94 protein-coding genes and 1 pseudogene are annotated in these 111,272 nt (G+C 67.3%); 54 read left to right on the top strand and 41 right to left on the bottom strand.

The window, feature by feature from the left end:
* The 10 genes from ACK4K7_RS12525 to ACK4K7_RS12570 all read right to left on the bottom strand — a co-directional run.
* The coding region (locus ACK4K7_RS12525) for a hypothetical protein (protein WP_431866464.1) at positions 1-1,082 on the bottom strand (1,082 nt) is incomplete at its 3' end.
* A gap of 121 nt (positions 1,083-1,203) precedes the next feature.
* A complete protein-coding gene (locus ACK4K7_RS12530) occupies positions 1,204-1,863 on the bottom strand; it encodes an outer membrane protein (protein ID WP_431866466.1) in 660 nt (219 codons plus the stop codon).
* 100 nt (positions 1,864-1,963) lie between these two features.
* Positions 1,964-2,638 carry a class I SAM-dependent methyltransferase gene (locus tag ACK4K7_RS12535; protein ID WP_431866468.1) on the bottom strand — a complete coding sequence of 225 codons (675 nt, stop codon included), beginning with the start codon at positions 2,636-2,638 and terminating at the stop codon, positions 1,964-1,966.
* Positions 2,639-2,670: 32 nt separating this feature from the next.
* Positions 2,671-3,267 carry a TetR/AcrR family transcriptional regulator gene (locus ACK4K7_RS12540; protein ID WP_431866470.1) on the bottom strand — a complete coding sequence of 199 codons (597 nt, stop codon included), beginning with the start codon at positions 3,265-3,267 and terminating at the stop codon, positions 2,671-2,673.
* A 66-nt stretch (positions 3,268-3,333) separates the two neighbouring features.
* Complete coding sequence (locus tag ACK4K7_RS12545) at positions 3,334-4,617, bottom strand: amidohydrolase family protein (protein WP_431866472.1); 1,284 nt, start codon at positions 4,615-4,617, stop codon at positions 3,334-3,336.
* A gap of 113 nt (positions 4,618-4,730) precedes the next feature.
* Complete coding sequence (locus ACK4K7_RS12550) at positions 4,731-5,435, bottom strand: LytR/AlgR family response regulator transcription factor (RefSeq protein WP_431866474.1); 705 nt, start codon at positions 5,433-5,435, stop codon at positions 4,731-4,733.
* A complete protein-coding gene (locus ACK4K7_RS12555; protein WP_431866476.1) occupies positions 5,432-6,439 on the bottom strand; it encodes a sensor histidine kinase in 1,008 nt (335 codons plus the stop codon). Before ACK4K7_RS12555 ends, ACK4K7_RS12550 begins: the two co-directional genes overlap by 4 nt.
* Before the next feature lie 98 nt (positions 6,440-6,537).
* The gene (locus tag ACK4K7_RS12560) at positions 6,538-7,485 is read right to left on the bottom strand and encodes a homocysteine S-methyltransferase family protein (protein WP_431866477.1); all 948 of its coding nucleotides are present in this window, start codon (positions 7,483-7,485) and stop codon (positions 6,538-6,540) included.
* Positions 7,482-8,438: an alpha/beta hydrolase family protein gene (locus tag ACK4K7_RS12565; RefSeq protein ID WP_431866478.1), complete on the bottom strand. Its 957-nt coding sequence runs from the start codon at positions 8,436-8,438 to the stop codon at positions 7,482-7,484. The genes ACK4K7_RS12560 and ACK4K7_RS12565 overlap by 4 nt, the downstream gene beginning before the upstream one ends.
* 8 nt (positions 8,439-8,446) lie before the next feature.
* A complete protein-coding gene (locus tag ACK4K7_RS12570) occupies positions 8,447-9,571 on the bottom strand; it encodes an MBL fold metallo-hydrolase (RefSeq protein WP_431866480.1) in 1,125 nt (374 codons plus the stop codon).
* Between the two features lie 125 nt (positions 9,572-9,696).
* Between ACK4K7_RS12570 and ACK4K7_RS12575 the strand changes: the two genes are divergently transcribed.
* Together ACK4K7_RS12575 and ACK4K7_RS12580 are read left to right on the top strand one after the other, a co-directional pair.
* The gene (locus ACK4K7_RS12575; protein ID WP_431866482.1) at positions 9,697-10,143 is read left to right on the top strand and encodes a response regulator; all 447 of its coding nucleotides are present in this window, start codon (positions 9,697-9,699) and stop codon (positions 10,141-10,143) included.
* A gap of 151 nt (positions 10,144-10,294) precedes the next feature.
* Positions 10,295-11,035, top strand: coding sequence for a Crp/Fnr family transcriptional regulator (locus ACK4K7_RS12580; protein ID WP_431866484.1), 741 nt, complete (start codon positions 10,295-10,297; stop codon positions 11,033-11,035).
* Positions 11,036-11,079: 44 nt separating this feature from the next.
* On the opposite strand, the gene ACK4K7_RS12585 is transcribed toward ACK4K7_RS12580, so the two are convergent.
* Entirely contained in the window at positions 11,080-11,607 is a 528-nt protein-coding gene (locus ACK4K7_RS12585) for a DUF2306 domain-containing protein (protein WP_431866486.1), read from the bottom strand.
* Between the two features lie 148 nt (positions 11,608-11,755).
* Between ACK4K7_RS12585 and ACK4K7_RS12590 the strand changes: the two genes are divergently transcribed.
* The gene (locus ACK4K7_RS12590; RefSeq protein ID WP_431866488.1) at positions 11,756-12,523 is read left to right on the top strand and encodes a LytTR family DNA-binding domain-containing protein; all 768 of its coding nucleotides are present in this window, start codon (positions 11,756-11,758) and stop codon (positions 12,521-12,523) included.
* 172 nt (positions 12,524-12,695) lie between these two features.
* On the opposite strand, the gene ACK4K7_RS12595 is transcribed toward ACK4K7_RS12590, so the two are convergent.
* Positions 12,696-13,544 (bottom strand): PQQ-binding-like beta-propeller repeat protein, encoded by an 849-nt coding sequence (locus ACK4K7_RS12595; protein WP_431866490.1) that lies wholly within the window; start codon positions 13,542-13,544, stop codon positions 12,696-12,698.
* On the bottom strand, positions 13,493-15,271 hold the full coding sequence (locus ACK4K7_RS12600; RefSeq protein WP_431866492.1) for a hypothetical protein: 1,779 nt from the start codon (positions 15,269-15,271) through the stop codon (positions 13,493-13,495). Before ACK4K7_RS12600 ends, ACK4K7_RS12595 begins: the two co-directional genes overlap by 52 nt.
* A gap of 219 nt (positions 15,272-15,490) precedes the next feature.
* Here ACK4K7_RS12600 and ACK4K7_RS12605 point away from each other — a divergent pair, with 219 nt between their 5' ends.
* The 6 genes from ACK4K7_RS12605 to ACK4K7_RS12630 all read left to right on the top strand — a co-directional run bounded on the left by ACK4K7_RS12605 (position 15,491) and on the right by ACK4K7_RS12630 (position 26,944).
* Positions 15,491-16,048, top strand: coding sequence for a PadR family transcriptional regulator (locus ACK4K7_RS12605; protein WP_431866494.1), 558 nt, complete (start codon positions 15,491-15,493; stop codon positions 16,046-16,048).
* A 265-nt stretch (positions 16,049-16,313) separates the two neighbouring features.
* On the top strand, positions 16,314-19,703 hold the full coding sequence (locus tag ACK4K7_RS12610; RefSeq protein WP_431866496.1) for an autotransporter domain-containing protein: 3,390 nt from the start codon (positions 16,314-16,316) through the stop codon (positions 19,701-19,703).
* A 939-nt stretch (positions 19,704-20,642) separates the two neighbouring features.
* On the top strand, positions 20,643-23,498 hold the full coding sequence (locus ACK4K7_RS12615; protein ID WP_431866498.1) for a TonB-dependent receptor: 2,856 nt from the start codon (positions 20,643-20,645) through the stop codon (positions 23,496-23,498).
* Positions 23,498-24,934, top strand: coding sequence for a fibronectin type III domain-containing protein (locus tag ACK4K7_RS12620; RefSeq protein WP_431866500.1), 1,437 nt, complete (start codon positions 23,498-23,500; stop codon positions 24,932-24,934). Before ACK4K7_RS12615 ends, ACK4K7_RS12620 begins: the two co-directional genes overlap by 1 nt.
* Positions 24,931-26,004: a phytase gene (locus ACK4K7_RS12625; RefSeq protein ID WP_431866501.1), complete on the top strand. Its 1,074-nt coding sequence runs from the start codon at positions 24,931-24,933 to the stop codon at positions 26,002-26,004. Before ACK4K7_RS12620 ends, ACK4K7_RS12625 begins: the two co-directional genes overlap by 4 nt.
* Positions 26,005-26,770: 766 nt before the next feature.
* Positions 26,771-26,944 carry a hypothetical protein gene (locus ACK4K7_RS12630; RefSeq protein ID WP_431866503.1) on the top strand — a complete coding sequence of 58 codons (174 nt, stop codon included), beginning with the start codon at positions 26,771-26,773 and terminating at the stop codon, positions 26,942-26,944.
* Between the two features lie 215 nt (positions 26,945-27,159).
* Here ACK4K7_RS12630 and arr read toward each other — a convergent pair.
* Together arr and ACK4K7_RS12640 are read right to left on the bottom strand one after the other, a co-directional pair.
* Positions 27,160-27,576, bottom strand: a pseudogene (gene arr, locus ACK4K7_RS12635) (NAD(+)--rifampin ADP-ribosyltransferase).
* Between the two features lie 277 nt (positions 27,577-27,853).
* The gene (locus tag ACK4K7_RS12640) at positions 27,854-28,285 is read right to left on the bottom strand and encodes a MerR family transcriptional regulator (protein ID WP_431866505.1); all 432 of its coding nucleotides are present in this window, start codon (positions 28,283-28,285) and stop codon (positions 27,854-27,856) included.
* A gap of 47 nt (positions 28,286-28,332) precedes the next feature.
* Here ACK4K7_RS12640 and ACK4K7_RS12645 point away from each other — a divergent pair, with 47 nt between their 5' ends.
* The 6 genes from ACK4K7_RS12645 to copD all read left to right on the top strand — a co-directional run bounded on the left by ACK4K7_RS12645 (position 28,333) and on the right by copD (position 34,005).
* Entirely contained in the window at positions 28,333-29,124 is a 792-nt protein-coding gene (locus tag ACK4K7_RS12645; RefSeq protein ID WP_431866506.1) for a MauE/DoxX family redox-associated membrane protein, read from the top strand.
* An 85-nt stretch (positions 29,125-29,209) separates the two neighbouring features.
* On the top strand, positions 29,210-29,515 hold the full coding sequence (locus ACK4K7_RS12650) for a hypothetical protein (RefSeq protein ID WP_431866508.1): 306 nt from the start codon (positions 29,210-29,212) through the stop codon (positions 29,513-29,515).
* 123 nt (positions 29,516-29,638) lie between these two features.
* On the top strand, positions 29,639-31,366 hold the full coding sequence (locus ACK4K7_RS12655) for a copper resistance system multicopper oxidase (RefSeq protein WP_431866510.1): 1,728 nt from the start codon (positions 29,639-29,641) through the stop codon (positions 31,364-31,366).
* Positions 31,363-32,604 carry a copper resistance protein B gene (locus ACK4K7_RS12660; RefSeq protein WP_431866512.1) on the top strand — a complete coding sequence of 414 codons (1,242 nt, stop codon included), beginning with the start codon at positions 31,363-31,365 and terminating at the stop codon, positions 32,602-32,604. Before ACK4K7_RS12655 ends, ACK4K7_RS12660 begins: the two co-directional genes overlap by 4 nt.
* Positions 32,605-32,744: 140 nt before the next feature.
* A complete protein-coding gene (copC, locus tag ACK4K7_RS12665) occupies positions 32,745-33,134 on the top strand; it encodes a copper homeostasis periplasmic binding protein CopC (protein ID WP_431866514.1) in 390 nt (129 codons plus the stop codon).
* Between the two features lies 1 nt (position 33,135).
* Positions 33,136-34,005, top strand: a complete 870-nt coding sequence (gene copD, locus ACK4K7_RS12670) for a copper homeostasis membrane protein CopD (protein ID WP_431866516.1) — start codon at positions 33,136-33,138, stop codon at positions 34,003-34,005.
* Between the two features lie 285 nt (positions 34,006-34,290).
* On the opposite strand, the gene ACK4K7_RS12675 is transcribed toward copD, so the two are convergent.
* The 4 genes from ACK4K7_RS12675 to ACK4K7_RS12690 form a co-directional block, all read right to left on the bottom strand.
* The gene (locus ACK4K7_RS12675; RefSeq protein ID WP_431866518.1) at positions 34,291-34,443 is read right to left on the bottom strand and encodes a hypothetical protein; all 153 of its coding nucleotides are present in this window, start codon (positions 34,441-34,443) and stop codon (positions 34,291-34,293) included.
* Positions 34,444-36,199: 1,756 nt separating this feature from the next.
* Positions 36,200-36,937: a peptidase gene (locus ACK4K7_RS12680; RefSeq protein ID WP_431866519.1), complete on the bottom strand. Its 738-nt coding sequence runs from the start codon at positions 36,935-36,937 to the stop codon at positions 36,200-36,202.
* 90 nt (positions 36,938-37,027) lie between these two features.
* Entirely contained in the window at positions 37,028-37,282 is a 255-nt protein-coding gene (locus ACK4K7_RS12685; RefSeq protein ID WP_431866521.1) for a hypothetical protein, read from the bottom strand.
* Entirely contained in the window at positions 37,279-37,566 is a 288-nt protein-coding gene (locus ACK4K7_RS12690; RefSeq protein WP_431866523.1) for a hypothetical protein, read from the bottom strand. The genes ACK4K7_RS12685 and ACK4K7_RS12690 overlap by 4 nt, the downstream gene beginning before the upstream one ends.
* A 55-nt stretch (positions 37,567-37,621) precedes the next feature.
* On the opposite strand from ACK4K7_RS12690, the gene ACK4K7_RS12695 reads away from it, so the two are divergent.
* Positions 37,622-38,035 (top strand): hypothetical protein, encoded by a 414-nt coding sequence (locus tag ACK4K7_RS12695; protein WP_431866524.1) that lies wholly within the window; start codon positions 37,622-37,624, stop codon positions 38,033-38,035.
* Positions 38,036-38,705: 670 nt separating this feature from the next.
* Positions 38,706-39,086 carry a hypothetical protein gene (locus tag ACK4K7_RS12700; RefSeq protein WP_431866526.1) on the top strand — a complete coding sequence of 127 codons (381 nt, stop codon included), beginning with the start codon at positions 38,706-38,708 and terminating at the stop codon, positions 39,084-39,086.
* Positions 39,087-39,351: 265 nt separating this feature from the next.
* Here ACK4K7_RS12700 and ACK4K7_RS12705 read toward each other — a convergent pair whose 3' ends face one another.
* Genes ACK4K7_RS12705 through ACK4K7_RS12725 form a run of 5 tightly spaced genes read right to left on the bottom strand, consistent with a single transcriptional unit; the run spans position 39,352 to position 47,021 of the window.
* Positions 39,352-40,605 carry a dicarboxylate/amino acid:cation symporter gene (locus ACK4K7_RS12705; protein ID WP_431866528.1) on the bottom strand — a complete coding sequence of 418 codons (1,254 nt, stop codon included), beginning with the start codon at positions 40,603-40,605 and terminating at the stop codon, positions 39,352-39,354.
* Positions 40,606-40,635: 30 nt separating this feature from the next.
* Positions 40,636-42,249, bottom strand: a complete 1,614-nt coding sequence (locus ACK4K7_RS12710) for a gamma-glutamyltransferase (RefSeq protein WP_431866530.1) — start codon at positions 42,247-42,249, stop codon at positions 40,636-40,638.
* On the bottom strand, positions 42,246-43,586 hold the full coding sequence (locus tag ACK4K7_RS12715) for an aspartate aminotransferase family protein (protein ID WP_431866532.1): 1,341 nt from the start codon (positions 43,584-43,586) through the stop codon (positions 42,246-42,248). The genes ACK4K7_RS12710 and ACK4K7_RS12715 overlap by 4 nt, the downstream gene beginning before the upstream one ends.
* Complete coding sequence (locus ACK4K7_RS12720) at positions 43,583-44,473, bottom strand: MurR/RpiR family transcriptional regulator (protein WP_431866533.1); 891 nt, start codon at positions 44,471-44,473, stop codon at positions 43,583-43,585. The genes ACK4K7_RS12715 and ACK4K7_RS12720 overlap by 4 nt, the downstream gene beginning before the upstream one ends.
* A 55-nt stretch (positions 44,474-44,528) precedes the next feature.
* Positions 44,529-47,021: a TonB-dependent receptor plug domain-containing protein gene (locus ACK4K7_RS12725; RefSeq protein ID WP_431866535.1), complete on the bottom strand. Its 2,493-nt coding sequence runs from the start codon at positions 47,019-47,021 to the stop codon at positions 44,529-44,531.
* Between the two features lie 223 nt (positions 47,022-47,244).
* Here ACK4K7_RS12725 and ACK4K7_RS12730 point away from each other — a divergent pair, with 223 nt between their 5' ends.
* Complete coding sequence (locus ACK4K7_RS12730) at positions 47,245-47,874, top strand: arylsulfatase (protein ID WP_431866537.1); 630 nt, start codon at positions 47,245-47,247, stop codon at positions 47,872-47,874.
* Positions 47,875-48,030: 156 nt separating this feature from the next.
* On the opposite strand, the gene ACK4K7_RS12735 is transcribed toward ACK4K7_RS12730, so the two are convergent.
* From ACK4K7_RS12735 to ACK4K7_RS12750, 4 genes are read right to left on the bottom strand one after another with little or no spacing between them, the layout of a single operon-like run.
* Positions 48,031-49,260 (bottom strand): NAD(P)/FAD-dependent oxidoreductase, encoded by a 1,230-nt coding sequence (locus tag ACK4K7_RS12735; protein ID WP_431866538.1) that lies wholly within the window; start codon positions 49,258-49,260, stop codon positions 48,031-48,033.
* Positions 49,257-50,033 (bottom strand): MBL fold metallo-hydrolase, encoded by a 777-nt coding sequence (locus ACK4K7_RS12740; RefSeq protein WP_431866540.1) that lies wholly within the window; start codon positions 50,031-50,033, stop codon positions 49,257-49,259. Before ACK4K7_RS12740 ends, ACK4K7_RS12735 begins: the two co-directional genes overlap by 4 nt.
* Positions 50,030-50,479 (bottom strand): SRPBCC family protein, encoded by a 450-nt coding sequence (locus ACK4K7_RS12745; RefSeq protein WP_431866605.1) that lies wholly within the window; start codon positions 50,477-50,479, stop codon positions 50,030-50,032. Before ACK4K7_RS12745 ends, ACK4K7_RS12740 begins: the two co-directional genes overlap by 4 nt.
* Before the next feature lie 41 nt (positions 50,480-50,520).
* Positions 50,521-51,054 carry an Lrp/AsnC family transcriptional regulator gene (locus tag ACK4K7_RS12750; RefSeq protein WP_431866542.1) on the bottom strand — a complete coding sequence of 178 codons (534 nt, stop codon included), beginning with the start codon at positions 51,052-51,054 and terminating at the stop codon, positions 50,521-50,523.
* 196 nt (positions 51,055-51,250) lie between these two features.
* Here ACK4K7_RS12750 and ACK4K7_RS12755 point away from each other — a divergent pair, with 196 nt between their 5' ends.
* The 22 genes from ACK4K7_RS12755 to ACK4K7_RS12860 all read left to right on the top strand — a co-directional run bounded on the left by ACK4K7_RS12755 (position 51,251) and on the right by ACK4K7_RS12860 (position 74,619).
* A complete protein-coding gene (locus ACK4K7_RS12755; RefSeq protein WP_431866544.1) occupies positions 51,251-52,249 on the top strand; it encodes an aromatic ring-hydroxylating oxygenase subunit alpha in 999 nt (332 codons plus the stop codon).
* A 17-nt stretch (positions 52,250-52,266) separates the two neighbouring features.
* Positions 52,267-52,707, top strand: a complete 441-nt coding sequence (locus ACK4K7_RS12760; RefSeq protein ID WP_431866546.1) for a nuclear transport factor 2 family protein — start codon at positions 52,267-52,269, stop codon at positions 52,705-52,707.
* A complete protein-coding gene (locus tag ACK4K7_RS12765) occupies positions 52,667-55,063 on the top strand; it encodes a TonB-dependent receptor (RefSeq protein ID WP_431866547.1) in 2,397 nt (798 codons plus the stop codon). The genes ACK4K7_RS12760 and ACK4K7_RS12765 overlap by 41 nt, the downstream gene beginning before the upstream one ends.
* Before the next feature lie 11 nt (positions 55,064-55,074).
* The gene (locus ACK4K7_RS12770) at positions 55,075-55,461 is read left to right on the top strand and encodes a RidA family protein (RefSeq protein WP_431866549.1); all 387 of its coding nucleotides are present in this window, start codon (positions 55,075-55,077) and stop codon (positions 55,459-55,461) included.
* Positions 55,462-55,478: 17 nt separating this feature from the next.
* A complete protein-coding gene (locus ACK4K7_RS12775; RefSeq protein WP_431866551.1) occupies positions 55,479-55,946 on the top strand; it encodes an SRPBCC family protein in 468 nt (155 codons plus the stop codon).
* Between the two features lie 95 nt (positions 55,947-56,041).
* Positions 56,042-57,229 carry an NAD(P)/FAD-dependent oxidoreductase gene (locus tag ACK4K7_RS12780; RefSeq protein ID WP_431866553.1) on the top strand — a complete coding sequence of 396 codons (1,188 nt, stop codon included), beginning with the start codon at positions 56,042-56,044 and terminating at the stop codon, positions 57,227-57,229.
* An 89-nt stretch (positions 57,230-57,318) separates the two neighbouring features.
* Entirely contained in the window at positions 57,319-58,569 is a 1,251-nt protein-coding gene (locus ACK4K7_RS12785) for a sarcosine oxidase subunit beta family protein (protein WP_431866554.1), read from the top strand.
* A gap of 11 nt (positions 58,570-58,580) precedes the next feature.
* Positions 58,581-58,865 (top strand): sarcosine oxidase subunit delta, encoded by a 285-nt coding sequence (locus ACK4K7_RS12790; protein ID WP_431866556.1) that lies wholly within the window; start codon positions 58,581-58,583, stop codon positions 58,863-58,865.
* Positions 58,858-61,755 carry a sarcosine oxidase subunit alpha family protein gene (locus ACK4K7_RS12795; protein WP_431866557.1) on the top strand — a complete coding sequence of 966 codons (2,898 nt, stop codon included), beginning with the start codon at positions 58,858-58,860 and terminating at the stop codon, positions 61,753-61,755. The genes ACK4K7_RS12790 and ACK4K7_RS12795 overlap by 8 nt, the downstream gene beginning before the upstream one ends.
* Positions 61,748-62,278, top strand: a complete 531-nt coding sequence (locus tag ACK4K7_RS12800; protein ID WP_431866558.1) for a sarcosine oxidase subunit gamma — start codon at positions 61,748-61,750, stop codon at positions 62,276-62,278. Before ACK4K7_RS12795 ends, ACK4K7_RS12800 begins: the two co-directional genes overlap by 8 nt.
* Positions 62,275-63,141, top strand: coding sequence for a formyltetrahydrofolate deformylase (gene purU, locus ACK4K7_RS12805; protein WP_431866559.1), 867 nt, complete (start codon positions 62,275-62,277; stop codon positions 63,139-63,141). The genes ACK4K7_RS12800 and purU overlap by 4 nt, the downstream gene beginning before the upstream one ends.
* Before the next feature lie 240 nt (positions 63,142-63,381).
* A complete protein-coding gene (locus ACK4K7_RS12810) occupies positions 63,382-65,391 on the top strand; it encodes a conjugal transfer protein TraG (RefSeq protein WP_431866560.1) in 2,010 nt (669 codons plus the stop codon).
* An 11-nt stretch (positions 65,392-65,402) separates the two neighbouring features.
* Positions 65,403-66,395, top strand: a complete 993-nt coding sequence (gene trbB / locus ACK4K7_RS12815) for a P-type conjugative transfer ATPase TrbB (RefSeq protein ID WP_431866561.1) — start codon at positions 65,403-65,405, stop codon at positions 66,393-66,395.
* 2 nt (positions 66,396-66,397) lie between these two features.
* Entirely contained in the window at positions 66,398-66,718 is a 321-nt protein-coding gene (locus ACK4K7_RS12820) for a TrbC/VirB2 family protein (RefSeq protein WP_431866606.1), read from the top strand.
* Entirely contained in the window at positions 66,715-66,978 is a 264-nt protein-coding gene (locus ACK4K7_RS12825; protein WP_431866562.1) for a VirB3 family type IV secretion system protein, read from the top strand. The genes ACK4K7_RS12820 and ACK4K7_RS12825 overlap by 4 nt, the downstream gene beginning before the upstream one ends.
* Entirely contained in the window at positions 66,972-69,419 is a 2,448-nt protein-coding gene (gene trbE, locus ACK4K7_RS12830) for a conjugal transfer protein TrbE (protein ID WP_431866563.1), read from the top strand. Before ACK4K7_RS12825 ends, trbE begins: the two co-directional genes overlap by 7 nt.
* A 1-nt stretch (position 69,420) precedes the next feature.
* Complete coding sequence (gene trbJ, locus ACK4K7_RS12835; RefSeq protein WP_431866564.1) at positions 69,421-70,149, top strand: P-type conjugative transfer protein TrbJ; 729 nt, start codon at positions 69,421-69,423, stop codon at positions 70,147-70,149.
* A 101-nt stretch (positions 70,150-70,250) separates the two neighbouring features.
* Positions 70,251-71,543 (top strand): P-type conjugative transfer protein TrbL, encoded by a 1,293-nt coding sequence (gene trbL / locus ACK4K7_RS12840; RefSeq protein WP_431866565.1) that lies wholly within the window; start codon positions 70,251-70,253, stop codon positions 71,541-71,543.
* Between the two features lie 2 nt (positions 71,544-71,545).
* Positions 71,546-72,358 carry a conjugal transfer protein TrbF gene (gene trbF / locus ACK4K7_RS12845; protein ID WP_431866566.1) on the top strand — a complete coding sequence of 271 codons (813 nt, stop codon included), beginning with the start codon at positions 71,546-71,548 and terminating at the stop codon, positions 72,356-72,358.
* The gene (gene trbG / locus ACK4K7_RS12850) at positions 72,355-73,242 is read left to right on the top strand and encodes a P-type conjugative transfer protein TrbG (RefSeq protein ID WP_431866567.1); all 888 of its coding nucleotides are present in this window, start codon (positions 72,355-72,357) and stop codon (positions 73,240-73,242) included. Before trbF ends, trbG begins: the two co-directional genes overlap by 4 nt.
* Positions 73,239-74,384, top strand: a complete 1,146-nt coding sequence (locus ACK4K7_RS12855; protein WP_431866568.1) for a TrbI/VirB10 family protein — start codon at positions 73,239-73,241, stop codon at positions 74,382-74,384. The genes trbG and ACK4K7_RS12855 overlap by 4 nt, the downstream gene beginning before the upstream one ends.
* 4 nt (positions 74,385-74,388) lie before the next feature.
* Positions 74,389-74,619 carry a DUF2274 domain-containing protein gene (locus ACK4K7_RS12860; RefSeq protein WP_431866569.1) on the top strand — a complete coding sequence of 77 codons (231 nt, stop codon included), beginning with the start codon at positions 74,389-74,391 and terminating at the stop codon, positions 74,617-74,619.
* A gap of 1 nt (position 74,620) precedes the next feature.
* Here the strand turns inward: ACK4K7_RS12860 and ACK4K7_RS12865 are convergent, their stop codons facing one another.
* A complete protein-coding gene (locus ACK4K7_RS12865; protein ID WP_431866570.1) occupies positions 74,621-75,217 on the bottom strand; it encodes a hypothetical protein in 597 nt (198 codons plus the stop codon).
* Positions 75,218-75,482: 265 nt separating this feature from the next.
* Between ACK4K7_RS12865 and ACK4K7_RS12870 the strand changes: the two genes are divergently transcribed.
* Together ACK4K7_RS12870 and ACK4K7_RS12875 are read left to right on the top strand one after the other, a co-directional pair.
* Positions 75,483-76,106: a hypothetical protein gene (locus ACK4K7_RS12870; protein ID WP_431866572.1), complete on the top strand. Its 624-nt coding sequence runs from the start codon at positions 75,483-75,485 to the stop codon at positions 76,104-76,106.
* Between the two features lie 236 nt (positions 76,107-76,342).
* Entirely contained in the window at positions 76,343-76,519 is a 177-nt protein-coding gene (locus ACK4K7_RS12875) for a helix-turn-helix domain-containing protein (RefSeq protein ID WP_431866573.1), read from the top strand.
* A 1,058-nt stretch (positions 76,520-77,577) separates the two neighbouring features.
* On the opposite strand, the gene ACK4K7_RS12880 is transcribed toward ACK4K7_RS12875, so the two are convergent.
* Together ACK4K7_RS12880 and ACK4K7_RS12885 are read right to left on the bottom strand one after the other, a co-directional pair.
* Complete coding sequence (locus ACK4K7_RS12880; protein ID WP_431866574.1) at positions 77,578-78,273, bottom strand: hypothetical protein; 696 nt, start codon at positions 78,271-78,273, stop codon at positions 77,578-77,580.
* Between the two features lie 187 nt (positions 78,274-78,460).
* Complete coding sequence (locus tag ACK4K7_RS12885; RefSeq protein WP_431866576.1) at positions 78,461-78,697, bottom strand: hypothetical protein; 237 nt, start codon at positions 78,695-78,697, stop codon at positions 78,461-78,463.
* Positions 78,698-78,739: 42 nt separating this feature from the next.
* Between ACK4K7_RS12885 and ACK4K7_RS12890 the strand changes: the two genes are divergently transcribed.
* Positions 78,740-79,828 (top strand): ankyrin repeat domain-containing protein, encoded by a 1,089-nt coding sequence (locus tag ACK4K7_RS12890; RefSeq protein ID WP_431866578.1) that lies wholly within the window; start codon positions 78,740-78,742, stop codon positions 79,826-79,828.
* A 299-nt stretch (positions 79,829-80,127) separates the two neighbouring features.
* Here the strand turns inward: ACK4K7_RS12890 and ACK4K7_RS12895 are convergent, their stop codons facing one another.
* Complete coding sequence (locus ACK4K7_RS12895; protein ID WP_431866580.1) at positions 80,128-81,069, bottom strand: S41 family peptidase; 942 nt, start codon at positions 81,067-81,069, stop codon at positions 80,128-80,130.
* A gap of 567 nt (positions 81,070-81,636) precedes the next feature.
* Entirely contained in the window at positions 81,637-81,807 is a 171-nt protein-coding gene (locus ACK4K7_RS12900; protein WP_431866581.1) for a hypothetical protein, read from the bottom strand.
* 84 nt (positions 81,808-81,891) lie between these two features.
* Between ACK4K7_RS12900 and ACK4K7_RS12905 the strand changes: the two genes are divergently transcribed.
* The gene (locus ACK4K7_RS12905) at positions 81,892-82,107 is read left to right on the top strand and encodes a helix-turn-helix domain-containing protein (RefSeq protein ID WP_431866582.1); all 216 of its coding nucleotides are present in this window, start codon (positions 81,892-81,894) and stop codon (positions 82,105-82,107) included.
* Positions 82,108-82,248: 141 nt separating this feature from the next.
* Here the strand turns inward: ACK4K7_RS12905 and ACK4K7_RS12910 are convergent, their stop codons facing one another.
* Positions 82,249-82,968, bottom strand: a complete 720-nt coding sequence (locus tag ACK4K7_RS12910) for a DUF6445 family protein (RefSeq protein ID WP_431866584.1) — start codon at positions 82,966-82,968, stop codon at positions 82,249-82,251.
* A gap of 87 nt (positions 82,969-83,055) precedes the next feature.
* Here ACK4K7_RS12910 and ACK4K7_RS12915 point away from each other — a divergent pair, with 87 nt between their 5' ends.
* Together ACK4K7_RS12915 and ACK4K7_RS12920 are read left to right on the top strand one after the other, a co-directional pair.
* Positions 83,056-85,602 carry a glycoside hydrolase family 3 protein gene (locus ACK4K7_RS12915; RefSeq protein ID WP_431866607.1) on the top strand — a complete coding sequence of 849 codons (2,547 nt, stop codon included), beginning with the start codon at positions 83,056-83,058 and terminating at the stop codon, positions 85,600-85,602.
* A 38-nt stretch (positions 85,603-85,640) separates the two neighbouring features.
* Complete coding sequence (locus ACK4K7_RS12920) at positions 85,641-87,527, top strand: sialate O-acetylesterase (protein ID WP_431866585.1); 1,887 nt, start codon at positions 85,641-85,643, stop codon at positions 87,525-87,527.
* A gap of 67 nt (positions 87,528-87,594) precedes the next feature.
* Here ACK4K7_RS12920 and ACK4K7_RS12925 read toward each other — a convergent pair whose 3' ends face one another.
* The 7 genes from ACK4K7_RS12925 to ACK4K7_RS12955 form a co-directional block, all read right to left on the bottom strand.
* Positions 87,595-89,004 (bottom strand): sugar porter family MFS transporter, encoded by a 1,410-nt coding sequence (locus ACK4K7_RS12925; protein ID WP_431866586.1) that lies wholly within the window; start codon positions 89,002-89,004, stop codon positions 87,595-87,597.
* Positions 89,005-89,100: 96 nt separating this feature from the next.
* Positions 89,101-90,210, bottom strand: coding sequence for a LacI family DNA-binding transcriptional regulator (locus ACK4K7_RS12930; RefSeq protein WP_431866587.1), 1,110 nt, complete (start codon positions 90,208-90,210; stop codon positions 89,101-89,103).
* A 73-nt stretch (positions 90,211-90,283) separates the two neighbouring features.
* Positions 90,284-93,727, bottom strand: a complete 3,444-nt coding sequence (locus ACK4K7_RS12935; protein WP_431866589.1) for a family 43 glycosylhydrolase — start codon at positions 93,725-93,727, stop codon at positions 90,284-90,286.
* A gap of 8 nt (positions 93,728-93,735) precedes the next feature.
* Positions 93,736-95,280, bottom strand: coding sequence for a tryptophan halogenase family protein (locus ACK4K7_RS12940; RefSeq protein ID WP_431866590.1), 1,545 nt, complete (start codon positions 95,278-95,280; stop codon positions 93,736-93,738).
* A gap of 1 nt (position 95,281) precedes the next feature.
* Positions 95,282-96,838: a tryptophan halogenase family protein gene (locus ACK4K7_RS12945; RefSeq protein WP_431866591.1), complete on the bottom strand. Its 1,557-nt coding sequence runs from the start codon at positions 96,836-96,838 to the stop codon at positions 95,282-95,284.
* Entirely contained in the window at positions 96,835-98,343 is a 1,509-nt protein-coding gene (locus ACK4K7_RS12950; RefSeq protein WP_431866592.1) for a tryptophan halogenase family protein, read from the bottom strand. Before ACK4K7_RS12950 ends, ACK4K7_RS12945 begins: the two co-directional genes overlap by 4 nt.
* Complete coding sequence (locus ACK4K7_RS12955; protein WP_431866593.1) at positions 98,344-99,909, bottom strand: tryptophan halogenase family protein; 1,566 nt, start codon at positions 99,907-99,909, stop codon at positions 98,344-98,346.
* Between the two features lie 159 nt (positions 99,910-100,068).
* On the opposite strand from ACK4K7_RS12955, the gene ACK4K7_RS12960 reads away from it, so the two are divergent.
* The 8 genes from ACK4K7_RS12960 to ACK4K7_RS12995 all read left to right on the top strand — a co-directional run bounded on the left by ACK4K7_RS12960 (position 100,069) and on the right by ACK4K7_RS12995 (position 111,094).
* The gene (locus tag ACK4K7_RS12960) at positions 100,069-103,377 is read left to right on the top strand and encodes a TonB-dependent receptor (RefSeq protein WP_431866595.1); all 3,309 of its coding nucleotides are present in this window, start codon (positions 100,069-100,071) and stop codon (positions 103,375-103,377) included.
* Between the two features lie 167 nt (positions 103,378-103,544).
* Entirely contained in the window at positions 103,545-104,684 is a 1,140-nt protein-coding gene (locus tag ACK4K7_RS12965; protein WP_431866596.1) for an endo-1,4-beta-xylanase, read from the top strand.
* 54 nt (positions 104,685-104,738) lie between these two features.
* Positions 104,739-105,881, top strand: a complete 1,143-nt coding sequence (locus tag ACK4K7_RS12970) for an aldose epimerase family protein (RefSeq protein ID WP_431866598.1) — start codon at positions 104,739-104,741, stop codon at positions 105,879-105,881.
* On the top strand, positions 105,881-107,335 hold the full coding sequence (gene xylB / locus ACK4K7_RS12975; RefSeq protein WP_431866600.1) for a xylulokinase: 1,455 nt from the start codon (positions 105,881-105,883) through the stop codon (positions 107,333-107,335). Before ACK4K7_RS12970 ends, xylB begins: the two co-directional genes overlap by 1 nt.
* Entirely contained in the window at positions 107,335-108,654 is a 1,320-nt protein-coding gene (gene xylA / locus ACK4K7_RS12980) for a xylose isomerase (RefSeq protein WP_431866609.1), read from the top strand. The genes xylB and xylA overlap by 1 nt, the downstream gene beginning before the upstream one ends.
* 20 nt (positions 108,655-108,674) lie before the next feature.
* Complete coding sequence (locus ACK4K7_RS12985) at positions 108,675-109,754, top strand: glycoside hydrolase family 43 protein (protein ID WP_431866601.1); 1,080 nt, start codon at positions 108,675-108,677, stop codon at positions 109,752-109,754.
* A 587-nt stretch (positions 109,755-110,341) separates the two neighbouring features.
* On the top strand, positions 110,342-110,671 hold the full coding sequence (locus ACK4K7_RS12990; RefSeq protein ID WP_431866611.1) for a PilZ domain-containing protein: 330 nt from the start codon (positions 110,342-110,344) through the stop codon (positions 110,669-110,671).
* 255 nt (positions 110,672-110,926) lie between these two features.
* On the top strand, positions 110,927-111,094 hold the full coding sequence (locus ACK4K7_RS12995) for a hypothetical protein (RefSeq protein WP_431866603.1): 168 nt from the start codon (positions 110,927-110,929) through the stop codon (positions 111,092-111,094).
* The last annotated feature ends 178 nt before the right edge of the window (positions 111,095-111,272 follow it).

The following is a 111,272-nucleotide window of genomic DNA, read 5'->3' on the forward strand; positions in this document are numbered from 1 at the left end:
ACACGGGCCGCTTCGAGCTGGGCCCTCTGGGCGATGGTCAAGTTGGCGAACGGATCGTAAATGGAATCGATGCGGGAGCGGTCCTTGACCCCGTCCCATGTGAAGCGAAGGTCGCCTGCCTCCGCGGCGACGCCGAGATAGGCTGGGATCGCGTCGTCGTAGTCGAGACGTCCTTGCGCCTCGTCGAGCCGCAGGCGCAGCAGCCGGCTCTCTGGCCCCGGCCGTTCACGTTCGAGCCGCCGCACCACCTCTTCCATCCAATTCCGGTCCACATTGCCGGTCCGCGATTGGGCGCCCAGCAGGTTGAAATGGGCGATCGCGAACAGATGCTCGGCGCGGGTTTCCCGTGCGAGCGCCACCGCGTCCGGCTCTCGAGCGATCGCAGAGGGTTGCACGATCCTGATCCGGGGGTCGCCGGCCAGAATCCGCTCGATGTCGTCCTTGTGCATCACGCCGACGACGACCAGCACTCGGCCGCCGGGGTACGTGCGCGCCGCGGCGGCGATGCGCCGCGCCTGAAGGAAGGTGCGGTAAAGGAACAGGCGGCGCGCGAAGTCGCCGCGCGGCTGCTCCGGATAGGCTCCGTAGAACGAGCGGTGGCGTGCCCGTTCTTCTTCCGCGTCGGCGAAGAAGAGCCCGTCGGTGAGAGAGCGCGGCTCGGGAAACGACACGAAGCCCTGGAACCCGGACGGGCGCCGAAGAAAAGGCGGCCGCTCGAGATCGTCGACGCCGAAGGCAAGTGCGCTGTCCTCGGGCGAGGGAAGCCAGTCGAACGGGCAGAGCGGCGTGCCGGTCTCGCGCGCCCACGGCACGATCACATCCTGGATTTCGTAGGTGAACTCGTAATGGTCGCCGCGAGCGAAGCGCTCCGGCGAGCGCTCGATGCAGATGGCAGCGGGCGCGGCGGCGGCGAAAAAGGCCCGCAGGGCAGCCGGCTGCTGGCGGCGGTTGACGAGCTGGGCGCCATGATCAACGCCGAGGACCACGACCTCGGTCGCGTTTCCGCCCGTTTGTGCATGAAGAGGCGTGAAGCCGAGGATAAGGCCGGCGACAAGAGCGGTCAGGCGCGACAGCGAACCCATGGGCTTTCTCCTTTGTTGCTGTGGCCGAACGCCGATGCTAGGCGCCGGGCCGCTCAGTGGCAAATCGCCCCCGAAACGATTGGCGGGCGGCGCCGCGACAACGCGGCACCGCCCGGAAACTTCAGAAGCGGAAGCCGATGCCCGCGACGATCTGGTGGCGGTGCTGTCTGGTTTCGAACGACAGCCTCTCGTCGGCGACCCGCAGCCTGCGCTGTTCGCTGAACAGATATTCGGCCTTGCTGTAGGCGCCGCCGCCGATCGCGAACTCGAAGCCGAGGCCGACCTCGTGGCCGCCGCGGCTGCCGCGAACGCGGTGCACCCGATCGGCGTCGGACTCCGCTTCCAATTCGTCGCTCGCCTCGTACTCGGCCGCAAGGCGCCGGACCGAATAACCTCCCTTGGCGTAGAAGAAGGCGGATTGACCGGCGGCGACACCCGCTCGCGCGCCGAACGAGAGGGTGCGGCCGGACCGGACGCACAGTTCATCTTCACCCGCTAGCGACCCGCAGGCCGACGCCTTGCCGCCGCCGATGCCGGCGTAGAGACCGAGGCGTAACGGCCCACCGACGCCTGCGTCGAAGCCCAGCTCGCCGCCATAGCCGATGCGCGAGTCCCCCGCATTTGCGCTCCGGACATCGTCTTCGACGAGGAAGTTGTGGCGGAACTCCGTGCGGTCCCATCCGGCGCGCAGTTCCGCCCGCGGGCCGGCAAAGGGCGCGGCATGAACCGGAACGGCACTCAGCAGGGCAGGGGCCGGGACGACGGTAAGGATCTTCTTCATTGTGCATTCTCCTTTGATGTGAGGGGAAGACGCGCGCAGCGGCACGCGCCCGGCCAAGCGGCCGGGCGGGCATGCATGCGGGCGCGGGTGGGTAGAGAGGCTAGGCCGCCATGGCCCGGCGCTCCGATGCCGGCGGCAGGTTGGACCAGCCGCGGACCTCAGCCTCGACCGCCCGGCCGAGGGTCATGTAACCGCCGATGCGAGGAACGCCGGCGAGCAGGAAGCTGCGCATCTCGATGCCTGGAAAACCGGAATCCTGCATCAATGCGGCGATGTCACGGTCGAGCCGGCATCCTCCGCACAGGCAGGCGTTGATGCGGCTCAGCCGCTGCTGCCAGCGCGCGACGGCGCGGCCGGGACAGAGGCCATGTTCGAGGAACAGGAACTGACCGCCCGGTTTCAGGACGCGCCGAATTTCCCTTAGGCATGCCGCGGGGTCGTCGACGCTGCACAAGGTGAGGCTGCTCACCACGGTGTCGAAGCTCCGATCCGGGTGAGGGAGTGCTTCCGCGCGGCCGGGCGTCACATCGACCTTCATTCCCGTCGCGGCGATCCTCGGAAGAGCGCGCGCACTGAGATCGCCGTCGGGCTCGACGACTTCCAGATCGGTGACCCTCGGCGGATAGAATGGCAGGTTGGCGCCGCTTCCGAAGCCTATCTCAAGCGTCCGTCCACATGCCTGCTTCAGCGCTTCCGTCCGGCAGCCATGAAGGCGCGGGTGGACCATGGCCCGATCAAGCAGCGGGGCAAGAACATATCGGTTGTAGTAGGACATAAACCGAACCTCCGTTTTAATTCAAGATAAATTCAGCTTGCGCTGAAGGTCAGCCGCTTCAGCACGCCGCGGATTTCATCGATGCGGGCCGCTTCCCCCAGTGCGAGCGCAACGACGAGCCCCTGGAAGATTGCGAGCAGCATCTCGGTAAGAACAGGTTCCGGCAGGTTCGCCCAAGAGGGATCGGCGGCTTTCCGAGCCTCCACCAGCCGGCGGATCGCGACGCGGTTATGGGCGCGATTCCCCTGAACGATTTTGCCCAGCCGCGGATTGACCAGAGCTTCCGCCAATATGATGAGCGCGGCCCGCGGCATATCGCCGCCGCTTTGAGCCGCGAGGTCGCCGAAGAAGATGTCCACTGCACTGGCGAACGCGTCCCCGGTCGCCGCCGGATCGAGAGCCTCTCCGATCACCTGTTCGCTCCGCGTCTGGCTCGTGCGAACGGCCGCCTCGAAGATGTCTTCCTTGCTCTTGAAATAGTTGTAGACGGCACCGGCCGACAAACCCGCCTCCTCGAAGATGTCTCGCATGGTCGTGCGGTGGAAGCCGTTGCGCGCGAACAGGCGCATGGCCGCATCGATGATGTGCTGACGCCGCTCTTCAAGGGCGCCGGTGGACAGACGGGGCATCGAATCACTCCCAAAAACGAACGACCGTTCTATATTGGAGATATGTGCGGGGGTCAACACGATGGTTCACGGGCCGAGCACCGCGCCGCGCTGGATGCGCAAAGCCGGAGTGCGCAGCACGTCCAGCCGCTCCAGCGGATCGACGTCATAGGCCACGAAACTGGCCTCGGCGCCTTCGGCGAACCGTCCGATCGGACGCTCCGGGAACATCGCTCTTGCCGTGTCGGCCGTGGCGCGGCGCAGCAGTTCCGCGCGGGGCATGACGGCGAGGCCGTCGAGATAGAGGATCTCGTCGACCACGCTCCCCATCACGTCGTCGCTGCCGATCGCAAGCGGAACGCCGGCCGCGCGAAGCCGGGTCAGATTCTCGATCTGCATGGCGCGCAATGCCTCGGCATTGTGCGGACGCCGGCTCATATCATGGGTGGCGGCGACGGCGGTCGTGATCACCACCGTGCCGCGACGCGCGGCTTGCGCGATCGCCCGGTCGGACAGACGATAGTCCGCCGCCGACATGCCCTCCGCGATCCGGTAGCCGGGGAGATGCGCCACCATGTCGACGCCGGCCTCAAGCGCGATCTCGAAATCGGCCGCGCTGTCGGCATGGGCGACGACGCGAATTCCGGCCGCGTGGGCGCGCTCCACGATCGGCCGCGCGAGCGCGGGGTCGAGCCCCCGGAAACCGAACGTCGCCGGGTCGGCGAGGTCGGCCGAGCGGCGCTGCGAGTTGATGAGGATGAATTTGATCAGCTTCGGCTCGCGGGCGAGGATGGTTGGCCAGACGCGCTCCAGCTCCTCGAGCGTATCGATCGGATCATAGCCGCGGCGCGCCTCCTCGGCGCTGACCTCCATGCCGGCCTGGCGGGCCGAGGCGAGCGCGATGCCGAGGGGATGCCCGTCCGACCCCGAGATGCAGGCGTCGGCGTAGAGCACCTCCACCGTGCCCGGCTGGCCGAGGAAGCCGGAAAAGGCGGCGCGGTCCTCCGGCTTCGAGCACATCTGCACCGAATGGAAGATGCCGAGCGCCATGTTCTTGGCGTTGGAACGCGCGCCGAAGAAGCCGTTCTGCATGTCGTGGTTGTGCGCTTCGATCAGCGAAGGGAGCAGGTAGCGGCCGCGCAGGTTCACGGTGGCGTCGATCCGCTCCGGCCGGCGCGCGGTGAAACGGCCGCCGACCGCGTAATAGCGGGCGGGCACGAAGCCGGTGCCGTCGAACCAGAGGCCGCCCTCGAAGGCGACGGCGAGCGCGGGCGCCTCCGCCCCGGCTGGTGGCGGCGCGGCGAGCTGGTGCGCCGCGAGCGGCGTCACGAGAAGCGCCAAAGCGGCGACGGCGGCGGCGAGACTGCGCATGCGATTGCTCCTGTTCGGCGAGTGGCCGCCGGTTCGCCCGTTCGAAGGGGCGGAGCAAGCGCGGGCGGCCCGCAATGGCGGGAGCCGTGCGCCGGGCGTCGCGAGCCGGGCGCTCAGCCCTTCAGCAACGCGTCGAGCTCGGCGCGGTAGGTGCGGCTGACGGGGATGCGGGCGCCGCTCGCCAGTTCCGCCTCCGCATCGCCGTTGCGACGCTCCACCAGCGCGCGCACCGCTCCGGCGCGCACCAGCGCGGAGCGATGCACACGGACGAAGCCGGCGGGCCGGAGGCGTTCGGCAAAGGCCGCGAGCGGCTCGCGGAGCAGATGGACGTCGCCGTCCGCGTGGAGGCAAAGATAATGGCCCGCCACCTCGACATGTTCGATCCGGTCGATCGGCACGAGATCCAGCCGCCGGCCGTTGCGGACCGTGACATGGCTCTCGCTCTCCTCGGCGCCGGGGGCGAGGCGCCGCCGAACCCGGTCGAGCGCCCGCGCCAGCTCCGCCTCGCCGGCCGGCTTCAGCAAATAGTCGACAGCCTCGAGTTCGAAGGCCGGCAAGGCATGATCCGCCCGGGCCGTGAGGAAGACGACGAGAGGCCGTGCCTCCGCGGGCAAGGCGCGAACGAGGTTCGGCCCCTCTCCGTCCGGCAGGGTGACGTCCAGGAAGACGAGGTCCGGTTCGGCCGAGCGCAGCAGCGCGGCCCCGCCCGCGGCATCGCCCGCCTCGCCGACGATGCGGACATCGTCATGCGCGGCGAGCATCCGCCGAAGCCGTTCGCGGGCGAGCGGAACGTCTTCCACGATCGCCGTCCGGATCATGGCGCCACGCCCCTTCCGATGGGCAGGCGCAACGCCGCCCGCGCCGCCGCCGGGCCCCGTTCGAAGCTGAGTTCGGCGGCGGGGCCATGGATCGCGGCGAGGCGTTGCCGGACGTTGGCGAGGCCGAGCCCGCTTCTTTTCCCGGCATGCGCCTCCGCCGGCGCGTCGTTCGCGACGACGATCTCCAGCCGTCCGCCGTCGGTTCGGGCACGCACCGTCAGCATGCCGCCCGCCGGAAGCCGGGAGATGCCGTGGACCAGCGCATTCTCGATCAGCGGCTGGAGAAGGAGCGCCGGCAGCTCCGCGTCCCAGGCGTCGGTCCCTATGTCGAGTTCGAAGGTCAGGCGGTCGCCGAGCAGCAGGCGGTGCAGCTCGACATAATCGGCGATGAACGCCACTTCGTCCCGCAGGCGCGTCCGGTCCGGCCGGTCGAGCGTGTCGCGCAACAGGCCCGAAAGGCTCACAAGTGCGTGCTCGGCGCGGCGCGGGTCGTAATGGCCGAGCGCGGCGATCGCATTCAGCGCGTTGAACAGGAAATGCGGCGCGAGCTGCGCGCGAAGCGCGCTCGCCCGGCTGTCCGCAAGCAACCGCTCGCGCTCTCTATAGCGCTCGAAATAGGCCATCGTCTGTCCGATCGCCACGAGCGCGGCGAAGGTCGGCAGCGCGAACAGCCCCGTGATGAGGGTCGCCTGCCCGACGCCCGTCAGCGCCGCCTCGGGCGCGATGCCCCGCAACGTTCCGAACAGGAGGCGCGCGGCGACGACCCCCGCGGCGGTGAAGACGGGAATGGCGACGAGGCCGATCATCGCGAAGCTGGCCATGTTCCGGCCGCTTTGGCCAAGCCCGATCGGCCAGCGCCGGCTCAGCCGATGGAACAGCGGCACGGCGAGCGCCCAGGGCGCGAAATGGATCAGCATCTGAACGAAGGCCGCCAGCAGTGACGACAGGCTCCATTGCGAGTCCGGCGAGGCGAGCAAGGCGGCGGGCGTCCACGCCGCAGCCACGCCAAGCCAGGCAACGGCGATCGGCCGCCAAAGGCTCGATGGCGACATACCGCTCATGGCCTATATGAACCGCCGTCCGTTGCCGCCGCAATCCGTTCCTATCCCGAGACGTCGCCTGGTCCGCTTCCGATGCAAGCGCGGGCAATGGACGCCACATGGCGAACGTCAGTGCCGCAGCAGCCGCCCAAGACCCTTATCTGGGGACACCGCGCCAGCAGGGCACGGTAGCGAGCGCCAAGATCGTCCGGATTGCCCGTGTCCAACTCCGTCATGGCCTCGAGCTCCGAATGGCTGCACGTCGAGGCATTGGCGCGGATGCCGCGGATACGGTTCGTCCAGTGTTGCCCGGCGTCGAGCGTCGCCTCGAAGTGCGTCGGATGGGCGCAGTTGATCATGTAATAAGCCGGGGCGGAGCCGGTTGTCGTGTCCACGGCGTCGATCGCGTCTCCCAGCGCCTCGCCGGTGGGAAGACGGCCGTCGGTCTCCACGGTGAAGGATAGCGCGAACGGCAGACCCGTGCGTCCCGCGGCACGCGCGATGCCGATTGCCTCGTTCACATTGTTGATGGTGAGGGCGCACAGCATATCCGGCGCGCACGATGCGAGCAGTTGTGTCTGGTGGACGTGATAGGCTTCGGCTTCATCGGGGCTCATGATGCGGGCGGGATTGTAGCCGTCGCCGCGCGGCCCGATGCAGCCGCTGACGAGGATCGGCAGGTCCAGCGGTCCCCATTCCGCGCGGAGGCTTTGGAGAAACTCTACGGCGGCGACGTTCAGCCGATCGAGCTCCTCGACGCTCAGTCCGAGCGGCGTCGCCCAGTCCGGGCTGGCGCGCCAGGTGGGGCTTTCAAGGATGAATCCGGTGCCGACCGTGGCGGCAAGCTCCAGATAGGGTCTAAAATACCCAGTAAGGGCGGCGCGGCCCGCTTCGTTGCTCATCAAGGTGATGGATGCGAAGCAGGGGAGATCCACCCCAAGGTTGAAGATGAGGTCCGTCTCCAGCCCGCCATCGGTGAGGAATGTCCGTTCGAGCTGAGGAAGGCTCACCGGCTTCCTCCGGGCGGGACGGCAAGGATCCAAGTGGCGATCATGTCGAGGAAGCCGGGGACGTAGACGCGCTCGAGCCGGGGATATTCGTCGCGCAGGCCGGTCTCGGACGCCCAGAATATATGGTTGGCGGCGGGGAAGACGTGCGTCTTCAGCCGACCTTCGCCGAGATGCGCCAGAGCCGCTCGCAGCCGCGCGACGTTCTCCGCCGGCGGGGTCATCGGATCGCGCTCGCCGAACAGGGCGAGCACCGGCACCCGTATGCCGGCCAGTGCTTCGGCCGGGTCGTAGCGGTAGAGGCCGCACAGATAATGTTGGGGCTCCGGCCCGCACACCGCCGGATTGGTGAGCGCGGCGCCGAGCATCTCGGCGAACAGCTCCACTCGTTTGTCGACTTCCTGCGGCGGCACGCCCCAGCCGGCCAGATGGTGGCGCTCGTCGGCGAGCATCTGCTCGAGCACCGTCTGCGCGGGGCCCGCGAGCAGCACGATATAGGCGACCTCCGGGCTTCTGGCCGCGGCGAGCTGCGCCACCCATCCGCCCTGGCTGTGCCCGACGATGCCGACGCGGCGCGCATCGACTTCGGGTCGTGCCCGGAGGAAACGCAGGGCCGCGAGCGCGTCGCCCGCCTGGCGCTCGATCGTCTCGTCGCGCCAGGTGCCGCCCGAGCCGTCGATGCCGCGCTTGTTGAGGTCGAGCGCCGCGATGCCGCTTGCCGCCAGATGCGCGGCGAGGCCCGGCAAATGACGGCTGCCTTGCGAGCCGGGATAGAGCACCACCGCGGGCGCGGCTGTCCGCCCCGCCGGCAGGTGCAGCGTGCCGGTCAGGACGAGTTCCTCTCCCACCGGAACTCGCACCGCTTCCTGCCGCACAGCCGCGAGGGACGCGGTCGCCCCCCACCAGGCCAGCATCATCGCTATCATCGTCCGCCGCAGCATCGACACCTCCTTCATTCTCCTCTTCAGCTCCCCGGCTGCACGATTTCGAGCCCGTTGGCCTCGCGCCACGCCGCCTCCGTCATCGGCCGCACCCAATAAGCGTCGAACCAGCGGCCGAGCCAGGGATCGTCTCCGGCGAACAGCGCCTTCTGCGCCGACAGGCCCACCCGCGCCCGCACCGCGTCGAGATCGAGTCCCTGCGCGGCGAGCGGCGCGACCTGGGCGCGGGTCTCGGCGATGAGGCCGACCAGCCGGTCGAGATAGGCCGCGTCGGCTTGCGGCCGGCCATGACCCGGGACGAGCAATGCAAATTCGAGCGCGCGAAGGCGCCCTAAAGCCTCGATCCACTCCGCCGGGAAAGAGCCGAAGCCGAACGGGATCGGCGCCACGACCATGTCGCCGGCGACCACGATGCGCTGGCGCGGGAGCCAGGCGACGGCGTCGCCGTCCGTATTGGCACGGCCGAGATGGAGCAGATCCACCGGAACTTCCGGATCGTCGATCCGCAGACTGTCATCGAACGTCTCGGTCGGCACGACGACAAACGCGCCTTCCATGTCGGAACGCAAGCTTCGGAACGCCGCGAGCGTACGAGCGAAACCGGCACGCTCCGCCTCGCTCAGCGCCGGATCGGCGGCATTGCGGGCCAGGAAGGCGGCCGCGCCGTCCGCTTGCTCCGCCATCTTCGCGTCGGCCTCCGGATCGGGTGCTCCTTTCGGATAATCGGCCATCGGCGGCCCGAGCAGATGGTCGCGGGTGCGGGCATGGGCGATGATGCGTGCCTGCGGCCAGGCCGCGACGATCGCCGGCAGGCCGAGCGGATGATCGCCGTGCCAATGGGTCACCAGCACCGCCTTCAAAGGCTTCGAGCTCACCGAGCGGACGAGATCAACCACGCGTCGCCCCGAACCTGGCGAGCCGCCGGAATCGACCAGCACCAGCCCGTCCGCCTGCTCGATCAACGTGACGTTGCCGACCGGCTGGAGCTGGAACGGCTCGGCCTGGCGGATCAGCCACACGCGGGGCGCGAGCGGCTCGATGATCTGGAGATGCCCGGTGGCCGTGGCGGTTCCGTGCGGCTCGGCGGCGCTTACCGGAAGCGGCGCGGCGAGGGCGAGAGTGGCGAACAAAAAGGACGGAAGCTTCATGTCTCTCCTTCGATCCTTGCTCCCAGGGGGCGTTGCCGTTCCCCTTTGGCGCACCCGCCACGGCGGAGCATAGGGTCTCATTTGAGACGCTTAACCAGCGGCCCGGCGATGCCTATCGAGCCGGCATGACGACGAGCGACGCTGCGCAGACGCGCGGCCCGGCGAGGGCGCTGCTGGCCGAGGATGACGAGCTCATTCGGCTGTTGGCCGAGGACGCTTTGGCGATGGCGGGCTTCTTGGTAACCTCCTGCGGCAGCGCGGACGAGGCGCTGACCCTGCTCGCCCGAGACCATTTCGACCTTCTCGTGTCCGACATCGTCATGCCTGGCCGGATGGATGGGATCGACCTCGCGCGGGCGGCCCTCGTACTTCGGCCGGGGTTGCGCATCATCCTCACCTCAGGCCACACCGACCGGCAGCGCGCGCTCGGCGAATTGCTGCCGCACGTGGCCTTCGTTGCCAAACCATATCGTCTCGATGCTCTCACCGCCCTGGCTGTGGGGCAGCCGCCGAGACCGGCGAAACCGCACCAGCCCGCTTCCCGGGCGCCGACCTCGCCGGATTCTGCATGATAGGGATGCAATCCGCGTCGATACGGTCTAGACTTGGGACTCACTCCTGCAGCCGCCGTCCCGAACATCAGGCGCGGGAGACGATGGCTGGCACCGGTTCGCGCGCCACGGCGCAGCCAAGCCGCCCGCGACGGCCGGCACGGGAGGAGCGATGATGCGGACCGACTGGATCCGCTGCACCGATTGCGCTTTGCGGACGAAGCCTGTGTTCCGGCCGCTGAGCGATCAGGAGCTCGACTATGTGATCGGCCTCAAGGCCGATCATGTCCGCTTTCCGGCGCGCTCGCATATCGTCGAGGCCGGCGAGAGCGACGGTTTCATCTACACTTTGTACGACGGTTGGGCGTTCCGCTATGCCATGGTCGGCGAGACGCATCGGCAGATCCTCGAATTCCTGCTTCCGGGCGACCTCATCGGGCTGAAGTCGCCGATGTCGGGACGGGTGCGCCACTCAGTCTGCTCGATCACCGACGTGGTGGTGTGCGCGCTGCGCGAGCGGCCGCTCGACAGCCTCGTCGTCGGTCAGCCGGACCTCGCCAAAGCGCTGTTCGAGACTTTGCTGATCGAGGAGGATCGGGCGCGCGACCGCCTGACCCTGCTGGGGCGGCAACGGGCCAGCCAGCGGCTCGCCTATCTGATGCTGGACCTTCATGACCGCCTCCTCAAACGCGATATGGCCTTGGGCGACAGGTTCGACTTCCCGCTGACCTACGAGATGATGGCGGATGCGCTCGGTCTCTCGCGCGCGCAGCTCGCGCGCAGTCTGGTGGATCTGCGCGAGCGCGGCTGGGCGATGTTGCACGAGGGGATGCTCCACTTCGCCGACCGCGCCGCGATGGCGGACTTCTGCGGCTACCGCGCCGGCCGCGCCATGCGCCGCGCGCTCCTATAGGATCGGGAAGCAAACTCGCAGCGAGCTGGTCATCGCTATCCAGCTCACCCGAACGCCCAGTGCCACATTGTCCGCCCCGGAGCGAAAGCGGTGATTCCGGCGATGATCAGCGCCCCAATGTAGAATTGGACCATGTGCTTACGGTGCTCGACGATGTTTCCGCTACGCGCTGAGGTGATCGCCCCAGGCACGGCCATGAAAGTCAGCACGGTAAAGATGTGTATCAGGCTGAAAGAGCCATTGAAGCGGATGAAGATTGTAGAGATCGCTGTGACCATCATCAAAGCCAGCCAGACGCGCCCAAGCATTCGGTGGCGATAGTCGCCTTTCAGCGACAATAGGAGGTAGGCGCCCAGAGGAATGGCCGGTAACACGGTGGCTATGTGGATGACGACGGCGATCGAGCGCGGCTGCAGAACGGAATAGCCGAGCAACCAGCGAACGACACCATAACAGGACAGGAGGGTGAGCACCGCGGCTGCGGCGGCGAGGAAGAGGCGCAGTCGCTTGGAAAGCAGGAAGGCGGTACGATCCGCGACCTCTGCGCGACGTGGCAGCGTCATATTTGACATCGACGAGATCCATGCTGTTCTTGACGGCACAAAACTGCAGGGCCGCGCTTGGCCGTCAATCGCCGGTGCGTTAACCCGCCGCTGGGGTTCGTGAACCGCGCCAGTCGGGTGCCAAGCGCCAGTTCACGAAGCGCGGATTGGCGGTGGCATGGAACGAGTCCGAGGCTATTTGATAGAGATCACGATCGTCGCGGCCATCGGAGCGGTGCTGGCGGCGCTCGGACCGTTCGGCAGCTTCGGAATGGGCGATTATGGAACCCGTCTCGCTTATTGGATGCCGGGAGCGTTCCTCGGTTACGCTGCTTTCCGCCTGAACTATGTGCTGGTCGTTGCGGCGGCCGACAAGCTCCGCTTCCCAAAGATCGGCGGAGTGATCGCAGCAGTTCTGCTCGGCGCCATGCCCGCATCGCTCCTCATTCTATGGTGGAACGGCGCTCGCTTCGCGGACATCTACGCGCGAGGTCAATGGCTTCAGCTCTACCTGCAGGTAGCGATAATAGGCGCGCTCGTCGTCCTTCTGTTCATACTCATCGAGCGCGCGGCAATGGGTGGAACGGGTTCGGGCACCGCGGCCGGTGACGAACCGAAGCCTCCCTACATCCCGTTTCTCGAGCGGCTTCCGCCAGAGATAGCGGCCGACCTTATCGCGCTGGAGATGGAGGATCACTACGTGCGAGCGCATGCGCCTGGGAGAAGCACGCTCATCCTGATGCGGATGCGCGACGCGGAGGCCGAGCTAGCACCGGCAGATGGAATGCGCGTCCACCGCAGCTGGTGGGTAGCCCGCGGCGCGGTCGAAGCAGTACAGCGGGATGGCCGCCGCCTTCGCCTGAGACTCCGCGGCGGCATCGAAGCTCCGGTCGCGCGGGATCGCGAACGGAAGTTGCGGGAAGCTGGCTGGCGCGCAAGTCCGTGAGTTGGCTTCATCACTCGAGCGTGAAACGAACTGGTGTGTGCGATAGGGGCACGGGTATCGACGCCGCGCCCCGGAACCAGGCGCTCTGAGAACCCACGCAGTTCGGAAGAATCGAAAACAGCCCCGCGAAGCAGCACGGCACGGAACGCTGATCCCGGGGGAGGGGGCGGGCTCAAGGTCCTTCATCGTCCGGGTCGGTCCCGCCCTCGCCGCCCTCCGGATCGCCGGTGAGATCGGGTCGGTCGGCTCGGATGGCGTAGACGACCAAGGCGTCTCCTTGGCGCGTCTCGAACCGCGCATGGCCCGTTGCCGAGATGGCGACATATTGCCGGCCCTGGTGCTCATAGGCCATCGCTCCCGCTTGCCCCCCTGCCGGCAGTCTGGCCTGCCAGAGCAGCCGCCCGGTGGCGGTCTCGAAGGCGCGGAAGTAATTGTCCTGTGCCGCCGCGATGAACGTAAGTCCGCCTGCCGTGACCAGCGGGCCGCCCAGATTGGGCGTTCCCATGACGATCTTCAGCCGGGTCGGAATACCCAGCGGTCCCGTGTCGAAGCCGGTCCCAAGCGGCTGTGCCCAGACCAGTTCGCCCGTGTCGATGTTCGTGGCCGCGATATAGCCCCATGGCGGCGCCATGCAGGGTATGTTGAGCCCCGAAAGCCACATCGGCCGCGTCACGCCGAAAGGGGTGCCGGTTTGGGGGGCGACTGCCTGGTCGGGTCGTGCGCCGCCGGAGCCTACCGGCCTGTCCACCACCTCCTCGCGAGGGTGCATGTCGACCACGTTGGGCAGGCGTGACCAGTTGGCGATCACGAGGCGGCGGACCGGGTCGAAGCCGAGGCCACCCCAGTTCATGCCGCCCACGGTCCCGGGCAACAGCACCATGCCCTTGGCGTCGATCGTCGGAGGTGTGAACATGCCGTCGTAGCGCCGCTGATGGAAGCCGATGCGGCACAGCGCGGCATCGATCGGCGTCAGTCCCCAGATGTGCCGGCCGTCGATCCGTTCGGGCCGCGCTCCGGGCACCCCGCCCAGGTTGGGGAAGAACGCGGACTGCGGCTGAGTCGGGGACAGGCGTTCGCCTGGCAGGCGGCCCTCCTGCGGAACGGGTCGCTGGACCACTGGCCGCAGCGGCTGTCCGGTTGCTGCATCGAGCAGAAACAGGTCGCCTGCCTTGGTGCCTTGCAAGACGGCGCGGCGCATGACGCCGTCGATCGGCACGTCGACCACATCGGTTGGGCGCCCAGATCATAATCCCAAAGATCATGCTGTACGGTCGTGAAGGACCATCGCGTTGCGCCGGTCGCGAGATCGACGGCGACGATAGCCGCGGTGAACCGGTCCTCTTCCTCCGTCCGGTTGCCGCCCCAATGATCGGCGCCGGGATTGCCGGTGCCGAGAAAGGCGAGCCCCAGTGTCTCGTCCGCCGAAATGACGTTCCAGACGTTCGGCGTGCCGCGCGGATAGATTTCGCCGGGGGCAAGAGCGGCCTGAGGATCGGGGCGCAGCGCATCCCATGCCCAGCGAAGCTCGCCGGTGCGGGCATCATAAGCCCGCACCACCCCTGAGGGAGCATCGCGGCGCTGGTTGTCGCTGACCTGCTGGCCGACGATCAGCAGCCCGCCCGCCACCGTGGCGCCTGACGTGTTGGAAGCGAAGCCGAGCTCGCGCAGGCCCATGCCCTCCGTCAAGTCAACCGTTCCGCCGTCGCCGAATTCCCGGCATGGAAAGCCGCCCACCGCGTCCAGCGCCGTCAGCCGCCCGTCGGGCGTCGCGACATAGACGCGTCGGTGGCAATTGCTGCCGCCGCGGGGGACGGGGCCGAACACGCCCGGTACGGCCGGGGCTCGCAAAATAGCCTGGGTGCTGCCTCGAGGATCGCCATCGTCGAAATAGGCGACCGCGCGGCAGGCAGCGCTGAACAGCGACTCCATCGTGCGCGGCGGCACCTGGGGATCGAAGTGCCAGAGCGCCTCGCCGGTCGCAGGATCGAGCGCATAGACCTGGCTGCTGGCGGTGCAGGTGTACAGAAGGTCCCCAGCCTTGAGCGGGGTGTTCTGGGAAGAGTAGAAAATACGGCCCTCATCTGGCGTGAAGTCGCCGCTGCGAAAGGTCCAGGCTTCCTGCAGATCGCGGACGTTGCCGGTGTGGATCTGTGCCAGCGTGGAGTAGCGTCGGCCAAGGTTGGTGCCGCCAAAGGCCGTCCACTCCCCGCCCGCATCGAGCAGTTCTGCGCCGGCAGGAAGCAGCGGCTGGCGATTTGCATTTTCAGCTGGTGACTGGGTGCGTTCCCACATGGCGGCCACAAGCGCGGCCGGCATGACGATCATCGCCAGCAGGGCGGCAATCGACGCACGGCGCCAGACGCTTCCCGGTCGGGTGTGCCAGAACAGCCATGCGAGAACTGCACCGAATACGAGAGCGGTGACGAGGCCCATTCGCGCTGCAAGATCGAAGCCCCAAGCGGGCAGCCAACCCTTGCCGCCAATTTCCAGAAGAGACCAGGCGAGAGTGACGAGGACAGCTGCGATGAGGAGCCCTACGCCAAGCCGGTGCTTGCGCAACAGGACGCAGACCGCACCAGCAACCAGCAGCAAGCCCGCCAGGAGGAAATAGACGGTTCCGCCAAGGAGAACGACCCTCACACCCAGGACCGCAGTGGCGAGCCCAAGCAGGCCGCAAAGGCTCGAAAACAGCAGATAGAGCCAGTGCCATATCCGGTGCCCCGGCGCGACCCTCTCATCTTCGTGCATGGGCATCACCTTTCGACCGCTACGAGGCCGTAACGGTCGGTGGCGCGAATGGTTCTGCATCGTTGCACGGCGGGTGTGAACTTCCGCTCCTAAGAAGCGGTGGAAGCGCTGAAAAACGCACGGGAGGAGGACCGCAAGGTCCGCCCCTTCTTCTTTGCGTGGAAGTTGACAAGCGGCGTCTGTCCCGCCTTTCTGGGCCCCTGAAATTCAGGGGTATCGATGATGGGCGCCTCGGGGCACGAGCTGAGCGACAATGAGGGGACGTTCCTGTCGCTGCTGCTGAGAGCGCAGCCGCTCAGCGCTTATCAGGTCGCCCGCATCTACGAAGACTCACCCGTCAGCAATTTCGGCACCAGCAAGGGCAAGCTCTACCCGCTGATCCAGCGGCTGCGCGAGCGGGGCCTGGTCGAGGCGGAGACGGTGGAGGGGCGCGCCCGCAAGGTCGAGCGGCTGCGCTGCACCGAGGCCGGGCGGGAAGCGGTCCGGGAATGGGTGCTTCGGGTGCGGGATCCGCATCTGCTGCTGGAGGATCCGCTGCGCACCAAGATCCAGTCGTTCGGCCTGCTGACCCGCGACGAACAGATCGCCTGGCTGCTGGAGGTGAAGGCCGCGCTCGCGGTCAAGCTCGAGGATGTCGAGCAATATGGCCGCGAGGTGGACGTGCCCTACAAGGAGTTCGTGCACGACGGCGCGGTGAGCGCCATCCGAAGTGGGATCGACTGGCTCGAACGCGTCTTGCTGAAGATCGTGAGGACGCCGACACTTTGCGAGGGATGACGGTCGTCGTGACCGCCGCCTCGTCGATCACCGCGTCGATGGCAACGGTGCGAATTCTGCAAATGTGCTCATTGGGTTAGCTATCCGGTAAAATAGCAGTCCGGTCGTCGAGGACCCTTGCCAAGCAGCTGCCAACGCTTAGTCTTCGTGGACAGTGGGGGGGCGAATCACAGACCAGAAGCCCACCTGCGAGTTACAGGAGGGACTAATGAAGATGGTCGGATGTTCGGCCCGCTCAAAGCGGGCCCTGTTGTGTGCTGCCTCCTTGGCGGCCATCGTTTCCAGCGCAGGTCAGGCGCAGGCGGCGGGCAATCCCGTCACCCATGATTTCGTGGCCGAAGCCGGCACCCAGATCGTCACAAATCATTTGATGCCGCCGGGACCGGGCAGCGCCGCTACCGGCGCCAACTTCGCCAATTCCTCGCAGGTGCTCGATCCGCTCGGCCAGGTGAACGGCATCGGCCAGCAGATCGTGTTCAGCCAGACGAGTTCGACGGGGGCCAGCCTTGGCCTGTGTACTGGCTCGCTCATCAACCCGCGCGCCGTCATTACCGCCGCGCACTGCGTCTACAGCCGACCGGCCCACATGTACGGAAGCGAAACCGGTTCCTCGGGCGGCACCTACGGCACGATTGCGCAGGTCTACGGCCAGACGCAGGGCGTGCCGATCAGCTTCGGCTTCGCCTCGACCAACCGCTGCCTCGGCGTCACGACCAACGGCTGCGCCGTCGGCGACGGGCCTTATGAGAAGTGGCGCGACAGCGGCTTCAAGACCCAGACCGATCTCCACATCTACAACGGCAACCAGGTCTGGTATCATCTCGACATGACGGTCACGGCGCCGGCACCGCCCGGATTTCCGACCGCCACCACAGATTCCTATTTCGCCCGCGGCGACATCGCGATCGTGACGCTCGACACCCATGCCAAGGGCGTTCCGACCTGGGCGTTGCTCTTCTCGCCGCTGACCGGTCCCACCCATGCCACCATCACGGGTTATGGCGGCGCTGGCGTCGGACTGGCCGGCGTGGGCAATCTCGCCGGCATCGATTATCGCCGCCGTTCGGCCGAGAATATGATCGATGCGCTCATGTCCTGGAACGACCAGAACACGACGCCGGCGATCGGCGGCCCGGACAGCACGCGCCGCTTCCACCAGACCCACTCGGTCTACTGGATGGATTTCGACGATCCCACCTGGGATCCGAACAACCTGCCGGCGAACTTCTTCGTCAACACCGCTCCGGCCGGGCAGCGCAACAACGGCTATTACGACTTCAACGTGCTCGGCGGTCCGAACGGCACCGCCCTGCCGCGTGAAGGCACCACCGCCGGCGGCGATTCCGGCGGCCCGCTGATCGTCGACCAGCGCTGGAGCCGCCAGGTGATCGCCGGCGTGCTCACCGGCTCCATCTCCTACAATGGCGGCATCGCCACCTACGGGAGCATGAGCCTCTATCCGCCGCTGTTCCTCTATTGGGAGGACATCGTCCAGAACAACCCGTACGCCTATGCCTCGGCGAAGGCGGGGAACGGCAACTGGTTCGATCCGGGTCACTGGGTCCAGGACATGGATCCCAACTACACGGTGATCGGCCCCAACGGCGAGCTTCTGACCGGCGTTCCCGACACTCCTCAGGGCGGCGCTTATGGCGCGGTCGCGAAGTTCGGCACCGTTTGCTACCTCAACACCCTGTGCACCGACATCACCGGCCCGGGCAATCCGGTCGGCGACGGCAATATGGTGGTGACGGCGGGCGGCCCCGGTTCGGTCAACTTCGTTCCGAACAATGTCGAACCCGTCAACAGCGCCAACCCCGCCCTCACCGTCAAGGCGCGCTACTATGACGTGACCCTGCGCGAGGCCGGCACGACGACGCTCGCCGGCACAGCCGTGATCGACAACATGACGGTCGACGGCAACCGCGCCAAGCTCGACATCGCATCGGGCGGCGCGCTCAGCACCTGGGCGGACTATACCCAGCGCATCGGCTGGACCAACGTCGACGGCACGCTCAGGACCAACGAGATGCTGGTGGTGAGCGGTCTGTTGTCGGGCCGCGGCACGATCCACGCCGATTATCTGACGGTCGTGGGCGGCGTCGTCGCTCCCGGCGGCGCCGACCGGGTCGGCACGCTCACCGTCAACGGCAACGTCATCCTCGCCTCGGCCTCGGCCCTGTTCGTCGATGCCGGCCGTGCCGGCGCCGATCGCCTCGCGGTGAACGGCGTTCTCGACATTAACGGCGCGTCGCTGGTGATGAACAAGGTCGGCGCTGCGCCCAAACATGGCGACAGCTTCGTCCTTGCCACGGCGAGCGAAGGCGTCAGCGGCAGCGGGTTCGGCCAGATCTACGCCTTCCAAGGCGTGCTCCGGCCCCATCTTGATTATGGTCCCAATGCGATCACGGCGCATATCCGCGCGGGCAGCCTCGCCAATCAGATCGGCCAGTCCGGTCCGACCGAACAGGCCTTTGCCCGTGCGCTCGATCAGCTGCGTGGCAATTACTACCACCAGCTGGGCAGCCTCTACGCCTCGATCGACCTGATGGATTCGGCCACCCTGTCGCGCACTTTGCGCGGCCTGGCGCCGGACATCGCGACCGAGAACCGGGTGCTGCAGGAGCGGCAGAGCCGGGTGCTGCTGAACACGATCAGCGACCGTCTCTCCAGCCTCGGCACGGCGTCGGGCGGGCATCTCAGCGTCAACGGCTCGGGCGCGATGCTCCAGTCGCTGGCCGAGGGCCGTCCCTCACCGACGCTCGGCTTCCAGAGCATGGTGCCCTCGCAGGCTTCGGCGAAGGTCCTGCCGGAAGGCATGACCGGCTTCGTCAGCAGCGGCTACACCACCGGCGGTTCCACGATCGGCGACAGCCGGGCGGGCATCGGCGGCGGCCAGCACAGCGTCCATGTCGGCATGGGCCTGGAGATGGAGATGGCGCCGGGCCTCACCGTCGGCAGCGCCTTCGGCTATGCCGACGGCTTCTCGGCCGCCGGCGCGCTGCAGGGCCGGACCGAGGCGCGGACCACCCAGGCGGCGGTCTACGGCTCCTATCAGCTGGGCGGCGGCGCCTATGTCGCCGGCCTCGCCTCGGCCGAGAACAGCCGCACGACCATGCAGCGCAGCGCCAGCACCGGCGAGATCGCCTTCGATCTCTACGGCGCGACCGCCACGCAGCGTTACACCGCCATGGCCGAAGCCGGCGTCAACCTGACGGCGGCCCCGGGGCTCACCGTCACGCCGCGGGCGCAGCTGGGCTATTCGTCCTACCATCTCGGCGGCTTCCGCGAGAATGGCGGCGACCTGGCCCTCCACCTCGACGATCTGAAGCTGCAGCGCCTCGACGCCCGCATGGGCGCCCGGGTCGCGGGCAGCGCCAGCGTCGCCGGCTGGACGGTCGAGCCGCAGCTCACCGCCGATCTCGTCAGCACCCTGTCGGGCGCGAACGACGGCATGGCGGTGCGCTTCGCCAACGCGGCGGGCCACACCTTCTACCTGCCGATCGCCAATGGCGACCGGATGTGGGGCGAAGTGCGCGGCGGCCTCAAGATGACCAGCGGCCGCCTCTCCTTCGGCGCCGGCGTCGAAAGCAGCATCGGCCGGTCCGACCTGCGCGACGACCGGGCGGTCGCGGACTTCACCATCCGCTTCTGATTCCTCCCCATGGGGGATCGTGACCCGCGGATGCCCAAAGCATCCGCGGGTCTTTTTTTTGGCTCCGGCAGGGTGACGCCGCCTTGCCTGTCCTAAAGCTTTGCTCGACGCTTGGGTGAACTTCGGTTGCCCGAGATGGTGATCGCCTTCTTTCATCGGGTTCAACAGACGGCCGGCTCACCGGCCAAGATGCTGTCAAAGCAGTTGAGCACAAATCACGGATGCCTTTACGAAGCGGCTCTACAGGCCCAGCGGTGATGTGACCTCGACAAATTTCGCGCTGCAGGCACCTCAGGTCGCGTCGGCCGATTGCTGATCGATATGCTTTGAGTAGGAACGCCGCCGCGTCGGAGGGGCGTGGGACCGAGTGAGAACGCTCTTTGAGATCCTGGAGGGGCGAGGTGTCGTTTTCAGGTTATCGTCGGGGTCGTCCGAAGCGTATCAGCAGGAATATGACGACAGCTCCGATGAGCAGGGTCACGGCAGCCAGGACTTGTCGATCCATGCGTCGGCGCTCCGAATGCGCGGACTTCGCGCGGTGCCCCGTCGCTGCTCAACATTCGCGCGCAAGCAACGTTCCTGAGGCAGCGGGATCCCGGCGGTGACGGGCGAGCTTGCGCTGTTCGTCGTGGCTCCGCGCGAACCACTCTCTCGCCGACGCCTGCCACCGATCGCTCGACGAGACCGCTGAGCCTGCCGAACAATGATCCCGCGCCATGCGCCGAGCGGCGGAATGGGGCAGGTCAACCGGGCCTCGGACCAGCCACGGACATCACTCCCTGTTCGCCTGTGCCGATCGAGATCGACTTCTGTAGGCGCGCCGGCCGAGCGTCACGTAGCCTTCAAGAAAGTTTAGGCGGGGCGTCATCCCCCGGAAGCAAGGCTGACGCGAAGAGCCTCTAGGTGAACCCCATCCTTCAAAACCAGGTGGGGTTCTCCATGCTTCAGACGCTCAAGCCGCGCATCCGTTACACATGCGGCGCTTCGCTGGCTTCGCTCGCTCTCGGCGCGGCCGCGCTGCCGACGGCGGCGGTGGCCGACGTCGTCACCGCCCAGGCGGAGGTGAGTGCGCAGGCACAGGCCGCCGTGCTCGCCGCCCAGGCGCAGGGCGCGGCGCTGGTCGCCGGTCGCGTCACCGACGAAAACGGCGCGGCCCTGCCCGGTGCACGCGTGCTGCTGCGCGAGCTGGGGGTGGAGGCCACCACCAACTTCCAGGGCGAATTCGTCCTCCCGGCCGGCACCGGGGGCGCGCTGACGGTCGAGGTCGAATATCTCGGCTCTCCGACACTGACGCAGCCGATCGACGTCGCGCCCGCCGGTCGCACGCCGGTCGATCTGGTGCTGAGCCGTGGCGCCCCGGGCGAGATCGTCGTCACCGGGTCGATCGTCTCCGGCACTGCCCGTGCCCTCAACCAGCAGCGCCAGGCGGACAATCTCACCAACATCGTGTCGGCCGACGACATCGGCCGCTTCCCGGATCCCAACATCGCCGAAGCGCTGCAACGCGTGCCGGGCATCGGGGTCGAGCGCGACCAGGGCGAGGGCCGCTATATCAATATCCGCGGCGCGCCGGCCGAATTCACCTCCGTGTCGGTCGACGGGATCACCCTGACCTCGCCCGATCCGGGCACCCGCGCGATCGATCTCGACACCATCCCGTCGGACATCGTCGCCAATCTCGAAATATCCAAGACGCTGCTGCCGTGGCAGGAAGCGGACTCGATCGCGGGCGCGGTCAACGTCGTTACCCGCTCGCCCTTCGACGCGCGCGGCTTCCGTTTCTCCGGAATGGCGGGCGCGAGCTACAACCAGTTCGGGGGCGGGGACCGGCGCGCCTCGGCGTTCGTCAGCAACGTCTTCGGGCCGGAGCGCCAATTCGGCGCTCTCCTGTCGGGCAGCTATTCCCGAACCGACCGCCGCGTCGACAATCTCGAAAGCGCCTGGGACATTATCGACACGCCTGAAGGAGGCGAGGTGTTCGGCGTCACCGAGAACCTGTTCAAGGATTACGATACAAGGCGCGAGCGAATCGCGGCTACCGGCGCGCTGGAATTCCGGCCGGCGCCGGAGCACCGCCTGTTCCTGCGCGGCTCCTATGCCCGATTCGAGGATGACGAGTATCGCAACCGTCTCGGCATCCTGTGGACAGAGGGCGTATTGCAGCCCGGCGCCACCGACGCCACCGCGACCTTCCGCAACACCCGCATCGAGAAGCAGTTCAGGCACCGCGTCCAGGTCAACGAGATCTACACCGTGACCGGAGGCGCGGAGCACGACCTCGGCCAGGCGCGGCTCGACTGGAATCTGGGTTACACCCGATCTGACCAGACCTATCCGAACCGCAACGAAATCCTTTGGCGATCGTCGCTGCGGCCGACGCTCAGCTACGATTATGCCGATCCGGACCAACCGTTCATCTCGCTGTTCCGCTCCGGCGAGCATCTCCAGGAGGACCGTTATGCCTTCCGCGAGAACACCTTCCGCCAGAACGACACCCGCAACAACGAATGGAGCATGGCGGCCAATCTGGAGCTGCCAACCAATATCGGCGGCGCGGATGTGAGCTGGCGGGTCGGCGGGCGCTACCGCAGCCGCGACGTCACCGCCGACGAGGAGCGGTTCCGCGACCGCCGCGCCTCCGCCGCGCCGACCGCGCCCTTGAGCGACTTCCTGTCCGGCACCGTGTCCGACAATTACGACTATCTGCTCGGCCGCAAGGTGAGCCCGCGCCGGGCCGCCACCTATTTCGAAGCCGCCCGGCCCCAGTCGGAACGGCGCATGCCGCAATCGATCACCGCCGATTATGAAGCGAGCGAGGACATTTTGGGCCTCTACGGCTCGGCGCGGCTCGATCTCGGCGCGACCGACATCGTCGCCGGTCTGCGCATGGAGCGCACCGAGTTCGCCGGCGCCGCGCCGACCTTCAACGAGACGACCGGCGCGATCGGCGAGGCGCGTGCGGACAGCCGCTATACGAGCTGGTTCCCGAACCTCACCGTCCGACACGCCTTCACGCCGGACCTCATCGGTCGCTTCGCGCTGAGCCGCGGCATCAACCGGCCGAACTTCGTCGAGCTGGTCCCGCGGGTCGTCGAAAATACCGAAAGCGCGACGGTGCGCGTCACGTCCGGCAACCCGGCGCTCCGCCCGACCATGTCGAACAATGCCGATATCGGCATAGAATATTACGTCCGGCCGCTCGGGGTTATCTCCGCCAACGCCTTCTACAAGGACCTTGCTGACTATCGCTACACGCTGACGCGGGCGGGCACCTATGTCGGCCAGCCGGCGCTGCTCACCCGTCCGGAGAACGCGCCGGACGGTCGCATCTACGGCTTCGAATTGAACTGGCAGCAGCAGTTCGGCTTCCTGCCCGGCCTGCTGTCCGGCTTCGGCATCTTCGCCAATTACACCTGGACCGATTCGAAGATCGAACTGGCCCAGCCTTATGCCGGCCGCTCCGTCTTCCCGCTGCCGGGCCAGTCGCGCCACATGTGGAACCTGTCGCTCTTCTACGAGCGGGGTCCGTTCAACGCCCGCGTCGCCTATACCAAGCGCAGCGACTATCTGGACGAGATCAACGCCGACGACGGCCGCTTCGATCTGTACTGGGAAGGACGCGGCCAGCTCGATTTCACCTCGAGCCTGCAGCTCAGCCCCAATGTCGGCCTGTTCCTGGAGGCAAAGAACCTCACCAATACGCCGGGCGTGCGCTATTTCGGCGACCGCAACCGCGTCTACGAATATGAGAAGTTCGGTTACAATCTGTTCGGCGGCGTGCGGGTGAACTTCTGATGCGGGGCTGGAGACGGGGAACGGGCGCTGCGGTCGCCCTGGCCATCGCCGCGGCGCTCCCCGCCGCCAGCGCGGCGCGGCAGCTCGGCCCCGTCGCCGAGGCGACGGGGCGTCCGCATTCGGCGGGCAAGCCTTACGCCGCGCGTGGTCTTCCGGATCGGGTCGTGCTGACGCCGGGCGCCGACCCTTCGCGGGAGATGGCGGTCGCGTTCCGCACCGACGCCCGTCAGGGGGAAGCGCTGGCGGAGCTCGCGCCCGCGATCGACGGGCCGAGCGTCGCCGCCGCCGCCCGGCGCTTGGCCGGACGTTCGGCCGATATCGCGACGGAGAATGGCGCGGCGCGCTACCATCAGGTGCGGTTCGATGGGCTGGAGCCCGACACGCCTTACCTCTACCGGGTGCGCGGCGCCGACGGCTGGAGCGAATGGTACCAGTTCCGCACCGCCGCGGCCGCACCGCGGCCGTTCACCTTCCTCTATTTCGGCGACACCCAGAACGACATCCTGGAAATCGGCAGCCGCGTGATCCGCCAGGCCTTTCAGTCGACCCCATTGCCCGCGCTCGTCCTCCATGCCGGCGACCTCGTCGCCCAGCGCGAAGAGAAGGTGCATGACGACGAATGGGGCGAATGGGCGCAGGCCGGCGGCCATCATTATGCGATGGTCCCGCAGGTGCCGGCCGCCGGCAATCACGAATATGTCGATCATGTCCTGCCGTCCGGCGCCGAATCCCGACGGTTGGGGCCGCATTGGCCACTGAGCTTCGCGCTTCCGGGCAACGGCGTCGCGCCGGCCGAGCGGACGACCTATTTCATCGATCATCAGGGGGCGCGCTTCATCATCCTCGACGGCACGGCGGCGCTGGATCTGGGCGCGCTCGACGCCCAGACCCGGTGGCTCGATGAGACGCTGGCCTCCAGCCGGGCGCGCTGGAACGTGGTGCTGTTCCACCAGCCGATCTTCACCTGCGCGCGGCCCAACGACACCGAAGTGCTCAAAGCCGCCTGGCAGCCGATCTTCGAGGCACGGCGGGTGGACCTCGTGCTGCAGGGCCACGACCATTGCTACGCACGGCTGACCAGCGTGCAGGGGAGGGAGGCGTCCGCGCGCGCCCATGCGGCGGGCGATCCGCAGGGGCCGGTCTATCTTGTCTCCGTGGTGGGCTCCAAAATGTACGGCCTCAACGACCGGGCGCTGACGCAGCCGGACAGGGTCGCCGAGGAAACGCATCTGTGGCAGCGCTTCGACGTCGAGGAGGACCGGATCCTGTTTCGGGCCTATACGCCCAGCGGCCGCCTCTATGACGGCTTCGAACTTCGCCGCGGCGGCGACGGGCGCAATCGCCTGTCGCCTCTTCCCGACGCCTTCGGGCCGATCCGCCGCTGCGAGGGCGGCCGCGGACCCGATGGTCATCCCTGCACCGCGAGGCCGAGATGAGGCTCCCCCGCCTGTCGCTGTTGGCTCCGCTCTTCCTGGTCGCCGCGTGCGCGGCCCCCCGGCCGACGCTGCCGACGGCGATCGTCTATCCGTCGGCCGAAACGCGTCCGGTCGGCACCGCCGATGCGGACGCGGCGGACGATCCCGCCATCTGGGCGCCGCCGCCGGGCGAGACTTCCTATTTCCGCGGCGCGCCGATACCGGGGATCATCGCCGGCACGGACAAGAAAGCGGGCCTGTACATTTACGGCGTCGATGGCGGCGTGCTCCAGTTCCTGGGCGACGGCCTCCTCAACAATGTCGATCTGCGCGAGATCCGGACGGACGGCCGCCGCCGGTTGCTGATCGGCGCCAGCGACCGCAGCCCTGCGCGGATGGGCATTGCGCTCTACCTCTACGATCCCTCGGACCGGAGCGCGGGCAACGAGGTGCGGCCGTGGGGCTTCATCCCCGCCGATGTCGGCGAGCCCTATGGCTTCTGCATGGGCAAGGTCGGCGGCGCCGTTCACGCGTTGCTGGCCGCCAAGAACGGGGAGGTGCGGCAGTACCGACTGTCCGTCGACGGCGAGGCACCGTCCGCGGAGGAGGTGCGCCGGTTCCGGGTCGGATCGCAATCCGAAGGCTGCGTCTTCGACGACGAAGCCGGAATGCTCTATATCGGCGAGGAGACGGTCGGCCTGTGGCGCTACGGCGCCGATCCCGCGTCCGGCGCGGAGCGGCTGCTGGTCGAGCCGGTCGGCGCCGGCCGGCTGGTCGCCGATGTCGAGGGCGTGACGATGATCCGCGATCGCGAAGCCTGCTACCTGATCGTTTCCAGCCAGGGCGACAGCGCCTTCGCCCTGTGGCGGGTGGACGGCGACGCCCCGGTCTATGCCGGCCGCTTCCGCGTCGACGCGCGCCGCGGGATCGACGAGGTCACCGGCACCGACGGCCTCGACGCCTTCAGCGGACCGATCGGCCCCTATCCCGAAGGGCTGGTGGTCGTTCAGGACGACGTCAACGAGGGCAACACCCAGAATTTCAAGCTGATCGACTGGCGCGCCATCAAGGGAGCACTGAACCTTACGTAGCTGGAATGTGCCGGTGGTCGTTACGCGCCGTTGGAGGCGGCTTCCGCCGCAGAGGCAATGCAAGTCCTCGAGCGATGTCGCGACGACCTGCTTGCCACCGATCGTCTCGCACCGGTGGTGAGGGGGCTTGGAGCGCCCAAGGAGCAAAGAAGCAGTCTCTGTCGCACACGCAATCGGCCGCGCGAGTGCCGCCCGGCGCGGAAGGCTGCTATGGCTCCTCCAGCCGAGAGAAGAAAAGTTTATCGACGCTCCGCTTGAGCCGTCAGTGGGCCGAGCGATCGAAAACGGCGGCTTTGGCCTCCGGCGAGCACTTGCAAATGCCGTGGTCGCACTGGCAATCGCAGCCATGCCGGTCCTCCTAGGACGCCGCCGGTATCCTCGATGTCCCAGCGCGGTCGCGCAGGTTTTCAAAAGCATCGGGGTAGAGGTGGTACTCGGCGACCGGGCGGCGAGCACAAGGCGTCTTTGGGGCTGGTCGCGCCGCCGGTCTACAAATTGGATGCAGGTTCCGGGGCAATCCGGAAGGTCGTGCGACCACCATGTTGTGGAACCACTCGCCCACATACGAGCCGTCGATCCGATGAACCCTCGATCCGATGACCCGACCAAGGGGTTCTCCGTCAAGATTGTATATCAGATTGCCAAAAAGGAAGCCCGCTGCTGCACCATTGGTGCGGAAGACATACATCGCCATTGATCACGCCCCGGAGTATCGTGGGTCCCGCCCCACGAAGCTTCTGATCAGCCCCTAGAGCCTGTATGGCAGGTGAACCTCGGCACCGCCGGGATTCCAGCCGGCGCCGCTGTCGGCGAGATGGGTCTCATCAACGATGAGTTGCGGCATATGCCGGTGACCTGCGTGCCGTCCCATCTCCTCCGTCGCGCGCATCAGGGCACGTTCTGGCAGATGAGCCCGTCAGCCCATATCGGCCTGCACTGATCAGGGGCGACGGCGTTGAGGTCATTCGTCGTTGGCCTGACGAGGCCAGCAACCGGTTGTATTCAGCAGTCTCCCGCGCTCATGACGACCTTCGCGAACGGCCTGCAATTGTTTTGGTCGAGCATGGCATCATCAGGCTGAGCATCCCCCATGAACTCCTTGCCGGAGCGCAGCAGTTGTTCGGATCGGGCTGGCGGCAAAGACATCCCCCGGGATCAATCGATGATGACATCGCGGCCTTCGGATCGCATGCGGGCGAGATCGTCCCTGCGTTGCCGGATAATGTCCGGTGCATGGCCCTCCCAGTGAATGACCTCCGCGAGCACCCTCAGGGGGTGCCGGGTCCGATAGGACAGCGTCGGGTTTCCAGCGAAGCGCTTGTCCGTGACGTTCGGGTCGTCCTCGAAGGGACCGGCGGGCTAGACCAGGTATATGCGTCCCGGAGTCTCTCCAGCCGCGAGTTCGGCACCCCAGATCGCGGCATCGAGGGTCGCCGTGAAGTAGACCCATGACAACGGCTTCGCCGTCCGGAAATTCGAAGGATGGCCGGTGACGAGCAGTTCGCCGGGGCGGAGGTCGGCCCGAGTTCCGTGGAGGAAGGTCTGCGAAAAGACGGTAGCGGCAGCGGACATTTCAGCGCCTTTCTCTTTGATGCGAATCAAGGCGCAGGTTCATGGCGCAAGGACCCCCGCTTGCCGCAAGCCCCCCTTCATGTTAGATGATTCGAGTGGGGATGAGGGCGTTGCCTTGGTCTTCCTCACCTCAAGCCGACAGCGCTTCTTTCGCCAGCGCTCCGTCTCGGTTCGGGCGGCTTCCTATGAAGCGGCCAGCTGGCCCAGAGCCACCAATGTGAATTGGCTGACCGTCTATCGCCCGTCGGCTGAAGCGAACCGGATCCCGTTCACGGGATCACTTGTCATCCTGCTGAACCTCATCCTCGATCGCGAACGAAGCGAGGATCGGGCACGGTCCTGAGCTTCCCGCGCTGCATTCGCGCGCGAGCCTCGCCAGTGCCTCGCGGGCGCGCCGAAGGCTGGCGATTTCCTGGTCGAGAGCCGCCATTCGCATTCTTGCCATCTCGTTTGCGCGGGCGCGGTCCTCCCCCGCGTCCAATGCCAGGAGTTCCTTGATCTCGCTCAGCCTGAACCCGGCGGCCTGCGCCTGCCGGATGAACCGCAATCGCCTGACATCCTCGGCGCCGTAGCGGCGGATTCCGCCGCGCTGTGGCGGCACATCGAGCAAGCCTTTGCGTTGGTAGAAGCGAACGGTTTCCACCCCCACGCCCCCGGCGTCGGCCAGCTTCGATATCGACAAGGCGTGCGCCTCTTGACTCCGTACCATGGTACTGACCTTATAAGCGCTCCGACTGATTCACAAGGAGACGTGATATGTCGGACCAGGCCGCCCTCGCGGCGCCGGTGAAACGTGCCGAGCTTCACCGGATGGTGATGTCCAGCCACATCTGCCCCTACGGCCTCAAAGCCAAGGATCTGCTGAAGCGATCCGGCTACGAGGTCGAGGATCATCATCTCACGACGCGGGAGCAGACCGACGCGTTCAAGGCGAAGCACAATGTCGCCACCACGCCCCAAATCTTCATCGGCGGCAGGCGCGTCGGCGGCTATGACGATCTGCGCCGCTACCTCGGGAAGAAGGTGGCCGATCCCGCCGCCACCAGCTATCGTCCCGTCATCGCCCTTTTCACGATGACCGCTCTCATGGCGGTCGCGGCGAGCCACGCCGTGACGGGCGATGCGTTCACCATCCGCGCGGCCGAGTGGTTCGTCAGCTTCTCGATGGTCGTTCTGGCGCTGCTCAAGCTCCAGAACGTCGAGACGTTCGCGACCATGTTCCTCAACTACGACCTGCTCGCGAAGCGGTGGGTCCCCTACGGTTATGTCTATCCGTTCGCGGAAGGTCTGGCCGGGCTGTTGATGGTGGCGGGCGCTCTGACCTGGCTCTCCGTTCCCCTTGCCCTGTTCATCGGGACGATCGGCGCCGCGTCGGTCTTCAAGGCCGTCTATATCGACCGGCGCGAACTCAAATGCGCCTGCGTGGGCGGATCCAGCAACGTGCCCCTGGGCTTCATCTCGCTGACCGAGAATCTGATGATGATCGCCATGGCCGTCTGGATGACTCTCGGAGCCTTCGGATGCGTCGCGGGCTCCACTCATGGGTGAAGCCTTAGGTGCGCGAGAGCGGGCGTTGCCCCGATATCGCGAAAGGATTAGAGGCACGGTTGTGAGCGTGTCGAGGTTCATATCCATGCTGATGGCGCTGGCGCTCGCCTTCTCCTCGGTCGGCATGAGCAGCGCCATGGCCGCGGCGCCCGGCCATCACGTTCCGGCCGCCGGCGTCCACTGCGCGGACCGTGAGGCGCCCGCAGCACCGGCGACGCCGGAGAGCGGCGCCGCGGCGGATTGCGCGATTGCCTGCAGCGCCCTCGCGCCGCTGCCGCACTTCATCGCGGAGCCTTCCGCTTCTACCCGCGCGGTGCCGCGCCAGGCAGCACCGGCATTCCTCACCGGCACCAGCCCTGAGTCGGAGCCTCCCCCTCCACGCACCGCCTGAGGGTTCTCACGCCGGCCGTGAGCGGCAGGGCGACGCAACCACTGAGCTGGAGCGGGGGCGGCGAGCGCGGCCCCTCCGGCGACGCGAAGGCGACGGCATGATCCGTCGACGTAAGGATCTGAGATGAAACACGATCTTGTCATCGATCGGCGGGCGCTGCTGCGCGCCGCCGGAGCCGGGGCACTTGGGCTCGGCGCAGCGGGGCTGCTCCCTGCATGGGCGCACAGCGGCAGCCACGGCCTCGCGTCCAAGCAAGCGGCAACACTCAGCGGCGAGGACCTCGCCCTGACCGTCGACTACAACGCCTTCATCGTGGACGGGCGCACGGGCCACCATGCGATCACGGTCAACGGCACGATACCCGGTCCGCTGCTGCGGCTGCGCGAGGGGCAGAATTTCCGGATGGCCGTGACCAACCGGCTGCGCGAGGACACCTCGATCCACTGGCACGGCCTCATCCTGCCCTTCCAGATGGATGGTGTTCCGGGCGTCAGCTTTCCAGGCATCCGGCCGGGCGAGACCTTCGTCTATGAGTTCCCCATCGTTCAGGCGGGCACCTATTGGTATCACAGCCATTCGGGCCTGCAGGAGCAGCAGGGCCATTACGGGCCGATCGTAATCGATCCGGCCGGGCCCGATCCGGTCGCCTACGACCGCGAACATGTGATCGTGCTGTCCGACTGGTCGTTCATGCACCCGCACATGATCATGGCGCGGCTGAAGCAGGAGGGGCATTTCTTCAACCGCCAGCAGCAGACGCTGGCGCGCACCCTCTCCGGCCGCAACCCGCTCTCGGCCGAGGAGCGGAACATGTTCGCGCAGATGCGGATGGATCCTTCCGACATCGCCGACGTCTCCGCGGCCGGCTATACCCTGCTCGTCAACGGCCACAGTCCCGACGAGAACTGGACCGGCCTGTTCCGCCCCGGCGAGCGTGTGCGGCTGCGCATCATCAATGCCGCCGCGATGACGATCTTCAATGTCCGCATCCCGGGCCTGCCGATGACGGTCGTGAACACGGACGGGCTCGACGTGCGGCCTGTCGAGGTCGACGAGCTTCAGATCACCGTGGCGGAGACGTTCGACGTCATCGTCCAGCCGAGCGAAGATCGCGCCTTCAACCTCATCGCCGAATCCGTCGATCGCGCCGGCATGGCGCGCGCGACCCTCGCGCCCCGCCTGGGGATGAGCGTCGCACCGCCCCCGCTCCGGCCGCGGCCGACGCTTTCCATGCGTGACATGGGGATGGCGGACCATGGCGCGCATGGCGGTCATGGGGGTCACGGGAACATGAACATGCGCGACCGGTCGCTGGTGCCCCCCAATGTGAAGGTCGGCGTCGGCGTCGACATGATCGCGCCAAGCCCTGTCGACCGGACCGGCGATCCCGGGATCGGCCTCGACGATGTCGATCATCGCGTGCTCACCTATCGCGACCTCGTGTCGCTGGAGCCGAACCCGGACAGGAGAGAACCGAGCCGCAGCGTCGAGGTGCATCTCACCGGCAACATGGAACGCTTCATGTGGTCGTTCGACGGACAGCAGTTCAGCGAGAATCCGGAGCCGATCCGCTTCGAACGCGACGAGCGGGTGCGGGTCACCCTCGTCAACAACACGATGATGGCGCACCCCATCCACCTTCACGGCCACTTCTTCGAGGTGGTGAACGGCCATGCCCCCCATCAGCCGCGAAAGCATACGGTGAACGTGCTTCCCGGCGGCACGCTGACGTTCGACCTTACCGCCGATGCGCCGGGCGACTGGGCTTTTCACTGCCATCTCCTGTTCCACATGCACGCCGGGATGATGCGGGTGGTGACGGTGCGGCCGCTGGATGGAGATGTCGCATGAAGATCGTGCTCATCCTTCTCGCCGCCACCACCTTAAGCTCTCCCGCTCTGGCGCAGCATGGCGGCCACGGCCACGCAGCGTCCGGCCGGTCGCCGGCGGCGACTTGCACCCCCGAGCATGAAGCGATGGGCCACTGCTCCATGCCGGCACCCGCCCAGCAGTCGCCCATGCCCGCGGCAAGCTGCACGCCGGAGCACGCGGCCATGGGGCACTGCACCATGGCTCCGCCCGCTACGCGGCGGTCCCACGACACCGTCTGCACAGCCGAACATGCGGCTATGGGCCACTGCCGCATGCCTGCCGCGCCGCCGGGCGTCCAAGCCGCTCCGCACGACGGACACGGCGCACATCCTCACGCGGGCCACGGCGCCGATCCGCATGTGGTCCATACGGCAGACCCCCATGCGGGCCACGCTGCCGATCCACATGCCGGCCACGGTGCCGATCCGCATGCCGGTCACGCTCTGGAGATGCGAAACCCGCCGCGCCCGCCGGTGGCGCCGCCGCCGCCGGGCGCCTTCAGCGGCCCCGCCCACGCCGCCGATCTGATTTTCGGGACCGAGCATATGGCCCCGGTTCGCGCGCACATCGTTCATGAGCATGGCGCGATGCCGACCCACCGCTTCATCCTCGATGAGCTCGAGGTGAAGCTCGGCCGCGGGCACGTGGGCTTTGGCTGGGACGCCCAGTTCTGGTATGGCGGCGACATCGACAAGCTTTGGCTGAAGACCAAGGGCGAGGGCGAATTTGACGGCGCGCTCGAACATGCCGAAATCCAGGCGCTGTGGAGCCGGGCGATCGATCCCTGGTTCGACGTTCAGGCCGGCGTTCGACAGGATTTCGGCCAGGGCGCCCGACGCACCCATGCCGTGCTCGGCCTCCACGGACTCGCTCCCTGGTGGTTCGAGGTGGAAGGAATGCTGTTCCTGTCCACGAACGGCGAGCTTACCGCGCGCCTCGAGGCTGAATATGATCTCCGGATCACGCAGAGATTGGTCCTTCAGCCGAGCCTGGAACTGGATTTTTCGCTCCAGAATATCCCCGAGATCGGGATCGGCGCCGGCTTGTCCTCTGCCGAGCTGGGCGCTCGGCTGCGTTACGAGATAGAGCCCAATCTCGCGCCCTACGTTGGCATCAAGTACGAGCGGGGCTTCGGAAACACTGCACGCTTCGCCCGTTCCGCCGGCCGTGAAGCAGGCGGCTGGAACCTGCTGGTGGGGGTCAGGACGTGGTTCTGACGCCGGCCACGAGGGTCAGGTTCAGGCTCAGGAAACGCCTGGCCGTGCAGGCCGCTCTCCGACAGCCGGGAGAAGCGAGGCGGGCGCTGGCCCCGCACGGAATCTGAGCACAAACTACACCACGAAGGAAGGACTTAGACATGCGTACCATCACGAAAATCGGCGCGATGCTGGCAGGACTTGCGGCAATGAGCGCCGCCGGCGTCGCGGCGGCTCATCCCTCGCTCGTATCTGCGTCGCCTGCCGCCAATGCCCCGGCGAGCAATGTCACTCGCATCCTGTTGCGTTTCAACGAGCGCCTCACACCTCGCCTGTCCGGCGCAACTCTCACGATGACTGGAATGCCCGGTATGGCCAATCATCCCGACATGCCGATGACGGACGTCTCTTCCGCGCTCTCCAGCGATCGCACGGCGCTTGTGATAACGTCCCCGCGGCCGTTGCCCGCGGGCAGTTATCGCGTGAACTGGCATGTGGTGGGTGCCGACACCCATCGGATCACCGGCACCCACGAATTCACGGTGCGATGACATGATCGCTTGGGGGGCGGGCGAAGGCGTTTTGATTGCCCTTCGCTTCCTGGTCTACGCCGACCTGCTGCTGCTTGCCGGCCTCGTCCTGTGCGGCGGCCGAACGGCCCCCCAGGCCGCCCCGAGCCGAGGTGTCGTGGCTCTTGCAGCGGCGGGCCTGCTGCTCACGATCGCGCAGTTCGCCGCCGCCTGCCTCCTGATGGTCGGCGGCGATGTCGCGCTGCTCGATACGGAAACGGTCCGCTTCATCGCCCTTGAAACGGGAACGGGCCTTTCGAGCCTGGCGCGTGTCGGGCTGCTCGCCCTGCTTGCGGTCCTCGCAGGCCGTGACATTCCGGTGCCCTTGCTCCACTCCGCTGTCGCGGTCGCCGCCCTCGCGACTCTCGCCTGGTCAGGCCATGCCGGGGCGGGGGAGGGGGCGCAGGCACTCGTCCATCGCATCGCGGATGTCATCCACCTGCTCGCCGCCGCGATCTGGATCGGGACATTGGTCCTGCTCCTCGTCTCGATCAGAAACCCAGCGGTGTCTCGCGCATCCCTGGCTGCAGCGCTGCAGCGTTTTTCCATCGTCGGCACGATCGTGGTCGCGCTGTTGATCGTGACAGGTCTCGTGAACCTCTGGGCCATAGCGGGGTTGGATGCCTCGAGTCTGGTGACCACCGACTATGGCCGGGTGCTGCTTGCGAAGCTTCTCCTCTTCGCTGCGATGCTGGGCTTCGCCGCCCTCAACCGGTGGCGCTACACCCCGATGCTGGTGCGCCAGCGCGACGCCCCCACAGCGCCGCTGCGCCGGAGCCTCGGCATGGAAATGTCGTTGGCTCTGGCGGTGCTCGCGGCGGTCGCCTTGCTGGGTACGCTTTCCCCAGGTTGACTATGGGCCTCATGCTGTCTGGAAAGATCCCGGGGCCCCGGGGCGTGTGGCCTTCGGAGCGTCAACCCGCCGTAAGAAAAATCAGTGCTCCCGCCGAAGTCGGGCGGGGACGGGCGCGGCCTTCTTCTGGTTCAACTCCCGCGTTGCGGCCACGGGACCAGGGCCGAGGAATTGCATGGCCGCGATGGTGGGGACGCGACGTGCCGGGCGGGCTCGCGCGCTTGCGCGACCTATGGGTTTGTAGTGCGGCGCTCGGAAGAGAGGGGTGACTGCCGCTGCCGCACCTCAGGCCCGTGACTGACGATTTTCCGCCGCGACAACGCGCGAGCGGCGCTCGAACTCCTCCGCCATCCACAAATGGGTTTCGCGAAGGATCTCGTTTTCGGCTGCGATGGCGAGACTGCGCTGAACACGCGCACGTTCCAGCAGATAATCCACGATATAAGACACGAGCCCCCATGCCCGCCGTAGACGAGCGAACGATCACAAAGTCGGCGCTTCACTGGCAGCGGACCCGTTTATCGAAGCTGAACCTGGCCGCGGACGACAAGCCTCGTCGGGCTGACCAGCTCATGATCCCGGAGAACCGCCGGCTTGGATAGACCGCGACGAACAGAGCAAGATCATTCCTGATGCGCGTTGGGCAGAGCCGAGCGTTTTTGTGAGTACGTGTGATGTCCGATGACAGAGAATCGCCGACAGTCGCGAGGCTCAGGGAGGCAAACAGGCATTTGAATGACAGTCTGAAGCGGTGCGAAGCGCTCGTGTCGGAGTACCGCGAGAAGCTGGCCGCCCAAGGCGAAGCTTCGTTTTTCATCGATCACCGCGCATCGCGAGCGGGAACGTTGAGTGATCCCCGGTCAGTCTCGCAAAAGTGAAGAATCAAGGTAGTCCCCGACGATCCCTCCGCCATCTGCCGGTTGGCCATGTCCGCGGCTCGGAAAAAGGGGGCGAGCGCAGCAGCTCGGCGCGCTCATGTTTTCCAGACAGGCGTGGCCCGCCGTCGCGAACTCTGCGGGAGCCGGCATGTTCCCGCGCTTGCGCGGGCGGCGATGATGGTGTTTCAGATTGGCGGCGCAGCCGAAAGGTGCGTTGCAAAAGGGGAGGACAGGCTCCCGCGTTCTACTCTCTGTGGTCGCGGGGGCCTGTCCATTCTGCGGTGGAGACGCCCGCCGGCCGGTGCGCGTCTATCGCCGGGGAAGGAACTCCGTCGAGCCGGTGCACCATCCGCGTGCCGCACCATAGCTCGCTCGGCTCACCATCTGCCCTGCCGGCGGCGGTTGCGATCGCTCGATGATCATCGCCGGCCTCGATCACCTCGGCACCTATGATGCGGCCGGAAGTCCGATGCAGCAGATAGAGGCGGTAGTACGCGATTTGCGATCCCCTTCGAAACGCTGTGACAGTGCATTGGCCCGAGTCGCAGCGCGCGTTACCGTCACTCTAGCCCGAACCGGTGTCCGCCGCGTTGTTCTGGATCAAGCGGACGCCCGTTGCTGCGCTTTGCGGTCCCCCGGCCCGTCCGTTCTGGCGGCTGCGCGGTGCCTGCCGCCATCCTGGAAGCATGCACTCTTCCAGCACGGCGATCTCAAGGGGATTCGCTCTGCTGTGGCTCTCTTGCACAGGCGTCGTAAAAACAGGCACTTAGAGCCGCTCCGCAAATGATTTTCGTGGACCCGCGGGACCAGACGTGCACCTTGCGACCGGGGTTTTGGCAAGGGGGCGGCGGTGGCGGAGTCTGACGGGGATTATTATGCACGGCGGGCGGCAGAGGAACGGGCTGCAGCTGACGGGGCAGCGGACACCAGGAGCGCGGAAATCCACCGCGATCTTGCCGCGCGATATGAGGCTCTCGCCCGGTCCAGGCAGTCTGGGTCTCGGACGAAGCTTACCGTGAAGTTCCCCCGCGGCGTCTGAACATGCCTCCTTATGGCGCTGGCCGGGTTCTATTGCCCGCATCCGCCAGAGTGACCTCGATCGCTTCTGACCGGGACTCTGCGTCGCCGATGCTGGCCCGGGTCAGCAGCATGCAGTCACGGACCGAGACCGAGCTCGGACCGGCCTTACCTCGTCCCGGCCGCCCCGCCCTCGGCGCATCGGCATCGTCGGGTCGCCAGCGCCCGAAGAAAGATCGCGAGGCGCCGCAGGGACATGGCGTTGCCTGGCATGAACCTGCAGCTCCACCGCCAGGATGTCAGGCTTCGGAGATCATCATCCACGGCGGTGCAGGAAGCCCGAGAGCGGCGTTCTTGAGTTCGCTTGCCCAGCAGCGTGAAAGATCGTCGAAGTAAGCATCTTCTTCTTCAATGCGGCGGGATATCAGGGGGAGCTCGGGGTCGCGGGGGATGACGATCAAATCGATCGGTCTGGCCACTCCCAGATTGGATTGCATCGAGCTGTCGAACGAGAGGAGTCCGATCTTTACCGCCTCCGCCAGTGACGATCGGTAGCTGAGCGCACGATCAAGTATGGGCCGCCCATATTTCGTTTCCCCGATCTGGAGAAATGGCACTTCGGCGTGGCACTCGATGAAATTTCCGGCATTGTAGATGAGGAACAGGCTGAGAGGCTGGCCGCCTATTCGCCCGCCCAGCAGAAGCGAGACGGAGCTCTCGAGGCCGATCCGTGCCAGCGCTCCACCCACCGTGGCATTGGCTGCCTGCACAGCTTCCCCGACGAGTTGCGCCGCCCGGAACATCGTGGTGGCATCGTGGACGGACCGCGGCAGGTCGGCATTGTCGGAGGAGGGTAGGCCCTCTTTCAAAAGGCTGATCACCGATTGGCTCATGGAAAGGCTGCCCGCGCTGCATGCGAATATCTGCCGATCAGCCTCGTCGGCGAGGATGTGGAGCTTCTTGAAGGACGAGAAGTTGTCCACGCCGGCATTGGTGCGAGAGTCGGCCATCATGACCAAGCCCGCGCGGAGCAGCATTCCAAGGCAATAAGTCATTCTCACTCCTCGGCTCGTTTCTGCCCCTACTGACCCTGAGCGGGGCTTGAGACCGGAACCGGCAAGGTGAGGTCACGTTCCCTTCACGTGCCGGTTCCAGGCATTTCCGACAAATGGAGAGGTGGCATGAACAGCCAGAGCAACGACCGCAATCAGCAACAGAGCAACCCCGGCCAGCAGCAACAGCAGGACGGCGGCCGGCAGCAGCAGGGCGGCCAAGGCGGCGGCAACCGCCAGCAGCAACAGCAGGACGGCCAGACCCCCGGCCACCAAAGGTAGCCGACCGACATCGAAGGAAGGCCGCCCGTCGAGGGCGGCCTTTCTCATTTCTTTCCGATCCGACAGCTGCCGATAAAATGCCAGCGCCGGAAAAAGGGAGGCACCGCCGCCGGAAGTAGCGGCTGGTTGCGGACGTTCAGGGCTTGTGGAAAGCTGTCCGCATCCTGATCGATGTGCACAACGAGGGGCAAGTCCTCGAGACGGCGATCGCCCGTCATCAGGATGAGGGTGTGGAGCGATTCACCTTGGGGGTCATGGAAATGGGTTATGCTCTCGACGAGCAGGTGGGTTTGAGGTCGTCGCTTGCCCCCACCTTCATGTAATCCGTGCATCCACGCAGTTTCAGGGTATTGAAGCCGAGTCTGGGGGAGATGACGGGGGGACCGAATGATCCACGTACGACCGCCCATCTGGTTCTGGATCGTCGTAGGACTTGCCTTGCTCTGGAACCTGCTCGGTGTGGCCGCCTACCTCGCCGAAGCCTTCGGAATGGCGCAATCAGCTGCCCACAGCGCGATGATAGACGTCCGTCCGGCCTGGGCTACTGCCGCCTACGCGATCGCCGTATTCGGCGGCACTCTCGGCTGCCTCGCCCTTCTGATGCGCCGCCGCTGGGCCTACGTGCTGCTTGGTGTCTCGTTCGCCGCGCTGCTGGTCCAGCAGGCATGGAACCTTACCGGGCCCTCCGCGGAGCTCGCTAGGGAAGGTCCGGTGCTGGGATTTGCCGCGGGGGTCGCGCTGGTTTCCCTGGGAGTCCTATTGCTGGCTCGGCTTGCCGTTCGTCGGGGGTGGGCGGGCTGATCGAGGGTGTCGGCAGAGGCCTGGCGTCGAGCCAGCCCGAGCGGACGCGAAGCGGCTATGCGTCCCAGGAACCGGGCCATTGCCGCGCCTGACGCAAGGGACGGCCGCCCGATGAGGTCCGCCCCTTTTCGCTCAGATAAGACGGTCGACGATGGCCGGACAATCCTTTGCGGATCAACCACATACACCCGGCGTCTCGATGAAGGCAGCGGTAGCCTTCCGGGACGCGACTTCGGTAGCGCTCGGGTATGGCTCGGCAGTCGGGCCAGTCCCATAGCGACGGCCCGTCTGCCAGAGCGGTGCGCGTCGACTTTGAGCGTGCGGCGGCGGCCCGGGTGGCGCCGCATGCGGAAGCGGCCCTGGCTGGGCCGCCTGGGGAGGCGGTCACCACGCTGCGCATCGACAAGTCCCGGCAGAGAGGCCGCAAGCAGTCCGGCGCCGGCTGCGACGGACAGCCGTTTCATAATCCTGCTCCTTGCCCGAATGGCGCTCCCACGAAGCCGTGCATCGCCCGCTCTGGCAAGACGGCTGACGCGGGAGGGAAGCGCATGTTGCACCGTCCGTCCGTTCATCTTCGCAAGGCTTAAGATGAACGTGCCCTGCGAGACCTGTTCAGCGCCGGAACAATCGTGACCGTCTAGACCGACCGGACTGAAGCAGGAGAAGTGCAATGCGTAAGATGCTGATCGCCCTCACCGGAGCCGTCGCGACCCTCGCCGCGGTTCCCGCGGCCGCCCAGTACCAGGATCATAGCCGTGGCAGTTGGAACCAGAATGAAAACCGGGGACCGAGCCGACAGGCGATCGCGAACCTGCACCGTGACCTTCAGCGCATCGATCATCATATCCAGCTGGCCGGTCAGCGGCGTCAGCTCAGCCGGCAGGACGCGACACAGCTGCGCCGTGAGGTGAGCCAGATCCAGCGCCAGCTACAGCGTTCATCCCGGACGGGACTGAGCGGCCGCGAGTTCGCGCAGCTTCGGCAGCAGGTCAATCGACTGGAACAGCGTGTTCAGTATGCGGCTCGGTTCGTGAACGGCCGCCGCGGCTAACGGGTCGGGGTGCCCTGGACGATGGGGTACCCCGCTCCAATCACCCTTGCCGAACATCATCGGCAGGTGTGGCGCCGCGAACGGCGATCGCCGGAGTTGACTTCGATCCAACCGTCGACCCGCCAACGGAGGCCGTCCACCGCGTGCGCATCCCGGACGGCCTGGCGGGCGCGAAGCGCATCGGCGACCGCTTCTTGCCTGCTGGCTCTCCACCGGCCGGCCAGAACAGACGTCCGGTAGCGGAACCGTTCCGCCTCAGGCACGGTCATTCCACCGCGCGCCGACGATAGACATCCTGATCAAGCTCGCCTTCTTGCCGGGCCACCACCGTCGCTACGGCGAGGTCTCCCGAGACGTTCACGACCGTCCGCCACATATCCAGGACCCGGTCGAAAGGTAGAAGGAATCCTATGACGAGCGCGGTCTGGGCTGCGCCTATGCCGACCACGTCGAGCACCGCCGCCATCAGGAACAGCGATGCGGACGGCACGGAAGCGGTGCCGATCGAAACCAGCGTCGTGGTCACGACGATCATCAGATAGTCAAGCACCGTCAGATGGACTCCGAACGCCTGGGCGGCGAACACAACCACGATAGCGACGTAAAGCGCGGTGCCGTCCATGTTGATCGTCGCTCCCAGCGGGAGCACCGAGGAGGCGACCGGCGACTTGATGCCCAGATTTCGCTCGGCCGTCGACAGGGTGGCCGGCAAGGTCGCCGAGCTCGAGCATGTCGAGAAGGCGAGGAGCTGGGGCTCGCGGATGCCGCGGAAGAAGGGAAGGGCGGGGAGGCGGGCCGCGATGCGGACGGTGCCGCCATGGACGAGGATCATGTGGGCGAGGCCTCCCCCGTACAGCGCGGCCGTCAGGAGGAACAGGTTCAGGAATGCGGCGGGACCTTCGGTGCCCATCACCCATGCGACCAGCGCGAACACGCCGAACGGCGCGAACTCCATCACGATCGCGCTCACCTTCAGCATGGCTTCCGCCCCGGCATCGAACAGCCGGGCGAGCGGCTCCGCCCGCTCCCCCGCCATCAGCATCCCGCTTCCGAGCAGCACGCCGAAGAAGATGATCGCGAGCACGTCGGAGCGCGCCAGCGCGTCGAACAGATTTTCGGGCACGATGTTCATCATGCGCTGTCCAATCGGCATCGTCTCCCCGACCGGCGCCGGAGTGGCGCCTGCGAGTTCCACCCCCGCGCCCGGCTTGAGGAGCAAGGCCGCGCCTATGCCAATGAGGATGGCGGCGATGGTGGTGCCAAAATAGAGGATGGCCGCACGCGTGCCGATCGACCCCAGGCGGCGCGGATCGCTCATTGCGACGATGCCGGCGACGAGAGTGGTGAAGACAAGCGGCACGATCAGCATGCGGATCATCCGCACGAAAAGATCGCCGATCCATCTGAGCTCGGCGGCGCGCTCGCCAAGCAGGAATCCGGCGGCCGCGCCGAGCGCCAGCGCCGCGAGTATCCGCTTCCACAGCACGATTGCGAACCAGCGCCTGGCGAGCCTGCCCATTTCGGTTCCGCTTCCGTTCGTTGGAGAGGCCTAGAAGGCGGCGCCGCTCGAGGAAGGGTCCGCACCGCTCCTGAACAGGCCGTCCTCGACGCACTCGACCAGGTTGACGATGCCGAGATGGCGGTCGATCCTGTAGTCCGTCGCGCTGAGGGCGAAGCCGCGGGCGAGCAGATGACGGCGCGTCTTCTCCGGGAAGTCGTGATGGATGCGGACCTTGCCGTCCTTGGGAAACAGGCGCGGGTCGGCCATGATCTCGGCCATCGGGCGCCGGTCGCCACCCGCGATGTAGCGGAAGAAGATGTAGGTGAGCGCGCCCAGGATCCGTTCGCTTCCCGCCGCGCCGATCGCGAGCCAGGGCGTGCCGTTGCGCAAGGCCACGATCGGCGACAGCTCTGTCACATCGCGCTCCTGACCTTCGAAAAGGCGGCCCGACCTCATCGCATAGCTGTAGCCGAGCGCCGCGCCCGAGCAGGCGGTCTTGGAGCCGAACCAGGGGCCGATCGAGGTCGTGTAGGACAGCAGCCAGTCGGGATCCGCGATGGAGAAATGGGTGGTGTTGCGATCGTCGGTCAATGCCGCTTCCGTGCCGAAATAGGTCGCGCCGATCGCCTCGCGGAGCTGCGCGGCGGAGGCGTCGAGCAGCTCCGCCACCCGCGCGGCGATCCGGTCGGCCTCATCGTCGAGATCGAATGCGACGCTGGGACGGGACGTCTTCGGGACGAGCGTGCCGACGGCGAAGGGAATCCGCTCCAGCGTCAGGATGCTGGCGAGCACATAGGCTTCCGCCGACCGTTCGGACGTCGAAAGCGCGCCGGATCGGCGCAGCCGGTCGCCGACCGCTATGCCGAGAAGTGTCCAGCTGCCCCAGGTTTCGAGATTGGCGGTGCTGAGGAGCTCGACCTCGCCGTCCTCGAGCCGCAGGCCGAGCGAACGAGGCTGGCCTCGGACCGCGCGATTTCCCTCAAGCTCCGCTTGCGACCAAGGGAGCGCGCCGCCTGAGGCGGCGGCGAGGGCGCGCCAGAAGCCGCGCTCGTCGGGTGCGCGTCCGAGCAGCTCGAGCAGCCGGGCGAGCGCCGGATTGCGGACACGCCCGCGGGCCGTGCCGGCCGCGTCGAGATAGATGGCCCCGAGATCGCTGCCGAGATCATCCGCGGTCTGCGCGACAATGGCGCGGAGCGCCTCGCTCGGCGTATAGCCGCCGCGCGCGATGGCGATCGCGGGCCGCAGGCTGCGCGCGAGCGGCAGGCGCAGCAGCCCCGCCTCGCGGAAGTGGAACAGCGCCGAAATGTTGCCGGGCACCGGGACGGTGGACTCGACCCCGCGCCGCACGCCGGTTGCGGCGTGGAGGGTCCAGCGCGCGCGGCGGGAGAGGTTCACACCCTGCATCCGCCCGAACGGGCTGCTGTTCGCCGGATCCGCCACCCAGGACGCGGCAATCGCAGCCGCGAACATGTCGAAGGCGTTGCCACCGGACAGCCGCACCGAGCGCGCGGCCTCCGTCACCAGCGGATGGTTGGTGGAGATGCCGAAGCCGTGGTTCGAATGGACACGACGCGGCTCCGGACCGCCGGCCGCGAAGCCGGCCGAGGGAAGGATCAGTCCGAGCGGAAGCAGGCGGAGGAGATCGCGCCGCCCCACCTTCACGATTGCGTCCTTGCCGCTCGCGTAGCCTGATCTACCGCGCGGCCGAGCCGGTCCACGACCTCGTCCAGCTGCGCATCGGTCGCGATGAAGGGTGGGGCGAGCAGGAGATGGTCGCCGCGCAGGCCGTCGATCGTGCCGCCCATCGGATAGACCATCAGCCCCTGCGCCATCGCCTCCGCCTTGATCCGGGCATGGATCCTGAGCGCGGGTTCGAACGGCGCCTTGCTTTCGCGGTCTTCGACCAGCTCCATGCCGAGGAACAGGCCGCGGCCCCTCAAGTCGCCGACATGAGGATGCTGGGCGAAGCGCTCTTTCAAGCGGTTCATCAAATGTCCGCCGCCGCGCACCACCCGCTCGAGCAGCCGCTCCGCGCGGATCGTCTCCTGGACCGCGAGCGCGGCCGCCGCGGCCATAGGGTGCCCCATATAGGTGTGGCCGTGCTGGAAATAGCCGGAGCCGTCGCGGAACGCCGCGAACACATGACTGCCGAGCAGCACCGCCCCGATCGGCTGGTAGCCGCCGCCCAGACCCTTGGCGATGGTGAGCAGGTCGGGAACGATCCCCTCCTGCTCGCAGGCGTGAAGGGTGCCGGTGCGGCCCATGCCGCACATCACCTCGTCGAGGATCAGCAGCACGCCGTAGCGGTCGCAAATCTCCCGCACGCGCCGGAAATAGTCGGCGACCGGCGGGACCGCGCCCGCGGTCGCGCCGACCACCGTCTCGGCGACGAAGGCGATCACCTCGTCGCCGCCGAGCTCAAGGATCCGCCGCTCCAGCGCACCGGCGGCGCGCTCCGCATAGGCCTCGTCGCTCTCGCCGGGATGGCGGAAGCGATAAGCGAAACAGGGATCGATATGGTGGGTTTGGATCAGCAGCGGGGCGAACTGGCGGCGGCGCCATTCGTTGCCGCCGGCGGCGAGCGCGCCCAAGGTGTTGCCATGATAGCTCTGGCGGCGGGCGATGACGTGGCGGCGCCGCGTCTCCCCTTTCTCGACGAAATATTGCCGCGCCATCTTGAGCGCCGCTTCGATTGCCTCCGAGCCCCCCGACACCAGATAGGCATGATCGAGCCCGTCGGGCGCATCGGCGACAAGCCGCTCGCCGAGCCGTTCCGCCGCCTCGGTCGTGAAGAAGCCGGTATGAGCGTAGGCGATGCGATCGAGCTGCGCGTGCAGCGCCTGGAGCACCGCGGGATGACCGTGGCCGAGGCAGGAAACAGCGGCCCCGCCCGACGCGTCGAGATAGGAACGCCCGTCGCGATCGAAGATTTCGAGCCCCCGTCCGGAAACAGCCACCGGCAGCGGCGCGTGGATTTGCCGGTGCAGAAGGCGGGTCACAGCGACTTGCGCCGACGCTTGGTGTCGAGATGGACCTCGAGCGCATCCAGCTGCGCCTCGGCCTGCTCGAGCGTGGCGAGCGCATTGGCCCCGCCGCGACCCGCCACGATCGAGGCCAGGATCTCGGCGGCGGCGAAGGTCGGCCCCATGCTATGAAAGAAGGAGGGGCTGTCGGTCGTGATACGGATCATGTGCTGGGCCGAGTCGGCGACCGGCGACACCTCGCTGTCGGTGATCGCGACGACCCGTACGCCGCGCGCGGCGGCATAATCGACCGCCTCGACGGTGGCGCGGGTATAGGGGCTGACGCTTGCGACGACGAGAACGTCGTCCGAGGCGGCGTTGCGCAGGCTGTCGATCCCCACCCCGGCCATGCCGTCGAGCAGGACCACGCCGTCGCGGACCAGCGACAGCACATAATGGAGATACCAAATCGCCGGGAAGCTGGACCTCATGCCGAGGCAATAGACCCGGCGTGCCGAGGAAACGGTCTCGGCGGCAGTGGCCAGGCTCTCGAGTCCGCCCGCGCTGCCGAGCGCCGCGACCTGGTTGGCAATCCCCGTTGCCATCTCCGACGCGAGCGCCTGGTCACCCTTGAGCTTCTGGTCGATGAGCTGCCGGTCGGCACGGCTCGAGAAATCGAGCTTCCCGCGGCGGACCGCCTGGGCGTACATCGCGCGGATCGCTTCATAGCCGTCGAGGTCAAGTTGCTTGGCGAGCCGCGTCATGGTGGCGGGAGTGACCCCGGCCTGGCGTGCCTGCTCGCGCATCGACAGCAGCGCGACGTCCTGCGGCCGGTCAAGGACGAAGCGGGCCGCCCGCTGGAGCTGAGTGGACAGCCGGTCATAGGCTTGAAGAAGCCGTTCCTTGAGTGGTCCCTCAGTCATTGCACGCCCCCTGACAGGATTTTGCCGACACGATTGGTACTGGCCCCCGCCGCCACTACCAGCCGATACTTGCCCGGACATAGAGATAGCGCCCGTTGAAGCCGAACGGCGAGTAGCTTGAATAGGGGATCGCGCCTTGCGTGTTGCGCGCCGCCGGAAGCTGGTTCGGATAGACGTCGAAGATGTTGTTCGCGCCCAGCGCAAAGGTGAAGGATTGCGCCACCCGCCAGCGCGCCTCCAGGTCGACGAGCGTCTTCGCGCCGGTCTCATAATCCAGGGCGGCGTCGTTCAGCGCGTGGAGCACGCTCGCATAATGATTGACCCGGGCAGTCATGCCGATCGCGCCGTTCGACTGCCAGTCCGCGCCAAACACGAACTTGTGGCGCGGCGTCCCCTTCTCGAACGCGAGGATGTTGGTCCGCGCGAAGAGTTCAGGCGGCTCGGGGAGGTTGGACAGGGGATCCGTGGTGGGGATCCGGTCCACCCGGGTCTTGTTGAAGTTGGCCGCGGCGGTGAAGTCGAAGCGGCCGGCGGGGCTCGGCAGCCGGTAGCGCGCCACGAAGTCGACGCCGCGGGTGGTCGTGTCGACGCCGTTGATGAAGAACCGGCCGCCCGCATAGGTCACGGTGGATCCGGTCGAATTGACGAGATTGTAGATGGCGATCTGCGTCGGGGTCGCCCCCGGCGCGCCCGGGGCCTGCCCGAGGATGTTCTCGGACAGGACGATGCGGTCCTCGATCTTGATCTGGTAGGCATCGACGGTGAGTTCGAACCGCCCGCTCTGGAACACCGCGCCCGCCGACAGGTTGCTGGAACGCTCCGGTTCGAGGGGGCGCGCGCCCAGCGCGATCGCGACCGGATCGCTGACCGGGAAGGTCTGGGTCTCCACCGGCGTGCTGACACCGTTGATGATGCGGAAGACCGGCACGGTCGACCGGTAGAATTGCTGCTGCAGGCTGGGCGCGCGGAAGCCGGTCGAGGCGGTGCCGCGCAGCGCGAGGGAGGGAGTGAGTTCGTACCGACCGGACAGCTTCCAGTTGGTCGTCGACCCGAAGTCGGAATAACGCTCGTGACGAACGGCGACGGCCAGGTCCAAAGCGGGCGTGACGGCCGCGTCCAGCTCTGCGTAAATGCCGATGGCATCGCGGCTCACATCAACCTCGTTGCCGGGCTGGAACCCCGGGAAGAGCTGGGCTCCGGCCGCTCGCCCGCCGCCGCGGTCCGGGCCGTAGACGTAGGAGTCCGGCTCGCCCGCGCCGATCGCATAGCCTTCCCGCCGATATTCCGCTCCGAACGCGACCGACAGTGGCCGGGCGAGCCCGATCTCGAGCGGCCGCACCACGTCGATGCCGGCGGTGAGCTGGTCGTACGTGAGACGGCCCGAATAGAAATCGCGCGGCGAGGCGGGACCGAGGGAGCCGTTGAGACTGTCGAGCGTGGTGATGTCGATCAGATTGCGGCCGTAGGTGAGGTTGAGGTCCGCCGCGAACCCCCCGACGTCTCCGCGGAGGCCCCCGCCTGCCGTGACGTCCTGTACTTCCATGCCGATCAGCGGCAGGAAGCCGCCGGGCACGATCGGCCGCCCGGTACGGATGTCGATATTGTTGATGTTGTTCTCGATCCGGTAGAATCCGGCCGACTCGCCGTAACGATGCTGGAAACCGGTCAGCCCGTAGATCGACCAGCCTTCGCCGATCGGGAGGCCGGCGTTCAGGAAGATGGTCTTCGTCTCGAGCTCGGGATCTCCGAAGCGAGCGTTCACGACCATGGGGTTTACGCGCGGGTCAAGGCCGCTCCGGTTGGTCGGCTCGCGCTTGATATATTCGGCCGCGACGGTGACGAACCCCTCGGGTCCGAGCGGCAGGCCCTGCCAGGCGGCCGCCGTATAATTTGCGCCGTCGGTGACGTGGCGCCCGTCCGGATCCCGCGCCTCCTTGACATGGGTGCGGTAGAAGCCGGCGCCGAGACTGGCGCCGCCGCCGTGCCGCGCCTCGCGAAGCCGCAGGTTGACCACGCCGGCAATCGCGTCCGACCCATATTGCGCCGAGGCGCCGTCGCGCAGCACTTCGACCCGTTCGATGGCGATCACCGGAATGGTGTTGAGATCGACCGCCGAGGAGCCGCGACCGACAGTGCCGTTCACATTGACCAGCGCCGAGGCGTGGCGCCGCGTGCCGTTGAGAAGCACGAGGGTCTGATCGGGCGCGAGGCCGCGCAGCACCGCCGGCCGGATGTGGTCGGTGCCGTCCGCGATCGCCGGCCGCGGGAAGTTGATGGATGGCGCGATATTGGCGAGTGCCTGCCCGAGTTCCGGCGTGCCCTGCTGCGCGAGCGATTCCGAGGAGATGACGTCGACCGGCGCAAGCGTGTCGAGCCGGCTGCGGCCCACCCGCGAGCCGGTGACGACGATCTCGCTTTCGCCCGCCGCGGACCGATCCCGCTCGCCATCAGCAGCGGCAAGGGAGGGAGCCGACGATTGTCCCTGCGCTGGCGTTGAAACGGCAACGAGGATCGATATGCCGGTAAGAAGGGCGATCTTGTTCGCCATGCTTGTTCCTCCCCATTCGCGAGCGTTCGCTCGTCTCTTCGATGAGCCATATGGATCAGAACTGTCCGATTCGCAACGTATGTTTCATTTTCGTTTCCAATCGCTGGCCAGCGCCAGTGTAGCGTCATTCTATATGGTCCTGCGGTCTAATCGCCCGCAGCACAGGCGATGAGGATTGCCGACCATGTATCAATCGTGCCATTCTCCGCAAATGAGAGTCACATTGATTCACGCGATGGCAGCGTCGATGCAACCGATCGAGACGGCATTTGAACAACTCTGCCCGACTGTCGTCCGGCACAACATTCTTGATGACCGGCTCCCGACCGCCCTGGCTGACCCGCAATCCCGCGACCGCCTCGGCGATCGTTTCATCGCGCTGGTCGGTTATGCTGCCGCGGCCGGCACCGACGCGGTGCTGTTCACCTGCTCCGCTTTCGGACCTTACATCAGGAGGGCGGGGCGCGCCTTTCCCGCGATTCCGGTGCTCCGACCCAACGAGGGATTGGTGGAGGAAGCGGCCGCTCATGGCGGACGGATCGGTCTTGTGGCGACGTTCGCGCCAACCCTTGCAAGCATGCCTGCGGAGTTTCCGGCGACCCTGGAGGTCCGGCCGATCTATGTGGAGGGCGCTTTGGAGGCCTTGAACGCGGGAGATGGCGATCGGCACGATCGACTGATTGCGGAAGCGGTGGGGCGGGCGGATGTCGATGTGGCTGCGATCGCGCAGTTCAGCGCGGCTCGCGCTGCAGGTCCGGTGCGCGACTTTACCGGCAAGCCGGTCCTGACGACTCCCGATTCCGCAGTGCGCAAGCTCATCCAGGCGCTGTCGACAAGCTCATCGCCGCATTGACTGACCTCCCCGCGGGTGAGGACAAGGCGGCTTGCCCGCCGCCACCCGGGGCACGGCCCGGCAGGCTTCTCCGCCCGATGGTTCTGAGCAAGATGGCCGGGTCGGAATGGGAGCAGCAGCATCGATGATAATCGCGTCCCGGTCGCGGATCATGCTTCAGGCCGCTAGATCCTTCAGGGGCTCGCCGGAAGCGAGCCGGCGGCGACAGATGGGGAGGCGCTGCTGGATCAGGTGCTTCCCCTGGATGAAATCCCTGACTGCGTTGATGGCGTCCAGGGCGACAGGTACATCGTCTCTCAGATAGACGACCGAGAAGCTGCCGTCGCTTGGGTCTCCGCGCACGATCATGTCGTCATGACCCGCCGCAAGGCCGGCCGACTGAAGCTTGAACTCATATTGGTGGGACCAGAACCACGGCAGCGCATCGTAGGGCTGAGGTTTCCCCGCGATGAGCCGGGCGGCCGTCGCCGCTTGATCGTTGGCGTTCTGGATCGATTCGATCCGGATGGGACGCCCCGCATAGCGGTTCGGATGCGCGGCACAGTCTCCGATCGCAAGCGTTCCGGGAATGCTGGTGCGGCAGTGGTCATCGACGTCGACTCCGTCCGTACCGCGCGCACCCGCCTCGCGCAGCAGCTCGACACAGGGCAGGATTCCGATGCCGACGATCACGAGCTGGCTCCTGACGCGGGAGCCGTCGCTCAGCCGGACGGCTTCGACCCGGCCTCCGCGGCCTTCAATCTCCGTTACCGTCATCGAGGTCCGGACGTCGACGCCCCGCCTGCGGTGCTCCTGCTCCAGAAAGCGGGCGACGGGCTCGCCGGCCACCCGGGACAGCAGCCGGGGCGATGAATGTACGAGAGTGACGCGTTTGCCGGCGGCGGCGAGAACCGCGGCCGTCTCGAGTCCGACATAGCCGCCGCCGACGATGGTCACCTGGTCCGCTCCAGGGAGTTCCTTCGTGATCATGTCGACATCGGCACGGGAGCGGATCGTATGGACGCCCGCATGTTGGACACCGGGACAGGAAAGCCGGCGCGGTTTTCCGCCGGCCGCCCAGATCAGCCAGGTCCAGCCGATCCGCTCGCCCGCCGATGTCCGAACCTCGCGCAGGTCCGGGCGCACCGCCACGATCGTCGTATCGGAAAGGTGCGCGATGTTGCGTTCCGCCCAGAAACCGGGAGGACGCAGAAGCATCCGCTCGAAGGGCTTGGTCCCGGCCAGATAGTCCTTGGAGAGACAGGTTCGGTCGTAGGGTGGATCCGGCTCGGCGCCGACCAGTGCGATCGAGCCATCGAAGCCCTGCTGACGCAGCGCGACCGCGCACTGGGCGCCGGCGTGTCCGGCGCCGACGATCACCACGTCGAAGAAGCGCGTCGCGGTCACCAGGCGTCTCGCAGGCGCCGCAGGGCGAGGAAGATCTCCTCGCGGCTTGCCCCCAGAGCGGCGTATCCCTGGCCGGCGAGCGAGGCGCGGAGCTCCGGGCTGTCCAGGCGCAGGAACAGGTTGACCCCGAGCTCCTCGTCGAACGTGGTGAGGCGCAGCCCCGCGCGCGCGTCCTCGAGGAGAAGGGCTGCGGCCCGGTTGCTCGGCTCGTGCCGGCAGGTGAACTCGAGATTGCGGGCGAGATAGTCGTGGCCGGGGAAGATGCGCGTGGCCCCGGCCAGGCTGCCGCGAAGCGATTCGATCGTCGTGAACAGCGTCGCCGCATGTCCGCCATATCCGCAATTGCCCACGCCCGCCCCGAACAGCGTGTCTCCCGACAGGAGGTAGGGGCCGTCGGCATCTTCCCCGAGGAGGCTGATATGGGTCATGGTGTGGCCCGGCGTGTCGCGGACCTTCAGCCGGAGGGAGCCCAGTTCGATCTCGTCGCCGTTCGAAAGCGGGACGTCGATCCTCTCGATCACGCCGGCGGCCGCGCGCGGCGCCATCACCTTTGCTCCGGTCAGCGCGCGGAGTTGCTCGTTGCGGCCGGCATGGTCCCAGTGCTCATGCGTGTTGATGATGGTGGTGATCCGCAGCCCCCGGCGATCCGCGGCCTCGGTCACGACATCGAGGTGGAACGGATCGATTGCGGCGGCCTCGTGCGTCTCCGGGCAGAAGAGCAGATAGCTGATATGCGCGTAGCTGTTCCCGACCGGGCTCGCGAGCACGGTCACCCGTTCATTCCGCCCGTAGCCGCCGTGCGGACGTTGTCGAGGAAAAGTCGGAAGTTGGTCTCTGATATGAGCTTGGCGTCATCCTCCGACATGTCGACCGGCACGAACGTCGAACGGAGCATCAGGATGCAGGCGCCTGCGCCTGCGGGGATCACCTTGGCCACGCCGACATAATCCGCGAACGGCACGGAACCGCCGGTGTCGATGATACGGTAGCTCAGTTCCATGGCGTCGGCGTCGAACGTTTCGCATCGCTCGACGACGCGGGTCTCGCCGAGATGGCCTTCGGTTCGCATCGTGCGCACCATGCCGAGCCCTTCGCCTTCGAAATCCATCGAGGAGACGAATCCCCTGCTCGCGGCACGCTGGCCCTCATGGGTCGCGAGCAGCTCCCATACCCGTTTCGGATCGGCCTCGATCTTCGTCGCCCGCTCGTTCACGACCATATTCTTGCTCTCCCTATTCTCTTCCCGCCGCGTCAGGTTCTTCAGCCCGCGTGCAGGTTCCATTGAAGCTTCATCTTGTGGACCTTGAGCACGAGATTGTTCTCGATCTCGGCGACGTCGGAATGGCCGTAGCAGTGGGTCGTCAGGAACTCGCGGAAATCGTCCTGTGACTTGTGGTAGGTGGCGACGCCGAGGTCGAAGCGGCCGAGAGTCATGATGAGATAATAGACTTCCGGAACGGCCGAGAGACGTTTGGCTACGCTGTCGACATGCGTCCCGGCCGCGACCTTGATGAAGGTCACGGCATTGAACTTGTAGCCGAAGGCGTCCGGCAGAGCTTCGGCCTGGATACTGATGACATTGTCGTCGAGCAGCTGGCGCACGCGGTTGCGAACGGTTCCCTCGGAAACGCCGACCTGGGCCGCGATCGTCGAATAGGGCATGCGCCCGTCCTGCTGCAGCAGGCCGATGATCTGCTGGTTGAGCTCCATGCCCTCGGATGTGTCCAGCGCCGGCTCGGGAAGGGCCTTCTGGCGGCCTCTAGCGCTCTTCTGGGTTTCGGATTTCGTAGCCATCAGCCTCCCTCTCTTCGCATCCCGCTGCAAGCGGGCAAGGGATACTGCTAGGCATTCCTCTCGATCCCCTCAAGATGATGCGGATTTCTAAACCTCTTGTCAATGTAGCTGCGGAAAACGCAGAAGGTGGATTGACACTCTGCGGTTTCCGTCGTTACGAATCGGGCAACAACAAGAATGACCGAGGAGGCCCTGAATGAACGCCGTTGCCGAAGTGCCGATCCCGCGCCGGACGCTCGCGCCTCCCAAGGAGGGCGAGGACGGTCTGTTCACGCAGTCCTGGTACCCGATCTGCCTCGCCGAAGAGGTTGGCAGCGGAGAGGTCAAGGGTTTCGATTTTCTCGGAGGTCGGATCATCGTCATGCGCGACGCGGACGGCAGGCCGAGCGTTCTCAGTGCCTATTGTCCCCACATGGGGGCGGATTTGTGCACTGGCGAGATGGTGGACGGTGCGGTGCGTTGCCCGTTTCACTTCTGGCGCTACGGGCCGGACGGCAAGTGCGTGGCCACCGGCTCGGGAGATCCCGTTCCGCCGACAGCGAAGCTCTTCGCCTTTCCGACGGCCGAGAAATATGGCTGCATCTTCGCGTTCAACGGCACGGAGCCGCTGTTCGAATTGCCCGACTTCCCGAAGCCTCCGGAGGGGCTCGTGTGGAAGGTGGGCGAGTGGAATATCCGGATGCCGGTCGATCCCTGGGTGATCTGCTGCAACACCCCGGACATGCAGCATATCCGAGTGGTGCACGGCATCGAACTCGACGGCGAGGATCCTCACAAGGAGGTCCGATGGACGCCGCATTCGATGACCTACAATCTCAAGGGAGCGATGCGGGACGGGACCCGTCTCGACTATGAGATCGGCATTCACGGAACGACCATCTATGTGCAGCACGGCGAACTCGGCGGCCGCTGGTTCGGTTTCGTGGCTCCCATGGGGCTTCCGCAGCCGGGCGTCACCCGGCTGTTCTTCGCCGTGGCCGTCGAGGACGACCCCTCGGATCCCGAAGGAACGAAGGCTTTCCTGGATGCCGTCTACGACCTCGAGATCAATGTCGCCACCGAGGACCTTCCGATCGTCGAGCATGCCCGTTTCAAGCCGGGCACTCTCACGAAGAGCGACCGAACGCTGGCCCGCTTCTTTCAATATCTTCGAGAATATCCGCGGGCCAACCCGGCCGGCGAGTTCATCAATTGACGGGGGAGCGCTCGACGATGTCTGCCACCATTTCACAACAGGATATCGAGGAGATCGGCTCGCTCTGCCCGCGTCTGTACGACTCGGTGGGCTGGGGGAGCGGCAAATCACCCGATTGGGACGCGTTTCGCGCCTGCTGCCACCCCTCGGCCCGGCTCGTGCCCATGGGCTCCGGGAGCGCGTCCCCGGTTTCGGTCGAGGATTTCATCACCGGCATGGAGGCGCAGCGGGAATCCGGCGCGGTCGCCGACCTTCGCGAGGTCGAGCTCGGCCGTGCGGTCCAGGCCTACGGCAATCTTGCGAACGTGAGGAGCGCCTTCCTGGCCACCATCAACGGTGACGAACGCCGCGGCGTCACCTTCGCACACGTCGTGCGCGAGGGCGGTGTCTGGGTGATCCTCGACGCGATCTGGGAGAATGAGCGGGACGGGCAGCCGCTCCCGGACGCGCTCATCTGAAAACAGCGGGGTTCGGCCTCGGGCCGGGCCGATATGGGTCATTCAAGTGGCAAAGCCCGCACGAGACGGGCTGCCGCACCGGGAGGATTTCACAATGCGCCTGTTGAAGAAGAAGACAATTGCCGGCCGGCTCCTGCTATCGAGCGCGCTCGGTCTGGCGATGACGGCTCCACTCAATGCGCAGGAAGCCGAAGATCCCTGCGGAAACGCGCCGGCGGGATCGGCCGAGGCGCTCGCCTGCGCGGCGGCCGTCAACACGCAGCCACCCCTCTCCGTAGGGATCGGAGAGATCGTGGTGACCGCGCGCAAGCGCGCCGAGAACCTGCAGAACGTTCCTGACAGCATCACGGCCTTCTCCGCGGAGGCGATCGATCAGTTGCGGTTGCAGCGCATTGACGACTTCCTCGCGCTCACCTCCAACGTCCGCATCACGAACGACCAGGATACGGGCACCAACAACATCTCGATCCGCGGACTCGGGTCCAACCGGAACCAGGCCGCCGCGGTGGCATTCTCGATCGACGGCGTGGTGCTGCCGGACGCGGATGCATTCACGATCGACCTCTCGGACGTCGAGCGGGTGGAGGTGCTGAAGGGGCCGCAGGGAGCGCTCTACGGAAAAGGCGCGATCGCAGGGGCGATCAACATCACGACGCGCAGGCCGACCAATATCCTCGAAGGCGAAGTCAAGGGCAGCTATGCGACCGGCAATGCATGGCGCGTGTTCGGTGCGCTCAGCGGGCCGTTGATCGACGACGTGCTGCTCGCGCGCGTCTCGCTCTCGCACCGCGACAGCGACGGCACCATCGTCAACCAGCTCGACGGGCGCGGACTGGATCGCAACCGTCAGACCCGCGCGAGCGGGCGGCTGATCTTCACGCCGGCTCCCGATCTCGAATTCGACCTGCGCGCATCTCACACCGACGAGCGAGGCGGAGCGACCTGGTTCAGCCTCTACAATGTGCTTGGAACGACCGGAGGCGAGATACCTCGCGAGGCGGCCCGGACGCGCCCGAACATCGATGGACCCTCGCTGACCAACCGGTCGATTACCGACCTGTCCCTGCTCGTCAACTTTGACGCGCCGTTCGGATCCCTCACGTCGATCACCGCGTACAACGATATCGACGTGTTCTTCCAGCAGGATCTCGATCTCTCTCCCTTCCCGCTCGTCCCGCTCGCGCAGCAGTCGCGGGTCACGGAAAGCATCAGCCAGGAGCTGCGGCTCACGTCTCCGGGAAACCGGCCGTTCCGGTACATCGTCGGAGGCTATTACCAGCACAGCGAGCGGGACATCGATACCTATGCCGAGCTCGACATCTGCCTGTTCGTCTCCGCCTGCTTCAGCGGGCCTGGAGGTGGGTTCACGTCCTTCGGAGTGGTCGAGGCGCCGCTCGCGGACAACCGCATCACGTTCGATCATTACGCTCTGTTCGGCCAGGCGAACTACGATGTGACCGAGCGGCTCGAGCTCACAGCCGCGCTTCGCTATGACACCAACAAGGCTCGGCTCGACGATCGTCTCGCCGGGATCGTCGCGGAGGAAACCTTCTCCGCCCTGCAGCCGAAATTCTCGCTCGCCTATCGCAGCTCCGAACGGCTGATGGTCTACGGAACCTATTCACAGGGGTTCAAGAGCGGCAATTTCAACCCCGCTTCCGCCGGACCGGCCTTCCCGCGCGTCATCAACGAGGAGAAGTCTCGCAACTATGAGCTCGGCTTCAAATCGAACTGGTTGGGCAGGAGGCTGATCCTCAATGCCGCGGCCTTCTACACGGAGCATCTCGACCCGCAGATCTTCCAGCTCGACGCGGCGACCTTCACCCAGGGTTCGCTCAATGCGCGCCGTGCGGAAATCAAGGGCGTGGAGATCGAGCTGAACGCGCGCCCTGCGCCGGGCTTCGACCTCAATGCCTCGTTCGGTTATATCGACGCCAAGATCCGCGACTTCGACGGCGCAACCCCCGTCTATGTCGGGCAGCAGCTTCCGAACGCGCCGGAATTCACGTTCAATCTCGGCGCGCAATATGTTCATCCCGTGGTCCGCGACATTTCGGTGCGCGTGCGGGCGGATTACGCCGCCGTGGGAAGGCAATCCTTCCAGGATTTCCAGTTCCCGCAGAACGACCGCCTCTATCTGTTTCAGGGGCGCTACAACACCGTCGATGCCCAGGTCGGGATCGAGGGCTCGAACTGGCGGGCGACGCTGTTCGCGCGCAATCTCCTGGGGGAGGACTACGCGACCTCCGCCTTCTCCCGGTACATCTTCGCCGTGGGGCTCGTGCCGCTCAATTCGGACGCCGTCCAGATCGACCCGGGCAGAATCGTCGGTGTCGAGGTCGGATACCGTTTCTGAGGAGTGGAAGGATGACGAGCAGGCAAGCATTCCATCTGAGGCCGGAAGGCGAGCGGGCGTTCGGCTATGCGCAGGCGGTGAAAGCGGGAAATCTCATTCATATCGCGGGGACGCTCAGCGTGGATGACGCCTTCACGCCCTTGCACGCCGGGGACCTGGAGGCACAGCTCAGGACAATCTACGCATCGGTGCGCGAGACCCTCGCTCAGTTCGGCGCCTCGCTCGGCAACGTCGTTCGCGAGACGATCTTCGTTACCGACATGGAGGCCTTCCTCGCCGCCAATCGGGCGCGGATCGAGGTCTATGAAGGCTGGTTCCCCGCTACCACGGCAGTGGAGGTCCGGCGGCTCGCCTTCGCCGAGTGCATGGTCGAGATCGAGATCACGGCAAGCCTGTGAGGGGAGAGGCAGCGAAGATGGCGACAAGCGTTTGCGACAGGCTCGAGCGGGCGGTCCAGTGCCGCCTCAGTCGCAGGATTGAGGTCGAGGCCGATGCCGCCTGGGCGGTCATAGGAGAGTTGGGCAGTCGGGTTCCGGTCGAGGGCCTGGTCGAGAAGGTGGAAGTGGCTGGCGAAGGGGCGGGAGCGCTCCGGACCTACCACTTCCCCGGCGGAGCGCGCGTGGTGGAGCGTATCGAGGCCTATGAGCCGGAGCTTCGACGCTATCTCTATCGCATCCTCGACTACGGGCCGCTCGCGATGGCGCGCTACATGGGCCTCGCCGAGGTGTCGCCGGCGGGGCCGGGCGCCTGTATTCTCACATGGTGCGCATTCGCCGACCCGCTCGACGGCGACGTCGAAAGCCTGTCCGAGCGGCTCGAGGGAAGCATAGGCGCCGCGGTGGAGGCGTTCCGGCTCCATCTCGAGCGCGCGGCCGGTCTGTGACCTGCGCGGTGTCGAAGCCCGCGTCGGTCTGGAGTGGGCACCTGGCCGCGAGGAAAGCCGGGGAAGGACTTCATGGCAGGTCGGCGGCGGAGGTCGTGGTCGTCGGCGCCGGCTTCGCCGGACTCGCGGCTGCGCTCGAGCTTTCCGCCGCAGGCCGCTCCGTCATGCTCGTGGACGCGGGCGAGCCGTCCTCCAACGCGTCGGCGTCCAGCGCGGGTCAGGTCGGCCCGTTGTTCCTGGGCGGCGGACGAGCACCCGCCGATGCGATCCGTGCCCTTGGACGAGGGAGAGGGGAGGCTTTCGCCCGGATGATCGCAGGATCGGGGCGCTGGCTGTTCGACCTGATCAGGCACCACTCGATCGAGTGCGGAGCCCGGCAAGGATATGTCTGCGCCTATCGCAATGCCGCGACGCTCGAGCGTGCCGCCGAGCGCTTCGAGGACTGGAAGCGTCTGGGCGGACGCTGCGAGGCGCTTGCGCGCGAGGATCTCGCCGGCCATGTCGGCACCTCCCGCTATGCTGGCGGCTTCTTCCTGCCCGAGGGCGGCATCCTCAATCCGGTGCAGCTCATGGAGGGGTTGCTCGGTCTGCTCGAAGCCCGCGGCGTCGAGGTGCGCTGGCGAGCCCCGATCGTTGCGATCGAAGGCGAGGCGGATCGCTTCACGGTGCGGAGCGCCACGGGGCGGATCGAGGCACGCGCCGTCATCGTCGCTACCGGACTGGATCGCTCGAGCCCGATGGCCGCCCTGCCGAGGACGGCTTATGGCGCGGCGTGCGGCGTTGCCGCGACGGCGCCGCTCGGCGATCGGGGCTCGGGTCTCCTGCCTCAGGGCGGACCCGTAGCCGACCTGGACGACAAGGCGGTATTCGCTCCGGCCATCGATCAAGAGGGCCGGTTGGTGGTCAGCTTCCTGCTCGAGAAGGAACCGCCTCGGCTGCCCGCGAGCCTCATTCCCGCCCATCGGCGGCTTGCCAGGACGTTCCCGGGTGCCGATCTTCCGCAGTTCGAGACGCTGTCCTGGGGCCGGATCGGAATCACCCCGGACGGCCTGCCGCGCCTCTTCCGCAACGCAGCCGGAATCGTCTCGGTGTCGGGTTGCAACGGCTTTGGCCTGACCATGGGCATGTCGGCGGCCCGCGAGGCGGCGCGTCTCGTCAGCGGGACACCGGCCGCAGAGCTGTCGCTGCCAGTTCGCGAGCCCCGCCCGTTGCCAGGTGCCCGCATCGCGCCGGCGCTGATGCGAAGCCTCGCCGCGCCGCTCGCCAACCGGCTTGGAGTCTGACGCTCGATGACGCGAGTGGGCTTGGTTGCGGGAGAAGGGCGGTCGTCGGACCCGAACTGCGCAGCGATGTACCGCTGGAGCGGCGGGCGATGAGCTATTCCGCGCTTCGGCTGCTGGTCGAGGGGCTGCGCGGCCACGACGGCTGGCGAAAGGCATGGCGCGCAGCCGAGCCGAGGGCGCGCTACGACGCCATCGTGATCGGAGGAGGCGGGCATGGCCTCGCGACGGCCTATTATCTCGCGAAGAATCACGGCCTTGCGAACGTAGCGGTGCTGGAGAAAGGTTGGATCGGAGGCGGGAACACAGGCCGCAACACCACGGTCATCCGGTCGAACTATTATTATCCGGAAAGCGCGCGGCTCTACGACTTCTCGCTGAAGCTCTACGAGAAGCTCGGGCGCGAGCTCAATTACAACATCATGCTGAGCCAGCGCGGCATGGTGACGCTCGCTCACAGCCGTCACGACATGGATGCCGCCGCGCGCTGGGCAGGTGCGATGGAAGCCAACGGGGTCGATGTCGAGCTACTCGACCGCGACGCCGTGTCGCGGCTCGTCCCTGCGCTTGATTGCTCACCGTCGGCGCGCTTCCCCGTGGTCGGCGGCTTCAGGCAGCAGCGCGCGGGAACCGCCCGCCACGATGCCGTGGCCTGGGGCTACGCCCGTGCGGCGGACCGGCTTGGCGTGGACATCATCGAGAATTGCGAGGTCACCGGCTTCCTGACGGATGCAGGCGGAGCGGTCTCGGGGGTGATGACGAACCGGGGGACGATCAGGTCTGGGCGGGTAGGAATGGCGGTCGCGGGACATTCGTCCGCTTTGGCGAAGATGGCCGGGTTTCGTCTGCCGATCACAAGCTACGCCCTTCAGGCGTTCGTGTCCGAACCGATCAAGCCCTTTCTCGACACGGTCGTCTTGTCGCTCGCGACAGGCGTCTACGTCAGCCAGTCGGACAAGGGGGGCATCGTGATGGGAGGTGGCCTCGACCAGCATGCCTCTTATGCGCAGCGCGGGAACGCGCCCGTCATGACGGCCGTCATGGCAGCGGTGGCGGACCAGTTCCCCCGCCTGCGCCGGGTTCGCCTGCTGCGGCAATGGGCGGGGATCGTCGATGTCGTGCACGACTCAAGTCCGATCCTTGGCTGCTCGCCGATGCGCGGCCTGTACCTCAACTGCGGCTGGGGAACGGGGGGCTTCAAGGCGATCCCCGTCGGCGGCTGGGTGCTGGCGCATCATCTCGCGACCGGCCGTCCGCACGAGCTTGCCGAGCCCTTCGGTCTTTCGAGGTTCGCGACCGGCTCGCTCATCGACGAGGCCGCGGCCTCGGGCATTGCGCACTGAGGAGGCCCAGATTGCTGCGGATACACTGTCCCTGGTGCGGCGCACGCGACGAGATCGAGTTTCGATGCGGCGGAGAAAGCCACATCGAGCGACCGGAGCCGGACGTCTCCGACGCGACCTGGGCCGCCTATCTCTTCGAGCGGGACAATCCGCGCGGTGCCCGAGCCGAGCGGTGGGTTCATTCGGCAGGCTGCCGCCAGTGGTTCAATCTCGTTCGCGACACCGTCACTCACGAGATCCACGAGGTCTACCGGATGGGGAGCCGCTCGATCCGGCTGGAGAAGACGAATGGATGAGGACGGGCCCTGGCGGCTCGCGACGGGCGGCCTCATCGATCGGGACCGGCCGCTCCGGTTCCGCTTCGACGGCCGTGCGATGATCGGCCGTGCCGGCGATACGCTCGCATCCGCCCTGCTTGCCAACGGCGTGAGGCTGGTTGGCCGTTCGTTCAAATATCATCGCCCGCGCGGGCTTCTGGGAGCCGGGCCCGAGGAGCCCAATGCGCTCGTCCAGCTCGGCACCGGCGGACGAAGCCGCCCCAATCTCAGGGCCACCGAGATCGAGTTGTTCGACGGGCTCGAAGCCATGCCCGTCAATTGCTGGCCGAGCCTGAGGTTCGACTTCACCGCCATCAACGACCGGCTGTCCCGGTTCCTACCGGCGGGTTTCTACTACAAGACCTTCATGTGGCCCGACTGGCATCTCTATGAGGGTGCGATCCGGCGCGCGGCAGGCCTGGGCAGAGCGCCGGAAGGCCCCGACCCGGATCGCTACGAGCACCGTTACGCCCATTGCGACCTGCTCGTGGTCGGCGGAGGGCCGGCCGGGCTCGCCGCGGCCCTGGCCGGCGCGCGCCAAGGCGCACGCGTGTTTCTCGCGGAGCAGGATCCCCTGCTCGGCGGACGGCTCCTCTGGGATGAGGCCCGCATCGACGGGCAGCCGGGACTGAAGTGGGTCGCCGATGCCGAGCGCGAGCTGCGCGGCGCGGCGGAAGTCCGCGTCCTGACGAGGACAACGGCGCTCGGCTATTTCGATCATAACGAGTTGATGCTCGCCGAAGGGCGCGACCCGAATTCGGCGGACAGCACGCATGAGCGGGCCTGGCACGTACGGGCGACGCGGGTCGTTCTGGCGACGGGATCCACCGAGCGACCGCTGGTGTTTCCCGGCAACGATCGGCCGGGCGTGATGCTCGCCACGGCCGTTCGTCACTATGTGGGGCGCCATGCCGTTCTGCCGGGAAGGCGCGCGGTGATCTTCACGAACAATGACGATGCCTATCTCACTGCCGAGGTGCTGATCCGGGCGGGAGCGGAAGTGGCCGCGGTGGTCGACACGCGCGAGACGGCTCCGCATGACCGCGCCCGGCCGCTCCGCGAACAGGGCGTGGAAGTCGTCGCGCGAGGCGCCGTGACCGGTACCGCCGGCCGGCACGCCCTCCGCTCCGTTCAGGTCCTCGAGCAGGGTGGCCGCGCGCGCTGGCTGTCGGCGGACCTCCTCGCAATGTCGGGCGGGTTCAACCCGAACGTCCACCTTTTCTGCCAATCGGGCGGACGGCTCATCTACGACGAGGCGAAATCGCTGTTCCGGCCAGACGTATCGGTTCAGCCGGAGACGTCGGTCGGAGGCGCCCGCGGAACCCTGTCGCTCGCCGCCGCTCTGCGGGAGGGTCACGTAGCCGGGGGCGGAGGGGCGCAGCGGATACCGTCCGCCGTCGCGGGCGATCCGGCGGTCTCGCCCTGCTGGAGAGTGGCGGGCGGATCCGGGAAGGCGTTCGTCGACTTCCAGAACGACGTGTCTGACGCGGACATCGCGCTCGCGGCCCGCGAGAATTTCCGGTCCGTCGAGCATCTCAAGCGCTACACGACGCTCGGCATGGCACCCGACCAGGGGAAAACATCGAACGTCAACGCACTTGCCATCATGGCGGAGCTGACCGGCCGTACCATCCCCGGCACCGGTACGACCCGCTACCGCTTCCCCTACGTGCCGGTTTCGCTGGGAGCCATGGCAGGGCTGCGGCGTGGGGCTCTGTTGCACCCGGTCAGACGTCTTCCGGCCCATGCCAGGCATCTCGAGGCCGGTGCCAGCTTCGAGGAATATGGCGGCTGGTCGAGGCCCGCTTGTTACCCGCGACCGGGTGAGGGAAAGGAAGCCGCCGAACGGCGCGAGGCGGCCGCAGTGCGGCAGCGGGTCGGGCTGTTCGACGCGAGCCCCCTCGGCAAGATCGAGGTGTGCGGGCGTGATGCGGGACTCTTTCTCGACCGGATCTACGCCAACCCGATGTCGAGCCTCAAGCCGGGACGCCTGCGCTACGGGCTGATGCTGAACGAACTCGGGGTGATCATCGATGACGGGGTTACCGCCAGACTCGCGCAGGACAGGTTTCTGGTCGGAACGACTGGTGCAGGCGCGGCCAGGATCGCCGACTGGCTCGAGGAATGGCTGCAATGCGAGTGGCCGCAGCTCGACGTCGTCGTCGCGCCGGTGACGGAAGCCTGGGGAGTGGTCACGATATCCGGTCCCTCGGCGCGGGCGCTGCTGGACTGCATCGGCACCGACTTCCCGATCGACGCCGCGGCCTTCCCGCACATGACAATGACGGGCGGCCGTGTGGCGGGAATACCCTGTCGTGTCGCACGGGTGAGCTTCACTGGCGAGGTCTCCTTCGAGATCAGCGTTCCGGCCCACCGCACGGCCGAGCTCTGGCAGACGCTCCTCGAAGCCGGTCAGCCGCTCGGCGCCGAGCCCGCCGGCATCGATGCCTGGATGTTGCTGCGCACCGAGAAAGGCTACCTGCACGTGGGAGCGGATACGGACGGCACCACCACGCCCCTGGATGTCGGCTGGGAACGCGTGCTCAAGCGAAAGGACGACTTCATCGGCCGGCGATCGCTCGACCGGCCCGCCGATCGCCGTGGCGATCGGCTGCAACTCGTCGGGCTGCGCGCGCAGGACGACAGCATGCTCCCGGTCGGGGCGCACCTCGGCCGCGCGGGAGACAGCCAGGGGTTCGTGACGTCGAGCGGCTACAGCGAATGTCTCGGCCGCGGCGTCGCTTTGGGCATGGTCCGTGGTGGGCGAACGCGCCTCGGCGAGCGCATTCCGCTCCTGTCGGGAGCAGGCGAGGTCCGCATCGTCGACGCGGCCGCCTACGATCCCGAGGGAGAGCGGCTGAATGGCTGAAGAAGTGGAAGGCCGGACACTGGCTGTTTCCTGGTCAGCGGCGCCCGACCTGTGGCTGCTCCGGCTGAGGCGGGATCGCCCGGCCGCACGCCTCCGCGCGGCCGCAGTGCTCGACCTCGACCTGCCTGAGGAGATCGGCGCCACCCGAGGGGGAAGCCTTTGCGTGGCGCCCGGTGAGTGGCTCGTCGAGCGCGACTGCGACGGCCTGGAGCCAATGCTTCTTGCGGCCATGACCGATGAGCCGGCGGCGCTCGTTTCGCTGGGACCGGGCGCGGAACGTCTCGAGATCGTTGGCGAGCAGGCCGCGGACCTGCTCAACAAGGGGTGCAGCCTCGACCTTCACTGCAGCATGTTTCCGGCCGGTCGCTGCACACGCACGCTCCTGGCCGGCGTGGGCGTCACTCTCGTCCGTCTCGGCGACGAGGCCTTTCGCCTCTATGTGGAGCGTAGCGTCTCGGAGTGGGCGCGCGATTGGCTGGACGAAGCCGCGCGCGAGTTCCGGAACGAGGGTATCAGCGCATGACCAGGGGCCGTCGGCGCTACACCCTCATCCTGAGCTGCCCCGACCGGAAGGGGATCGTGGCCGAGGTGGCTGGCTACCTTGCGGCCTGTGACGCCTCGCTTGAGGAATCCAGTCACTTCAACGATCATGAAGGCGGGACATTCTACATGCGTTCGGTCTTCCGCGAGGATGGCCCGGCATTCCCGCCCGAACCGGTGCTTCGCGAAGGGCTCCTCCGGATAGCCAATCGCCTCGATATGGAGTTCAGGCTCCACGACGCCGCGGTCCGGCCCCGAATCCTCATAGCTGTGTCGAAGTTCGGCCATTGCCTCTTCGATCTGCTGCACAGGTGGCAGACGGGCTCACTTCCGGCAAACATAGCCGCAGTGGTCTCGAACCATGAGGACATGCGCTCCTTCGTCGAATGGAGCGGACTTCCGTTTCATCATCTTCCCGTCACCGCCGCGACCAAACCGGCTCGGGAAGCCGAGTTGCTGAGGCTTGTCGCGACGCTCGAGGTCGATCTCGTGGTGCTCGCCCGCTATATGCAGATCCTCAGCAGCGATCTGTGCGAAGCCCTTCATGGGCGCTGCATCAACATCCATCACTCGTTCCTGCCAAGCTTCAAGGGTGCCAAACCCTATCATCAGGCGCATGCCCGCGGAGTGAAGATCATCGGAGCGACGGCGCATTACGTGACGTCCGATCTCGACGAAGGCCCGATCATCGAGCAGGGCGTCCACCGCGTCGACCATGCGCACACGCCGTCGCAATGCGTTGAAGCGGGGCAGTCGATCGAGTCCCAGGTCCTGGCGCGGGCGGTCAAGTGGCACGTCGAGCATCGCGTCATCATCGCCGGTCAGAAGACGATCGTCTTTTCCTGATCTGACGCCGTTCTGCGGCTCAAGGTCGCGGAAGAGGCGCGCGGCGATACCAGGCCCTCCGCCCGGGTTCAGACCCGGCTGAACTCCCGTCGCGACTGTTCCTCGCACCGGCGGGCTCGGGCGGCGGAGATTCGTCGCACGAGCCTTGGGTGCGCCGCGCACGCGCTGCCGCCCGGCGCCACGCCGCGCCAATGATCGAGCCTCGGACGCCCGCTGGATGGGGCGCAGAGGGAGGGTGCCGTGACGCCGACGAAGCTGCTCATCGGACAGATGCTGGTCGTGTTCGCGATCGTGCTGCTCGGCCTGTGGGCGGCAACTCAATATGCAGCGGCGCAGCTCGGCTATCAGCCGCAGCTCGGCAGCCCCTGGTTTCTGTTGAGCGAGCGGCCGGTCTACCGGCCCTGGGCACTGTTCCTCTGGTGGTACCAGTATGAGGCCTATGCGCCCGACGTGTTCGACCGGGCCGGCATGCTGGCCGGTGCGAGCGGGTTCCTGGGCTGCGCGGCGGCCGTTCTGGGATCCTTGTGGCGGGCGCGCCAGGCGGGGCGGGTCACGACCTACGGCTCGGCGCGCTGGGCAAGCGCCCGGGAGGTGCGCCGCGCCGGGCTGCTCGGCGATCGCGGCGTGGTGCTCGGGAGGCTCGGAACCGACTATCTGAGGCATGATGGGCCAGAGCATGTCATGCTGTTCGCCCCGACCCGTAGCGGCAAGGGCGTCGGCCTGGTCGTTCCGACCCTGCTCTCATGGACCGGTTCGGCCGTTGTCCACGACATAAAGGGCGAGAATTGGGAGCTGACGGCCGGCTGGCGCTCGCGCTTCTCGCACTGCCTGCTGTTCGATCCGACCGACCCGCTCTCGGCCCGCTACAATCCGCTGCTCGAGGTGCGGCGCGGGGCCGGGGAGGTGCGCGACGTCCAGAACATCGCCGACATCCTCGTCGATCCCGACGGAGCGCTGGAGCGGCGCAACCACTGGGAGAAGACCGCCCACGCTTTGCTGGTCGGCGCCATCCTCCACATCCTCTACGCGGAGGAGGAGAAGACGCTGGCAAGCGTTGCCTCCTTTCTGTCCGATCCCGGCCGCGACTTCGTCGAGACGCTCCGAACCATGATGCGCACCGACCATCTGGGAAGCGGCGGCCCCTCGGGTGCGCATCCGGTCGTCGCCTCGGCGGCGCGCGACCTTCTCAACAAGTCCGAGAACGAGCGCTCCGGCGTGCTCTCGACCGCCATGTCCTTCCTCTCCCTCTATCACGACCCGACCGTGGCGGCCGTGACCTCGGCCTGCGACTGGCGGATCGCCGACCTCGTCGAGGCGGAGCGGCCGGTGTCGCTCTATCTGGTGGTGCCGCCGTCCGACCTGTCGCGCACCAAGCCGCTCGTCCGGCTGATCCTCAACCAGATCGGCCGGCGGCTCACCGAGCGGCTCGACGCCGGGCGGCGGCCGCTACTTCTCATGCTCGACGAGTTCCCGGCGCTCGGCCGGCTCGATTTCTTCGAGAGCGCGCTCGCCTTCCTGGCCGGCTACCGGATCCGCGCCTTCCTCATCGCGCAGTCGCTGAACCAGATCGCCAAGGCCTATGGCGAGAACAACAGCGTGCTGGACAACTGCCACGTTCGGGTGGCGTTCGCGACCAACGACGAACGCACCGCGCGGCGGATCTCGGATGCGCTCGGCACCGCCACCGAGCAGCGCGCCATGCGCAACTATGCGGGCCACCGGCTCGCGCCCTGGCTCGCCCATGTGATGGTGAGCCGCCAGGAGACGTCGCGGCCGCTGCTCACGCCCGGCGAGGTCATGCAGCTTCCCGCCGGCGAGGAGCTGGTCCTGGTCTCCGGCCTGCCTCCCATTCGGGCCGCCAAGCTGCGTTACTATGAGGACGGCGCCTTCACCGACCGGCTCCTTCCGGCTCCGCGCCCGGGAGGCGAGTTCTGGCCCGATCGCCCGCGTGTTTGCGGCGACGACTGGAGCGGCTCGCATGCGAAGGAGGTCGGCCGGGTCCCTCCCGCGGACGCTCCGGCTGCTCCCGCCACCGCAGGGGAGAGCGGGCGTGGCAAGGTCCGCGAGCCCGAACGGCGCGCGCGCAAGCGCGCCCCCGCGCCCGACGAGCGCCAGTACCGGCTGCTTGGCGATGAGGACGGCATGGATGCCGCATCCGCCGAAGCGCTGCGGGTGCGCCCGCTTCCGCCGGCGGTCGCCGCGCATGGCCTCTCCCATGGCGGCGCCGACGACCTCGCCATCGGCTTTTGAGGAGGGCGACGATGGCCAATGTCGAAGCCGAGAGCCGGATGCGCGCCATGCTCCGGACCGCGATGGGGCCCGCCATCGCGGCCGCTTTGGCCGAGGCCGCCGTCGTCGAGGTGATGGTCAATCCCGACGGGGCGCTCCGGCTGGACCGGCTGGGCGAAGGGCGGGTCGACACCGGCCACAGGCTTGCGCCCGCCGAGGTCGAGCGCATCATCCGCCTGGTCGCCAGCCGCGCCCGGACCGAGGCCCATGCCGGGGCGCCGATCGTCAGCGCCGAGCTTCCGGGGGCGGACGAAGACCTGACGGGCGAGCGATTCGAAGGCGTGCTTCCGCCGGTATCGACGGGGCCCTGCTTTTCCATCCGCAAGCCCGCGGCGCGGCTTCACCGGCTAATCGACTATGTGCGGGACGGCATCATGGATGCGGGAACGGCGCGGCTGCTCTCGCTCGCCGTCGCGGAGCGCCGCAACATACTGGTCGCCGGCGGCACAAGCTCGGGCAAGACGACGCTCGCCAACGCACTGCTCGCAGAGATGGCGGCCCGCGACGAGCGCGTCATCCTCATCGAGGACACGCGCGAGCTGCAATGCGCCGCGCCCGACACGGTGGCGCTGCGCACCCGGCCCGGCATCGTCTCGATGGCCGACCTCGTGCGCTCGACCCTGCGCCTCAGGCCCGACCGGATCGTGGTCGGCGAGGTCCGGGGCGGCGAGGCGCTCGACATGCTGAAGGCCTGGAATACCGGCCATCCCGGCGGGATCGCCACCGTCCATGCCAACGGTGCCGCCGCCGCGCTCCACCGGCTCGAGCAGCTCGTGCAGGAAGCTGTTGCGGTGCCGCCCCGGCGGCTCATCGCGGAGGCGGTCGACCTCATAGTCTTCATCTCGGGACGCGGCGCCGCGCGCCGCGTGGCGGAGCCGCTCGCCGTCGCCGGCCTCGCGGCAGACGGCGCCTATGCGGTGGGCCCCGCCGGGCACCTGTTCACAAGCGAAGGAGAAACCTCATGAACATGTCACTCGGACGGGGCCTGCGACGTCCGCTCGCCGCCGGCATCCTGCTGGCGCTCGCCGCCGCCCAGGCGCAGGCGGCCGGCTCCGGAATGCCCTGGGAAGCGCCGCTGCAGCGCATCCTGGAGTCGGTCCAGGGGCCGGTCGCCAAGATCGTCGCGGTGATCATCATCATCGTCACCGGCCTGACGCTCGCGTTCGGCGAGACGGCGGGCGGGTTCCGGCGGCTGATCCAGATCGTGTTCGGCCTGTCGATCGCTTTCGCCGCCTCTTCCTTCTTCCTGTCCTTCTTCAGCTTCGGCGGCGGGGCGCTGGTCGGATGAGCGGCCATGTCGAAGGCTATGAGGCGCCGCTCCACCGGTCGCTGACCGAGCCGATCCTGCTCGGCGGCGCGCCGCGCGCGATCGCGATCCTCAACGGCACGCTCGCCGCCGCGCTCGGGCTTGGGCTGCAGCAATGGCTGGCGGGACTCGTCGTCTGGATCGCCGGCCACACGCTGGCGGTGGCTGCGGCGCGGCGCGACCCGGCGTTCGCGGCCGTGCTGGTCCGTCACCTTCGGCAGAAGAGCCTCCTGTCATGCTGAACCTCGGCGAATATCGAAGCCGCGCCGACCGGCTCGCCGACCATCTTCCCTGGGCGGCGCTCGTCGCGCCGGGCGTGGTGCTGAACAAGGACGGCAGCTTCCAGCGCACGTTCCGGTTCCGCGGGCCCGACCTCGACAGCGCAACCGAGGCGGAGCTGGTCTCCACCTCCGCGCGGGCGAACAACATGCTTCGCCGGTTCGGCTCCGGCTGGGCCCTGTTCGTGGAGGCCGAGCGGATGGAAGCGCTCGGCTATCCCGAAAGCCGGTTCCCCGACGCCGCCTCCTGGCTGGTCGACCGCGAGCGGCAGGCGGCGTTCGAGGGCGGACGCGACCATCATGAGAGCCGCTACCATATGACGCTGGTTTGGATGCCGCCGGCTGACGGGACCGAGCGCGCCGGCAGGCTGCTGGTCGAACGGCGCGAGGCGGCGCCGGGGCGCGACTGGCGCCAGGCACTCGAGGGCTTCCTCGCGGAGACCAACCGCGCGCTGGACCTGCTCGAGGGGTTCATGCCCGAGGTGCGGGCACTCAGTGACGCCGAGACCCTCGATTATCTGCACGGCGCGATCTCGGCGCGTCGCCACCCGGTGGCGGTTCCCGAGACTCCGGTCCATCTCGACGCCTTGCTGGTCGATACCCCGCTCACCGGTGGGCTCGAGCCGATGCTCGGTGACGCGCACCTGCGCACGCTCACCCTGATGGGTTTTCCGGACATGACGCGGCCGGGCATCCTCGACGCGCTCAACCGGCAGGATTTCGGCTACCGCTGGACCACCCGCTTCATCGCGCTCGACAAGGCCGAGGCGCAGCGCGCGCTCAACCGTATCCGCCGGCAATGGTTCAACAAGCGCAAGTCGGTTGGCGCGCTGCTGCGGGAGGTCATCCACAACCAGCCGGCACAGCTGACCGACAGCGACGCCGACAACAAGGTTGCCGACGCCGACCTCGCCTTGCAGGCGCTGGGCGGCGACCATGTCGCGTTCGGCTATCTGACGACGACGATTACCGTCTCGGACATCATGCGCGACCGCGCAGAGGAGAAGCTGCGCCGCGTCGAGCGGATCGTGAACGGCTTGGGCTTCACCACGATGCGCGAGGGCGCGAACGCGGTCGAGGCCTGGCTCTCGAGCCTCCCCGGTCATGTCTATGCCAATGTGCGCCAGCCTTTGGTCCACACGCTGAACCTCGCCCACCTCATGCCGCTTTCCTCGGTCTGGGCAGGGCCGGCGTGGAACGTCCATCTCGGCGGCCCGCCGCTCCTCTTGGCGCAAACGGGGGGCTCGACCCCGTTCCGGCTGTCCACCCATGTGGGCGATGTCGGCCACATGCTCGTCGTCGGCCCGACCGGCGCGGGCAAGTCGGTGCTGCTCGCGCTGATCGCGCTGCAGTTCCGCCGCTATCCGGGCGCGCGCGTCCATGTCTTCGACAAGGGCTGGTCGGCGCGCGCCGCGGTGCTGGCGATGGGCGGAAGCCATCATGCGATCGGCGCCGGCGCCGGCGATGCGGGCACGCTCGCCTTCCAGCCGCTGGCCGGAATCCACCGGGCCGAGGAGCGGGTCTGGGCCGCAGAATGGATCGGCGCCTTGCTCGCCGCCGAGAATGTCGAGGTGACGCCCGAGGTCAAGGAGGCGCTCTGGTCGGCGCTCGCCAGCCTCGCGAGCGCACCGCCTGAGGAGCGGACCCTGACCGGGCTCTCGCTCCTGCTCCAGTCCAATGCGCTTCGCGCCGCGCTTCAGCCGTTCACGCTTGAAGGGCCTTACGGCGACCTGCTCGACGCGGCCGCGGACGGGCTGGCGCTGAGCGACCTGCAATGCTTCGAGACCGAGACGCTGATGGAGCGACCCGGCGCGGTGATGCCGGTGCTCACCTACCTGTTCCATCGGCTCGAGCGCAGTTTCGACGGGGCGCCGACTCTGCTCGTCCTCGACGAGGCCTGGCTGTTCCTCGACAATCCCCTGTTCGCCGCGCGCATCCGCGAATGGCTGAAGGTGCTGCGCAAGAAGAACGTCTCGGTGCTGTTCGCGACCCAGTCGCTCGCCGACATCGACGGCTGCGCGATCGCGCCGGCCATCATCGAGAGCTGCCCGCAGCGGATCTTCCTCGCCAACGACCGGGCGACGGAGCCGCAGGCGCGCGCGGCCTATGAGAGGTTCGGGCTCAACGAGCGGCAGGTCGAGCTGATCGCCCGGGCGACGCCCAAGCGGGACTATTACCTGCAATCACGGCGCGGCAACCGTCTGTTCGACCTCGACCTCGGGCCGATCGCGCTCGCTCTGTGCGGCGCCTCCGATCCCGACAGCCAGCGCCTCATCGACGCGATCCTCGCCGCGCACGGCCGCTCCGGGTTCCTCCCCGCCTTTCTCGAGACGCGGGGGCTCGGCTGGGCGGCCGCGCTCGCGGCCCGATACCCTTCGTTCCAACAGCAAGAAGGAGATGATTGAGATGATGAAGAAGACGATCGCGCGGGCATTGCTCGCCGGAGCCGGCGCCTGCCTCGCTCCGCTCGTGTTCACGGCCGGCCCGGCAGCCGCCATGCCGGTGTTCGACTCCGCCAATTACGCGCAGAACCTGCTGATCGCCGCGCGCACGCTCCAGCAGATCAACCGGCAGGTGGAGTCGCTCCAGAACGAGGCGGAAATGCTGCGCCGGATGGGCCGTAACCTGGAGCGGATCGACTTCCCGCAGCTGGAGCGCCTGAACGGGACGCTGCGCCGTATCGACCGGCTGATGGAGGAGGCGCGGGGGCTCGACTTTCGGGTCGCCGATCTCGACCGGCGCATGGACGCCATGTTCCCCGGCGGGGTGGACGCAGCGGCACGCGCGGACCGGCGCATCGGCGAGGCTCGGGTGCGCCTCGAGACGGCGATGGCGGGGTTCCGGCACGGGATGTCGGTTCAGGCGCAAGTCGTCGAGAATGTGCGCGAGGACATGGCGATCCTCGGTGAGATCGTCGCCCGCAGCCAGGGGGCCGAAGGCAGTCTCCAGGCGCAGCAGGCGACCAACCAGCTGCTCGCGCTCACCGCCAAGCAGCAGCTCCAGCTCCAGAACCTGATGGCCGCAGAGTTCCGCAGCCAGACGCTCGAGCGCGCGCGGCGCGTCCAGGCGGAAGTCGAGGCACGCGAGTCGACCCGGCGGTTCCTCGGCTCGGGCCGCGCCTCTAACGTGCGCTAGCCGGCCAGGGCGGCGGCGCTCCGCCGCCCGCCGCGGGTCCCCGCCACCCCTTCGGGGGCCCGCGGCAGCTCTTCGCGTCATCGTGCCAGGATGTCATCTTTATGGGCGACCTCAACGTCATCGACCGCTTCATGGCGGCCTTCATCCGCTACATCGACAGCGGGTTCGGCCTGCTCGGCGGGGATGTGGCCTTCCTCACCACCGTCCTGATCGGGATCGACATCACGCTCGCCGGCCTGTTCTGGGCGATGGGCGGAGAGGACGACGTGATCGGGCGCTTTCTCAAGAAAGTGCTCTATGTCGGGGCCTTCGCCCTGATCCTCGGCAGTTTCCCTCTTCTCGCCGACATCATCTTCCGCTCCTTCGCCGGCCTCGGCCTTACCGCCGGCGGGGGCACGATCACCGCGGACGACCTGCTGCGTCCGGGCAGGCTTGCCGGGACCGGTTTCGAGGCGGCCTGGCCGCTCCTCCACCAGGCGAGCGAGCTGATGGGGTTCACCAGCTTCTTCGACAACTTCCTCACGATTGCAGTGCTGCTCGTCGCCTGGCTGATCGTGATCATCGCCTTCTTCGTGCTGGCGGTGCAGCTCTTCATCACCATCATCGAGTTCAAGCTGACCGCGCTTGCCGGCTTCGTGCTGGTGCCGTTCGCTTTGTGGAACCGGACCAGCTTCCTTGCCGAGCGGGTGCTCGGCAACGTCGTAGCCTCGGGCATCAAGGTAATGGTGCTCGCCGTGATCGTCGGCATCGGCTCGGGTTTCTTCGGAGAGTTCGTCGGCGCGCTCGAGGGGCAGGAGCCGGATATCGGCCAAGCGATGAGCCTGGTGCTTGCCAGCCTTGCCCTGTTCGGGCTCGGCATCTTCGGACCCGGCATCGCCTCCGGGCTGGTCGCCGGAGCCCCGCAGCTCGGCGCAGGCGCCGCGGTCGGGACTGCCGCGGCGGCTGTCGGAACCGTCGCCGCGGGCGGAGCCGCCGCTCTGGGCGCGGCGCGCGCGGTGGGCGGCGGCGCGCTCGGGGCCGTCCGCGCCGGGACCGCGATCGGCTCGGCCGCATCCACTTCCTACCGGCTCGGCCAGGAGACCTCTGGATCGACGAGCGTCGGCGCGGGCCTTGCCGGCGTCGGCAGGGCGGCGGCCTTCCACGTCCGGTCGCGCGCCGCCGATGCGTCCGGCCTTCCGGCCGCGGCTGCAGCCGGCCGGAAGGCCGCCTGGGGTGCGCCGAACGCGGGTTCCGGACCGTCGGCCGCGGACGGCGGCTCGGCGCCCGAATGGGCGCGCCGGCTGCGCAGCGAGCAGGCCGCGCGGCACCACCGCCAAGCCGCGATGCAAACCATTCGCGAGGGCGACGGCGGCGGTGCCGGCGCCGCCCCGGACTTCAGGGAAAGAGAGGACTGACCATGATCTTCAGGCGCGCTGTGCAGCGCTACGGCAGGACGCCGGAGCCCGAGACACCCTATCAGCGGGCGGGACAGGTATGGGACGAGCGGATCGGCGCCGCGCGCGTCCAGGCTCGAAACTGGCGCGTGATGGCGCTCGGCGGGATGCTGCTCTCCTTCGGTCTGTCGGCGGGTTTGCTCTGGCAGTCGATGCAGAGCCGGGTGGTGCCCTATGTGGTCGAGGTCGACCGCCTCGGCGAGGCGCGGGCCATCGTCCCGGCGGAAACCGGCTATCGGCCGACCGACCCCCAGATCGCATGGCACCTTGCCCGGTTCGTCGCAAATGTTCGCTCGCGCTCGCTGGACCCGGTGCTGATGCGCGAGAACTGGTTGTCCGCCTACGACTTCGTGACCCGGCGCGCCGCCGACTTCCTGGGCGACTATGCCCGCAGGTCCGACCCGTTCGGGGCCGTCGGCAGGAGGACCGTGTCGGTGCAGGTCACAAGCGTGGTCCGCGCCTCCGACCGGAGCTTCCAGGTGAAGTGGACCGAGAGCGCCTATGAGCGAGGCGTCCTGGTCGAGACCAGCCGCTGGACGGCCATCGTGGCGGTCGAGATCCGAACGCCCGCTTCGGCCGAGGCGCTGCGCCGCAATCCGCTCGGGCTCCTGATCGACGGTATCGATTGGTCCCGCGAGCTCGAGCCCCAGGCGCCGGCCGCGGTCTCGGCTGGGCCCTCCGCTCCCCCGGCGCCTTCGCTTCCTCTCGGCTCGCCGATCGACCCGACGCTCGCCGGGCCGTCGGCGGAAAACCCTCACACCATCGAAAGGCAATGATGATGACGATCCGATACCTTCTTCTCGCGGGCGCCTGCGCCTGCGCGGCGCCAGCGGCGCCGTTTGTCTCGCCCGTCGAAGCCAAGGCGAGCGGGGCCGCCGCCGATCGTCCCATACCCGCCCGGCCGCAACGGGCCAAAAGCGCGCAGACGGCGTCGGTGCCGCCGGCGAGCACCGTCCAGCTCCTTCCATGGACCGAGGGGGCGGTCTACCGGCTCGAGGCGGCGCCCGAGCAGTTGAGCGAGATCATGCTCCAGCCGGGCGAGATCCTTGTTTCGGTCGCGGCCGGAGATACCGGTCGCTGGGTGATCGGCGACACGGAAAGCGGGGCGGGCGACGCGCGCCGCGTTCATATCCTCCTCAAGCCGGTCGCCGCAGGGCTGAAGACCAACCTCGTCGTCATGACCGATCGCAGGGTCTACCGGATCGTAGCGGAGAGCCTTTCGCGCGCTGCGATCTCAAGCATCGCCTGGACCTATCCCGAGGGCGAATTGGTCGCGCTGCGCCGCAACCCCGCGGAGGAGCCGCGCGACTTCGCGGCTGCGGGCGAGGGTCCCGAGCTGGAGCGGCTCCACTTCGGATACAGGATCGTCGGCGACAATCCGGCCTGGCGCCCGCTTCGCGCTTTCGACGACGGTCGGCAGGTGTTCATCGAGTTCCCGGCCTCGCTTGGCGAGGGCGAGGCGCCGCCATTGTTCCTCGTCGGGCAGGGGGGACGCGCCGAACTCGTCAATTACCGGGTGCGCGGCAACTGGTACGTGGTCGACCGGCTGTTCGACGCGGCAGAGCTGCGCCTCGGCGAGCGCCGCCAGCAGGTGGTCAGGATCGAGCGGGACGATGCGCGCCCGCGTGCGCGCGCCCGGCTCGGGAGGCGGGGCCGATGAGCGGCTCACCGGAACGCCCGCCCCAGACGGCGGTCAAGGAGGACGCCGAGGCGCTGGTGCTGCGCGGGCGGCCGCGTCCTGCGGTACGGTTTCGCAGGGGCGTCATCGTGGGCGCCGCCGCGTTCGGATCGGCAGCAATGGTCGGGCTCGCCTGGAGCGCTTTCGATCCGCCATCGTTCCGGATGGCTGAGGGCGCGGCGTCGCCTCCGGAGCTGGCGCCGACGACGCCGGAACCGCTCGCCGGCGCTCCGGGCAGCTACGGGGAGGTGCTTCAGCTGGGGCCGCCGCTGCCGGGAGATCTCGGCAGGCCGATCCTCGAGCAGCAGCGCATCGCCGAGGCGGAGCAAGCGCCGCCCGCCGAACCATTTGGTGCCGCGCAGTCGCACGATGCCGATGAGGCGCAGCGTCAGCGCGCGGCGGCCGAGCGCAAGGCCGCGCGGGAATCGCCCCTGCTCGTACCGCGCAGCGGCGCCGGCGGAGGACCCGCTGCTGGCGCCGCTGCTGCCCAAGAGCCTGACGCGATGCGGCCGGGAACACCGGCCGCCGCCGGCCGCGAGGGAAGGGCGGCGGGCCCGGAACGAAGCGTGGCGCTGAGCCCGGGCACGGTCATTCCCGCGAGCCTCATCACGGGCCTCCGGTCGGACCTGCCAGGCGTGGCGGTGGCCCAGGTGACCGAGAATGTCCGCGCCAGCGGGACACCCGGCAGAGTGCTTGTCCCGCAGGGCTCCCGGCTCATCGGAAGCTACGACAATGTCGTCGCCTATGGACAGCGGCGGGCGCTCTTGGTGTGGAACCGCATCGTGTTTCCGGATGGAGCATCGGTCGAGCTGGACAATCTCCCCGCGAGCGACATGTCCGGCCACGCGGGGCTTGAGGACAGGGTCGACGCACACACCTTCCGGCTGCTCAAGGGCATTGCTTTGTCTACCCTCCTTGGGATCGGCACCCAGATCAGCCTCGGCAGCAGCGAGAGCGACCTCGTTCGTGCCGTGCGCGAGGCGACGCAGCAGAATGCGGCGAGGAGCGGCGACCGCCTCGTCGCCCGCGGGCTCGACGTGCAGCCGACCATCACCATCCGGCCGGGCTGGCCGGTCAGGGCCGTGCTGCACAAGGAAATCCTGCTGCCTTTGTGGGAAGGTTGATCTCGTGGGCCACATCAAGCTGCGGCGGCTGCCCGACCGTGCGCCGATCCGGGTCGCTCTCCTGCTCTGTCCAGGTCTTCACCGCGACCTTGAGGAATATGCCGCCCTCTACGAGCAGGAATATGGCGCTGCAGTGTCGCTCTCCGAGTTGGTGCCGGCGATCCTGGAGGCGTTTCTCTCCCGAGACCCCGGCTTCAGGCGTAGAAAGCGCGCTCGCCGAGACCGCGGCGTGTGATTCACGCTTGTTCATGATCGATGCCGAAGTGGAGCTCGGCTCGTGCAAGCCAGTGCCACAGGGGGCGAGCCGGCAGGAGATCGAATCCCGCCAGAGGCGCCTCGCGCAGCGTGCCGAGCAGAAGCAGATCAGCGAGGCTCGGCTCGCAGGCGAGCAGGAAGCGACGGTCCTGCAAATGTTCGGCGAGGTCCTCGAGGCACTCGGCTCCCTGCTGCAGAGCTAGTGCCTTGGCCGAGCATGAAGCCGAGCCGGGCGCGGCTCGCAGGCGCCTGCCGGCCGCGATGGCGGGCTGAAAGACGCGCTGCGTCCAGATCATCCATTCGATCATCTCGGCCTGGGCGCTAATGTCCGCAGGCACGAGCGGGGTGCCCTCGGCGAGGTGCAGCATGACGGGCAGGGTGCCTGTGCGCCGCCTTCCACCGTCGAGGACAAGTATGGGGCCCTCGCACTCGCCGACAGGCCCGGGGACGGAATTGGTGCCACGATCGGCGAGGACGAGCGTCAGTCGTGCCGGCGTAAGCTTCAGATGGCGAACGAGCCACAGCAGCTCCTTGTCCTCTGACCGGCGGATCAGAAGGGTCGGCATACGGCTGATCATTTTCGGACCGCACCTATTGTCGGACCGCACGAAATCGGCGGCACAGACCCTGACGTACAGATCCTCCTGAACCCGGGGGCGGTATCAGGCTTCCCGATACGGGCCGGGCGAAGAGTGTTGAAAAAGTAGAATTCGGCCGAGAAACGAGCAGCTGTCAGCTGCCGATTACGAGAAGAAACCGCTTCAGAGATTCAGATGCTTGACAGAGGCTCTTCGCAGGCGTCACCTGTGCTCACGGCGACGGCCGATTCTAGGAGGGGGTTTCATGTCCAGATTCTACAAAGCGCTGCTTTGCGCAGCGACCTTGCTCGTGCCCGGTTCTCTTTCGGCCCAGGCGGTCTGGTCCAGCACGACGCCGTCCCCCGCGCCAGCTCCCCAGGCACAATTGCTGCCTGGCCAGCAGGAAAACGTCCTCCGTGTCGGGACGCCGGTCGCCCTGGTGATGAGCGAAGGGCTCACCACCGAGGGCAAGCAGCTCCGGGTTGGCGAGCGCTTCCGAATGGAGGTGGCCGAGGCGGTCTACCTTAACGGACAGGTCGTGATACCCGCGGGCAGCCCGGCGATGGGCGAGGTGACGTCTGTTCGCAACAAGGGGATGTGGGGGCGCTCCGGCGCCATCAACGCTCGGGTGCTTTATGTCCAGGTGGCCGGTCGCCAGATCCGGTTATCGGGTCAGATCGACGACAAGGGGGTGACGGGGACCGCCGGCGTGGTGGGAGCGATCGCCGTCGCGCCGATCGTGGGGTTCGTCGTGACCGGAACGAGCGCGCGAATACCGGTTGGCTCTCCGGTGAACGCTTTCCTGGATGAGGACATAGCTGTGGCCTTCGCTCCGGTGGCGGCTCAGCCGCTCGTCGTTCCGGCCGCCCCGATGCAGCCGCAGGAATAAGATACCCGTCCGGTAGCCGGGGCCGCTTCATGCGAGCCCCGGCCGACGGCGACCCCGGTCTCCAGTGGAGGTGGGCAGGTGCGTTTCCCGTGCCACGATCGCAGCAAGGTCGCTTGATGCTGCGGACGCGCGCAACCCAGATGCTGCTCGTTGCGGCAGAGAGGCAGTTCGGGAGGCAGCCTTTGTGTTTAACCTGCCGGCATGGCTGACAAAGTTGTTCCGGAACATCATTCCGATTGCTCGGCGCGGCCGATAACGGTGCGGACAAGGAGGCCTGCCGCCTCACTGGTATCGGTCGATCGAAGCTCTATTTGCTGATCCAGGAGGGACAGCTCGAGGTGGTGAAGGTCGGATCCATGACCCTCATCCCAATGCGCAGCCTCGAGAAATTGCTCGGCGTCGATGGCCGCTGAAGGAGAGCATGCTTGGCTGGACGACGGTAGCTCCGTCTGCACGCGACAGGTGCCGATCAGCGATCCTCCGAGCTCTCGGGAGGTGCGCGCAACTTCCTCCGTCGAAACCCGCCGCGCGATCAGCCCCTCCAGCCCACGCGCCTCCCGATCCGGGACTGTTCCCGGAGAATTTTCGGCAAGGCGGAGAAGCACTCCCGTGCGCTCGGGCAAATTCGATCATTTCCTCATGTCCTTCCCGGCCGACCGTGCGGCCGTCGCGGACCGCCTTGTCGGGGTGCGCGACATAGGTCCCGCTGCATAGCCGGGCAGTCATATCCGGCTGGGCCGAGGCAACGCAGCGAAAAGTGCCTGGGTCGCAGCTTGGCTGTGTGTGCCACATTTGAGAAAAATCCGCTGCAGGTGGTTTCGAGCCGTGTTGTGAGCCATGCAGGCCACCGCAGCTGCGTCCACCAGCGTTGCCGCACCAATCAAAGCGACTGCAAGGTCGGCTTCCCTCGCTGTCAATCCGAACAACTCTCTGAGCAGGGCAGGCTCCAAAGCAGGCGCGGGAGCCAGATCGTAAATCTGGATTGCGCAGACATAACTAAGGGCAGTTTGGCAGTGAGCACTCGCCGTCGTGGGGAGTACGCGAATTATCAGAGGCCGGGCTCCCCCGCTCCGGCTGACGAGAGCTTGTCTGCTCGGTCTGGCTGCACCTGCGCCGCAGGCCGACGCGATGGCAGCGGCGATAATTTGCTGCAGGCGTCGATCCTCAGGGCCCCGACAGGCGACAACCCGGCCGCAGCTCCATCGAAGGGCATCTCCAGCACTCAAGATTTCCTTTGCTCTCTCATTGGCGAAGGTCACCACACCGTTCAGGTCGAGCAGGATAATGCCATCAGCTTTCGAAGCCATGGCAGAAAGCACCGCTCGGAGGCGTTCGGCCGCAGCTTCATCCCTTGCTGTGACGTGTGCGTCATATTGGGCAGGACTCAGCACTTTTGACGCTCCTGGCGACAAGTGCAGCTGGTTACCCGTAACACTCCCGTAACGATGTAGCCAGCGGGTTGTTGGCGCCGCTACACCGCGTCTGTGGAGCAGCCGCAGGCGCTTGCGAACTGTTCATCGGTGGCGGGCCTTTGGCTGAGCTCTACGCTCGCCGGGCAGGCCGTGGTCACCTGACCTGAGACGGCGAGTCCGGTGATGCTGTTGAGATTGTAAACGACCACCCGCAGGACATGAGTGCCAGGGGTGACGCCGGTGATGGTGAACGGCGTCACCGCCGCCGCCTGAAAACCGTGATTCTGCGTGCCTTGCGACACAGCTACCTGATTGTTGCCGAAATATAGCGTCGCTCTGTTATCCGCGGCGAACCGCCCTTCGATCGACATCCTGCCACCGATCACGCATCGCGGCACTTCTATGACCAGTTCATAGGTGTAGTTGCCGGCGCCCGTCGGCGCGCCGGCCGGGCCGACCCAGCTACCGCCGGGAACAGCCGCCCAGGCTGTGTGTCCGGCGCTAACCACCGGCGACAACGCCGTCCCCGCCGGGCTCGTAGTCGCGCGCCAAGGTGCCGTCCCAGTGGCGATCGATGCCGTGAGTTTGCTGCCGTCAACACACCTGCAGCAGGCGGCGCGCACGGTTCGCGCGGCGGTGCTCTCGCGCCCCGATGTGGTATCTTGAGCCTGCGCCTCGCTTGCCGCGGCTACGCTGGTGGAGGGCAGCGTGATGATCGACGCGGCAAACAACGCGGCAGTGAACCTGTGCTTCATGGCGCCTCTCCAGATGCCGGGCACCGATCTGCGGACGCCTCGGTGCTCTTGGACCGGCACATGTTCGCGCTCGCAAGGTCGGCTGTCGATTAACCACGTTTAGTGCGATCAGACTAGAAGCAAGGGACGCTTTCCAGGCGTGGGGGAATCGCGCCGTGGCGAGGGAGCCATGTCGAAGGCTTGAGGTCTAACCTGCCGCTGGCGCGGCCCGCTTCGGCGGAGGAGCGTCAACCTCCTCCTTGATGTTTGCGGCCAGTGAGATGCAGTCGCGGGCGTACGCGCTCAGCACACGCTGGGCCTCTGGATCGTGGGTCGCGTCCGCCAGACGCTGGGCCCGAAGAGCCTCCTCCCGATACCAGCCGGCACTGTGCAGTCGTGGCAGTTCCATGGCGTCCATCTGCAGCAGGTGCTGCTTCGCCTCCATATGGACCATAGAAGGTGCAGGCCGGCCACAAGCGGGCGCGCGGTGCTTAGCGACAGCGTTGACGCTCCTCGCAACATCATCAATGATCCTCCGAACGAAACGGGGGAAATCCTGCAGATGAAGAAGGTTGCTTTGGGCGCCGTTGCTCTGTGCACCACCGCTGTTCCGGGCTGGGCCCAGAGCGTTCCTGAAATGCAACTCATCAGCGCTGCTCAGGACTGCCGAGCCGCCGAAGCTGCTCAGCTCGTTCACCGCGGTACCAATGTGAACGCGCGGAACAGCGGCGGCTATACGCCTCTCATGATGGCTGCGCTGAACGGCTGCGAGTCAGTGGTGCGGCTCCTTCTTGACGCGGGCGCGGACACCTCGCTCAGGCACCCCTCATTTGGCGATGCTGCAGAGCAGGCGGGGATTGGGCGATATTCCGGCATCCAGGAACTGATCAGAGGCGCAGCAGCCCCGCCGGTTGCGCAACCAGCCCCATCGGCAGGAGGAACTCGGGCGCCGGCGGCAGCGCCGGCTACGCCGTCTCCGGCGAGCACGGCACCTGCAGCCTCGTCCGCAGCGGCAACGCAGAACCCCCGTGGTTCTGCCACCTGGCCGAGGATAGGGGCGTATCGGGTGGGCGACCAGGTTATGTACTCGGGCAACGGCGGTAAGACCTGGCTCCGCGATGTCGTCAAGGCGGTCGATCCGGTTTACGGCTACAGCTTCGTGAACGGGCCAAGTGGCATGTACGACCCCTATCATGTTGTCGCACCGGAGCGGGAACCCTTCTGGACCGCCTATTTCGTCGGGGATTGGCGGGTGAGCGTCCCTATGGCCATCAACACCGTCACCGACGGTCGAAATGTCTATCGAGTGGTGAGCGGAGGCCTTCGGCTACCGCCGCTTCGTATCAGCGCAGACGGGACCTACACGTGGAGGGTTCAGCAGGGCAGCAGTGAAAGGCTGATCCGCGGCCGATGGGAGCCCAGGCCGGATGCGCCTGGCGTCATCCTCAAGAACGGGGACCAGGGAGCCGATTGGCTCGTCTACAACAACAGCGATACGAAGAGTTCGCTTGGGGAGACGGTGATCCTCTCGAGTGATTGCTGCACTCACTATGACGGAGTTCGGCTGCAGCCTTGAAGGTGCAGCCGGCCCATTCACTCTCGGTGCTTTAAGGAGCCTGTCAACGGGAGTGTCCCGCTCCTGGGAGGTCTGCTTGCCCGGCGGTCTACCGTACAGCAGCACGCAAGCAGCGTGAACCGAAGCTAAATGCCGGGCTGTGGTGGATAGTGTTCAGCTCCGTAAGCGGCATTCTTTCGCTGCAGATGTATCGGCCGGCACGGCAATCGTCCGAAGCGATTGCCCTCAGGTCGCAGCGGAACAGCGGGAACTGGTTGCTTCCCACTGGTCCGCATCAAGGAACGGGCTAGGACACAGGATCAATCCACCGGCAAAGCCGCGGTTCGCCTCAAACCCAGCGCAGCGCGGTGCGCGACGCTCAGCGCATCTGCCGCCGAGCTTGGCACATCCGGTCTGACGCCTGAACCCTCCCAGCCCGGACCATCCGTCACCCGTCGCTGCGGCAGGAAAAATGACAGGCGGCTACCCACATCGATCATGTTCCCGCCATTTCCCGCCCCTCTGCTCGTCTCGCCGACGACAGTGCCCAGGTTGCGGCGCTGCACGATGTAAGCGAGCATCTCGGCGGCCGATGCGGTGGTGCGATCTTGAAGCACGTAGAGCGGAACGCCGGCCAGTCGGCCGGCCGGACCCTGGGGGGTCCAGATTTCTTCCGTCGTGCCGCTCGGGCGATCATAGGTCGTCAGAAGCTTCAGAGGCTCCCGGACGAAGTGGCCGAGGAGCAGACGAACCAGTTCCGGGGAGCCACCGGGCACGCCACGCAGATCGAGAATGACTGCGTCGGTATTCGCCAGAAACGCCAACGCCGCCTCAGCGGTCGCCCTAGACAGATCAGGCGGCACCAACCTGCTCAGCTTCAGATAGCCGACATTGCCTTCGAGCCGTTCCACTCGATCAAAGCCAAAATTCGTTCGGGCAATTTCGCTTGCGCCCCGACCATCTATGCGCGTCATCATGCGCGCGCCTCCCGGCGAGCCGGCAGCCTGTGCCGGCCCCGTCGAAACATCCCTGTGCGGCTCGTACGCAACGCGAAGGTGGAGATCCGACACGGCCGAGCGCAGGTCGCTTGTCAGCGCAGCCGCGAAAGACGTCGGATCGGTCTGCCTGTCGTAAGCACCAGAGCGCAGTCGCTGTCGGATGGTGCGCGCGAGCGCGGCACCGGCCGGTATATCGACATAAAGCGTCTCGGCTGCCGCTGCGATGTTCTCGGCAGCCTCTTGCCTGGCCATGGCGCTCAGCATCGGGGGAAGTGATGCTGTATCAGGTGCAACTTCGGCCGCGGCGGGCTGCAATGCGGCCGCAGCCTGCGCAAACGGCAGCAGCGCAACGGCAATGAATAGCGAGCTAATGTTCACTCGACGTTGTCTCCAGTTGAGGAGCGGTCCACCCTGCCGCACAAACTCCGCGAGATGTGCGCGAAAGCCACGCCGCTTTCTGCCAACGGCGTGGCTGCGTCGACGAAAAGCAAAGGCTGACAACTCGCGCCAAAAGCCCCTTTTCCTGGAGAGGCAGGTGCCTCCTCCGACCGCCCAAATCCGCGCGCGTGCTGCGGGAGCGAAAGCATGCCCACTCAGCGTGAAGCTGAGCTGGGAGGTGAGGGTGGTGTACCGCCTCGCCTGTTTCACCTGAAGGAAGAACGGTCTCGCGCAGGTCGCCGCCGCCCGAAACGGCCGGAGCCGGCCCTCAGCCGAAAGAGTCAGGCGGACCCGTCAGCCGATTTTCCGCCTCGGCAGGGTAGCCGGGAGGCAACCATTCGCGTGATCACCCATATGTTACGGCCTCCCCCTGGTTGGGCGCCCAGACGGCGCCTAGTCCTCCAGCACTGCAGCGAGTTCCCCCTGGCGGAAGGGTTTGGTCAGCCGCGTGAACTTGGGATCGAGCCCTTCGGCGTTCGCATAGCCGGATACGATCAGCACCTTGAGCGAAGGAGATCGCTTTTGGGCTTCTTGCGCGAGCTCGGTTCCCGTCATGCCGGGCATGTGCCCTCTCCGGTGCCCCCAAATGCTGCCGGTTGCGTCGGACCGGTTGTTTGCGAGTGCGTGGGTCGCCTCTAACCTCGAACAATGATTGCCAAATTTGTCCCAACCGCCGGTGATGCCGATGCACCCGGTCGCCCGCTCACCGTGCGGGTGCGGGAGGCCTGCCGTCTGACCGGCATGGGACGATCGAAGCTCTACATGCTGATCAAGGAAGGCCATATCGAAGTGGTCAAGGTCGGGACGATGACGCTCATCCCGATGCGAAGCTTGGAGAAGTTCCTGGGGATCGAAGCACGCTGATCGGTATGGCGGTGCCTGCTGTTCGACGGAAGTGAGCACCGCCGATTGATAACGCGGCTTGGCGGATGACTGCTCTTGGTCGCAAGCGGCCGGTCTGCTCTAAACTCGTGGCAAAGGGCGACTGCCGTTCGCCGCGCTGAGCTAACATCGCGGCCGGGCGAAGTGGACGAAGATGTTGGCGGTGAGGCGCCCGGAGGCGGGATCGGCTGAGAGGAGGGCGGGGTCAGGCCTTCCCGAATGGAGCAGCCGGCTTCGATAGATGACGAGCCTGTTGAACTGTGCCTCGACCCGCCCGATCTCCCAGTAGCGACTGTCGTCTTCGCCGACATACCCCACGGCGGGAGGCTGCTGGGCGAGTTCCTCCGCAACTGTCTGCTCGTACCGCGCCGACCGCCCTGGGGTCACGGCTTCGAAGCCGGTGGCGCGGTGGCGGTAGAAAGCGGTGCCGCCGTAGCGCGTCTCGCACAGATAGTGGAGGAAGGCGAACTGGAGCGGATCGGTGGTATCGATGTGCGGGATGCGCTGCTCGGCCGTGAGCCGCTTGGGCGGCAGGGTGACGAGCGACAGGTTGCACTCCGCGCCGGCGGGTTGCGCATCGCCGAGCGCGAAGGCCTGCCGCACGACGGGGCCGAGCGCCGTCACGACGGCTTTGACATAGTTGAGAGGCGCCGCGGCGCGGAGGCCCGGAAAGCCGCCGTCGACGCGCCAGGCGGGGCGGAACGCGACCTGCGTGCACGCATAGTCGACGAGCCGCTTCGGCGCCTCCAGCAGATCGTCGACGATCAGCAGCGGCTCCTGCTCGCTTCCCAGCAGACGGCGTTCGATCCGGAGCGTCCGGCTCAGCCTGAACTCGAAACTCATGCGGCGATCCCTGCGAACAAAAAGGCTTGCTCTTTGGTAGCGGTACCAAATAGCAGTTTCGGAAAAGCAGCAAGAGGTGAGGGGATGATGAGACGCCACGGCAGATGGGCGGGGATTGCTTTGCTGGCCACGACCGCATGCGCCAATGTGCAAGACCCGGGGGCGCTTCGGGCTGACCTTTCCCTACCCGCCGCTGCCGCGGACCAGGCGCGCTGGCCGGCGGTGCGGAGCCGGGTGGCTTTGGACCCGACGATGGAGGCGCGGATCGACGCTTTGCTCGCGCGGATGAGCGTCGAGGAGAAGGTGGCGCAGACCATCCAGCCCGACATTTCGAGCATCACGCCCGAGGAGTATCGGCGCTACCGCTTCGGCTCGATCCTCGCCGGGGGGAATTCCTCGCCGGGCGGCGACGAGACGGCGCCGGCCCAAGAGTGGCTGGCGCTCGCCGACGCCTTCTGGGATGCCTCCATGGAGGGACTGGAGGGCGGCGTGCGCATTCCGGTCATGTGGGGGATCGACGCGGTCCACGGCCATGCCAACATCGTTGGCGCCACCATTTTCCCGCAGAATATCGGTCTCGGCGCCGCCCGCAATCCGGAGCTGATCCGGCGGATCGGCGAGGTGACGGCGATCGAGATGGCGGTGACCGGCATCGACTGGAACTTCTCGCCGACCTTGGCCGTGCCGCGCGACGCGCGCTGGGGGCGGACCTATGAAGGCTATTCGGAAGACCCGGAGATCGTCGCCCTTTATGCCGGCCCGAAGATCGAAGGGCTGCAGGGCCGGCCGGGCACCGGCGAATTTCTCCGCGGCGGCCGCGTCATCGCCACCGCCAAGCATTTCGTCGGCGACGGCGGCACCGAAGGCGGCCGCGACCAGGGCGATTTCCAGGGATCGTTCGAGGAACTGCGCGACGTCCACGGCGCCGGCTATCCGCCGGCGATCGAGGCCGGGGTGCAGGCGATCATGGCCTCCTTCTCCAGCGTGAACGGCGATAAGGTGCATGGCAGCCATCAACTGCTGACCGCAGCCGTTCGCGAGCAAATGGGCTTCGACGGGCTGATGGTCGGGGACTGGAACGCGCACGGCCAGGTGCCGGGCTGCACCAACACCTCCTGCCCGGCGAGCTTCAATGCCGGGCTCGACATGTTCATGGCGCCCGATTCCTGGCGGGACCTCTACGACAACACCGTTGCCCAGGTCCGTTCGGGCGAGATTTCGCAGGCGCGTCTCGACGAGGCGGTGCGGCGCATCCTCCGCGTCAAGCTGCGCGCCGGCCTGTTCGAGGCGGGGCGGCCGTCCTCGCGGCCATATGCCGGCCGCTTTGACCTGCTCGGCGCGCCGGCCCACCGGGCGGTGGCGCGCCAGGCGGTCCGGGAATCGATGGTGCTGCTCAAGAACGAGGGCTCGGTCCTGCCACTGCGGCCGGGGATGAACGTGCTCGTCGCCGGCGACGGCGCGCACAACATTCCGAAGCAATCCGGCGGCTGGACGATCACCTGGCAGGGGACCGGGATCGGCAACGAGCATTTCCCGAACGGGCAGTCTATCTACGACGGCATCCGCGAAACGGTCGCCGCCGCTGGCGGTATGGCGACGCTCAGCGTCGACGGACGCATCGACGGGCGGCCGGACGTCGCTATCGTGGTGTTCGGCGAGGAGCCCTATGCGGAATTCGTCGGCGACCGCCCGAACCTCGAATTCAGCCCCGGCGACAAGAGCCATCTCGATCTGATGCGCCGGCTCCGCGCCGCGGGCATACCGGTCGTCGCCGTCTTCCTCTCGGGGCGGCCGATGTGGGTCAATCCGGAGATCAACGCCTCCGACGCCTTCGTGGCCGCTTTCCTGCCGGGGAGCGAGGGCGGCGGCGTCGCCGACGTCCTGTTCGCGGCGGCGGACGGATCGGTGCGCCACGACTTTCGCGGCCGGCTTTCTTTCTCCTGGCCACGGCGGGCGGACCAGGTGCCGCTGAACCGCGGCCAGCCCGGCTACGACCCGCTCTTCGCGTATGGCCACGGCCTGACCTACGGCCAGCCCGGCGACGTTCCCCGGCTCCCGGAGGACCGGCCGGTCGGCGCGCCGGCGGGGAGCGACGGCGTGCTGTTCGGACGCGGCAGCCTGCCGGATGGCTGGTCCTTCGCGCTCGCGGAGGAGGGCGGAGTGGCGAGCCCCGTCTCCGGCAATGCGGGGGCGACCGGCTCGGGCCGGCTGCGGGTCGCCGGCACCGACCGGCGAGCGCAGGAGGATGCGCGCAGCTTCACCTGGGACGGCAACGGTCCCGCTTCGGCGCAAATCCGCGCCGCCCGGCCGCTCGACATTTCGCGCGAGACCAATGGCGAGCTCAGCCTCGCCTTCGAATATCGTGTCGAAGCGCCCCCGACCGCGCCGGTCGCGCTCGGCATGCAGAGCGGGGATGTGACGGCCGCGCTGCCGGTGACCGGCGCGCTGGGCGCGCCCGCGGGCGAGTGGCGCAGCTTCGCCATGCCTCTGCGCTGCTTCGCCCGCGCGGGCGTCGATATGCAGCGGGTGACGGTGCCCTTCTCGCTCACCACCGCAGGCCGTCTCGCTCTCTCCATCTCCGACGTCCGGATCGTGAGCGCGCAGGTGCCGCAGGACCGGTGCGGCCAACCGTGACCGGGAGGGCGAAGCGGCGGGCCTTGGCAGGCGCCGCTTTGGCGCTTCTCATGCCCGCCGACGAGCTGGCCGCCGTGCCGACGCTCCACCCGCTCTTCTCGGACCATGCAGTGCTGCAGCGCGGCCGGCCGATCGCCGTGTGGGGCAGCGCCGATCCGGGGGAGCGGCTGACGGTCAGCCTGAGCGGCGCCGTGCGCGAGGTGCGGGCCGACCAAGCTGGGCGATGGCGGGCGGAACTCCCTGCGATGCCCGGAGGCGGGCCGCTTCGTTTGACGGTCGCCGGGCGGGACGGGCGCGGGGCGCAGGCCGCAGACATATTGATCGGCGACGTCTGGCTCTGCTCCGGCCAGTCGAACATGGAATGGCCGGTCCGCGGCGCCCTCAACGCCGACGCCGAACTCGCTTCGGCCTCCGACGAGGGGATGCGCATCCTGACGGTCCCCCAGCGCACAAGCCTCGCGCCCGAGGAGGCGTTCGGCGAAGCGGTCGCCTGGCAGACGGTGTCGCCCGAGACGGTGCGTGACTTTTCCGCCGCCTGCTACTTCATGGCGCGAGATCTGAGGCGGCGGGAGCAAGTGCCGGTCGGCGTGATCGACGCGAGCTGGGGCGGCACCCAGATCCGCAGCTGGATGAGCGAGGCCGCTGTCCGGGCGACCGACGCGGGCGACATGGCCGAATTGCTCGACCTCTATCGCCGCGACGCCGATACCGCCAACCGCCGCTTCGGAGGGATGTGGGCAGACTGGTGGCGCGGCCGCACCGGCGACGCTGAGGGGAGCGAGCCCTGGCACGCGAGCGATCGGCTGTCCTGGCGGCCGGTCCCGGCGATCCGACCCTGGGAGCAATGGGGCGATCCGGCCTTTGCCGAGTTTAACGGTTTCGTTTGGGCGCGCAAAAGGGTGGTGTTGACCGCGGAGCAGGCGGCCGGCGCGGCCATGCTGTCGCTCGGGGTGATCGACGATCTCGACCAGAGCTGGGTCAACGGCGTTCCGGTGGGCAACAGCTTCGGCTGGTCGCTCGATCGCGACTATCGCGTGCCGGCGGGAGTGCTGCGGGCGGGCGTGAACGAGATCCTCGTCAATATCGGCGACAGCTGGGGTTTGGGCGGCTTTCAAGGGCCGGCCGAACGGCTGCGCCTCACACTCGCCGACGGGAGCGTGGTCCCGCTCGGCGACGGCTGGGAATATGCGGTGGTCGATCCCGCCGTCGGCAACCCGCCGCGCGCGCCCTGGGACACGCATGCCGGCGTGTCGCCGATCTACAACGGCATGATCGCGCCGCTCGGCCGCTTCGGCCTCAGCGGCGTCGCCTGGTATCAGGGCGAATCTGATGTGGGCGTCACCGGCTATGCCGGACGTCTCGCCGCGATGATGGCGGGCTGGCGCGCCCAGTTCGGGCAGCGGGATCTTCCCTTCCTCGTCGTCGGCCTGGCCGGCTTCGGCGCGCCCGCGCGGGGACCGGGGCCGAGTGGCTGGGCGGAGCTTCGCGAACAGCAGCGCCGCGCGTCCGGCGCGGACCGTCACGCCATTCTCGTCCCGGCGGTCGATCTCGGCCACAGGCGCGACATCCATCCGCCCGACAAACAGGAGGTGGGCCGGAGGCTCGCTCTTGCCGCAAGTGGGCAGGCCGGTCCCGAGATCGCCGCGGCGCGCCGGAGCGGCGGAGAAATCATCCTCTCCTTCCGTGGCGTCGCCGGAGGGCTGCGGAGCTGGAGCGGGCAGCCGCTCGGCTTCGAACTGTGCGGCGAGACGCAGGACAGCTGCCGCTTCGTGGCCGCCGCTACGGTGGCGGGCAGCGAAGTGCGGCTGCAGGGCGACGGACGGTCGGCGACGCGCGTGCGCTACGCCTGGGCCGATTTCCCGCTGATCAACCTCTACGACGAGGACGACCTCACGCCCGCCCCGTTCGAGCTGCGGCTCGACTGACCCCGTTCATGACGAAGGGCGCGGCCGCACCGGCGACCGCGCCCTCCCGTTCGTTCGCCGCCGCGGCTCAGCCGGGCATTTCCTCCAGCTCGCGCCCGCGGGTCTCGTGGACCATGGCGCGGACGAAGAAGAAGGACACCAGCGCGCTCAGGGCATAGAAGCCGTAGGCGCCGGTGAGGCCGATCGTCGCGAGCATGATCGGGAAGGTCATGGTGATCCCGAAGTTCGAGAACCATTGCGCGAAGCCGCTCACCGCGAGGCCGGAGCCGCGGATCTGGTTCGGGAACATCTCGCCCAGCATCACCCACATCACCGGGCCCCAGCTGAAGTTGAAGAAGATGACGTAGATGTTGGCGCTGACCAGCGCGAGAGTTCCCGCGGCGTCGCTCATCACGAGCGTGCCGCCCGGCCCGATCGCCCCGGTCAGAAAGGCCGCCGCCATCAGCCCCAGCGTCACCGCCATACCTGCCGAGCCGATCAGCAGCAGCGGCCGGCGGCCGATTCTGTCGATGAGCGCGATCGCGGCGAGGCAGGCGAGGATCGACAGCGCGCCCGACACGACGTTGATCAGCAGCGCGTCGTTTTCCGTGAAGCCGACCGACTGCCACAGCACCGCGCCGTAGTAGAAGACGACGTTGATGCCGACGAGCTGCTGGAACACGGCGAGCCCAATGCCGGCCCAGACGATCGGCCGCACCCGGCCCGACCCGCGGTCGATGAGGTCCGACAGGCGGGGCTGGTGGTCCTTGGCGATCGACTCGCTGATCTCCACGACCTTGCGCCGCGCCACCTCGGTGCCGAACAACTGGGTCAGCACCCGCTCCGCCTTCTCCCGGCGCCGCTTCAGCACGAGATAGCGCGGGCTCTCCGGGATCAGCAGCAGCGCGACCAGGAACAGCGTCGCGGGGATGAGTTCGATCCAGAACATCCAGCGCCACGCTTCATAGCCGAGCCAGAATTCGCGCGTGGATCCGCCCGCGGTTCCGGCGAGCAGATAGTTGGACAGGAAGGCGGCGGTCAGGCCGGTGATGATCATCACCTGCTGGATGCTCGACATCCGCCCGCGCAAGGACGCCGGCGTCACTTCGCTGATATAGGCCGGCGCCAGCACGCTCGCCGCGCCGACCGCCATGCCGCCCAGGAAGCGGTAGAAGACGAATTCGGGCGAGGAGGTGGCGATGCCGCTCCCCCAGGCGCTGACGATGAAGAAGACGGCCGCGACCAGGAGCACGTTGCGGCGGCCCATGATGTCGGACAACCGCCCGGCGATGAACGCCCCGATCGCGCAGCCGAGCAGCATCGAGGCGACGTTGAACCCGGTGCCGATCGCGGTCGAGTCGAACGCCTGCTGCAAACCGTCGACCGTGCCGTTGATGACGCCGCTGTCGAAACCGAAGAGAAAGCCGCCGATCGTCGCTACGAACACGATCAAGGCGATGAAGCCCATATTCGCCCGTTCCGGGCTCGCCTCCGTCATTCCACCCCTCCTGAACGGCCCCGACTCATGGCGAGGCTCTTGTCGTTGTGGTAGCGGTAACGCCCCCCGCTCAGGCTGTCGAAAGGTTTTTTACCGTTATGGCGAGGTCGCGGACTGGCGCAAGCGGGATGAGGATGCGGCGGTCTTGCGGCTCCTGGCGGGCGGCGACGGCGGCGGAGCGCTCGATTCCCGCAGCACCAGCTCATGCTCCAGCACGCGTTCGGTATCGGCCGGGGCGCCGGGGGAGCGGGCGGAGCGGATGTTCGCGAGCAGCAGATCGAGCGCCGCCTCCGCCATGGCGGCGATCGGCTGGCGCACGGTGGTAAGTTCCGGCCAGACCGTGGTGGCGGGCGAGGTGTCGTCGAAGCCGACGATGCTGACGTCGCGCGGCACGTCGAGGCCCTTTCGGTGCGCGACATTGACGGCGGCGGCGGCCATGTCGTCGTTGCTGGCGAAGATCGCCGTCGGACAGGGCGTGCGGGCGAGCAGCCGTTCGGCCGCCACCAGGCCGGAGCGGTAGGTGAAATAGCCTTGCTCGGTTGGTGCCCCGGCCGGATCCAGGCCTGCCTCCTCCAGCGCCACGCAGAAGCCGCGCATGCGCTCGCCGGTGGCGACATGGTTGGGGTGGCCAAGGATGAAGCCGATGTTGCGGTGGCCGAGATCGAGGAGATGGCGCGTCATTTCCCGGGCCGCTTCGAAATCGTCGATGCGGACGTTGAGCCGCCCCGCCGGGGGCATGCCCATGGCAACGGTGACGACCGGCGTCTCGGCGGCCGCGAGTTCGGCATGGACCGGCAGCGATTCGGACAGGGGCGGCGGCAGGATCACGCCGTCGACGCCCGACTGCACGAAGCCGCGGGTCGCTTCCGCCTGACCGTCCGCCGTTTCGGATTCGCAGGCTTCGAGCACGAGGTGGCAGCCGGCCCGGCGCGCGCCGGCGAGCGCGCCCACCAGGAACTGGCTGAGATAGGCTGCGCTCGGATTGGCGTAGAGCAGGCCGATATGGGTGGCTTCGCCGGCGGCCAGGCTGCGGGCGGCCGTGTTGGGAGAATAATTGAGGCGATCGATCGCTTCGCGCACCGCCGCACGCGTGCTTTCGCGCACGTTGCGCTCGCCGTTCATCACCCGCGAGACCGTCATCGCCGACACGCCGGCCGCGCGCGCCACGTCCTGGATCGTGATGCTTCCGCGGCGTCGCCGGCTCACTGCTGGTCCTCCATCGCCCGCTGACTAGGCGCAAGGCTCCTTCTTTGCAACGCGCCCTCCGGCCCGCTCCGGGTCAGTCCCGCTCCGTCAGCCAGGCCGCGACCCACAGGAGCGGGGCGTTCCAGTTGATCGCCACCTCGTTCATGCTGAACGCGTCGATATGGTCGACCCAGCAGGTTTGCGGATGGCAGGTCCCGCGCATGGTGCGCGCGATATCGTCCGACATGTTGGTGTTGTTGGGCCCGCCGGACAGCGCGCCGGGCGGCGGTGGAGGATAGGCCGGGTCGAGGCTGTGCGCCCAGAAGCGGTGATGCGGATGCCGCATCGGCCGCGCGCCCCAGCCGCTGACATAGGACACGTCGAGCGGGTTGCGGCCGAGGATGTAATCCATGGAGTCCACCACCGCGTCGCGATAACGGGGCGCGCCGGTGAAATCGTGAACCAGCGCCAGGATCATGGCGCGGTTGAGGACGCTCGAATTGGATCCCCAGGGATAGCCTTCGGGCGCATAAGGAATGCGGTAGCCGACCCGTTCCCTCTCGGCGATCCAGGCATCCGCCGCGGCCGTCAGCCGCACGCGCACCGCCTGCAGGTCGCCGGCGGCGAGACGGTTGGGGACCAGAGCGAGCGAGATGGTGCCGAGCGTCGCGGTGCCCGGCCAGCCCGGCTCCGGCGCGACCGCAGCGGAGAAATGCGGGGAGGCGCGCAGAACGGCTTCGTAGCCCGCGTTTCCGGTCGTTACGAACAGCTCGGCCGCGGCCCAGTGGAACTCGTCGCTCAACTCCGGGTCCCCATAGCCGCCGCTGCCGTCGAAATTGCCGATGGCGAAGATCTCCGGGTTGCGCCGCGCGGCCGCGAAGGCGCGTTCGGCGGCGGCGAGGCAGCGGGCGGCGAAGGCGTCGTCGATGCCGCGCCAGACGCGTGCGCACTGCGCGGCGGTGGCGGCGAGGTTCAGCGTGGCCGCGGTGCTCGGCGGATAGAGGAAGCGCGGCTGCTGGTCCTCGTGCGGGGCGAGCGGCAGGCCGGTCCATTTTTCGTCGGCGATCTTGTGGTGGGCCATGCCCGACACGTCGATTTCGGTGAAGGGGAGGTTCGATCCGCCTTGGCGAATGCCGACGGGAAGGCGCATTCGCGTGCCTTCGGGCACCTGCATGGCAAGCATGAAGTCGAGCTGCCAGCGCGCCTCGTCGAGCAGATCGTTGACGCCGTTGCCGGCCTCGGGAATGGCCGCGCTCCCGTCCGGAAACAGTTCGGGGCGGTTGTGGTGCTGCCGACGCTCATAGGCGTTGAGCAGCGTCCACAGCGAGATGCCGCCATTCACCACATATTTGCCGTGGTCGCCGGCATCGTACCAGCCGCGGCTGACGTCGAGCACATGGCCGCAACTTGGCCAGATATTGCCGTTCTGGTCCTCGCCCGCAAAGCAGGTGACGCGCTCCACCGGATGGCCGGCGGGCCGTGCCCATCGCTCGCCGACGAAGCGGGCCTCGATCGGAATGCCGCTGCGATTGTGGTAGAAATAGGCGAGGGCATCGCGCGGCAGCCCGTCGTAGAGGTCCGGACGGACCGCGAACGGACGGCTCCGCGCCCCGTCCACCACCAGGCGGAAGCCGTCCCCCGTGCCGGTGAAGGCGCCGAAGTCGACGAGATGAACATGCTCGCCCGAATAGCCGTCGGGGCCGATCACCTCGGTGTGCCCCTCGGCAATGGTTGCGCCCCCGGCGTCGGTCAGCCGCCAGGGGAGCGGCACGGTCGATCGGTGCGGCACGACCGCGCGCTTGGCCGGTCCTGGCAGGAAGCCCACTTGGTTCAGCCGGATCCCGACCGCCGTTTCGCCGGCGGGGCTTGCGGATGAATAAGCGTGAAGGCCGAAGACAGCACCGACGAAACCGCCTGCGACGCGCGTGCTCAGAATGCGGCCGTCCAGTCCGGTGGCGAGTTCCCGCCACTCGCCGTCATCGGCGCCGTAGAGAAAGTCGTAATCGGCGCCGCGCGCGGCGATACGCAACCGCACCGGTACGCCGTCCGCAACCGGTGCCGCAGCGATCGGCACGCCGCCGACCGGATCGGACGGATCCGCGCGGCGGCGAAGCGTCACCACCCGGCGCCCGCCCTCCTGGCCAACGGCGATGAGGTACCAATAGTCGTCGCTCTGGAAGGCGGCGAGGCCGGCGAGATCGCCGTCTCGGGCCGGGTCGAAGCGCACGATCGTCTCGGCCGCGGCATTGAGATGCTGCTGGCGCCGCGCGAGGAAGGACGGATTGCCCATGTCGCCGAGGCGGACCGGTCTCGCGTCGAGCTCAAGCCTGCCGCCGCCCGTCCGATGCCAAACCTCGCCCGGATTGCGGACCATCATCCAATGGAAGGGGAGCCGTGGCGCGTCGAATTCCTCGCGCAGGCTGAACGGCCCGGTCGTCGGCACGGCCGCCTCTCCGCGCGGGAGGTTGGGCCGGGGGTGGACATAAGGGATCGTCTCGCCGGGCCCCGTGATCCGCGGCCAGCCATTCTCCCAGCGCACCGGCATCAGGAAGACTTCGCGGCCGGTGTTGTAGAGATCGCCCTCATAGGGCCGGACGGCCAAGAAGGTCGCCCACCATTCGCCTAGCGGCGTCCGGACCAAATCGGCATGTCCGGCGGAGGTGATCGGAAGCGGCCGGTCGCGCGGGAGGTCGCGCTGGGTGAGGATCGGATTGCCGGAATATGGTTCGTAGGGTCCGGTTACGTTGGCGCTGCGCAGCACGACCTGCGAATGGCCTTCCGCGGTGCCGCCTTCCGCCGCCGTCAGATAATAGAGGCCGCCCACCTTGTAGATGTGCGGGCCTTCGATCCAGATCGGCTTCTGGCTGATGTCGACGCCGCCGTTCACCAGCAGCGTGCGCGGGCCGATCGTGCGTTTGACGGCGACATCATATTCCTGGATCCAGATGGCCCGATGGCCTTCGTAGAGCGGCTCGCCCGGCGGCGGGCCGTTGTTCAGTATCCAGGCGCGGCCATCCTCGTCGAAGAAGAGCGAGGGATCGATGCCGCCTTCGAGATCCGGCAGCCAGACGGGATCGGACCAGGGGCCGGCCGGATCGGTGGCCATGATCAGGAAATTGCCGCCGCAATCGACGCATGTGTTGGCGATGTAGAATATGCCGTCATGCGCCTCGATCGCCGGGGCGAACACGCCGCGCGAAAGGCCGAGGCCGGTGAAATCGAGCTGGTCCGGACGGTCGATCGCATTGCCGATCTGCGTCCAGTTGACGAGATCGCGGCTGCGGAACACCGGCAGGCCCGGAAAATAGCCGAAGGTGGAGGTGACGAGATAATAATCCTCGCCGACCCGGGTGATGCTCGGGTCCGGGTAGAAGCCGGCGAGGACGGGGTTGCGATAGTCTCCCGGCCGGAGTTCGGCGCCTTCGGGCAGCGGGTCGGCGCCCTCGTAGTGGAACCAGTCGAACGTGGCCACGGGCGGAACGGCCCCGGCGGCGGTTCCGAGCAGCAGCGCGGCCATCGCGAGGGCCGCCTTCGCCATGTCCCTCCTCATGCCCGGCGCGCCACGGGCAGGTAAGCGGCGGCAAGCTCCTCGGACGCGCAATGCCGGGCGAGGTACTCCTTGTGGCTGGGCATGTAATCGGCCGATTTCATCACCGCGCCGCGGATATGGTCGAGCCGCGCTTTGGTCTCCTCCAGGCTCAATATGTCGGCGACGGGATCGTAGCCGCGCGGGCGCATCCCCTGGCCGTGCATGACCGCGAACCAGCTCGTATCGTTGAACAGCTCCTCATTCTCGCGAAAGTTGCGGCCGTAGCTTTCGAAAATGCGGATCTTCTCCTGGAGCCCCTCGGGAATCTCCATATTCCGGCAATAATCCCAAAAGGGGGAATCGTCCCGCTCCGTCGCCTTGTAGTGGAGGATGAGGAAGTCGCGGATCTGCTCATATTCGCCGAGCAGCACGCGGTTGTAGCGCTCGATGTCCGGCGGCGCGAAGCTGCGGTCCGGGAACATCGCCATCAGCCGCGAGATGCCGCTCTGGATCAGCCAGATGCTGGTCGATTCGAGCGGCTCCATGAAGCCGGAGGCAAGGCCGATCGCGACGCAATTCTTGACCCAGAACTTCCTGCGGTGGCCGGTCTGGAAGGGAACGATGCGCGGCTCGGCGAGCGGCCGGCCATCGAGGTTCGACATCAGAGTGTCGATCGCTTCTTCGTCGCTGATATAGTGGCTGGAAAAGACATGGCCGTTACCGATGCGGTGCTGCAGCGGAATCCGCCACTGCCAGCCGGCCTTGCGGGCCGTGGAGCGGGTATAGGGCGCGATGTCCTGGACGCTTTCGCATGGCACCGCGACCGCCCGGTTGCAGGGCAGCCAGTGCGACCATTCGACATAGCCGGTCTTCAGCGTCTGTTCGATGAGAAGGCCGCGGAAGCCCGAGCAGTCGATGAACAGGTCCGCTTCGATGCGCCGGCCGTCCTGCAGGGTCACGGCCTCGATGAAGCCGTCCTCGCCGCGCACCGACACGTCGACGACCTTGCCTTCCTGGCGGACGACGCCGCGCTGCTCGGAGAAGCGGCGCAGATAGCGGGCGTAAAGGCCGGCGTCGAAATGATAGGCATAGGCGATGTTGGACAAAGGCGAATTGCCGGCATCGATCTGCCGCATGAACTTGTCGCGCTTGCTGGCGGTCGCCTGCAGCGACCAGTCGTCGATCGAGGACGCGAGGCCCGCCTGGTGCAGACGCAGCCAGAAAGCGTGAAAGGACACGCCCTCCATATTGAGGCCGTAGCCGCCGAACGGATGGAAATAGACGTGGCCCTGCCGCCCCCAGTTCACGAACTGGATGCCGAGCTTGAAGCTGCCCTTGGTCTCGCGGACGAACTCGTCCTCGTCGATGCCCAGCATACGGTTGAAGGTCGCCATCTGCGGAATGGTCGCCTCGCCGACGCCGATGATGCCGATCTCGTCGGATTCGACGAGCGTGATCGAGGCGTAGGAGGGGCCGAGTAGCCGGGCGAGCGTCGCCGCCGTCATCCACCCCGCGGACCCGCCGCCGATGATGGCGATGCTGCGAATGCGATTGTCGGTCACGTCATGCTCCTGAAGCTCGCGCCGCGACGGGCGCTGAGGGGTTTGGCGCGCCCGGCGCGGCGCAGTTGCGGGCGATATGGTCGGCGTGCCGCGGCATCGACTCGGCGGCCTGGCGAATGTGGGCGGCCATCCGGCTCATAATGTGCCGGACCTGCGCGGGATCGACCGTCTCGACGAGCGGGTCAGCCGCCCGCGGTTCGACCCCTTGGCCAAGCAGCACCGCGAGCCAACTCGCTTCGGCGAACAGCTCGTCCTCATGGCGGAACAGCCGTCCCTGGGCGCGGAACAGCTCAATCTTGCGCGAAAGGCTGTCCGGTATGTCCATCGCGCCGCAGTGGCGCCAGAAGGGCGAATCCTCTCGCTCGGTCGCCTTGTAATGGAGAATGAGGAAGTCCCTGATCTGCTCCAGCTGGATCATTGTGAGGCGGTTATATTCGGCCGCCAGAACCGGATCGAAGCCGCGGTCCGGGAACAAAGCGAGGAGCTTGGAGATGCCCGCCTGCACGAGATGGATGCTGGTCGATTCGAGCGGCTCCATGAAACCGGAGGCGAGGCCGAGCGCGACGCAGTTGCGGTTCCACACCTTGCGGCGGCGGCCGGTGGTGAAGCGGATCACCCGCGGCTCGGCGAGGGCCGCGCCTTCGACGTTGGCGAGCACGTCCGACGCGGCTTCCTCGTCGCCGATGAAGGCGCTCGAGTAGACGTAGCCGTTTCCGGTCCGGTGCTGGAGCGGAATGCGCCAATGCCACCCGGCGGCGCGCGCGGTCGCACGGGTATAGGGGAGGGGGGCGCCCGCCGAAGCTGAAGGAAGGGCGACGGCGCGGTCACAGGGGAGCCAGCGCGTCCATTCCTCATAGCCGGTGTGGAGCGCCTCCTCGATCAGCAGGCCCCGGAAGCCGGAGCAGTCGATGAACAGGTCGCCCGCGACGCGCCGCCCGTCCTTCAGCACCACCGCTTCGATGAACCCGTCCTCGCCGCGCAACGCGATGTTGACCACCTTGCCTTCGCTCCGGCGTACGCCCCGCGCCTCCGCATAAGCGCGCAGATACAGGGCGTAGAGATGGGCGTCGAAATGATACGCGTGGTTGAGAGTGGACAAAACGGAGCGCGGGTCGGAGGCCGGCGGCTGGAAGCGGCCGAGGCGGGCCGCCACGGCGCACAGATTGTAATCCTCGATCCCGCCGATCCCCGGCTCGCCTCGGTAGCGCAGCCAGAACTGGTGGAACTTGATGGCTTCCAGGTCCGCCCCGAAGCTTCCGAAGGCGTGCATGTAGCGGTGCCCGATCCGCGTCCAGTTCACGAACTCGATGCCGAGCTTGAAGCTGCCCTGGGTGCGCGCGACAAAATCGTTCTCGTCGATGCCCAGCATGGCGTTGAAGGTGCGGATCGGCGGGATCGTGGCCTCGCCGACGCCGATCGTCCCAATCTCGTCGGATTCGACCAGTTCGATCTCCGTGACCCTGTTGCGGCGCAGGCGCGCCAAAGCGGCCGCGGCCATCCAGCCGGCGGTGCCGCCTCCGACGATCACGACCTTGCGGATCGGCCCAGGACCGCTCATCCTGTTACCTTCCCGGCCCCGACGTGACGCCGCAGATAATCCGCGTGCGAGGGCAAGGTGGCGACGGCGCCGAGGATTAGCTCGCGAAGGCGGGCGACGTGCCGCTCGACCTGCACGGCGGGGATCGCATCGGCGAGCGGGTCGTAGCGGCGCGGCCGCACGCCGTGTTCGTCGAGCGTGGCGATCCAGTCGGGCCGGTCGAACGTCTCCCCGTCATACATCGGCACGCGGCCGCGGCTTTGGTAGAGCACGATCTTGCGGGCGAGCGGCTCGGGTACATCCATCGCGCGGCATTGGTCCCACAATGGTTCGCCGACGCGGCCGTTGGTCTTGTAGCGCAGGATGACAAAGTCGCGCGCGCGCTCCATCTCCTCGATCGTCTGGCGGTTATATTCGGCGGCCTCGAGCGGGGCGTCGCCGTCCCGAGGGAACAACGAGACCAGCCGCGCAAGCGCCGAGTGGACGAGGTGGAGGCCGATGCCGCCGAGCGGCTCCAGCACGGCCGCGGCGGCTCCGAGCGCGATGCAGTTGCGGGTCCAAGGCGCCGCGCGGCGGCCAGGTTCGATCGCGGTCTCGCGCTCGGCGACGATGCGTCCCGCGCCGCGCCTCAGCTCCGCCGCCATGGGCGCGTCCATCTCTCCCGACCAGGCAAGCAGATGGCCCGTCCTTTCCCTGAGCGGAACCGTGCGCCGCCAGCCGCCGGACAGCGCCTCGACGTGGGCATAAGGCGCGGGCGGGGTCGTGGCTTGCGCGATCAGCTCGAGCGTGCGGGTGCAGGGCAGCCAGCGGCGCCAGCTTTCGAAGCCGGTGCCGAGCGCGCCGCCGATCAGCAGGCCGGCAGGCCCGGAGCAATCCAGGAACAGGTCGCCGGCCACGCGCTCACCGCTGTCGAGCCGGACCGCGGCGATGCGTCCGTCGGCCGCGAGTTCGGCGCCCGCGAAGCGCGCGCCCGTCAGCTCCGCGCCGTCACCGAGGGCGCGGGCGATCAGGAAGCGCGCATAGGCCGCCCGCGGCAAGTGGAGCCCGTAAGCAAGCGTCGACAGGGGCGAGCGCGGGTCGCCGGCGGGGCGGGCGAAGCGGCCCGCCTGCGCCGTGATCGCTGCGAGCGAATGATCGGCGAGGCGTACCGGCCGGCCAGCGGCGCGCAGCCGCGCGGCGAGATGATGAAAGGCGACCGAGCCGAGCGGCGCCCCGGTGTCGCCGAACGGCAGGAAATAGGTGCGGCCCGGAGTCGACCACCCGGTGAAGGCGGTGCCGAGACTGAATGCGCCGCCGGCCTCGGCAAGCAGCGCATCCTCGTCGATGCCGATCCGATCGTGAAAAGCGGAGAGCGCGGGAAGCGACGCCGCAGCGCAATCGAAAGGGTCCGCGTCGTCCGCTGTTGAAACGATCCGGATAGAGTAGCGCCCGCGCGGCAGGGTGCGGGCCAGCGCGGCGCCGGCCATGGCGCCGGCCGCACCCGCGCCGACGATCACGATTTCCCGCGTGTGGGGATGCTCCTGCATTCAGCCCGCCGCCCGCGCCGGCTGGGGCGCCAGAATCTTCAGGAAAGCGTCGTGCGCCGGCATTCGCTCGGCCGCGGCGCGGCACGCCTCGCGCATCCGGCGCATCCGTTCGCGCAAATCCTCCTCCGGAAGCGCCTCAGCCAGCGGGTGGTGCCGGCGCGGCATTACGCGTTGGCCGAGATAGACGGCAATCCAGCTCGGCTCCAGGAACATGCCGTCGCGGTAGGTGGCGACATGGCCGCGCTCGCGGAACAGTTTCATTTTCCAGGCGAGCGAGTCGGGCACCTTCATCGTCCGGCAATGGGTCCAGAACGGCGTGTCGTCGCGTTCGGTGGCGTGATAATGAAGGATCAGGAAATCGCGGATCCGCTCATATTCGACGTCCATCAGCCGGTTGAATTCGTCGGCGTCGAGCGGCTCCCACCCCTGGACCGGAAGCAGATCGATCAGCCGCCCGATGGCAAGCTGGATGAGGTGGATGCTGGTCGATTCCAGCGGCTCCAGGAACCCCGCCGAGAGTCCGACCGCGACGCAGTTGCCGATCCATTGCCGGCGCCTCTTGCCCGTGGTGAAGCGCAGCCGGTTGGGGGCGGCCATCGGCGGACTTTCGAGCTGCTCGACGAGCGCACGCTCCGCCTCCTCGTCGCTCAGGAAGGCGCTCGAATAGACATGTCCGTTGCCGACGCGGTGCTGGAGCGGGATGCGCCAGATCCAACCGGCCTCGCGGGCCGTGGCGCGGGTGTAGGGCGTCAGCGGCCCGTCGCTGGGGCAGGGGAGGGCGATCGCGCGGTCGCAGGGCAGCCATTGCGTCCATTCCTCATAGCCGGCGTGCAGCGCCTGTTCGATGAGGAGGCCGCGAAAGCCGGAGCAATCGACGAACAGGTCCGCCTCCAGCCGAAGCCCGCGGTCGAGGGTGACGGATCGCACGAAGCCGTCCTCGCCGCCGAGCTCGACATCGACGACCTTGCCTTCAATTCGTTCGACGCCAAGGCGTTCGGCGTAGCCGCGCAGATAGCCCGCATAGAGGCCGGCATCGAACTGATAGGCGTAGGAGAAGGTCGAGAAGAGCGACTGCGGGTCGTCGGCGGGATGGTCGAACCGGTCGCGCCGCGCCGCTTGGATGGGCAGCGAATAATCCTCGATGTCGTGATCGAGGCCGGCCGCGCGCATTCTCAGCCAATGATGATGGAAGGGGAGGCCGCCGATTTCCGTCCCGTAGGCGCCGAACGGGTGGATGTAGGAATCGCCGCGCCGCGCCCAGTTGCGGAATTCGATGCCCAGCTTGAAGGTCGCCTGCGTGCGGGCCATGAAATCGGCCTCGTCGATGCCGAGCGTAGCGTTGAAGAAGCGGATGTGGGGGACGGTCGCCTCGCCGACGCCGACCGTTCCGATCTCCGCCGATTCGACCAGCCTGATGCCGATCCCGGTGCCAGCGAGCTTGCGCGCCAAGGCGGCCGCGGTCATCCAGCCGGCGGTGCCTCCCCCAACGATGAGGATGGTCCTGAGGCGGCCTTCCAACACAGTTCCTCCCTCCGGTGCGATGCCGCGCTTGTTGTACGCTAACATCGTCGAGCGTTCTGCGCGCCGTAGCCGGCACCGCCGCGGAAAAGCCCCTTATTTTGCTCTGATCCTGGGAGCTTGATTTCTGCTGCGAATCTCGATTACCTCGTGGCTAACAAAAAGAAGCGCCAGGTCAACTGTTAGCGCTAACATGGAGAGGAAGCGATGGGGCAATCCTTCAAAGGTAGTGCCGCCTTTCACGCGTGGCTGAACTGCGGCGCGTCCGTGCTGGCATTGTGCGGCCTGGCGGCGGCCAATCCGGCAATGGCGCAGCAGACGCCGCCCGCCACGACGCCCCGGCCCGGCACCGCCGGCGCGGACGAAACGGTGCCCACCGCCGACCCGGCCGAGGGCGCCGATTCCATCGTCGTGACCGGCATCCGCCAGAGCCTGCGCAGCGCCCAGGAGATCAAGCGCCAAGCCGACGTGGTGGTCGACTCCATCTCGGCCGAGGATATCGGCGCGCTCCCGGACCGCAGCGTCACGGAGGCGCTGCAGCGCGTCCCGGGCGTCGCCATCAACCGCTTCGCGGGCGGGCACGACCCAGACCACCTCTCTGCCGCAAGAAACGGCGTCGTCGTGCGCTGCCTTCCTTCCGTGCGTAGCGAATTGAACGGCCGCAACACCTTCACCGCCAATAACGGCCGCGGGCTGAGCTTCGCCGACGTTCCGGCCGAGCTCATGGGCGGCGTCGATGTGTTCAAGAGCCCGTCGGCCGACATGATCGAGGGCGGCATCGCCGGTACCGTGAACCTGCGCACCCGCGTTCCGTTCGACAGCCAGGGCTTCGTCGTCTCCGGATCGGTGGAAGGCAGCTGGGGCGATTTCGCGCGAGAATGGAGCCCCACGGTTTCGCTGTTCGCGAGCAACCGCTGGGACACGAACATCGGCGAGTTCGGCATCCTCGGCAACTTCGTCTATTCCCAGCTCAAGTCGCGGGCGGACGGTCTTCAAATCTCCAATTATGGCGAGCGCACGCTCTATTCGAACGGCGACGTCATCCCGGCGGCGGGCGCGACGGCCGTGCGCGACGTCTATCTGCCACGCGGCGCCGCGATGCGCTCGCAGGAGTTCAACCGCGAGCGTTACGGCTATGGCGCCGCGGCGCAGTGGCGGAGCCCCAACCGCGACGTGCTTGCGACCTTGCAGTTCCTGCGCTCGGACTCGCGCCAGGCCTGGACCGAGAATGCGATCGAGATCGCGACCGACGTCGTCACCGACCAGGGCGATTCCCGCGCCGTACCCGGCACGCGTCTGGAATTCGGCGACAGCGGCCTGTTCGAACGCGGCGTCATCACCGGCCCGACCGGCTGGCGCGACGACCAGCAGACCGCCTGGGGCGGCAATCCGCAGCTGCGCACGCCCGTCTTCGGACTGCAGAGCAACAACCAGCGCCGCTCGGTCGACCAGCGCTTCGTCACCACCGATTACGGCGCCAACATCAAATGGGACGCAAATGAACGTCTGACCTTCAATTTCGACTATCAGCACGTCGATTCCAAGGTCGACAATCTCGACATGGGCATCTGGACGTCGAGCTTCCAGAACGTGTTCTTCGACATGTCCGCGGGCCGCATCCCGACGATCGAGTTCCGGCCGCCCGAAGTGTGTGTGGGCCCGGCGCAGAACAGCCCGTGCAACGACCTTGGCGCTGCGGGCATCCCGCCGACCTATTTCGGCCCCGGCCACACCAGCTTCGAGGATCCGTACAACAGCTTCTTCCGCGCGGCGATGGATCATATCGAGCAGAGCGAGGGCAAGCAGAACGCGTTCCGGATCGACGGCGATTACAGCTTTCCCGAGGAGAGCTGGCTGACCTCGATCCGGATGGGCTACCGCATCGCCGAGCGCAACAACGTCGCCCGCTTCTCGCAGTACAATTGGGGCGTGCTGAGCGAGATCTGGGGCGCCGGCGGCCCGGTCTGGCTCGACGAACCGATCGACGGCAGTCCGGACACGGCGGGCGGCGCTCCCGGATCGGCCCAGGCCGAGCTCGTGCCGTTCGACAATTTCCTGCGCGGCAAGGCCCCCAATCCCCTATTGGGCCAGAGCCGCTGGTTCTACTCTGGCAGCCCGGCGCAGAATTATCAGGAGGCGTCAGACTTCGCGCTGCGCGTCGGCGACGAGTGGCGCGCGCGGCTGGGGGCGGACGGCTGCCCGCAGAACTGGGTGCCGCTCGCGCTGCGCTGCGGCGTCACCGAGGGGCCGTTTCAGCCGGGCGAGATCAACCCGGTCAAGGAAACCAACAACGCGACCTACATGATGGTCCGCTTCGGCAACAGCCTCGCGAACGGCGTCCGCCTCAGCGGCAATTTCGGCGTGAGATGGACGGGCACGACCCGGCTCGCCAGCGGTCTCCAAGTCTTCCAGCAACAGACCTTCCAGTCGGACGCGCAATGCGCGATCCGGCAGAACCCGGAAACGGGCGAGGAGATCACACCCACGCCCTTCTGCCGTCTCCCGGCCGACGTGCGCCAGCAGGCGCGGCAATGGGCGAGCGGCGCCTCCATTCCCAGCCAGGCGCGGCTCAACTACGATTATTTCCTGCCCAGCCTCAATCTCAAGGCCGAGTTGGGGGGCGGGGTCCAGCTGCGCTTCGCCTGGTACAACGGCATCGCGGCGCCGGAATTCGGGCTGACCCGCAACTTCTACAATCTCGCCCTGTCGACGGACGAGGAAAGCATCCGCAGCGGCGGCGGCCGCCCGATCGCCCGCGCCACCGTCGGAAATCCGTTCCTGCGGCCGATCGAATCGAGCAATTTCGATGCATCGGTCGAATGGTATTTCGCGGATGTCGGTCAGCTCACCTTCGCCGCTTTCTACAAGAAGCTGACCGGCGTGCTGACCAACGGCACCGAGCGCCGGCCTTTCACCAACAACGGCGCGACGTTCGACGCGATCGTGACCACGCCGGTGAATGCCGAGGAATCGGGCAAGGTCCGCGGCTTCGAAATCGCCTATCAGCAGACCTTCACCTTCCTGCCCGGTCCGCTGCGCGGCCTCGGCCTCAACGCCACCTACACCTACGTGGATTCCAGCGGCGTGCCGCAAAGCACATTGTCGGAAACCGATCCGGACGTGGCGGCGGGCACGGTGTCGCGGGTCGACACGGGGTTGCTGCCGCTCCAGGGGCTTTCCAAACATTCGATCAACTTCACGCCTTTCTTTGAACAAGGACCGCTGTCGATCCGCGCCGCTTATTCCTGGCGGTCGCGCTTCCTGCTGACGGTGCGCGACGTGATCGTGCCGTTCGCGCCGGTCTACAACGAAGCCTCCGGACAGCTCGACGCGTCGATCTTCTATTCGATCACGCCGCAGATCCGGGTGGGTGTGCAGGGCGTGAACCTGCTCAACGAGGTGACGCGCACCAGCCAGGTGATCGACGCTTCGGAGCAGAGCGGTATCTTCCGGGGACCGCGTTCGTGGTTCATCAACGACCGGCGCTTCACCGCCATCATCCGCGCGACATTCTGATCCCGCCCATGGGGTGACCTGGAGCACCGACGCCCCGCCGGCGGTGCTCTTTTTTCCTCCGTCTACCTCAAAGATCAGTTCGCGGTTGACTCTTACCCGCTTGGCTATGTTAACGCTATCACGTAGCGGAGATCAGGATGGAAATCACACGCAGGCAAGGACTTGCAATGGCCGGGGGCCTGGCACTCAGCGCCTGCGCCACCGCCTTCCCCGATACCTCGGCCGCAGGTCTCGACACGATTGCGCGCCGCTCCGGCCGGCGCTTCGGGTCCTCGGTCGGGGGCGGGAGCGCTGGGACGATCACCGGCTCCTTCGCCGATCCGCGTTACCGTGCCCTGCTGGTGGCGGAATGCGGCGCCCTGGTCCACGAGAACGAGCTCAAATGGAGTTCGATCAGGCCGTCGCCGACTTCGTTCGATTTCGGAGCGCCCGACAGCATCCTCGCCTTCGCGGAGGAACATGGGCTGGCGATGCGCGGCCACACCCTGCTGTGGCATCATCCCGACTGGTTTCCGAACTGGGTCGCGTCCTACGATTTCGGCGCGCGCCCGGCGGCGGAGGCCGAACGGATGATCCGGGAGCATGTCGCGACGGTGTGCCGCCGCTACGGCACCCGCATCTATTCCTACGACGTGGTCAACGAAGCGGTGCACAATTGGCGCGGCGACATGCGGGAGACCGCTTTCTCGCGTGCGATGGGCAGCGCCGAGGCGGTTGTGGATCTTGCCTTCCGCACCGCCCGCGAAACCGCGCCCCACGCCCAGCTCGTCTACAACGACTATATGGCCTGGGAACCGTGGAACGAGGTCCATCGCACCGGCGTGCTGCGGCTGCTGGAGGGCTTTCGCCGGCGCGGCGTGCCGGTCGACGCGCTCGGCGTTCAATCGCACATCGGCACCGAGAACAGCGACGACTCGATCGGTTTTGGCGCCGCGCAGGAGCAGGCCTGGCGCCGGTTCATCGACGAAGTGGTGGGGATGGGCTACGATCTCGTCATCACGGAGTTCGACGTGCACGACAAGGGCCTGCCGGCGGACGTTCCCACCCGGGATCGGGCGGTCGCCGATTATGCGCGCGCCTATCTCGACCTGATGCTGAGCTATCCGCAGATGGGCGACATCCTGGTCTGGGGGATGACCGACCGCTATTCCTGGCTGCAGGACCGCTGGGTGCGCCCAGATGGGCTGCCGAAGCGCGTGGCGCCCTATGATGCGGACTTCCAGCCGAAGCCGCTCCGCGCCGCCATCGCCGATGCCTTGCGCGGCGCGGTCCCGAGCCGTGCGGGCCGGCGGCGCGCCGGCGCGTGAGCGGACCCGGGAACAGCTCGCGCGCCCGCCGCGCTGATCGAGGAGGAAGAAATCATGCGGCAATTCGGCCGGTTCTTCGTCGCTCTCGCTCTCGGCGTCGCCACGCCTGCGGCGTCGCAGCCCTTGCCTGTCGAAGCGCGCGCCTATGGCGTGACGGCTGAAGGCGAGGCGGTGCGGGAATTCAGCCTTCGGAATGCGCGCGGCATGGTCGTCCGTTTCCTAAATTATGGCGGGATCATCACCGCCATCGAGGTTCCCGACCGCGACGGGCGGGTGGAGAATGTCGCGCTCGGCTTTGCGGATCTCGACGACTATGCGCACCGCAACGGCGACTATTTCGGCGCTCTGGTCGGCCGCTATGCGGGCCGGATCGCCGACGCGCGTTTCACGCTCGACGGGCGCGAATACAGGCTCTCGGCCAATGATGGCCCCCACGCCCTTCATGGCGGCTCGGCCGGCTTCGAGAAGCGCCTGTGGGAGGTGCGGCCGTTCGAGCAAGACGGCGCAGCGGGCGCCGTGCTGCGCTATGTCAGCCCGGCGGGCGAGCAGGGCTTCCCCGGCGAACTGGAGGTGGAGGTGACTTACACGCTCCTCCCCTCGAACGAGTTGCGAATCGACTTTGAGGCGCGAACGGACGCGCCGACCGTCCTTAATCTCACCAGCCACGGCTATTTCAATCTGGCGGGCGCGGGCTCCGGGACGGTGCTCGACCACCTCCTCGAGATCGCGGCCGACAGCTATGCGGAAACGAACGAGGGCGGCATCCCCACCGGGCGCTTCAACCCCGTCGCGGGAACGCCCTTCGACTTCACCTCCGCCCGCCCGACCCGGGCGCAGCAATCCGCCGATCATCCGCAGATGGAGGGCCGCCGCGGCTTCAATCACAGCTGGATCCTCGGCGGTGACGGCGGGCTGGCGCAGGCCGCAACCCTCTCCGATCCGGCATCGGGGCGCCGGCTCGATGTTCTGACGACCGAGCCGAGCATCCACATCTACACCGGCGGTTGGCTCGGCAATGGTGGGGTCGGTGCGCAGGGCAGGGTCTACGGCCCGCACGAAGGCATCGCGCTCGAGACCCAGCACCTGCCCGACAGCCCCAACCAACCCGATTTCCCGAGCACCGTCCTGCGTCCCGGCGAGACCTTCCGCTCCACCACTATCTTCCGCTTCGGCTTCATGGACGAGGACGGCGGCTGATGTACCTCGGCATCGATCTCGGAACGTCGGCGGTGAAGGCGGTGCTCCTCGCAGAGGACGGCACGCTTGCCGCTCAGGCCTCCTCGCCGCCGCTCGCTATCAGCCGCCCGCGCCCGCTCTTTTCGGAGCAGGACCCCTATGACTGGTGGCGGGCGGTGGACCATGCGGTCCGCGCGCTCGATCCGTCGCTGCGCCGCAAGGTGCGGGCGATCGGCCTTGCCGGGCAGATGCACGGCGCGACCCTGCTCGGGGCCGACGACCGCCCGCTACGCCCGGCCATTCTCTGGAACGACGGCCGCTCGGACGCGGAATGCGTGGAACTCGAAGCGGCGGAGCCCCGCACGCGCGAAATCAGCGGCAATGCCGCGATGGCGGGTTTCACCGCGCCAAAATTGCTCTGGGTGCGCAGGCACGAGCCGGAGCTGTTCGCCGCCGTCCGGTCGGTGCTGCTGCCGAAGGATTATGTCCGTCTCCGCATGACCGGCGGCAAGGCGAGCGACATGTCGGACGCGAGCGGTACGCTCTGGCTCGATGTCGCCGCGCGGCGCTGGTCGCCCGATATGCTGGCCGCGACCGGCCTCGACGAGCGGACAATGCCGGAATTGTTCGAGGGCAGCGAGGTGAGCGGCACCTTGCGCCGCGACGTGGCGGAAGCCTGGGGGATGGAGGCCGTCCGCGTCGCGGCCGGCGGGGGCGACAATGCGGCCGCCGCCGTCGGCGCGGGCGTGATTGGCGAGGGCGACGCTTTCCTCTCGCTCGGCACCTCGGGCGTCGCCTTCGTCGCGACCGACCGCCTGCTCGCAGCGCCCGCGCAGGGCCTTCACGCCTTCTGCCATGCGCTTCCCGGCCGCTGGCACCAGATGTCGGTGATGCTGAGCGCCGCCGCCTGTCTCGACTGGGCGACGGGGCTGCTCGGTTTCGCCGACGTGCCCGAGCTGCTCGCCGCCGCCGAACGCGCGGAGGACGCGAGCGCCCCCATCTTCCTTCCCTATCTCAACGGCGAGCGCACGCCGCATGCCGATCCCTACGCCACCGGAGTCTTCTTCGGCCTCACCGCCGGCACCGGCCGCGAGGCGGCGGCGCGCGCGGTGCTGGACGGCGTCGCCATGGGGCTTCGCGACGGCGTCGACGTGATCGCGGGCACCGGCTCCGACATCCGCTCCTTCACGATGGTGGGCGGCGGATCCAGGTCGCAATTCTGGGGCCGGCTGATCGCCGCCGCGCTCGATCGGCCGCTCGTCTACCGCGAGGCGGGGGAGGTGGGGCCGGCGTTCGGCGCGGCCCGGCTCGCGCGCATCGCATCGGGCGAGGCGCGCGTGGAGGAGGTCTGCGCGCCGCCGCCGGTCACCGCCACGATCGAGCCCGAGCCGCGTCTCATCGACCATTTCGCGGAGCGCCAGCCGCGCTTCCGTGCCCTCTACGCCGCCCTCAAACCTGTTTTCCGGGAACCATGATGACCCACCGCATCTTCGCCGACTTCGATCCGATCCGCTATGAAGGGCCCGACAGCCCCAACCCGCTGGTTTACCGCTACTACGACGCGGACCGGCAGGTGCTGGGCAAGAGCATGAAGGATCATCTTCGCCTGGCGGTCGCCTATTGGCACAGCTTCGCCTGGCCCGGCCACGACATCTTCGGCGCGGGAACGTTCCAGCGGCCGTGGCAGCCGGGCCAGGCCTGCTCGCAGGAACTCGCCGATCTCAAGCTCGACAATGCGTTCGACTTCTTCGAGCGGCTCGGCGTCCCCTTCTTCTGTTTCCACGACGTCGATGCGATGGCGAGCGCCGACACGCCTGCGGAGCATCGCCGAAGCCTCGCGGCCATCGCCGACAGGATGCAGCGCAAGATGGAGGAGACCAGGGTCGGCCTCTTATGGGGCACCGCCAACCTCTTCTCCCACCCGCGCTATGCGGCCGGCGGTGCGACCAGCCCCGATCCGGACATCTTCGCCTGGGCCGCCTTCCAGGTGCGCGAGATGCTGGAGACCACCCACCGGCTGGGCGGCGCGAACTACGTGCTGTGGGGCGGGCGCGAGGGGTACGACACCATCCTCAACACCGACATGCGGCAGGAGCTGGACCAGCTCGGCCGATTCCTCAGCCTCGCCGTCGAGCACAAGCACAAGATCGGCTTCACCGGCCAGATCCTGATCGAACCCAAGCCGCACGAGCCGGCCAAGCACCAATATGATCGCGACACGGCGACGGTCTACGGCTTCCTCGCCCGCTACGGCCTGACCGACGAGGTGAAGGTCAACATCGAGGCCAATCACGCGACGCTGGCGGGCAACAGCTTCGAACATGAGATCGCCACCGCCGCCGCGCTCGGCATCTTCGGCTCGGTCGACATCAATCGCGGCGATCCGCAAAATGGCTGGGACACCGATCAGTTTCCGAACGACGTTCCGGGCCTGACGCTCGCCTTGATCGAGATATTGAAGGCGGGGGGCTTCACCAGCGGCGGCTTCAATTTCGACGCCAAGGTGCGCCGCCAGTCGGTCGATGCCGAGGACCTTTTCCACGGCCATGTCGGAGGGATCGACGTGCTGGCCAGAGCCCTGCTCAACGCCGCCGCGATCATCGAGGACGGGCGGCTGCGGCGCTTCGTCGAGGACCGTTATGCCGGCTGGCGCGGCGACTTCGGCCGCCAGGCGCTTGGCCGGATGAGCCTGGCGGAGCTGGCCGACCATGCGCTCGCCACGAACGACGCCGACCGCCGCCCGCCGTCGGGCCGCCAGGAATATCTTGAAAATCTGATCAACCGCTTCGTCTGAAACGGAAGGGGAGAGGAAGGATGATGAAGGCCCTGTCGATCCTGGTAACCGGCGCCGCGGCGCTGCAGCTCGCCGCCTGCGCCGCCGCGCCCCATGGCGAGCCGCGTTCGCCAGACGGGCTGCGCTATCTCTCGCAGCCGCTGGTGACCGAGATCTACACGGCCGATCCTTCCGCGCGGGTGTTCGACGACCGGCTCTACATCTACGGATCGCACGACATCGACGGCAGCACCGTCGAGGACGATCTCGGCTCCCATTTCGAGATGCGCGACTATCGCGTGCTTTCGATGGACCGGGTGGGCGGGCCGGTGACGGTCCATCCGGTCGCGCTCGACGTCGACCAGGTGCCCTGGGCGCGGCGGCAGATGTGGGCGCCCGACGCGGCCCGGAAGAACGGGCGCTACTATCTCTATTTCCCGGCCAAGGACCATCAAGACGTCTTCCGCATCGGCGTCGCCGTCTCCGACCGGCCGGAGGGGCCGTTCACGCCGCGGCCGGAGGCGATCCGCGGGAGCTACAGCATCGATCCCGGTATGTTCACCGACGACGACGGGGCGACCTACATGTATTTCGGCGGCATCTGGGGCGGGCAGCTCCAGCGCTGGACCGGCGGGCGCTACGATCCGGCCGCCGGCAACACCGATCTCGGGCGGCCCGACGCGCCCGCGATCATGCCGCGCATCGCCAGAATGCGGGACGACATGCTCGAATTCGCCGAAGCGCCGCGCGAGGTGACGATCCTCGACGAGCAGGGCCGCCCGATCCTGGGCGGCGACCTGGACCGGCGCTTCTTCGAGGCGGCCTGGGTCCACAAATATCAGGGCCGATACTATCTCAGCTACTCGACCGGCGACACGCACTACATCGTCTATGCGACCGGCGATTCCCCCTACGGACCCTTCACCTATCGCGGCCGGGTGCTGCTACCGGTGCAAGGCTGGACCAACCACCATTCAATCGCCGAGTTTCGCGGCCGCTGGTACCTCTTCTATCACGACACCCAGCTTTCGAACCGCACCCACCTTCGGAACATCAAGATGACGGAGCTGCGCCACAATCCGGACGGCACCATCCAGACGATCGACCCCTTCGTCCGCTGAGGGCGCTTGCGGGGTCCGGAGCAACCGGATCCGTGCACAAGTCGGGCCGTTGCTGCCGGTTATCGCTACCTTGTCGGAGCCGAAACAGGCCCGAACGGTCAGTTCGCGCGTGATTTTCGTGTCGAAAGACACACGGTTTCGCGTCGAACTTCAGCTCGCGAGCGAGCATCCGGCGGGGTGGTTACACCGCTCGGTTGTGGACGCAACGCGTAGCAGTGTTGGTATGACAATTGAGAAGTTTCCGTTCCGCGCCGTTAAAGGTTTGACCTCGTCTGCCCAGAATGGCTCAATGTGGACGGGAGCTCACGGTCTGGTTTCAGCAGAGTAGATGGAGAGGCGGACGCTCCACGTCCGATGGCCATGACCTTAGACATCCATCGTGGATGCCTACGGGGTCGCCGGCGGACAGCGAGGTCAGCAGGCACCGGTCCCTTAGGCGGCGCAAAGTTTCCAGCGCCGCCTGTCTAGCACCGGCTACAGCGGAAATCCCGTAGCGGCGCTTAACTTTGTGAACGCAGGAGCTGCATAGCATCCTCATCTGGGGGAGAATGCTGATGGCGTCGAGTTATATACCGCGTGATCCGAGGATGCCTTCTAATCTGCCGGCGACGATCAGTACCTTTTCAGGTGACCAGGTCCCGGCAAGGGTGGCGAACATATCAAGGGGGGGCTTTCTCGCCGATTGTGAGGCACCAGTGCCGGTTGGCAGCCAAGTCGTTCTGTTCCTGCCGTCCGTTGGCCGGCTGCCGGCCCAGGTCCGATGGGCGATGGGGAACTCGATCGGCGCGGTCTTCAACGGTGTCCTCACCGGCCCCCTCGAACTCGGCCTTCGCAACCTTCTGGCGTCGGCTCCGCGGCGCGGGGTCGGGGGGGAGCAGAAGCGTGACCCATGTCACGATCGCAGCAAGGTCGCTTGAGGCCTCGGACAAGCGCAATCTGAAATTGCTGTTTGGGCTGAAGAGGGTGCATGCAGCCAGATGACGAGCATCGGGAGCTCAACATCAGTGGTCGATGGCTGAAAGTGCCGGAAGCAGATGGTCTGGTTCCGGTCACGTGGTAATTTGGTCAATCCGAGGATGTGGAGTTGCGGTTTCTACCAAGCCGGGAGGCAGGTCGACGTACTTGGAGGGTGGGAAGTGGGCGTTAACGCTGGAGCCGATACGCTCCGAGGCATGTTGACGATTATCCTGCCGAACGCTGCCTTGATCTTCGCCTTCCCTGTTGGCGCAACATACGACTGGTCAGCGCTGATTGCTCGATCAGACCGGCTGAACCGTCTCGCATGGCCTGCAATGAACGTCAGCTCCGCTCTGCTCGTGGTTGTGGTCCTCAGCGCCTGATCATTGCGCATCCGGGAATGTAGGCTGCCGGTCGCTTCCACGCGTTAAACGCGAATGTTAGGCCTCGTGGACAAAGGGTAGCCAGAGTTTGACGGAGGCGATGGTGACGAAGCCCAGATATGACTCTCGCGTCTTGTCGTAGCGGGTGGCAATGCGCCGCCAGTTCTTGAGTTTGTTG

It is taken from the genome of Allosphingosinicella sp. (assembly GCF_046295735.1).
GTDB lineage: Bacteria > Pseudomonadota > Alphaproteobacteria > Sphingomonadales > Sphingomonadaceae > Allosphingosinicella.

What these genes read in the sequence shown, in the direction of transcription:
- ACK4K7_RS12775 (WP_431866551.1), top strand. Translation starts at nt 55,479, where the DNA reads ATGGCGACAAGCGTTTGCGACAGGCTCGAGCGGGCGGTCCAGTGCCGC.
- trbL (WP_431866565.1), top strand. Translation starts at nt 70,251, where the DNA reads ATGGGCGACCTCAACGTCATCGACCGCTTCATGGCGGCCTTCATCCGC.
- ACK4K7_RS12915 (WP_431866607.1), top strand. Translation starts at nt 83,056, where the DNA reads ATGAGACGCCACGGCAGATGGGCGGGGATTGCTTTGCTGGCCACGACC.
- ACK4K7_RS12625 (WP_431866501.1), top strand. Translation starts at nt 24,931, where the DNA reads ATGAGGCTCCCCCGCCTGTCGCTGTTGGCTCCGCTCTTCCTGGTCGCC.
- ACK4K7_RS12705 (WP_431866528.1), bottom strand. Translation starts at nt 40,605, where the DNA reads ATGGGCAGGCTCGCCAGGCGCTGGTTCGCAATCGTGCTGTGGAAGCGG.
- ACK4K7_RS12905 (WP_431866582.1), top strand. Translation starts at nt 81,892, where the DNA reads ATGATTGCCAAATTTGTCCCAACCGCCGGTGATGCCGATGCACCCGGT.
- ACK4K7_RS12640 (WP_431866505.1), bottom strand. Translation starts at nt 28,285, where the DNA reads ATGGTACGGAGTCAAGAGGCGCACGCCTTGTCGATATCGAAGCTGGCC.
- ACK4K7_RS12680 (WP_431866519.1), bottom strand. Translation starts at nt 36,937, where the DNA reads ATGCTGCTCCGCGCGGGCTTGGTCATGATGGCCGACTCTCGCACCAAT.
- ACK4K7_RS12530 (WP_431866466.1), bottom strand. Translation starts at nt 1,863, where the DNA reads ATGAAGAAGATCCTTACCGTCGTCCCGGCCCCTGCCCTGCTGAGTGCC.
- ACK4K7_RS12945 (WP_431866591.1), bottom strand. Translation starts at nt 96,838, where the DNA reads ATGAGCGGTCCTGGGCCGATCCGCAAGGTCGTGATCGTCGGAGGCGGC.
- xylB (WP_431866600.1), top strand. Translation starts at nt 105,881, where the DNA reads ATGTACCTCGGCATCGATCTCGGAACGTCGGCGGTGAAGGCGGTGCTC.
- ACK4K7_RS12900 (WP_431866581.1), bottom strand. Translation starts at nt 81,807, where the DNA reads ATGCCCGGCATGACGGGAACCGAGCTCGCGCAAGAAGCCCAAAAGCGA.
- trbG (WP_431866567.1), top strand. Translation starts at nt 72,355, where the DNA reads ATGATGATGACGATCCGATACCTTCTTCTCGCGGGCGCCTGCGCCTGC.
- ACK4K7_RS12795 (WP_431866557.1), top strand. Translation starts at nt 58,858, where the DNA reads ATGGATGAGGACGGGCCCTGGCGGCTCGCGACGGGCGGCCTCATCGAT.
- ACK4K7_RS12620 (WP_431866500.1), top strand. Translation starts at nt 23,498, where the DNA reads ATGCGGGGCTGGAGACGGGGAACGGGCGCTGCGGTCGCCCTGGCCATC.
- ACK4K7_RS12725 (WP_431866535.1), bottom strand. Translation starts at nt 47,021, where the DNA reads ATGGCGAACAAGATCGCCCTTCTTACCGGCATATCGATCCTCGTTGCC.
- ACK4K7_RS12655 (WP_431866510.1), top strand. Translation starts at nt 29,639, where the DNA reads ATGAAACACGATCTTGTCATCGATCGGCGGGCGCTGCTGCGCGCCGCC.
- trbF (WP_431866566.1), top strand. Translation starts at nt 71,546, where the DNA reads ATGATCTTCAGGCGCGCTGTGCAGCGCTACGGCAGGACGCCGGAGCCC.
- ACK4K7_RS12880 (WP_431866574.1), bottom strand. Translation starts at nt 78,273, where the DNA reads ATGAAGCACAGGTTCACTGCCGCGTTGTTTGCCGCGTCGATCATCACG.
- ACK4K7_RS12925 (WP_431866586.1), bottom strand. Translation starts at nt 89,004, where the DNA reads ATGACGGAGGCGAGCCCGGAACGGGCGAATATGGGCTTCATCGCCTTG.
- ACK4K7_RS12590 (WP_431866488.1), top strand. Translation starts at nt 11,756, where the DNA reads ATGGAACGAGTCCGAGGCTATTTGATAGAGATCACGATCGTCGCGGCC.
- ACK4K7_RS12990 (WP_431866611.1), top strand. Translation starts at nt 110,342, where the DNA reads ATGCCTTCTAATCTGCCGGCGACGATCAGTACCTTTTCAGGTGACCAG.
- ACK4K7_RS12750 (WP_431866542.1), bottom strand. Translation starts at nt 51,054, where the DNA reads ATGGCTACGAAATCCGAAACCCAGAAGAGCGCTAGAGGCCGCCAGAAG.
- ACK4K7_RS12690 (WP_431866523.1), bottom strand. Translation starts at nt 37,566, where the DNA reads ATGCACGGATTACATGAAGGTGGGGGCAAGCGACGACCTCAAACCCAC.
- ACK4K7_RS12770 (WP_431866549.1), top strand. Translation starts at nt 55,075, where the DNA reads ATGACGAGCAGGCAAGCATTCCATCTGAGGCCGGAAGGCGAGCGGGCG.
- ACK4K7_RS12695 (WP_431866524.1), top strand. Translation starts at nt 37,622, where the DNA reads ATGATCCACGTACGACCGCCCATCTGGTTCTGGATCGTCGTAGGACTT.
- ACK4K7_RS12540 (WP_431866470.1), bottom strand. Translation starts at nt 3,267, where the DNA reads ATGCCCCGTCTGTCCACCGGCGCCCTTGAAGAGCGGCGTCAGCACATC.
- ACK4K7_RS12660 (WP_431866512.1), top strand. Translation starts at nt 31,363, where the DNA reads ATGAAGATCGTGCTCATCCTTCTCGCCGCCACCACCTTAAGCTCTCCC.
- ACK4K7_RS12700 (WP_431866526.1), top strand. Translation starts at nt 38,706, where the DNA reads ATGCGTAAGATGCTGATCGCCCTCACCGGAGCCGTCGCGACCCTCGCC.
- ACK4K7_RS12550 (WP_431866474.1), bottom strand. Translation starts at nt 5,435, where the DNA reads ATGATCCGGACGGCGATCGTGGAAGACGTTCCGCTCGCCCGCGAACGG.
- ACK4K7_RS12800 (WP_431866558.1), top strand. Translation starts at nt 61,748, where the DNA reads ATGGCTGAAGAAGTGGAAGGCCGGACACTGGCTGTTTCCTGGTCAGCG.
- ACK4K7_RS12645 (WP_431866506.1), top strand. Translation starts at nt 28,333, where the DNA reads ATGTCGGACCAGGCCGCCCTCGCGGCGCCGGTGAAACGTGCCGAGCTT.
- trbJ (WP_431866564.1), top strand. Translation starts at nt 69,421, where the DNA reads ATGATGAAGAAGACGATCGCGCGGGCATTGCTCGCCGGAGCCGGCGCC.
- ACK4K7_RS12755 (WP_431866544.1), top strand. Translation starts at nt 51,251, where the DNA reads ATGAACGCCGTTGCCGAAGTGCCGATCCCGCGCCGGACGCTCGCGCCT.
- ACK4K7_RS12760 (WP_431866546.1), top strand. Translation starts at nt 52,267, where the DNA reads ATGTCTGCCACCATTTCACAACAGGATATCGAGGAGATCGGCTCGCTC.
- ACK4K7_RS12585 (WP_431866486.1), bottom strand. Translation starts at nt 11,607, where the DNA reads ATGTCAAATATGACGCTGCCACGTCGCGCAGAGGTCGCGGATCGTACC.
- ACK4K7_RS12865 (WP_431866570.1), bottom strand. Translation starts at nt 75,217, where the DNA reads ATGATCAGCCGTATGCCGACCCTTCTGATCCGCCGGTCAGAGGACAAG.
- ACK4K7_RS12910 (WP_431866584.1), bottom strand. Translation starts at nt 82,968, where the DNA reads ATGAGTTTCGAGTTCAGGCTGAGCCGGACGCTCCGGATCGAACGCCGT.
- ACK4K7_RS12870 (WP_431866572.1), top strand. Translation starts at nt 75,483, where the DNA reads ATGTCCAGATTCTACAAAGCGCTGCTTTGCGCAGCGACCTTGCTCGTG.
- ACK4K7_RS12885 (WP_431866576.1), bottom strand. Translation starts at nt 78,697, where the DNA reads ATGGAGGCGAAGCAGCACCTGCTGCAGATGGACGCCATGGAACTGCCA.
- ACK4K7_RS12955 (WP_431866593.1), bottom strand. Translation starts at nt 99,909, where the DNA reads ATGTTAGCGTACAACAAGCGCGGCATCGCACCGGAGGGAGGAACTGTG.
- ACK4K7_RS12685 (WP_431866521.1), bottom strand. Translation starts at nt 37,282, where the DNA reads ATGAGAAAGGCCGCCCTCGACGGGCGGCCTTCCTTCGATGTCGGTCGG.
- trbB (WP_431866561.1), top strand. Translation starts at nt 65,403, where the DNA reads ATGGCCAATGTCGAAGCCGAGAGCCGGATGCGCGCCATGCTCCGGACC.
- ACK4K7_RS12650 (WP_431866508.1), top strand. Translation starts at nt 29,210, where the DNA reads ATGCTGATGGCGCTGGCGCTCGCCTTCTCCTCGGTCGGCATGAGCAGC.
- ACK4K7_RS12825 (WP_431866562.1), top strand. Translation starts at nt 66,715, where the DNA reads ATGAGCGGCCATGTCGAAGGCTATGAGGCGCCGCTCCACCGGTCGCTG.
- ACK4K7_RS12600 (WP_431866492.1), bottom strand. Translation starts at nt 15,271, where the DNA reads ATGCACGAAGATGAGAGGGTCGCGCCGGGGCACCGGATATGGCACTGG.
- ACK4K7_RS12545 (WP_431866472.1), bottom strand. Translation starts at nt 4,617, where the DNA reads ATGCGCAGTCTCGCCGCCGCCGTCGCCGCTTTGGCGCTTCTCGTGACG.
- ACK4K7_RS12605 (WP_431866494.1), top strand. Translation starts at nt 15,491, where the DNA reads ATGATGGGCGCCTCGGGGCACGAGCTGAGCGACAATGAGGGGACGTTC.
- ACK4K7_RS12820 (WP_431866606.1), top strand. Translation starts at nt 66,398, where the DNA reads ATGTCACTCGGACGGGGCCTGCGACGTCCGCTCGCCGCCGGCATCCTG.
- ACK4K7_RS12565 (WP_431866478.1), bottom strand. Translation starts at nt 8,438, where the DNA reads ATGAAGGAGGTGTCGATGCTGCGGCGGACGATGATAGCGATGATGCTG.
- ACK4K7_RS12960 (WP_431866595.1), top strand. Translation starts at nt 100,069, where the DNA reads ATGGGGCAATCCTTCAAAGGTAGTGCCGCCTTTCACGCGTGGCTGAAC.
- ACK4K7_RS12895 (WP_431866580.1), bottom strand. Translation starts at nt 81,069, where the DNA reads ATGCTGAGCGCCATGGCCAGGCAAGAGGCTGCCGAGAACATCGCAGCG.
- trbE (WP_431866563.1), top strand. Translation starts at nt 66,972, where the DNA reads ATGCTGAACCTCGGCGAATATCGAAGCCGCGCCGACCGGCTCGCCGAC.
- ACK4K7_RS12950 (WP_431866592.1), bottom strand. Translation starts at nt 98,343, where the DNA reads ATGCAGGAGCATCCCCACACGCGGGAAATCGTGATCGTCGGCGCGGGT.
- ACK4K7_RS12720 (WP_431866533.1), bottom strand. Translation starts at nt 44,473, where the DNA reads ATGACTGAGGGACCACTCAAGGAACGGCTTCTTCAAGCCTATGACCGG.
- purU (WP_431866559.1), top strand. Translation starts at nt 62,275, where the DNA reads ATGACCAGGGGCCGTCGGCGCTACACCCTCATCCTGAGCTGCCCCGAC.
- ACK4K7_RS12615 (WP_431866498.1), top strand. Translation starts at nt 20,643, where the DNA reads ATGCTTCAGACGCTCAAGCCGCGCATCCGTTACACATGCGGCGCTTCG.
- ACK4K7_RS12535 (WP_431866468.1), bottom strand. Translation starts at nt 2,638, where the DNA reads ATGTCCTACTACAACCGATATGTTCTTGCCCCGCTGCTTGATCGGGCC.
- ACK4K7_RS12575 (WP_431866482.1), top strand. Translation starts at nt 9,697, where the DNA reads ATGACGACGAGCGACGCTGCGCAGACGCGCGGCCCGGCGAGGGCGCTG.
- ACK4K7_RS12785 (WP_431866554.1), top strand. Translation starts at nt 57,319, where the DNA reads ATGAGCTATTCCGCGCTTCGGCTGCTGGTCGAGGGGCTGCGCGGCCAC.
- ACK4K7_RS12985 (WP_431866601.1), top strand. Translation starts at nt 108,675, where the DNA reads ATGATGAAGGCCCTGTCGATCCTGGTAACCGGCGCCGCGGCGCTGCAG.
- ACK4K7_RS12570 (WP_431866480.1), bottom strand. Translation starts at nt 9,571, where the DNA reads ATGAAGCTTCCGTCCTTTTTGTTCGCCACTCTCGCCCTCGCCGCGCCG.
- ACK4K7_RS12995 (WP_431866603.1), top strand. Translation starts at nt 110,927, where the DNA reads ATGTTGACGATTATCCTGCCGAACGCTGCCTTGATCTTCGCCTTCCCT.
- copC (WP_431866514.1), top strand. Translation starts at nt 32,745, where the DNA reads ATGCGTACCATCACGAAAATCGGCGCGATGCTGGCAGGACTTGCGGCA.
- ACK4K7_RS12580 (WP_431866484.1), top strand. Translation starts at nt 10,295, where the DNA reads ATGATGCGGACCGACTGGATCCGCTGCACCGATTGCGCTTTGCGGACG.
- ACK4K7_RS12935 (WP_431866589.1), bottom strand. Translation starts at nt 93,727, where the DNA reads ATGGCGAAGGCGGCCCTCGCGATGGCCGCGCTGCTGCTCGGAACCGCC.
- ACK4K7_RS12745 (WP_431866605.1), bottom strand. Translation starts at nt 50,479, where the DNA reads ATGGTCGTGAACGAGCGGGCGACGAAGATCGAGGCCGATCCGAAACGG.
- ACK4K7_RS12855 (WP_431866568.1), top strand. Translation starts at nt 73,239, where the DNA reads ATGAGCGGCTCACCGGAACGCCCGCCCCAGACGGCGGTCAAGGAGGAC.
- ACK4K7_RS12965 (WP_431866596.1), top strand. Translation starts at nt 103,545, where the DNA reads ATGGCCGGGGGCCTGGCACTCAGCGCCTGCGCCACCGCCTTCCCCGAT.
- copD (WP_431866516.1), top strand. Translation starts at nt 33,136, where the DNA reads ATGATCGCTTGGGGGGCGGGCGAAGGCGTTTTGATTGCCCTTCGCTTC.
- ACK4K7_RS12970 (WP_431866598.1), top strand. Translation starts at nt 104,739, where the DNA reads ATGCGGCAATTCGGCCGGTTCTTCGTCGCTCTCGCTCTCGGCGTCGCC.
- xylA (WP_431866609.1), top strand. Translation starts at nt 107,335, where the DNA reads ATGACCCACCGCATCTTCGCCGACTTCGATCCGATCCGCTATGAAGGG.
- ACK4K7_RS12765 (WP_431866547.1), top strand. Translation starts at nt 52,667, where the DNA reads ATGAGCGGGACGGGCAGCCGCTCCCGGACGCGCTCATCTGAAAACAGC.